Raw genomic sequence first — 108842 nt, forward strand, 5'->3', positions numbered from 1 at the left:
ACTTGTTGGCGAGGCGATTGACTCGGTGTGTCAGGCGGGGCGTCTCGCGAACAAGTTCGCTCCTACAGGGTTCGGGCCGTGTGCGGCGGGCTAACAAACCTCCTGCGGTGACACCTCTGTAGGAGACAACTTGTTGGCGAGGCGATTTACTCGGTGTGTCAGGCGGGGCATCTCGCGAACAAGTTCGCTCCTACAGGGGTTCGGGCTGTGTGCGGCGGGCTAACAAACCCCGTGCGGTGACCCCTCTGTAGGAGACAACTTGTTGGCGAGGCGATTGACTCGGTGTGTCAGGCGGGGCGTCTCGCGAACAAGTTCGCTCCTACAGGGGGCCGGGCTGTGACATCTGACCGCCCCGACCAAAGTCGCACGCGCCATCTTCTGCGCATCTGCTAATTTCATCTGTGTTCCCAACCCCCATAAAAACAATCACAGGGTTCCACGGATGACCGAGATAAATGGCCAGGCCTCGCGCCGCGATTATGTACAGCAGCACGCCGAGGCTTTAGTTGATCCCGTCGCTTATTGGGCTGAACAGGCACAGCACATCGCCTGGTATCGCAAGCCTGAGCAAACGCTGGAGGCCATGGGTGATGGCACCCATCGCTGGTTCGCCGACGGCCAGTTGAACACCTGTTACCTGGCGCTGGATTACCAGATCGAGTCCGGTCGCGGCGAGCAGCTCGCGTTGATTTACGACTCGCCAGTCACCAATACCGAGACGTCCTACACCTACCACCAACTGCGCGACGAAGTGGCCCGGCTCGCGGGGTTACTGCGCAGTTTGGGGGTGGGGAAGGGCGACGGCGTCATTCTCTACATGCCGATGATTCCCCAAGCGGCCATGGCCATGCTGGCCTGCGCGCGTCTGGGTGCGGTGCATTCAGTGGTGTTCGGTGGGTTCGCTGCCCATGAGCTGGCGCTGCGCATCGACGACATCAAACCCAAATTGCTGCTGACCGCGTCTTGTGGCCTGGAATTCGACCGAGTCATCGCCTACAAGCCCTTGGTGGACAAAGCGCTGGATCTGGCCAGACACGCACCCGACCACGTGCTGCTGTGGCAGCGTCCGCAACTTCAGGCCGACCTGGTCGAAGATCGAGATGTGGATTGGGCCGCGTCACTCGTAGGGGCCGATGCTGTGGATCCGGTCCCTGTGTCCAGCCTTGATCCGCTCTACATCCTCTACACCTCCGGCACCACCGGTAAACCCAAGGGCATCGTGCGTGAAAACGGCGGGCACGCGGTCGCCATGCTCTACACCTTGCGCACGATTTACGGGATGCAGCCGGGCGATGTCTGGTGGGGGATATCCGATGTCGGTTGGGTGGTCGGGCACACGCTGATCGTCTACGCGCCGCTGATCGCTGGCTGCACCACAGTGTTCTACGAAGGCAAACCGATTCGTACCCCGGATGCCGGCGCTTATGGCCGGATCATCGAGCAATACAAGGTCAACGCACTGTTCTGCGCGCCAACAGCCATCCGCGCGATCCGAAAGGAAGATCCGCAGGGCACGCTACTCAAACGCTATGACATGAGTTCGCTGCGGCAATGGTTTCTGGCGGGCGAAAAGCTCGATTCCAGCACTCACCAGTGGCTCGAACAACTCACCGGCAAACCGGTGCTCGACCACTGGTGGCAAACCGAGACGGGCTGGCCGGTCACGGCGCCATGCCTGGGGCTGGAGGGGCATCGGGCAGGCGTGGGTTCCAGCAATCGGCCGGTGCCGGGTTATGACGTGAAGGTCGTGAATGAAGAGGGCCAATTGCTGGAAGCCGGGCAAGAGGGGTTCATCGTGATTGCCCTGCCGCTGCCCCCCGGTTGTAGCCAGACGTTGTGGAACGATCACCCGCGTTTTGTGCAGTCCTACCTTCAGGCATTTGCGGGCTATTACCACACTGGCGACGGCGGTTATGTGGATGCGGACGGCTTGGTCTACATCATGGGGCGCACCGACGATGTGATAAATGTCTCCGGGCATCGCCTGTCCACCGGCGAAATGGAAGACCTGGTCGGACAACACGCAGCAGTTGCCGAAAGCGCAGTGATTGCCACCTTCGACGAGATCAAAGGCCATGTGCCGCTGGCTTTGGTGGTGCTCAAGGACGGCGTGCCGCACACGCCCGAGCAAGTCCAGCGGGAACTGGTAGCCCACGTTCGCGAGCATATTGGCGCGCTGGCGTGTTTCAACAAAGTGGTGCTGGTCAAGCGGTTGCCCAAGACCCGCTCCGGCAAGACCTTGCGCGCAGTCTTGCGCAAAATCGCTGATGGCGAGGCCTACGGCATGCCGCCCACCATTGATGATCCGGCGATATTGCTGGAGATCGCCGAAGCCTTGAACCGACCCGCTCCGGCATCAAACCCGTAACGGACTCAAGTTAGTTGTATCGGCGTCGATACAGAGGATGGACACACGAGGAACTCAACAGGGACGTCACCGGTTATGACCAGCATCAGCGCAGTCAACCAAAGCCAGACATTGGCGCTTAAACCGTCAGCCAGTCTGCCGCCTGCAGTAAACGATAGCGCCGTAGCCGAATCAGCGGCGTCGCCTGCATCCGTGGTGATAATCGGCGATGATACCAGCGTCCAGGTGCCGGTTTATTCAGCCCGAGGTCTGCTCCCGTTGGGCGGTACAGCCCTGGCCTGGGAGTCCGACGCCACCGACAATGTGTCGAAGGCGATGGCCAGCAATTTCAATACCTCATCGACATTCGGCAGGTTCCGCGGCCTGGGGGCTGCGATGTTGGAACAGTTGGCCGCGAACGGAAAAGGCTTCTCCCAGTCGCTGATGAAAACCAGCGCCACACCGGACGCTGCCGCGTTGTCGGCAGCCCAATCCAAGCTGCACAGTAACGCTGACAACAGCGTCACACTGACGATCCAGACTGCCAGCGGTGCAACCGTGTCCTTGAGCCTGACCAATCAGGCCAACGGGCTGGCAGTGTCGGCTGATGTGACCGGCGGCGAGCTGACCGATGAAGAACTCGCAGGACTGGCCGCGCTGGCTGATGGCTTTGAGTCGGCTATCGCTGGATTCACCGGCGAGCCGCCGAGCCTTGATCTGAGCAAACTGACCCAGTACGACGCCGATGTGTTCTCGTCCGTGGACCTTCAGGGTTCGCTCAAACTCAGCGGAGACAGCGTACAAACCCTGAGCTTTCATGCCGACAGCAGCACCCGCTCGGTCAACATGAGCGGCCCGCTGGGGCAGCTGCAAATGGCCGTAGACCTGAAAAACTCGGCCATCATCGGCGATGAAGCGCAGCAGGCGAAAGCGTTGCAGAGCTACCTCAAACAGTTTGACTCAGCTCGCCAGCGGGGCCACGGCGATACGCAGCTGATGACCTTGTTCACAGACACCTTCAAAGCGCTCAACAGCCACTATCCCGAAGCGAGCCGCACGGCAACAGCACCGCAGACGGTCAACTCGATCAGTCTGACAGATGTCGATCATGCGATGCTCAGCGGGCTGGCCGATTTCACCGCTTCGGTCACCCAAAGCGTGCAAGCGAGCAACCCCATGCGTCCCGACGAGCTGGACGCTTTCGCCTACAAGGTCTCGCAGTCCAGTGAAAGCAAAGGCAGCAACCCGCTCAATCGCACTCTGGAGCAGCATCAACAATCGCAATTGACGGCCAGTTATCACCAGGCGCTGTACCCCGGCTCATCCCTGCGGATGGGCATGGACGCGGAGTCGCAGAACTATGCCTATTACCAGATTGAAGACAGTGCCAGCAGCTCGATGAGCATGACCTACGACAAAGGCAAACTGATCGAGGCCGCAGTGTCCAGGTCTGCCAGCCAATCGACCCGCGTCACCAAATACGAGCTGGGGCACTTGATCGAAGACACGCTGACCCCGGAGAAGTCCTCAGAGCAGCGCAGCTTCACCCAGTTGATTGAATCGGCGTTGCAGGAAGACAGAAAATCCAGGGTCCAGACTGGACGCTCGAGCTTGCTGGACGCGCTGACGGCGATTCACGATCAAGTGATGCAGCCAGCGCGGATTTGAAGAGTGGCGGTTGAGGCGCGCGGGGTGGTTTGAGCATTTCCGCCCTCGGGGCCAGTCCATCTTGGCTCGGATTCAGATCGGATGATTCAACGCCTCACGCGCTGCCTGCGCCGCCGGATCATCCGCCGGGCCGACCATGGCGTAGTTGTAGCCGCTGCCGGACCAATAATCAGCCTGCAACTCGCCGTCACGACGACTGCCCCGTGGCAACAAGTGGTTATGCTCGCCGGGCGGGCGAATATAGAAACTCAAAGTGCGGCCCTGTGCATCTCGGTACACCACCATGGCACCGGCGCCTTGTTCGGTCGGGGTCAGACGGCCACTGACCGGCTTGAAACCTGCCGCCGCCAGATCAGGCAAACGGTTCGCCTGGGCGAAGTTGCTGTCCAGCCAGCCTTGGGCATCGCTCACTTTGGTCGGGCTCCAGTCGCTGGCCATGTCGTCTTTCACCGCGAACATACGGTATGCCTGCACGGCGTCGGCCATGGGCAAGGTGCTGGTGGCCAACGTCATTTCCCGCGCCTGCCAACCACTCAATCCTCCCACGCTCACGGCAATCAGCAGTACCGCAGCGGTCGCGTAATGCCGGGTGCGGTTGCGTCGCAGGCGTTGGCGAATGAACCCAGGGTCAAGCTCGGGATTCGCGGCGCGGTGCAGCTCGCCACTGAGGGCGGCGCGCAGGCTTTGGGCATCGCGTTGCCAGGCAAGGACTTGCTCTGACACCTCCGGGTTAGCCGCCAGATAAATGTCCATGGTCGTCTGGTCGGCTTCGTTGAGCTGGCCGTCGACGTAGGCGTGCAGGTCGCGTTCGCTGGGGGGCAGAGTGATCATTTCAGTATCCGCAGGGCAGGGGTGGTGATTTCGCCTTCGCTAAGCAGACGCAAGGCCTGACGCGCGCGAGACAGGCGGGACATGACAGTGCCCACCGGGACATCAAGAATTTGGGCGCATTCGTTATAGCTCAAGCCCTCGACCGAGACCCATAGTAATAAAGCCCGCTGTTCGGTGTTAAGCCGCTCGAATGCCTGTAACGTCGATCGTGCGACCACCGTACGTTCAACCGATGGCTCGAAATGGTCGTCCTTGCCACCGGTGAACAGCTCTAGCATGCGACTGTAGCGACGAGAGCGGCGATGCGCATCGAGAAATTGTCTATAAAGAATGGAGAACAACCAGGCACGCAGATCACCTTCGGGGCGTTTGCCGCCCCACGATGACAGTGCTTTTTCAAGGCTCGATTGCACCAGATCGTCGGCGCTGCTCGGGTCGCGCGTCAACGATACGGCAAAGCGGCGCATGCGCGGCAGCACTTCTCTGAGTTGTTCGTCCAGCTCGTTCATGGTCAGGTTCCAGGTCATCCAGCGGGATGATTCAAATCGTGTGACCAGAAAGACGCATGCCGCCGAAGGTTATTCCACGCTCATAAAAATAAATATCACATCGTGGAATAGATGCACCGCAGGAACGTCCACCTTCAATACCGTGATTAGAGGCCAAAGGCCCGGAGTTTTCCCTATGATTGAGCGCGAACCACCGCAGCACTCGAAACCGCCCCTCAGTACTTCGCAGATATTAATACGCCTGGCCGGGATCGGCGCCGTGGTCGTGGTGATTGCTGGCGCTTTTGCCTACGTCAACGGCACGCTTGACCCCCAGCGCCTGACGCCTGCGCGCGTCGTCGATACCTTCGAGCACAACAACGGTCTGTTCCCCGGCTACCGCCGCAACCACCCGAAAGGCACCTGCGTCGCCGGGTATTTCGAGAGCAATGGATCAGCAGCTACGTTGTCCAGTGCGCAAGTGTTCGGCGCCGGACGAACTCCCGTGATCGGCCGGTTCGCACTCCCTACTGGCAACCCGAACTCTCCTGACAACGCTGCGCCGATCCGCAGCCTGGCCCTGCAATTCACCCAGCCCAACGGCCAGCAGTGGCGAACGGGCGTAAACAGTATGCCGCTGTTTCCAGTGGGTACTCCGGCTGCCTTCATTGATCTGCAGAACGCGACGGCAGCCGACCCGAAAACCGGCAAGCCTGACCCGGCCAAGCCGCCGGCATTCTTCGCGGCGCACCCAGAAACCGCGCCGTTTCTGGCGTGGATAAAGACGGCCAAACCGTCGGCCAGCTACGTTACCGAAACCTACAATTCGGTCAACGCCTTTGTGCTGGTCGCCGCCGATGGCAAGCGTCAGGCGGTGCGCTGGAGTGTGGTGCCGCAGAACCAGGATTCTCTGGTGGCGCCCACGCCTCAGGACAAGGACTTCCTGGAGAAGGACCTGGCCGAAAAACTGGCTGCAGGCCCGCAGAAATTTAGCCTGGTGCTGACGCTCGCCAACGCTGGTGATCCCACCAACGATGCCAGCAAGGCGTGGCCGGCCGATCGCAAAACTGTGAATGCCGGGACTTTGGTCCTCGACAAGAGCCAGCCGCAGTTGGACGGCGATTGCCGGGATATCAACTACGACCCGCTGGTGCTGCCAAGCGGCATCGAAGGTTCGGACGATCCGTTGTTGGCCGCGCGCTCTGCGGCGTATGCAGCCTCATACGAACGTCGCACCCGTGAAGTGAATCAGCTCAAAGCCGCACCTGCACAGGAGAAACAACCATGAGTGCTCCGACGTCTCATTTCGCACCCCTGGCGCGACTGCTGCACTGGCTGATGGCGTTGATGGTAATTGCCATGTTGTTCATCGGCGCGGGGATGGTGGCTTCGATTTCCGAGCGGCATGAATGGCTGTTGAATATTCACAAGCCACTGGGCATCGCGATTCTGGTGCTGGTGGTTGTGCGCTTGATCGTGCGGTTCTCGACCCAAACCCCACCGTTGCCAGCTGACCTTCCCGCCTGGCAAGCGCTCGCGGCGAAGCTGTCGCATTACGTGCTTTACGCGCTGATGCTGGCGATGCCTTTGATTGGCTGGGCGATGATCTCGGCGGCGGGGGACCCGGTGATGTTGGGGCAAAGCGTGCGTTTGCCATCCATTGTCGGCGCAGACGCTGCAACCTTTGCCTGGCTGCGCGGCGCGCACCGGTACCTGGCGTACCTGTTCTTCCTGACCATCCTCGCGCACTTGGCTGCCGCGCTGTTTCATGGCTGGATTCGTAGGGATGAGGTATTGGGGAGCATGTTGCGCGGGCGCGATTAAGCCCTCAACCGGACACGGCGGAAGGACTCGACACTTATCTGTAGGAGCCAACTTGTTGGCGAGGCGGGGCGCAGGTGTATCAAGAAAAACGCCTCGCGAACAAGTTCGCTCCTACAGAGTGATGCAATCAACGCAACACGGACACCATCTGCGCCAACGTCGTCAGTACGTCTTTCGCCAATTGCTTCGAGCGCTCGCCGGACCATCCGGTCTGCGGATTCGGCGCGTCGTCGTTGTCCTTGAATGGCATTTCCAGCGTCAGTGCCAGGCATTTGTAACGTTCGCCCGTGCTGTTGCAGGCCAGGTTCATGTTGGCCTTGCCCGGTGCTGAGCGCGGATAACCGTAGCGGGTCTGGAAGTCTTGAGTGATTGCACTCAACCGCCCACGGAAATCAGCTTCAAGCTCCTGCTGTTTGGGCGTGTAGCCCGGATTACCTTCGCAGGCAGCTGTGAATACGTAGGGGATTTCCTCGTCGCCGTGTACGTCGAGGAACATGTCCACGCCGTACTTTTCCATCTGCTGCTTGACGAAGAACACTTCCGGGCTCAGTTCCGGGGTTGAGTCCTGCCAGGCGCGATTGAGATCCTTGCCTTGGGCGTTGGTCCGCAAATGACCATGGAACGAGCCATCCGGGTTCATGTGCGGTACCAGATAAAGGTCCGCTTGTTCCAGCAAACCGGCCAGTTCGCTGTCGTTCTGCTGCAACCGCTCGATCACGCCTTCCATGAACCACTCAGCCATGTGCTCGCCGGGGTGTTGCTGGGCGATGATCCAGATGTTGCGCTTGCCTGCAGCGCCGTCGCCTTTGCGCAGTAACTGGATGTCGCGCCCCTCGACGCTTTTGCCGGTGGCGAGCAGTTCAACGCCCGGCACACTCAACGCCTGGTCGATCAACCCTTCATGGCGCTCACGGCTATAGGGTTCGAAGTAGGCGAACCAGATGTGCGGTTGGGTGGGGGACAGATCGAAATTCAGAGCTTTGCCGTCAAAGCTGCTCGGCACGCGGAACCAGGTCTTCTGATCGTAAGAAGCGGCAGCGTTGTAACCGGTCCAGGCTCGGTTGTAGCTGGACTCACTGGCGTTGGTCAGGCTGAAACCGTGGACGTGGCCGACCTGCATCCCATCCACTTTGAAGTGGAACCACTGGAAATGCGGGCTTTTGGTGTCGGGGCGGATAGCCAGTCGGATGTGCTGCGGGTCGGTGGCGTCGATAACGGAAATGTTGCCGCTGTCGAAGTCAGCGCTGATGGAGAGCAAGTTCTGGGTCACGGAAAGGTCCTGAGTACGTTAGTGCCAACTCATGCCGCCAGACCAACGTGGCAATGAGCTGCACGGGGTCTCTGGGCTGTTATGACACTTACTTTACACGCATCGAACCCCTACGCTGCGACGTATTGTTCCGTCAAACGGCCATGGCAGATGGGTGATTGCCCGACCCTTTATGCCAGCGCTGAGATTGCTTCGGCAGTGGCCAGCAGGCCGCACAGAAACGCTGTCAGCAATAACCAGCCGATATACACCCTCCGTTTACGTCGGTGCCAACCGCTTGCGCCCATTACGGTTGAAGGCGCTTGAAGCCCGCACCACAGCTGTTCGCTGGCTTTGAAGGCAGAGAGATGGGAAAGGTCGGCATCGAGCCAGTGGCGAAATTCGATGCGCTGACTGGCAGTGGCATGAGGACTTTGCAGGTGGACGTACCAGCAATGGGCTTGGGTGGTGACCGGGTCTGCAGCGGCGTCGTTGCCGGTTTGGTCGCTGCACTGTTCGAGTACCCGCACCATGGCGCGTTCGACTGCGGCAACACTGATTTCCAGCAGCGCCGCAATGTCGGCGTAAGGGAGTCGATCAAGACGGCTTAGCAGAAAAATCTGCTGGGTGCGGCGAGGCAGTTTTTGAATGCGGCGGCGAAGCTCGTCGCTTTCCTGGCTGAGCGGTGTGTCCGGTTGCCGCGACGGCAAGCTGAACAGTGAGGCAAATTGACCCGTCATAATGATTTCACTCGCTGCGCGTCCATGTTCATCCCTTGATGAGGAGTGGGGGCATCGTCCGTGACGCATGGGCAGATTAGGCTTTATGAGAGTCATTCTCAAGTACTTATCGATGATAGTGACGTTTATTGCAAAATGTGTCGTTTTTGACCTCGCTTCCCTTCAGTGCTCGGCATTGTTTTGCTATGATCGGCCCCATCGAAACAGACCCCTCTTCATTAGCCTGAAGAAAGCAGCACCACGAACCTCGATGGCCGCAAAGGCCACGCCCAAAAAAAAGACCCGGCCTATAGAGCCGGGTCAAAAACCGTGATTAGCCTGATGAGGAGATAATCCGGAAGCCGACCTAAGGCTTCTGGGTTATCAGTCGATCTTGCGACCGGCTTGGTGCAATAGTAATCATTATCATTTGAGAGTCAAAGGTTTTTTTTAGCTGCAAACGACAAGCTTCAAGCGGCAAGCTGATCTGCGTGCGCTTGAAGCTTGAAGCTTGCAGCTGCCCTCAATCAATCGGCAACTCTGTCGTGCGTTTCACTTCACTCATCGCGATGTTGGAATGAGCCTCCTGCACATGGGGGCTTTGCAGTAGATGATCGCGCAGAAATCGCTCATAGCTGGCGATGTCCTGCACCACCACCTTGAGCAGGAAATCCATGTCGCCGGCCATGGTGTAGCACTCCAGCACCTCGGGATAGCCGATCACCGCCTCTTCGAATTCCGTCAGATAGCGTCGGCCGTGCCCCGACAGTTTTACATCGACGAATACGGTCGTGGTCAGCCCCAGTTTGGCGGGGTTGAGCAGGGCGACCTTGCGCTCGATAACCCCCTCTTCCTGCAATCGATTGATGCGCCGCCAGCACGGCGATTGCGACAGTTCCACGCGTTCGGCGATCTCTGCAGCGGAGAGGTCTGCGTCGTGTTGAAGCAGGCGCAGAATCTTGCGGTCGACGGCACTTAATTTAACCTGCATGAATTGACCCTTTTTTATTATTTAAACGAAACAGGTATGCAGGATCTGAACAGATTCACTCACATTTAGAAAGAAAAAGCCTCATCGCTACGGGCACTATTTGATCCATAAGCGCCGGGCCCACCGTCCTGGCGCCTGGGCTGGCAGACCTGCAGGTCGCCGCAGCTCACTTCATTCAAAACGCACCGTATAAAAACAAGGAGTGCATGAATGTCTTTGGCCGATATCCGTCTGGACGATAAGTACCGTCTCGCAACCGGGAATCTTTATCTGACCGGCACGCAGGCGCTGACACGTCTGCCCATGCTGCAGAAACAACGTGACGAGGCCCGAGGGCTGAACACTGCCGGCTTCATCTCCGGCTATCGCGGTTCGCCGTTGGGCAACCTCGACAAAAGCCTGTGGGACGCCAAGGAATATCTTCAGGAAAACGCCATTCACTTCCAGCCCGGCGTCAACGAAGAGCTGGCAGCGACAGCGGTGTGGGGCAGCCAGCAGGTCAATCTGTTCCCCCATGGCAAGTACGATGGCGTGTTCGCCCTGTGGTACGGCAAAGGCCCGGGAGTGGACCGCTGCGGCGACGTGTTCAAGCACGGCAACTCGGCAGGCGTTTCAGAAAAGGGTGGCGTACTGGTATTGGCCGGTGACGACCACGGTTGCAAATCCTCGACGATCGCCCATCAAAGCGAGCACGCGTTCATCGCCTCGATGATCCCGGTTCTCAACCCCAGCAATGTCCAGGAAATCCTCGATTACGGCATCATCGGCTGGGAGCTTTCACGCTACAGCGGGTGCTGGGTGGCGATGAAAACCATCGCTGAAAACGTCGATTCCTCGGCAGTGGTTGAAGTCGATCCGCTGCGTATTGAAATCCGCATTCCCGACGATTTCGAATTGCCTAAAGACGGCCTGCATATCCGTTGGCCCGATCCGCCCCTGGCTCAGGAAGCGCGGCTCAACACCTACAAAATCTACGCCGCCCGCGCATTCGCCCGGGCCAACAATCTCAACAAAGTGATGATCGACTCGCCCCAGCCGCGACTGGGTATCGTCACCACCGGTAAATCCTATCTGGACGTGCGCCAGGCGCTCGAAGAGCTCGGCATTGATGAGGACTTGTGCGCGCAGGTGGGTATTCGCGTACTCAAAGTCGGCATGAGCTGGCCGCTGGAACCAGTATCAGTGCACGGCTTTGCAGAAGGCCTTGACGAGATTCTGGTGGTCGAAGAAAAACGCAGCGTGATCGAGGACCAGCTCACCGGTCAGCTTTACAACTGGCCCGTGGATCAGCGCCCACGGGTTGTGGGCGAGTTCGATGAAGAAGGGCGCTCTTTGCTGCCCAATCTGGCAGAACTGACCCCGGCGATGATCGCCCGAGTCATCGCCAAACGCCTTGCGCCGATCTACAGCAGCCCTAAAATCGAAGCCCGCCTACAGTTTTTGCAGGACAAGGAAAAAGCCCTCGCCGCGCCACTGTTCAATACCCAGCGCATCCCGCATTTCTGCTCCGGCTGTCCGCACAACACCTCGACCCGCGTGCCAGAAGGCAGCCGCGCACTGGCCGGCATTGGCTGCCACTACATGACCATCTGGATGGACCGGGAAACCGAAACGTTCACCCAGATGGGCGGCGAGGGCGTGACCTGGATTGGCCAGGCGCCTTTCACCGAAACTCCCCACGTTTTCCAGAACCTGGGTGATGGCACCTATTTCCACTCCGGCCATCTGGCGCTGCGGGCGGCGGTCGCGGCCAAGGTCAACATCACCTACAAGATTCTCTATAACGACGCGGTGGCGATGACCGGCGGCCAGCCTATCGACGGCATTTTGCGCGTCGATCAACTGAGCCGTCAGGTGTTCAACGAAGGCGTGATGCGCATCGCGCTGGTGTCCGACGAGCCGGAGAAATACCCGAGCCGCGAAGCGTTTGCGCCGATCACCACTTTCCATCACCGCCGCGATCTGGACACGGTGCAGCGGGAGTTGCGCGAGTTCAAAGGCGTGTCTGTGATCATCTACGACCAGACCTGTGCCACGGAAAAGCGCCGCCGTCGCAAACGCGGCACGATGCTCGACCTGGACAAGCGCGCAGTGATCAACCCCGCCGTATGCGAAGGCTGTGGCGACTGCGGCGTGAAATCCGGTTGTCTGTCGGTGCTGCCTAAAGAAACGGCCCAAGGCCGCAAGCGCGAGATCGACCAGAGCGCGTGCAACAAGGATTTCAGCTGCGTCGAAGGCTTCTGCCCAAGCTTTGTGACGGTGCACGGCGGCAAGCTGCGCAAACCGCAACTGCCCAAGCAGGCATCAGCCTTCGCAGCGCTGCCCGATCCGACTCTGCCAGCGCTGGATAAGCCTTTTAATATCTTGCTATCAGGCGTCGGCGGCACAGGCGTGACCACGGTCGGCGCCATGCTCGGTTACGCGGCCAATCTTGAAGGCAAAGGTTGCAGCGTGCTGGATCAGGCAGGCCTGGCGCAGAAGTTTGGTCCGGTAGTCAGCCATATCCGCATTGCTGCGCGCCAGAGCGATCTGTTTGCCGTGCGCATTGCTGCTGGCGAAGCCAACCTGCTGTTGGGTTGTGATCTGTTGGTGGCGTCTGGCCCTGATGCGATTGCCAAACTCAACAGCGCCAAGTCCTACGCCGTGATCAACAGCCAGCAAACCCCGACGGCAGAGTTCACGCGCAACCCGGACGCGGAATTCCCGGCCGACGCGATGATGCAGACCATTCGCGACGCGGTGGGCGCTGAGAAGACCCACTTCGTTCAAGCCACCGATTTGGCGACCAAACTGATGGGTGACAGCATTGCGAGCAACCTGTTCATGCTCGGCTTTGCCTTTCAGTCAGGTTTGATCCCGCTGACGTCAGCGGCCATCGAGAAAGCCATCGAGCTGAATGGCGTACAGGTCAATCTCAATCAGCAGGCGTTCCTGTGGGGACGTCGCGCGGCGCATGACCTGCCAGCGGTGCAAGCCGCAGCTAACCCGGACAGCGTGGTGGTGGAAGATTTCCAGGCGCTGGACCTGGATCAGCGGCTGGAGAATAACGTCAAGCTGCTGACTGAGTACCAGAACAAGGCCTACGCAGAGCGTTATTTGCAGCTGGTGTATCGGGTGCGCGATGTCGAAAATCAGTTATTCCCCGGTCAGCAGCCAGCGTTGACCGAGGCGGTCGCGTTCAGTTACTTCAAACTGTTGGCCTACAAGGATGAGTATGAAGTCGCACGGCTGTACAGCAACGGCGAGTTCACCCGTCAGCTTCAGGCGCAGTTCGAGGGCGACTACCGGCTGGAATTTCATCTGGCGCCGTCTTGGCTGGCCAAGCGCGATCCGCACAATGGCACGCCGCGTAAACGTAGCTTCGGTCCGTGGATGTTGAAAGCGTTCGATGTGCTGGCCAAATTCAAGTTTCTGCGCGGGACTGCGATTGATCCATTCGGTCGCAGTGTCGAGCGCCAGCAGGAGCGGGCGCTGATCGACAGCTACGTGGCTGACATCGAGCTGATCCTGGAGCACCTGAAGGCGAGCAATCGTCACACGGCGTTGAGCCTGGCCCGTTTGCCCGAGAAGATTCGCGGGTACGGCCATGTGAAGGAAAGCGCGATGAAGGCCGCAGGTTTGCAGGCGGCGCGGATGCGTCAGAGTCTGGTGAACGGGGAAGTGGTATTGCCAGCACTGTATGAGGTCGCCGCATAAGGGATGCTGCGCTTTTAAACTGTAGGAGCGCGCTTGCCCGCGATTGCGGTGTACCAGCCAGAAGGTAGTTGGCTGATAGACCCCATTCGCGGGCAAGCGCGCTCCTACAGGGTTGGCAGTCTCCTGTAGGAGCGAACTTGTTGGCGAGGCGGCCTATCTGTGGAACTACATCTGGCCGTCTCGCCAACAAGTTGGCTCCTACAGATCCCTGCCGATTCAGAGGATTTATTGGTCCTGCAACGCCACCAACACCGTCCCCTCACTGACCATCTCGCCTTCCGCGCAATACAACGCTGTTACCACCCCCGCCTGGGCTGCCCGTACGCTGTGTTCCATTTTCATGGCTTCGAGCACGACCAATTGCGTGCCGGCTTCGACAGCCTGACCCACCTGGACCAGTACCCGAACGATGCTGCCGTTCATGGGGGCGGTCAGGCCGCCGAGTTGCCCATGGCTGGCCTCAACCGCTGCAATCGGATCAACCCGCTTGACCGCGTGCAACTCGCCATGCCACTGAAGATACAGCGTATCGTCCCGGCGAATTGCCCGATGCTGGCGGCGTACGCCGTTATGCTCGATGGTCAATTGCTCGCCGTTGAGTTCGATGTGCGCCGCATCCAGGCTTCGCAACTGAACCTTCTGTTGCTCAGTGCCACACGTCAGGTGCAGATCAACCTCGTTGGGCAGGCCAAGCCGCAGACCATCAAGCGTTGACCACGGCGAATGAACGTCATCGTCGCGCACGCGCGGCCGGGTACTTTCCCGAAATCCCTGGGCAGCCGCGTGCCAGAAATCAACCGACAGTTCCTGCGGCGCTGGCAGCAAATCAGCGTGATAACGGGGAATGAAATCGGTGTCCAGCTCAGCGGCAGCGAACGCCGGATGCGCGATGATGCGGCGCAGGAACGCCAGATTGCAGCGCAGCCCGCCAATGGCAAATTCATCGAGCATCGCCAATAGCCGCAAACGCGCCTGCTCGCGGTTCTCGCCCCAGGCAATCAGCTTGCCGAGCATCGGGTCATAAAACGGCGACACCACGTCGCCCTCGGCAACGCCGCTGTCTACCCGGCGACCTGGCCCCGGCGACGATTCGCGGTAGATCTCCAGGGTGCCGGTGGCAGGCAAAAAGTCATTGCTCGGGTCTTCCGCATACAGGCGCACCTCGATGGCGTGCCCAATCAGCGGCACCTGCTCCTGAGTGATCGGCAGCGCTTCCCCTTGGGCCACGCGAATCTGCCACGCCACCAGATCAAGGCCAGTGATCGCCTCGGTAACCGGATGCTCGACCTGCAGGCGCGTATTCATCTCCATGAAGAAGAATTCGCCTCGGGCATCCAGCAGAAACTCCACCGTGCCCGCGCCGACATAGCCGATGGCCTGGGCGGCACGTACCGCTGATTCACCCATGGCGCGGCGCAGCTCGGGGCTCAGGCCGGGGGCGGGGGCTTCTTCGACGACTTTCTGGTGACGACGCTGTATCGAGCAATCACGCTCGTTGAGGTACAAGCAGTTGCCGTGCTGATCCGCGAAGACCTGAATCTCCACGTGACGCGGCTTGAGCACGTACTTTTCGACGAGCATGCGCGAATCGCCGAACGAGGATTGCGCCTCACGTTGCGCCGAGGCCAGCGCCTCTGCCAGATCCTCATCGCGTTCGACTACCTTCATGCCTTTACCACCGCCACCCGCCGTGGCTTTGAGCAACACCGGGTAGCCGATTTTCGCAGCCGCCGTGCGGAACGTCTGCGCGTCCTGGGCCTCGCCGTGATAGCCCGGCACCAGTGGTACACCGGCCTTTTCCATCAGGGATTTGGCGGCGGATTTGCTACCCATGGCGTCGATGGCCGAGGCGGGCGGGCCGAGGAAGATTAATCCGGCCTGTTCGATGGCTCGGGCGAAACCGGCGTTTTCCGATAAAAAACCGTAACCGGGGTGAATCGCCTGGGCACCGCTAGCCTGTGCGGCAGCGATCAGTTTGTCGATCAGCAGATAGCTGTCGGCGGCTTTGCTGCCACCCAGATCGACGCAGATGTCAGCCTCGCGGGCATGGCGCGCATCGCGATCAGTGGCGCTGTGCACGGCAACGGTGGTGAGGCCCATGGCTTTGGCGGTACGCATCACGCGGCAGGCGATTTCGCCGCGATTGGCCACCAGTAGGGTATTCAGAGTTACGGGTTTGACGGCGCTCATTCGGGCGAATCCCCATTTTTATTGTGCTGTTGCCAAGCGGGTGGGCGTTTTTGCAGAAAGGCGCGCAGGCCTTCCTGGCCTTCTGGGCTGACGCGAATCCGCGCGATGGCGTTCTCACAGAAGCGCCGACGTGCCGGGGTCAGTTCGCCGTTGCCCATTTCCCGCAGCAGATCCTTGCTGGTGCGCATGGCCTTGGGGCTGTTGAGCAGCAAATTGTCGACCCAGCGCTGCACCTGCGGCTCAAGCTCGGCTAGCGGGTAACACTCAGCCAGCAGGCCAATTTCCCGGGCGCGCAGGCCGTCGAAACGCTCGGCGGTCAGTGCATAGCGGCGTGCGGCGCGCTCACCGATGGCCTGCACCACGAACGGGCTGATGACCGCAGGCGCCAGGCCGATGCGCACTTCGGACAGACAAAACTGCGCGTCCTCGGCGCCAATCGCCATGTCGCAACAGCTGATCAGGCCCAGCGCACCTCCGTAGGAGGCGCCCTGAGCAACGGCCAGGGTCGGGATCTTCAGGCGCGCCAGGTTGTACATCAGCTCGGCCAGTTCCTGAGCGTCACGCAGGTTGGTGTTGTAATCCAGATTGGCCGATTCCTGCATCCAGGCCAGATCGGCACCAGCGCTGAAGTGCTTGCCACGCCCGCGCAACAGCAGGAAACGCAGCGTCGTATCGGCCTGTAATTGGTCCAGCGCGATGATCAACTCGCGAATCATCAGCGCGTTGAAGGCATTGTTTTTCTCTGCGCGGTTCAGCCACAGCGTGGCGAAGCCCCGTGGGTCGTGCTCTACCTGGACAGTTTCAAATTCAGTCATGGTCAGTCCCTGGATTACATTCGGAAGATGCCGAACTGCGTGGGCTCGATGGGGGCGTTGAGCGACGCGGAGAGCGCGAGGCCCAGGGCGTCTCGGGTTTGCGCCGGGTCAATGACGCCGTCATCCCACAGCCGAGCGCTGGAGTAATACGGATGGCCCTGGGTGTCGTACTGATCGAGGATCGGTTGCTTGATGGCGGATTCTTCGTCGGCGCTGAATCCCTGGCCACTGCGTTCGGCCTGCTCGCGCTTGACCTGCACGAGCACGCCAGCCGCTTGCTCGCCGCCCATGACGCCGATCCGTGCGTTGGGCCACATCCACAGAAACCGTGGGTCATAAGCGCGGCCGCACATGCCGTAGTTGCCCGCGCCGAAACTACCACCGATGATCACCGTGAATTTCGGCACTTTGGCGCAGGCCACCGCGGTGACCAGCTTGGCGCCATGCTTGGCGATGCCGCCAGCTTCATATTTCTGCCCGACCATGAAGCCGGTGATGTTTTGCAGGAACAGCAGCGGGATGCCGCGCTGACAGGCCAGTTCGATGAAATGCGCGCCTTTCTGCGCGGCTTCCGCGAACAGAATGCCGTTGTTGGCAAGAATCGCGATCGGATAGCCGTGCAGATGGGCAAAGCCACACACCAGCGTGGTGCCGAACAGGGCTTTGAATTCATCGAACACCGAGCCATCCACCAGGCGCGCGATGACTTCGCGCACGTCGTAGGGCTGCTTGGGATCAGCTGAAATCACCCCGTACAACTCGTCACTGGCATACAGCGGGGCAATCGGGGCGCGCACTTGCAGTTGACCCTGTTTGCGCCAGTTGAGATTGGCAATGCTGCGTCGGGCAAAGGCCAGCGCGTGTTCGTCGCTTTCGGCGTAGTGGTCGGCCACACCTGAGATCTTGCAGTGCACGTCGGCGCCGCCCAAGTCCTCGGCGCTGACCACTTCGCCGGTGGCCGCCTTCACCAGCGGCGGCCCGGCAAGAAAGATCGTCGCCTGATTGCGCACCATGATCGCTTCGTCGGCCATTGCCGGCACGTAAGCGCCGCCCGCCGTGCAGGAACCCATCACCACAGCGATCTGCGCGATGCCCTGAGCGCTCATGTTGGCCTGATTGAAGAAGATCCGCCCGAAGTGCTCTCGGTCCGGAAATACTTCGTCCTGGCGTGGCAGGTTGGCGCCCCCCGAATCCACCAGATAAATACACGGCAGGCGGTTTTGCTGGGCGATGGTCTGGGCGCGCAGGTGTTTTTTCACCGTGAGCGGGTAGTACGAACCGCCTTTTACCGTGGCATCGTTGGCGATGATCATGCATTCGACGCCTTCGACCCTGCCGATACCTGCGATCAGACCGGCAGCGGGCACGTCTTCGCCATACACCCCATGAGCCGCCAGCGGGCTGATTTCAAGAAACGGCGAGCCGATATCCAGCAGCCGATTGATACGTTCCCGAGGCAGTAACTTGCCTCGGGACGCATGGCGCTCCTGCGCTTTAGCGCCACCGCCTTGCTGAACCTGATTGAGCAATTGGCGCAGGGCATTGACCTGGCTGTGCATGGCTTCGTGATTGGTCGCGAACTCCGAAGAGCGCGGGTTGATCTGAGTCGTCAGAATTGCCATGGAAATTACTCCGAGAGAAAAGTCGAGGCCGCACGGCAGATGCTTTTACTTGCAGCTTGTCGCTTGGGGCTTGCAGCTCGCCCCATCCTCACTTCGTTTCATTGAACAGTTCGCGCCCAATCAACATCCGGCGGATTTCGCTGGTCCCGGCACCGATTTCGTAGAGCTTGGCATCGCGCAATAAACGGCCCGCCGGGAATTCATTGATGTAGCCATTGCCGCCAAGGATCTGGATCGTGTCCAACGCCATTTGCGTGGCGCGTTCGGCGGAATAGAGGATGACGCCAGCGGCGTCCTTGCGCGTGGTTTCGCCACGCTCGCAGGCTTGCGCCACGGCATAGAGGTAAGCGCGACTGGCGTTGAGCTGGGTGTACATATCAGCGACCTTGCCCTGAATCAGCTGAAATTCGCCAATGCTCTGGCCGAATTGTTTGCGGTCATGGATGTACGGCAATACCACGTCCATGCAGGCCTGCATGATCCCGGTCGGGCCGCCGGAGAGCACGACCCGCTCGTAATCCAGGCCGCTCATCAACACCTTCACGCCGCCGTTCAACGCGCCGAGCAGGTTTTCTTCCGGGACTTCGACGTCATCGAAGAACAGCTCGCAGGTGTTGGAGCCGCGCATGCCGAGCTTGTCGAACTTGCTGCCACGGGAAAACCCTTTCCAGTCGCGTTCGACGATGAACGCGCTGATGCCGTGGGGACCTTTTTCCAGGTCGGTCTTGGCGTAGATCACGTAAGTATTGGCGTCGGGGCCGTTGGTGATCCAGGTTTTGCTGCCATTGAGCACGTAGCGGTCGGCGCGCTTGTCGGCCCGCAGTTTCATCGACACTACGTCGGAGCCTGCATTAGGCTCGCTCATGGCCAACGCGCCAATGTGTTCGCCGGAAATCAGCTTGGGAAGGTAGCGGGCTTTTTGTTCGGGATTGCCGTTGCGATTGATCTGGTTGACGCACAGATTCGAATGCGCACCGTAGGACAACGCTACCGACGCCGAACCGCGACTGATTTCTTCCATCGCCACCACGTGGGCCAGATAACCCAGCCCGGCGCCGCCATATTCTTCGCTGACAGTGATTCCCAAAAGCCCCATTTCGCCGAACTTGCGCCACATGTCGGCGGGGAACAGATTGTCTCGGTCGATTTGCGCAGCGCGTGGGGCAATCTCGGCGGCTACGAAGTGCTGGACTTGATCGCGCAGCATGTCGATGGTTTCGCCGAGGGCAAAGTTTAGGCTTGGGTAGTTCATGGCGCTGGAATTCCCTGTTGTTTTTGGCGTGCTGGCGGGCAGCAATATTGGGTATCACCTTTACGTTAACGTAAGCCTTGGGGCGAGGCACTGTCAACGGGGATAACAAGCGGATAGGGAGGAGGGGATTGGAAAAGCCTTTGGACCAGACAGCACGAAGGGGAGCCAAGGCTCCCCTTCAAGTTTTTGCTACATGCTCTTTTTTGTTTTTAGGCGGTCTGTTGTTGTTTTTGGCAACCGGCCTTTTTTGGTTTTTGAGCGACCCCCAACCGGGGTTAAGAGCAAACGTATTTTTTTGAGCGCTGATGCTGCTTCTACTGCCGCTCGATGAGAGCAACTGTCCAACCAGTTCGGGAGCTACCTGAGGGTAGTTTTATTGTTCTCTGCCCGGTTGTGAGGCCAAAGCCTCGAAAAGCGATCCACTCCAAAAAAATCTGTTAGCTGCGTCTCTGTCCGTGTTGTTCTTGTTATGTCAGAGCCGATACGTTTTGTTTTTATTGGGTTACTGCAGTTTGTTATTTTTGTTATGCCTGAGACATAGCAGATGCCGTGCCAATTTTTACAAAGCCTTTGAAAACAGTCACTTGGTTCATCAAGTGGGATACAAGACCGCCCGTAAAGGCTAGCGTTTGTTTCCGAGTTACCCGTTTAACGACTTTCAATGCCAGTGAGGGTAACACTGTGTGACAAGTTGTCGCACCATCAAACCGACAGACGTGCCTTCGCTACCCGCGATCCGTTGCTACGCTTTAAGGCCTCGCATATACGCTGGCCCGCCAAAATCAGCTTGTCCAGGTCAATACCGGTGTCGATTCCCAAGCCGTTGAGCATGTACAAAACGTCCTCCGTCGCAACGTTACCGGTCGCACCTTTGGCATAGGGACAGCCGCCAAGCCCTGCGACAGAGCTGTCGAACACCTCAATCCCTTCCAGCAGACCGGCATAGATATTGGCGAGCGCCTGGCCGTAGGTGTCGTGAAAGTGCCCGGCCAATTGGCTGCGCGGGACTTGCTGGCCCACTACCTCGAACAACCGTCGTGTCTCACCTGGAGTGCCTGTTCCGATGGTATCGCCGAGCGAAACTTCATAGCAGCCCATCGCTACCAGTTCCTTGGCCACGGCCGCCACCTGATCGGAGGGGACATGGCCTTCATAGGGGCAGCCGAGCACGCATGACACATACCCGCGCACCTTAATGCCGTGCAAACGCGCAGCTTCCATCAGCGGAATAAATCGTTCCAGGCTTTCGCTGATCGAGCAGTTGATGTTGCGCTGTGAGAAGGCTTCCGATGCTGCGGCGAACACGGCAACCTCTTGAACCCCTGCGGCCAGGGCGTCCTCCAACCCTCTCAAATTGGGCGCAAGGGCTGCATAGGTAACGCCGGATTTGCGCTGGATCTGTGCAAACACCTCGGCCGAGCCTGCCATTTGGGGCACCCATTTGGGTGAGACAAAACTGCCCACCTCGATATAGCTCAGGCCGGCCTCGCTTAGCGCGTCCACCAAAATCACCTTGTCGGCAACGCTGATCGGTTGGGATTCATTTTGCAAACCGTCTCGTGGGCCGACTTCAACCAAGCGAACGTGGGTGGGAAATGACATGGCGTCTATCGCTCCGGAACTTGATTTTTATTTTTGGTTTCATTCGTAAATTATTGATTTACATCAGCTTTGCAGAGCGCGTGCTTGCAGCGTTCTTCAGCAGTATCTAGCTCAAGCTGCATTTGCTGAATATCAAGCAATTGTTGATCAAGCTGCGCTCGGCGCTCGGTGATTTTGCCGAGCATGGTGGTGAGCTGTTTGTGATTGCCACCCTCCGGATCGTATAGCGCGATTAAATCCCGGCACTCGGCAAGGGAAAACCCAATCCGTTTGCCACGCAGTATCAACCTCAGCGTGACCTTGTCCCGCCCCGTATAAATGCGCTCCTGCCCACGTCGTTCGGGCGTAAGCATGCCTTGTTCTTCGTAAAAGCGGATGGTACGGGTGGTGATGTCCAGCTCCCGAGCCAGGTCGGAAATGCTGTATGTCTGGGTAGTCATGGGGGGAAGGGCTCAGACGCTAATGGCGAAGGGCTAAGCTACGGCGCACTTGACGTTAACGTCAAGCGGCCGGTGTAAAGGAGGCCAGCCCAATCCTGAGCTGCTTTTTCTAGAATTCACTTTAACTAAAATATTATTCTCTAATTTCAAACATATACATCATATTAATCAGGCTGTTTCGAGCTTCTTGTCATTGGCAGTGACCCACTGACACAGCTCAATCATCTGCTCGCGCATCCATCGGTTCGCCGGGTCCTGGTCCGTACTCTCATGCCAATACAGATGACTTTCCACGCTGGGCACGTCATTTACCGGCAGGTAAACGTAGTGCAAGTCGTTGCGGCGGGCGAAGCGCTCTGGAACGGTCATCACCATGTCCGTCTGCTGCAGCACTTGCGAGGCCATCAGGTAATGCTGCGAGCGCAGGGCGATCTTGCGCTGAATGCCCATCTTTCCAAGCGCAAGGTCAACGTGGCCCAAGCCAGCGCGGCGGCTGGAGATATGAATGTGGGTCAGTGCCAGATAGTCATCGAGGGTGATCGGACTCTTGCTGGCCAGCGGATGGCCCTTGCGCATGGCGCAGACGTATTTGTCTTCCATCAGCTTGACGTGACGCACCTGAGGGTCGGTGTTGAGTGGGGCGTCGATGGCGAAATCCAGTCGGCCCGCGGCCAGTTCCTTGGTGGTTTCGCGACGTTTGGACAGAAAGCTTTCGATGACCACCGCAGGCGCCAGACGCCGCAGCCGTTGAAACAGCGAGGGCAGAATCACCGCTTCGGTCAGGTCGGTCATGCTGATGCGGTAGTTCTTGTTGGCCTGCAGCGGGTTGAAAATCCGGCTTTCCTGCACCGAGACACGCAGCAATGACAGCGCGTTGCGCACCGGGCCGATGATGTTCTGCGCCATCGGCGTTGGCACCATGCCTTGAGCGGTACGCACGAACAGCGGATCGTTAAAGGTTTCACGCAAGCGCGCCAGTGCATTGGACACCGCAGGCTGGGTGATGCCGACGATCTGACCGGCGCGGGTCAGGTTGGCTTCGGTGTAGATGGCGTCAAAGACAATAAAGAGATTGAGATCGACCTTGCTCAGGTTCATTGCTGCGCGCCTCGTGCTGTTTTTGTTTTGGTTGAATCGCCCGATCATATATCGGTTATGAATGTTTATACACGCCGAGAATAGGTTAGATAAATGGTGGGGCGTGTTCTAGCATCGCTAACAAGACTTAAATAACCTCCCAGAAGGTAGCTGCCGATGGATTTCGCTTACTCCCCCAAGGTTCAGGCGCTGCGCGAGCGCGTGACGGCGTTCATGGACGCTTACGTTTACCCCGCAGAACCCGTTTTTGAACGCCAGGTGGCTGAAGGTGATCGCTGGCAGCCGACTGCAATCATGGAGGAGCTCAAGCTCAAGGCTAAGGCTGAAGGGTTGTGGAACCTGTTTCTGCCGGAATCGGAGTTCGGCGCTGGTTTGACTAACCTTGAGTACGCGCCGTTGGCGGAAATCATGGGCCGATCACTCCTGGGGCCGGAGCCGTTCAACTGCTCGGCGCCAGACACCGGCAACATGGAAGTACTGGTGCGTTATGCCAGCGAGAGCCAGAAGCAGCGTTGGCTGGAGCCTTTGCTGCGGGGCGAGATTCGATCGGCCTTTGCGATGACTGAGCCTGACGTTGCGTCCTCAGATGCCACCAACATGGCCGCCCGCGCTACCCGTGACGGAGACAATTGGGTCATCAATGGCCGCAAATGGTGGACATCCGGCGCCTGCGATCCCCGCTGCAAGATCATGATTTTCATGGGTTTGAGCGATCCGGACGGTCCGCGCCATCAACAGCACTCAATGATTCTGGTGCCCACCGACACGCCGGGCGTGAAAATCGTCCGCCCGTTGCCGGTCTTCGGTTACGACGATGCACCACACGGTCATGCCGAAGTGCTGTTCGAGAACGTGCGTGTGCCGTACGAAAACGTACTGCTGGGGGAAGGGCGTGGCTTTGAAATTGCCCAAGGACGTCTGGGCCCTGGCCGGATTCATCACTGCATGCGCTCGGTAGGCATGGCCGAGCGGGCGCTGGAGCTGATGTGCAAGCGCTCAGTGCAGCGCACGGCCTTCGGTCGTCCGTTGGCAAGGCTCGGTGGCAATATCGACAAGATCGCTGATTCGCGCATGGAAATCGACATGGCCCGGCTGCTGACACTGAAAGCGGCGTACATGATGGACACGGTGGGCAACAAGGTCGCCAAAAGTGAGATCGCGCAGATCAAGGTGGTCGCGCCTAATGTCGCGCTGCGGGTGATTGACCGGGCGATTCAGATCCATGGGGGGGCGGGGGTTTCAGGCGATTTCCCGCTGGCTTATATGTACGCCATGCAACGCACGCTGCGGCTGGCCGATGGCCCGGATGAGGTTCACCGCGCGGCGATTGGCAAACATGAGGTTGGCAAATACGTGCCCCGGGAAATGATGCGCAGTGAGCCCCGTTAATTAGATAGCACTCCGGCCAACCCCCCAACAGGTCAACAATTACGGCTGAAGCAACAATCCGTGGGAGCGGACCTGTCCGCAAAGGGGGCCCGTACATCCGGCGGGTCTCTATCGCCCGAAACACCGCTTTCGCGAACAGGTTCGCTCCCACAGGAGACTGATCGTCTTTACAGTGCCCCATACTCACTCCACCCAAACCTCAACCCGTCGATTCTTGAATCTGCCCTCATCGGCATCATTGTCGGCCACGGGCATTTCAGCGCCCAGGCCCAGCACGTCCCGCAGCACGACGTTGCTTTTCAGCAACTCCCGGCGCACAGCCATCGCCCGCAGTTTGGACAATAATTGCGCTCTGGTTGAGTCGTCTTTCACATCACCGAAGCCGACCAGCGTGACCCGCTGGTTAAGCTGATCATGGTCTTTCAAGTAATCCACAACACGCTGCACATCAAGCCTGGCCTTGTTATCCAGTACGGCACTGCCTTGAGCAAAACGAAAATTCACCGACAGCCGTTCACCTTCGCGGGTCAGGTTCTGGTACTGCGATGGCATTTCCGGGGTCGCCCGCACCTTTACAGCTTGGACCGTCTGCGCGACAAACCCGGTTTTCGCCACAATGGTTTGCCCTGCGGCGCTCTGAGTAAATTTCACCAAGGCTTTGGCCCAGCGCTGGCTCGACTGCGGCGGCAGGTAGAAGTACAAACGGCGCGACAGCGGATAATCTTCCGTGGCAATCAGGCCAACGGTCGGCAGCATCGGCTTGGAACCCCCATCGATAATCGCAACGGCCTTGGCCCGGCGCACGTAGGGCAGGCCGATAAAACCGATGCCTTGACGGTCCTGGCTGACTTCGTCCGACAGTTGCTCGCTGGACTCGAATCGCTTGGCATCACGCACCAGGGATTTTCCGTTTTTGGTTAAAACCAACTCGTTGAAGGTGTCGTAGGTGCCGGACTGTTGGTCCCGTGCGTACACATGGATGGGGCCTGCGGCACCCCCCAGTTGCTGCCAGTCCTGAATTTCTCCAGAGAAGATCTGCGCCAGCTGAATAATGCTTAACGCCCGCAGTGGATTGTTTGGATGCAGGATGACTGCAACGCCATCGATGGCGATGACCTGCTCGGCTTCATGGCTTTTCAGGTCACCCAAGCCGTTCAGGTCGTTGATTTCGCTTTCTTTTATAGGCCTGGATGAAGCAGCCAGATCCGCGGTTTTGGCCTTCAGTGCACTGAAGCCGGTGCCGGAGCCGTGTGCTGCCACCTCGACTGTGACGGTTTGGCCCGCGCTGTTGCGTCCGGAAAGGAGTGTCTCGTTGGGATGTGCGCCGGGACGTTTTTCGATGGAGAGCAAACCCTGTTCAGCCATCAGCCCTTCAACCAGGGCAGGGCCCAGTTGCGCACCGATCGTGTTGGAGCCCTGAATCCGCAAAACCGGGGAACCGTCCACCGGTATCGGCAAGGCAGCAAGCGCCGCCAGCGGCCAGGCGCCGATCAGCAGTGCGTGGAAGGTTCGAATGCAAAACGTGCGCAGCATCTTCGACATCTTCTTCTAATAAGCGGAAATGCCGAGAGAATAAGACGGATAGATGACTGCTATGTGACAGCTTGTTGATATGGAATACCGACCTGTAGGAGCCAACTTGTTGGCGAGGCGGCCAGTGTGGTGTCAGTGTGGACGCCTCGCGAACAAGTTCGCTCCTACAGGGGCTTGCACACCTCTTAGCTCAACTCAAGCCAGATCGGCGCATGGTCCGAAGGCTTTTCCATGGCGCGCAGATCGTAATCCACCCCAGCTGCTTTGATTCGTGGCTGCAAGCCGTGGGACGCCATGATCAGATCGATGCGCAAGCCACGCTTGGGTTCATCCTCGAAGCCACGGCTGCGGTAGTCGAACCAGCTGAACTGATCGATTACCTCCGGGTACAGATGGCGGAAGCTGTCCACCAGGCCCCAGCTTTTCAGTTTGCCCATCCACTCGCGCTCTTCCGGCAAGAAGCTGCATTTGCCGGTTTTCAGCCAACGCTTGGCGTTATCCGGGCCAATGCCGATGTCACTGTCTTCCGGGGAAATATTGACGTCGCCCATTACCACCAAAGCCTGGTCGTTGCTAAAACGCGTCTCCAGGAGTTGCTGCAGATCGGCATAGAAACGTTGTTTGGCAGGGAATTTGGTGGGATGGTCGCGGCTTTCGCCCTGGGGGAAATAGCCGTTCATGACAGTGACCGGCACGCCGTTGCGGTCAGCGTAAGTGCCCCAGATGAAACGCTTCTGGGATTCTTCGTCGTCGGTGTCAAAGCCCTTGTGCAAAGCGATGGGCGGCAGGCGCGAGAGCAGCGCAACCCCATAGTGGCCTTTCTGACCATGGAAATGTACGTGGTAGCCGAGCGCTTCGATTTCCGCCTGGGGAAACTGCTCATCGGAGACCTTGGTTTCCTGCAGACCAATGACGTCTGGTTGATGTTTCTCGATCAGCGCCGCCAGCTGATGGGGACGGGCGCGCAGGCCATTGATATTGAAAGACACAATTTTCATAGGCGGCAGTCCTGGCAAAAAGCAAAAGGCGATGCTAGCCGACCTTCGACGTCAGGGCCAGCGCAGGGTCGCCCGGACTTGCCGGGCAGGGCGACTGCTACGCTCAATCGTAGCCAGGTGAAATTAGCCTGAACTGTCTTAGTAGACCCCGACTCGAAGCACATAGCCAAGACGCTGCTTTTGAAGGGCGCGTCGCCATCTTGAGGTCGTACCCATGCCCGAATCTGCCCCCGCACACGCGCAAATCCGCCAGTTGGACAGCGGCTATTCCCGCGAGGCACGCTCGGTGCTGTATCAGGCGTACCGGCATGAACCGAGTTTTGCCTACCTCTTTGAATCCGGGCGTTCTGGTTACGAACACCGTGTGCGTGCAACCGTTCGTGAGCTGGTCAAACAGCATTTTCTTCAGGACATGCCGGCACTGGGTCTGTTCGTCGATGACCGTCTGATCGGCGTTGCGTTGATAGCGCCACCGTCGCGGCGACTGGGGATTACCGAAAGCTGGGCATGGCGTCTGCGGATGATCATGAGTACCGGACTGCGCTGCACTCAACGCTATCTGGAGTACTACCACGCAGTGCTGGCGTGTCTGCCGTCAGACGCTGTCCATGTGCTGCCGCTGCTGGGTATTCATCCGGATTTTCAGGGCCAGCATTACGGCGAACAGTTGCTTGACGCCCTGCATGACTGGTGCGCGGTGGATGAACATTCCCAAGGCATCGTCCTTGACACCGGAAACGCCCATTATCTTGAGTTCTACAAACGACAGGGCTATGAGGAAATCGGTGAGGTGGCTGTAGGGCCCATCCGCGAACACGTGTTCTTCCACCCAAATCCCAAGGTTTCGCTTGGAGCGATGGCTTGAATGCCGGCAATTTCTGACACCCAGCGGGGTTCCAATTCAACCCGCAGCTCGTGCTAGCATTCGCGCCTATGAAGTTTCCAAGCAAAGTTACCAGCGGTTTTCTCCTTATGTTTTCCAGTGTTACGGCGTTTGGCGCCGATCAACTGGACGTGCGGATCAAGCCATCAAACGCTGAGCTCAAGTCCAATATCGAAGGGTACGTGGGTGACTTGGGCGATCGCGACGAACAGGCGCTCGAGCGATTCAGCGTGGGAGCGGTCGAGCAAGCCCAAAAGGCCGCTCAGGCGCTGGGTTTTTATCAGGCGCAGATCGAGCCAGAAATCAAAACTTCGGGCAAGACGCCGCAGTTGATCCTCAACGTGCAGCCCGGCGAGCCCATTCATCTGCGCAACATCGTGCTGCGCATCGACGGTCCCGCCAATCAGCTAAAAGCCTTTCGCATCCCCAAGAGCGATGCACTGAAAACCGGTGCCGTGCTCAATCACGGGCATTACGAAGACGCCAAGCGTCTGATCCAGAATCAGGCAGCCCGCTACGGCTTTTTCAACGGCCGGTTTACCAGCCAGCGCTTGTCGGTAGACCCCCGCGCCGGGGTGGCCGACATTGAGCTGATCTACGACAGCGGCCCGCGTTTCTCTTTGGGTAAGGTGTCGTTCAGTGGCGACGCGCCTTTCGACGACGACCTGCTCAAACGCATGGTGCCGTTCAAGGAAAACACACCGTACGACTCAGAGCTGATCGCTGAACTGAACCAGGCCATGCAGGCCAGCGGCTATTTCGAAGGCGTGCGGGTCGATGCCACGCCCACGTCCGCCCAAGGGCAGGTGATTCCGGTCGAAGTCCAGTTGGAAACCCGCAAGCCGCGCACCATGGGGCTCGGCCTGGGATACTCCACTGACGTCGGGCCGCGGGCCAAAGCCAACTGGACCCGGCACTGGGTCAACCCGCAAGGTCACAGCTATGGCGCTGAAATGGAATTGTCGGCACCTCGGCAGAATGTCGGCCTGTGGTATGACATCCCCCTCGATCCACCCTTGACCGACAAACTTCGCTTCGCGGGCGGCTATCAGTATGAAGAAATCGCCGACACCGACAGCTTGAGCAAGTTGCTGACGGTTGGCCCCGAATGGCACAGCAAGTTGCCCAGCGGATGGGAGCGGGTGATTTCCCTGAAGTGGCAACGCGAAGAGTATCGCCTCGGTAACGACGCCGGGCTGAGCACCTTGTTGATGCCCGGCATCAGCTACTCCTATCTGCGCAGTGACAACCGCATCGACCCCCATAACGGCTATCGCCTGCAGTTCGACACTCAGGTGGCCAAAGAGGGCCTGGGTTCCGACGCCAACGTGGTACACGGCACGGCGCTGATCAAGGGCCTGACCACGGTGTGGGACAACCATCGATTCCTCGGCCGCGTTCAGGTCGGCGGTACCGCCACCAATGGCTATAAATCAATCCCGCCATCGCTGCGCTTTTTCGCCGGTGGCGACCAGAGCGTGCGCGGTTACGACTACCAATCGCTGTCACCGGAAAACTCCGATGGCGACAAGATCGGCGGCCGCTACATGGTCACTGCCAGCGCCGAGTATCAGTATTCAATTGCCGAAAAATGGCGTATCGCGACCTTTGTCGATCAAGGCAATTCGTTCAACAGTCTTGAACTGCCGAGCCTGAAAACGGGTGTTGGCATCGGTATTCGCTGGGTGTCTCCGGTCGGGCCACTGCGGCTGGACCTCGCCCATGCTCTGGATGATGACGGCGGTATTCGTCTGCACTTCTCGATGGGACCTGAATTGTGACGAACACGGCACGGCTAAAACGCTTCGCGATCATTGCCGCGATCACCCTTGTGGCGCTTTTGGTGTTGCTGGTAGCAAGCGTCAGCTTGGTGCTGGGCACGCAGGCTGGCAGTCGCTGGGCTCTCGGTCTGGTGCCGGGTTTGCAGCTTGAGAATTTCAACGGCCGTCTGGGCGGGCTGTGGAGCGCCGATCATCTGATCTGGGAGCAGGGCGCAAACAGGGTCGAGGTCGACGCGCCGGTATTCGATTGGTCTCCGGGCTGCCTGACGCGCATGACCCTGTGCGTCGATACGCTCAAAGCGGGCGATATCCGCCTGCGATTTGCGCCCTCAACCGACGCTGCGCCCGGCGGCCCGATTACGTTGCCGGACCTGAAAATCCCGCTGGCCATCGAGTTGGGCGACGTACAGATCGGCAGCGTCACGCTGGATGGCGCCGAGCAGTTGAAGGATCTGAAGCTCGCTGCGCACTGGACCGCCGAGGGACTGAAGATCGATTCGGCGCACCTGCAACGCGATGATCTAATACTCGACCTCAGCGGATTGCTCAAGCCAGAAGCCGACTGGCCACTGACCGCACAAGGGAAATTGCAATTGCCACCCGTGGCCGGTCAACCGCTGTCCCTGGCACTGAACATCGACGGCGACCTGCTGAAAACCCTCAATCTCAATGCTCAAAGCAGCGGATATATCAACGCAAAGCTGGTCGGCGCGTTACAGCCGTTGGCAGACAATCTCCCAGCTGAAATCACCATCACCTCTGAACAGTTCAAGCCTGCTTCTGATCTGCCTGACACGTTGCAACTGAACCAGCTCACGCTCAACGCCAAAGGTGATCTTGCCCGTGGCTATGCGATCCTGGGTAACGCGAGCCTGCCCGCCGAGCAAGGCCCTATCACGTTGGCTTTGCAGGGAAGGGTGGACGCCAAAGGGGCCGAGATTGCTGCACTGGACCTGGCTTCGAGTGCAGAGCAGCGACTCAAACTGAACGCCACGCTCGACTGGCAGAACGGCGTGCGCGCGGACGCGAAAATTGATTGGCTGGACTTTCCCTGGCATCGCCTCTACCCAGTGATCGCAGAGCCGGACGTCAAAGTCCATACGTTTAAAGGAGAAATCTCTTACACCGACGGCAAGTACCTGGGTAATTTCGCTGGCGACTTCACTGGCCCCGCCGGCCCGTTCAGCCTCAACAGTCCGTTCAGCGGCGATCTTCAGCAGGTGTTCCTGCCACAACTGGAATTAATTGCCGGTAAGGGCAAAGCCAGCGGGCACCTGAACCTGCAGTTTGCCGACGGGATTGCCTGGGATACCGCACTTGATCTCAGCGCGTTCGATCCTTCGTACTGGGTGGCAGAACTGCCCGGTACGCTCGCCGGGCCGTTGCGCAGCGAGGGCTCATTCAAAAATGACCAGTTGAAACTCAACGCCGACCTCGACCTCAAGGGCCGTCTGCGCGGCCAGCCTGCGGTGCTTCAGGCCAAAGCCGATGGTGCCGCCGATAAATGGAACGTCAGCGCGTTGGAAATCCGGCTCGGCGACAACCGTATTAAGGGCACCGGCAGTCTGCAACAGAAGCTTGTTGCGCAGCTGGATCTGAATTTGCCACGCCTGGGTCAGCTGTGGCCGGGCTTGCAGGGCCAGGCCAAAGGTCGGCTTGACCTGGCTGGCACCGTGCAGGCGCCGCAAGGGCAGTTGGCGTTGCAAGGCACCCAGCTGGCATTCGAAACCAATCGCCTGCAATCCCTTGCACTGACCGCCAAGCTGGACGCTGCCCAACGGGCGGTCGTCGATCTGAAAACCGTCGGCATCAACGTCGGTGACACAGCGCTGGGCACGTTGACTGTCAACGGTCAGGGCGACATCAAACGCCAGCAAGTCAAACTCGATCTGCAGGGACCGCTGCTCAAGCTGGCGTTGGCACTGGACGGTAATCTGGACAAGGGCAACTGGCGGGGTCGGCTGGCAAGCGGCGATATCCAGTCAGGCGGCCAGGACTGGCGACTACAACAACCGGCTAAGCTGGAGCGTTTGGCGGACGGAAAGATCAACTTTGGCGCCCACTGCTGGCTTTCGGGGCCTGCAAGCCTGTGTGGTGAAGACCAACGCCTGATGCCGGAGCCTCGGTTGCGCTATCACCTCAAGCAATTCCCGCTGGACAGTCTGGCGCAATGGTTGCCCAAGGACTTTGCCTGGAAGGGCGCGCTGAATGCAGATGTTCAGCTTGATCTGCCAGCCTCGGGCCCCAACGGACAAATCATGGTGGATGCCAGCGGCGGTACGCTGCGGGTTCGCGAGAAGCAGCAGTGGCTGGACTTTCCCTATGAAAGCCTGAAGCTCACCAGCACTTTCAAGCCCAAGCGAGTGGATGCCAATCTGGACTTCCGGGGCGGGAAACTGGGTTCATTGCAACTCAATGCCACCATCGATCCGCTGGCTAAAGACAAGAACATCAACGGTACTTTCAACCTGAGTGGTCTCGACATATCGGTGGCGCGGCCTTTTGTACCGGTGGTCGATAAGCTCAACGGTCGTCTAAACGGCAGCGGTCGTATTTCTGGTGGTTTGCTGGCGCCCCAAGTCAACGGCAGCGTGGTGCTGAGCGATGGCGAGGTGTCCGGGCCGGAACTCCCCGTGAGCCTTGAGAAGCTCAACGTTCAGGCGCTCATCGCCGGTGAGAGCGTTCAGGTGCAAGGTCGGTGGAGCAGCGGTCCGAACGGGCAGGGTACGCTGGCCGGGCAAGTTGGGTGGGCGCAGGCACTGAATGTAGATCTGAGCCTCAAGGGTTCGCGTTTACCGATTACCGTCGAGCCTTACGCCAAGCTGGAAGCTGCGCCGGATTTGAAGATTGCCCTGCAGGGCGACAAGCTGGCGGTGTCGGGTAAAGTCTTGATCCCCACCGGCGATATCGTCATCCGGCAACTTCCGCCGTCCACCGTCAAGCTGTCTGATGACACGGTGATCGTTGGCCAGCAAACCAAGGCTGGCAAGCCGCCGATGGCGATCGCGATGGACATTGATGTCGAAGTGGGCAAAGACAAGCTGACGTTCACTGGGTTTGGCTTGACTGCCAACCTGGCCGGACAGGTGCATATTGGCGACAACCTCGACACGCGGGGCGAGCTGAGTCTGAACGACGGACGTTATCGGGCTTATGGCCAGCGTCTGACGATTCGCAAGGCGCGGCTGTTGTTTGCGGGTCCCATTGATCAGCCCTATCTAGATATCGAAGCGATCCGCCAGACCGATGAAATCATCGCCGGGATCAGGTTGACGGGGAGCGCCGAGCAGCCTACCACCGTGGTGTTCTCGGAGCCGGCGATGAGTCAGGAGCAGGCGTTGTCGTATCTGGTGCTGGGACGTCCGTTAAGCACCAACGGCGAAGACAACAACATGATGGCGCAGGCGGCGCTGGCACTCGGGTTGGCGGGGAGCTCGTCGACCGCAGGTAAATTAGCGACTGATCTGGGTATCAAGGATTTCGAGCTGGACACGTCCGGCAGCGGTGATACTACCGCCGTGGTTGCCAGCGGCAAGATCACCGACAAGCTGAGTTTGCGTTATGGCCTCGGCGTGTTCGAGCCGGCCAATACGCTAACCCTGCGATATTTGCTGAGCAAGAAGGTGTACCTGGAAGTGGCGGGGGGCGTGGCGAGCTCGCTGGATATCTTCTACAAACGTGATTTCTGACGAAGCAGGTCTGTAGGAGCCAACTTGTTGGCGAGGCGGTGTTGAGGTGTATCAGTAACGACGCCTCGCGAACAAGTTCGCTCCTACAGGGGCAGCGCCTTCTGGATTCTGTAGGAGCCAACTTGTTGGCGAGGGATTCAGCAGGAGCGTGTCAAACGCTCTGCTACCCCGTCAGCCATTCACCAGCTTCAATGACGCCTCGGTGTAGCGCTCACCGGCCACCGCACTCTCCGGGAACAAATCTTTCAGCGCTTTGAGCTCATCTGCGCTCAGCTTGATGTCCAGCGCGGCGACGTTCTCTTGCAGGTATTTGCGCTGTTTGGTCCCCGGAATCGGCACCACATCGTTGCCCTGCGCCAAGACCCACGCCAACGCCAGTTGCCCGGCAGTCACGCCTTTGTCTGCCGCGAGTTTCTGCACTTTCTCCACCAGCAACAGGTTCTTGGCAAAGTTTTCGCCCTGAAAGCGCGGGCTGTTGCGACGGTAGTCATCGGCCGCGAAATCATCGGCGCTTTTCAGCGTGCCGGTCAGGAAACCCCGGCCCAGCGGGCTGTAAGGCACAAACCCGATCCCCAGTCGACGGCACGTCTCCAGCACGCCGTTTTCCTCAGGATCGCGGCTCCACAACGAATACTCGGTTTGCAGGGCGGTGATCGGATGCACGGTTTGCGCGCGCTCCAAGGTAGCGGCTGACGCTTCACTCAAACCCAGATAACGAACCTTGCCCTCTTTGACCAACTCAGCCATGGCGCCGACCGATTCCTCTACCGAAATCCGCGGGTCGATGCGGTGCTGGTAATACAGATCGAGGGTGTCGATCTGCAAACGCTGCAACGTGCCTTCAATAGCGCTGCGAATGTATTCGGGGCTGCCGTTCACGCCCCGGGCGCTAGCGTCATTGGGGTCGCGCACAAAGCCGAACTTGCTCGCCAGAAATACCTGATCGCGCTTGCCTTTCAGCGCTTTGCCGATCAGTTCCTCGTTGGTGTGCGGGCCGTACATGTCGGCGGTGTCGAGCAACGTCACGCCCAACTCAAGGGCGCGGTGGATCGTAGCGATGGCTTCCTGAGTATCGGTGCCAGTGGTGTAAAAGTCGGTCATGCCCATGCAGCCCAAGCCGATGGCTGACACGTGAGGTCCGTTCTTGCCGAGTTGACGCGTTTGCATGAAAGAATCCTTGAGAAATTGAAGTGATCACTAGACGTGGTCAATAAAGGCAGATCATTGTCACCCTCGACAGATTCTGGATAAACCGGTTAAAAGTGCTTTCACTGTTTTGAATTTCTACATAACGCCGATCAATATTCCTGGAGCCGGTTTGGACAAATTCAATGCCATGCGAGCGTTCACCCGCATCGTCGAACTGGGCGGATTCGCCAAAGCTGCCGATGACCTGCACCTGCCGCGCGCTTCCGTCACCATTCTGATAAAGCAGCTTGAAGCGCATCTCGGCGTGCAATTGCTGCAACGCACCACCCGCCATGTCAGCCCGACCCTCGATGGCCAGGCGTATTACCAGCGCTGCGTTTCGTTGCTCAGCGATCTGGAAGAAACCGAAAATGCCTTGTCCGCCATCGGCAGTGCGCCCAAAGGGGTATTGCGAATCGACGTTCCCGCAGGTTTCGGGCGTTTGATCGTGATGCGTGCGCTGCCCGAATTCACCGAGCGCTATCCGCAGATCGAACTGGAAGTCGGCATGACTGACCGGCCAGTGGACCTGATCCGCGAGGGCGTAGATTGTGTGGTCCGTGGCGGACAGGCGCTGGACCAGTCACTGGTTGCCCGACCGTTGGCCCAGATGCGCCAAGTGGTCTGCGCCAGTCGTGAGTATCTGCAGCGCCATGGCACTCCGTTGACACTCGATGATCTGGCGCATCACAAAGTCATCGAATACTTCTCCAGCGGCTCCAATAAACGCTACGGGCTAGAGTTCATCATCGACGGCAAGGAGCAGGAATTCAGCATGCCCAAGGCGTTGTCGATCAACAGCGCCGATGGTTATCTGGCAGCCTGTGAAGCCGGTTATGGCCTGGTGCAGACGCCGTACTACCATGCCGCCGAACCCTTGCGCAGCGGGTCATTGGTAGAGGTACTGGGAAGCTATGCTCAGCCGGTGCTGCCATTGACCGCGTTGTATCCTGCCCACCGGCATCTGTCGCGCAGGGTGCGTGTGTTCATCGACTGGCTGGTCGAACTGTGTCGTCGGCCGGGGCTGTTGGACAAACTTGACCACTGACCGTAGTGGCCAAACATAATCGCGCCAAGACGTAGGTCTCGACGCGCTTTCGTGGTTAACTTCCGCTTTTCCAGAATTGCCGAAAGGCAACCCAGAACAAGGACTCAGCTCATGGCTCAAGTGACTCGTCGTGGTAACCCGGTTCAGATCAAAGGTGAATTGCCCCAGGTTGGCAGCACCGCTCCTGCGTTCACCCTGGTGGGTGGTGATCTGGCTGACGTAACCCTGGAAACCTTCGCCGGCAAGCGCAAGGTGCTGAACATTTTCCCAAGCGTCGACACCCCGACCTGCGCCACGTCGGTGCGTAAATTCAATGCCCAGGCCAACGATCTGACCAACGCTGTGGTGTTGTGCATCTCCGCTGACCTGCCGTTCGCCCAAGCACGCTTCTGTGGCGCCGAAGGCCTGGAGAACGTGAAAAACCTCTCCACCATGCGCGGTGCCGAATTTATGGAAACCTACGGCGTGGCTATCGTCGACGGTCCGATGGCTGGCCTGACCACCCGCGCGGTAGTGGTGCTGGACGAAGACAACAAAGTGCTGCACAGCGAACTGGTTCCGGAAATCGGCCAAGAGCCTGACTACGACGCAGCGCTGGCAGTATTGAAGTAATTTGCCACTTGCGCATTCAACCGATGCGCAGTTAAGCGGCAACAAACAGCAATACATGGCGGCCTGACCTGATCAGGCCGTTTTTATTTATCCTTCAGCACCTTAACGAAAGTAAGCGCTAGGTAAATTGCCGGTAAAGCCACTTTGCTCAGGCCCTATCTGTGCTTATTGTTCAGCCTCCCGAAGACGCTCACGCGCACACTGGTTGATTTATACATGCAATCGTCTGGCCCTCGTAACTCCCGTCGTTGGCTGATCAGCCTGTTGGTTTTGGTGATCATTGCGGGTCTGTGCTGGTGGTTCTGGCCCAGCTCTACTGTGCAGAATGGCAGCACCGCCCACGTTGATGCGGCCCCCCAGGGCGTTGGTCGTAAAGCTGGCGGCAAGACCGTCGCCAACCGTCCTGGCTTCGGCGGCGCAACCGGGCCGATTCCCGTGCGTGTGGCGCCTGCGACCACCGGCGATTTCCCGATCTACTACAAAGCGCTTGGCACCGTGACGGCGATGAATACCATCAACGTGCGCAGCCGCGTGGCGGGAGAGCTGGTCAAGCTCAATTTCCAGGAAGGCCAACTGGTGAAAGCGGGCGATCTGCTGGCGGAAATCGATCCGCGCAGCTACCAGATCGCGTTGCAGCAGGCCGAAGGGACGCTGATGCAAAATCAGGCGCTGCTCAAGAACGCGCAGACCGACGTCCAGCGCTATCGCGGCCTGTACAAAGAAGACAGCATCGCCAAGCAGACCCTGGACACCGCCGAATCCCTGGTCGGCCAGTATCAAGGCACCATCAAGACCAATCAGGCCGCAGTGGGCGACGCCAAGCTCAACCTCGATTTCGCGAGGATTCGTGCGCCAATCTCGGGCCGTATCGGCCTGCGCCAACTGGACGTCGGCAATCTGGTCGCCGCCAATGACACGACTGCGCTGGCAGTCATCACCCAGACCAAGCCCATCACGGTCAATTTCACGCTGCCGGAAAAAGACCTCTCGGCGGTCATCAGCCGTTATCGCAGCGGGGACAATCTGCCGGTAGAGGCCTGGGATCGCGGCGACGTGAAGCTGCAGTCCACCGGCGTGCTTGCCAGTCTGGACAACCAGATCGACATCACCACCGGCACCCTGAAATTCAAGGCGCGCTTTGATAACCAGGATGAAGTGCTGTTTCCCAACCAGTTCGTCAACGTGCGCCTGCGCGCCGACACCCTGAAAAACGTGGTGCTGGTGCCCACCGCTGCCGTGCAGTTCGGCGTGAACGGCACGTTCGTCTATGCGCTGGACGGCGACAAGAAGGTCAAGATTCGCATGCTGAAGACCGGCGCGAGCGACGAGACCTCGACCGTCATCAACGAAGGGCTGGCTGCGGGCGACCGTGTAGTGCTGGAAGGCACCGACCGTTTGAAGGACGGCAGCGAGGTCGAAGTGGTCAACGACAGCAAAGAGGTGCCGACTACCCCCGGCCAGCACCTGCAAGGCCAGCCGTCCAAGCAGTCGTCTGAGTCGGCCAGCGTCAGCGCCGTGAAGAAAGGCGACGTATGAACCTGTCCCGCCTGTTCATCCTGAGGCCGGTCGCGACCACGCTGAGCATGCTGGCGATCGTCCTCTCTGGTCTGATTGCCTACACGTTGTTGCCGGTTTCCGCGCTGCCGCAGGTGGATTATCCGACCATCCGCGTGATGACGCTGTACCCCGGCGCCAGTCCGCAAGTGATGACCAGTGCGGTGACCGCACCCCTTGAGCGCCAATTTGGGCAGATGCCAGGCCTGACGCAGATGGCGTCCACCAGTTCCGGCGGCGCGTCGGTGATAACCCTGCGTTTCAGCCTCGACATCAACATGGATGTGGCCGAGCAGGAAGTGCAGGCGGCGATCAACGGCGCGACCAATCTGCTGCCCACCGATTTGCCCGCGCCGCCGGTGTACAACAAGGTCAACCCGGCCGACACCCCGGTGCTGACGCTGGCGATCACCTCCAAAACGATGCTGCTGCCCAAACTCAATGATCTGGTCGATACGCGCATGGCGCAGAAGATCGCCCAGATCAGCGGGGTCGGCATGGTCAGCATTGCCGGTGGGCAGCGTCAGGCGGTGCGGATCAAGGTCAATCCCGAAGCGCTGGCGGCCAACGGCCTCAATCTGGCCGATGTGCGCACGCTGGTCAGCGCCTCTAACGTCAACACGCCCAAGGGTAACTTCGACGGTCCGACCCGAGTGTCGATGCTCGACGCCAACGACCAGCTCAAATCGCCTGAGGAATACGCCAACCTGATCCTGGCCTACGCCAACGGCGGCCCTCTGCGGCTCAAGGACGTGGCTGAAATCGTCGATGGCGCGGAAAACGATCGTCTCGCCGCATGGGCCAACGAAAACCAGGCGGTGCTGCTGAACATTCAGCGCCAGCCCGGCGCCAACGTGATCGACGTGGTTGACCGGATCAAAGCGCTGCTGCCAAGCATCACCGACAACCTGCCTGCCGGGCTGGATGTCGCGGTACTGACCGACCGCACACAGACGATTCGGGCATCGGTCACTGACGTGCAGCACGAATTGCTGATCGCGGTAGTGCTGGTGGTGCTGGTGACATTCCTGTTCCTGCGCCGCTTCAGCGCCACGATCATTCCGTCGATTGCCGTGCCGCTGTCATTGATTGGCACCTTTGGCGTGATGTACCTGGCGGGTTTTTCGGTTAATAACCTGACTTTGATGGCCATGACCATCGCCACCGGTTTCGTGGTGGACGACGCCATCGTGATGCTGGAGAACATTTCCCGGCATCTGGAGGAGGGCGAGACTCCCCTGCAGGCGGCGCTCAAGGGCGCGAAGCAGATCGGATTCACCCTCATTTCCCTGACCATTTCGCTGATCGCGGTACTGATTCCGTTGCTGTTCATGGCCGACGTAGTAGGGCGGCTGTTCCGCGAATTCGCGATTACCCTGGCGGTTGCAATCCTCATTTCGCTGGTGGTGTCCCTCACGCTGACGCCGATGATGTGCGCGCGTCTGCTCAAGCGCGAACCCAAGGAGGAAAATCAAGGCCGTTTCTATCGCGCCAGCGGGGCGTGGATCGACTGGCTTATTTCCGGCTACGGCAGGGGGTTGCGCTGGGTGCTCAAGCATCAGCCGCTGACCTTGCTGGTGGCGGTCGCGACGTTGGGCATCACGGTGTTGCTTTACTTGGCGGTGCCTAAAGGCTTTTTCCCGGTGCAGGACACCGGCGTGATCCAGGGCATCTCCGAAGCGCCGCAGTCGGTGTCGTTCGCCGCCATGAGCGAGCGTCAGCAGGCGTTGGCTAAAATCATTCTTCAGGACCCTGCCGTGCAGAGCCTGTCGTCGTATATCGGTGTCGATGGCGACAACGCGACGCTCAACAGCGGCCGCTTTCTGATCAACCTCAAGCCCCATGCCCAACGTGATTTGTCCGCCGCCCAGGTGATCCTGCGCTTGCAGCCGCAGCTGGCGGATCTGGCGGGCATTCGGCTGTATATGCAGCCGGTGCAGGATTTGACCATCGAGGATCGGGTCAGCCTCACCCAGTATCAGTTCAGCATGTCGTCGCCGGATTCCGAACTGCTCGCCGAGTGGAGCGACAAGCTGGTTGAGGCCTTGAGTCAGCGCCCCGAATTGACCGACGTCGCCAGCGACTTGCAGGACAAGGGCTTGCAGGTGTTTCTGAACATCGACCGCGATGCGGCAAGCCGTCTGGGCGTCACGGTGGCCAATATCACTGACGCGCTCTATGACGCCTTCGGTCAGCGGCAGATTTCGACCATTTATACCCAGGCCAGCCAGTACCGCGTGGTGCTGCAGGCCGCAGCGGGCAATGAAATCGGGCCGCAGGCGCTGGAACAGATTCACGTCAAGACCGTTGACGGCGGTCAGGTCAAGCTGTCGAGCCTGGCCAAGGTCGAGCAGCGTCAGGCGCAGCTGGCTATTGCTCACATTGGTCAGTTCCCGGCGGTGATGATGTCGTTCAACCTGGCCGAGGGTGTGGCGCTGGGCAAGGGCGTGGAAATCATCGATCAGGTGCAGAAAGACATCGGCATGCCGCTGGGCGTGCAGACGCAATTCCAGGGTGCGGCCGAAGCATTCCAGGCCTCGCTGTCGAGCACGCTGTTGCTGGTGTTGGCGGCCGTGGTGACGATGTACATCGTGCTCGGCGTTCTATACGAGAGCTACATTCACCCGATCACCATTCTCTCGACATTGCCATCGGCGGCAATCGGTGCCTTGCTGGCGCTGATCCTCAGCGGCAATGACCTGGGGATGATCGCGATCATCGGCATCATCCTGCTGATCGGTATCGTCAAGAAGAACGCGATCATGATGATCGACTTCGCACTGGACGCCGAACGCAACCGGGGCGTCGATCCGGAAACCGCCATTTACGAAGCCGCGCTGCTGCGCTTCCGGCCGATTCTGATGACCACCCTCGCGGCGCTGTTCGGCGCGATCCCGCTGATGTTCGCCACCGGCTCAGGCGCCGAACTGCGCCAGCCGCTGGGCCTGGTGATGGTCGGCGGTTTGCTCGTGAGTCAGGTGTTGACGCTGTTCACCACGCCCGTCATCTATTTGTACTTTGATCGGTTGGGGCGCAGGTTTGCGCGTCAACCCAAGGCCGAGGTGGCGGGGTGAACGGGCAGCTGCAAGCTTCAAGCTTTAAGCCGCAAGCTAGAAGCAGGACTGCGCTGGCCGCGGCTTCTGCTTTTGCTTTTGCTCTTGCTTGCAGCTTGCAGCTTGAAGCTTGTAGCTGCTTCCAGGCTTGGAGCTGCCACCTATGAACCTCTCCGGCCCCTTCATCCGCCGCCCCGTGGCGACCATGCTCCTGAGCCTGGCAATCATGCTGCTGGGCGGTATGAGCTTCGGTCTGTTGCCGGTTTCGCCGCTGCCGAACATGGATTTCCCAGTGATAGTGGTGTCGGCCTCTTTGCCGGGTGCCAGCCCGGAGATCATGGCCTCCAGTGTCGCAACGCCCCTTGAGCGATCCCTTGGTGTGATCGCCGGGGTCAACACCATGAGCAGCCGTTCGAGCCAGGGCTCCACGCGAATCATTTTGCAGTTCGATCTGGACCGCGACATCAACGGTGCTGCGCGGGAAGTGCAAGCGGCGATCAACGCGGCGCGCAGTCTGTTGCCCAGCGGGATGCGCAGCATGCCGACCTACAAGAAGGTCAACCCGTCGCAGGCGCCGATCATGGTGCTCTCGCTGACATCGACTGTGCTTGAAAAGGGCCAGCTGTACGACCTGGCCTCCACGATCCTGTCGCAAAGCCTGTCCCAGGTAACCGGCGTGGGCGAAGTACAGATCGGCGGCAGTTCGTTGCCCGCCGTGCGGGTCGAGCTGGAACCGAAAATGCTCGATCAATACGGCGTGTCGCTGGACGACGTGCGCAAGACCATAACCGGTTCCAATGTCCGCCGCCCAAAAGGCTCGGTGGAAGATGCCCAGCACAATTGGCAGGTTCAGGCCAACGATCAACTGGAGAAAGCCAAGGATTACGAGTCGCTGATCATTCGCTACGACAACGGAGCCGCGCTGCGTCTGAAGGACGTCGCCAAGGTCCGGGATTCGGTCGAGGACCGTTACAACTCAGGCTTCTTCAACGAAGACGCTGCCGTGCTGTTGGTGATCAACCGCCAGGCCGGTGCCAACATCATCGAAACCGTCGCCAGCATCAAGGCCCAGCTCCCCGCGTTGCAGGCGGTGCTACCGGCCAGCGTCAAGCTTGATCTGGCGATGGACCGCTCCCCGGTGATCAAAGCCACGCTGCACGAAGCCGAAATGACCCTGTTGATCGCTGTGGTGCTGGTGATTCTGGTGGTGTTCGCGTTCCTCGGTAATTTCCGTGCATCGCTGATCCCCACACTCGCCGTGCCGGTGTCGCTGGTGGGTACGTTCGCGATCATGTACCTGTTTGGGTTCTCCCTGAACAACCTGTCGCTGATGGCGCTGATTCTTGCGACGGGCCTGGTGGTGGACGACGCCATTGTCGTGCTGGAAAACATCTCCCGGCACATCGACAAGGGCGTGTCGCCGATGCAGGCCGCGTACCTGGGCGCCAAGGAAGTGGGTTTCACGCTGCTGTCGATGAACGTGTCGCTGGTGGCGGTGTTCATCTCGATCCTGTTCATGGGCGGACTGGTAGAAACCCTGTTTCGCGAATTCTCGATCACCCTGTCGGCGTCGATCGTGGTGTCGCTGGTGGTGTCCCTGACGCTAACGCCAATGCTGTGCGCGCGCTGGCTCAAGCCCCATGTGCCGGGCCAGGAAAACCGCTTGCAACGCTGGAGCCAGCGCGTCAATGACCGCATGGTGGCGGGTTACGACCGCAGCCTGGGCTGGGCGCTGAAGCATCGGCGTCTGACGGTGCTGACATTGCTGATCACCGTCGGCGTCAACATCGCGCTTTACATCGTGGTGCCCAAGACCTTTCTGCCGCAGCAGGACACCGGGCAACTGATGGGCTTCGTACGCGGGGACAACGGATTGTCGTTCTCGGTCATGCAGCCAAAAATGGACACCTATCGCGACGCGATTCTCAAGGACCCGGCCGTGGACAGTGTTGCCGGGTTCATCGGCGGCAACGGTGGCACTGGCAATGCCTTCATCATCGTGCGGCTAAAACCGATCAAAGAGCGCGGCATCAGCGCCGAAGCGGTGGTCGAGCGTCTGCGCAAGGAAATGCCCAAAGTGCCGGGCGGGCGTCTGTTCCTGCAGCCTGATCAGGATCTGCAACTGGGCGGCGGCCGCGAGCAGACCACCTCGCAGTATCAATACATCCTGCAAAGCGGCGATCTGGATACGTTGCGCGTTTGGTACCCCAAAGTGGTCACGGCACTTAAATCGCTTAAAGAGCTGACGGCCATCGACGCCAACGACGGCGGCGGCACCCAGCAGGTGACCCTGATCGTCGACCGCGATGCCGCCAAGCGTCTGGGCATCGACATGAACATGGTCACCACCGTGCTCAACAACGCCTACGCCCAGCGTCAGGTGTCGACCATCTACGATCCGCTCAACCAGTATCAGGTGGTGATGGAGGTCAATCCCAAATACGCCCAGGACCCGGCAACGCTTGAGCAGGTGCAGGTGATCACTGCGGATGGCGCGCGGGTGCCGCTGTCGACGATTGCTCATTATGAACGCAGCCTGGAAGAAGATCGGGTAGTGCACGACGGCCAGTTTGCGTCGGACAATATCTCGTTCGACCTGGCCGAAGGCGTGTCGCTGGATCAGGCAACCACCGCCATCGAGCGCGCGATTGCCGCTGTCGGCCTGCCCGAAGGCGTAATCGCGAAAATGGCCGGCACTGCCAATGCCTTTGCTGCGACTCAGAAGAGTCAACCGTGGATGATCCTCGGCGCGTTGGTGGCGGTGTATTTGGTGTTGGGGATTCTCTATGAAAGCTATGTCCATCCGCTGACCATTCTTTCCACACTGCCGTCGGCCGGGGTCGGCGCGCTGCTCAGCATCTACCTCACGGGCGGGCAGTTCAGCCTGATCTCCCTGCTGGGGATATTCCTGTTGATCGGTGTGGTGAAGAAAAACGCGATTCTGATGATTGATCTGGCGCTGCAACTGGAGCGCGACGGCGGCATGACCCCGCTGGACTCCATTCGCCATGCCTGCCTGCAACGCCTGCGGCCAATCCTGATGACCACGCTGGCCGCCATTCTCGGCGCCGTGCCGCTGTTGCTGAGCAGTGCCGAGGGTGCAGAAATGCGCCGTCCGCTGGGGCTGACCATCATCGGCGGCCTGATCCTCAGCCAGATACTCACCTTGTACACCACACCTGTCGTTTACCTTTATCTGGACCGTCTGCGCCATCGCGTCAACAAATGGCGCGGCGTGCAGACCGATGCTGCCCTGGAAACTCCGCTATGACCGATCGCCTGCACCTCTTCATGCAACCGCGGACCGGCGCCTTCAAAAAGCGCTTTGCCATCGGCCTGTGCGCGCTGCTATTGGGCGGGTGCGCCGTGGGCCCGGATTATCACAAGCCGGACATGCCGGCCCCTGCGCAATTCAAGCAGGCCCAAGGCTGGACCCAGGCCAACCCCAGTGATGCGTTCAGCCGCGGCGCGTGGTGGGAGGTCTACAACGACCCGCAGCTCAATGGCCTGGTGGAACAGCTCAACCGTTCCAACCAGACCGTCGCGCAATACGAAGCCCAATACCGACAGGCCCAGGCATTGGTGCGCAGTTCCCGGGGTGCGTTCTTTCCCACCCTGGACCTCAGCGCCGGGAAAACTCGCTCCAGCCAGGGCACCGGTAGCTCCAGCTCAAGCCTGAGCAGTTCCAGCAGCGGCATCCGTGACACCTACAGCACCCAATTGGGCGTCAGCTGGGAAGCCGACATCTGGGGCAAATTGCGTCGGGGCCTGGAAGCGGACAAAGCCAGCGCCCAGGCCAGCCTCGCCGATCTGGCGTCGATGCAGCTGAGCCTGCAATCGGAGTTGGTGCAGAACTACTTGCAACTGCGGGTGATCGACGAGCAAAAACGCCTGCTCGAAGCGACAGTTGACGCCTATCAGCGCTCACTGACACTTACGCAAAACCAGTATCGCGCTGGTATCTCCGGTCGCGATGCGGTGGCGCTGGCGCAAACCCAGCTCAAGAGCACCCAGGCTGATCTGATCGATCTGGCTTGGCAACGGGCGCAATTTGAAAACGCGATTGCCGTGTTGATGGGCTTGGCACCGGCCGACTTCAATCTGGCGATCAGCAAGGACATCCCGGTCCTGCCCCAGATCCCGATGCAGGTGCCCTCGCAATTGCTGGAGCGGCGGCCGGACATCGCTGCTGCCGAGCGCTCGGTGATGTCGGCCAATGCCAACATTGGCGTCGCGAAAGCTGCGTATTACCCGGACCTGACACTGAGCATGAGCGGCGGCTACAGCAGCAGTACGGTTTCCAACTGGATCAGTTTGCCTAACCGCTTCTGGTCAGTGGGGCCGCAATTGGCCATGACCCTGTTCGACGGCGGGCAGCGTGCGGCAGAAGTCGATCGCACTGAGGCGGTGTACGACCAGACCGTGGCGCAATACCGCCAGACCGTGCTCGACGGCTTTCGCGAAGTAGAAGACTACATGGTCCAGCTTAAGGTCTACGAAGACGAGGCGGGGGTGCGTGCCGAAGCGTTGGCGGCCGCCCGCGAATCCCTGCGCCTGACTAACAACCAGTACAAAGCCGGTTTGATTGGCTACCTGGACGTGGTCAATGTACAGACCACGGCGTTAAGCAACGAACGCAGCGTGCTCAACGTGTTGCAAAGTCGTCTTATCGCCAGCGTGCAATTGATTGCGGCGCTGGGCGGCGGATGGAATGCCCAAACCGGCCTGGAGAACCCGGCTCCACGCGTCTCGGAGCGGTAAGCAACATCCAAATGGCTTATTGCCATGATTTCATCGGATACATGGGACTTTTTCTGGCGACCCGGTACAATCGCGCACCGAGTTTTTCCAGTCTCGCTGACCGTATTTCGTTGTAGTCATGAGTCGCCGCCATGCTGATTGGGCATTACACATTTTCTCTGGTTCTGATTTCGATTCTGGTCGCCATGCTGGCGTCCTATACCGCCCTTGACCTGACCGGCAGAATCGCTTCGGCCAAGGGTCGCGCCGTATGGATGTGGATCGGTGGCGGCGCACTGTCCATGGGCATCGGCATCTGGTCGATGCATTTCATCGGCATGCTCGCGTTCAAACTGCCCATCGATCTGGGCTTCGATCTGCCCATCACCTTGTTGTCCCTGGCCATCGGCATTCTGTCTTCGGGGCTTGCGCTGTGGCTGGTGAGTCAGCCGTTGTTGCCCGCCTGGCAACTGAGCAGCGGCGCCCTGGCGATGGGCATGGGGATCAGCGCCATGCACTACACCGGCATGGCGGCGCTGCGTATGCAGCCGGGCATCGATTACGATCCCGCATTGTTCGGCACCTCATTGGTCATCGCCGTCAGCGCATCGGCGGCGGCGCTGTGGATTGCCTTTCGCCTGCGCCAACACACGCCTTACGTCAGGCTAGCCCGAGGTGGCGCTGCGGTGATAATGGGCTTCGCCATTGTCGGGATGCATTACACCGGCATGGCGGCGGCCAACTTCCCCGACGGCAGTTTTTGCGGTGCCCTGAACGGAGGCCTGCGCACCGACGGCCTCGACAAACTGGTGCTGGTCACGAGTCTGGCCGTGCTGACCATCACCCTGTTGACGTCGATCCTCGACGCTCGAATGGAAGCTCGCACTGCGGTGCTGGCCCATTCTCTGAGCGAGGCCAACCGGGAGCTGACGCAACTGGCGTTGCATGACACGCTCACTGGCTTGCCGAACCGCGTACTGCTAGCCGACCGCATCGAGCAGGCGATGCTCAAGGCCGACACCCTGGGCGGTCAGTTTGCGTTGATGTTCATGGATCTGGACGGGTTCAAACCGGTCAATGATGCCTTCGGCCATCACGTCGGCGATCAGTTATTGCGCGCTGTCGCCGTTCGGCTGCGGGAGAACTTCCACCGTCACGACACCTTGGCGCGGATCGGCGGCGACGAGTTTATTCTGCTGGTTGAAGTCGAAGATATCGCTGACGTGAGCACCGTGGCAGCTCGGCAAGTGGCGCTTATTGGCAAGCATTTTAGTGTTGGCGACCATGAATTGCAGGTGTCGGTCAGTATCGGCATCGTTTTGTACCCCGGTAACGGCCAGACCCAGCAAGAGCTGTTGATGAACGCCGACGCCGCGATGTACCACGCCAAGAGTGCCGGGAAAAACGGCTACAGCTTCTTCGATTCATCAATGAACACCAACGCGCGCAACCATTTGCAGTTGCTCCAGGATTTGCGCGTTGCCCTCAGGCAGGGCCAGTTCTGTTTGCACTATCAGCCCAAATTCAACGCCGGCGACGGTCAACCGGTCGGCGCCGAAGCACTGGTGCGCTGGAATCATCCGGAGCATGGGTTGTTGATGCCGGATAAATTCATCGGCCTTGCGGAGAAGACTGGTCTGATCATTTCCATCGGCGAATGGGTACTCAACGAGGCCTGTCGGCAAATGCGAGTCTGGTTCGACATGGGCTACACCGACTGGCGCATCGCGGTGAATCTTTCAGCGCTGCAGTTCTGTCACGCCGGACTGGTCAACACGGTGGCGAACGCATTGAGCCGGCACGATTTACCGCCCAACAGTCTGACCCTGGAAATCACCGAAACCACTGCCATGAGCGATGCCGACGCCAGTATGACTGTGCTGCAGCAGCTCTCGGAAATGGGTGTGGACCTGTCCATCGACGATTTCGGTACGGGCTATTCCAGCCTGATGTACCTCAAGCGCCTGCCCGCCAATGAATTGAAGATCGATCGTGGCTTTGTCCGTGATCTGGAGAATGACAGCGACGATGCGGCCATTGTGTCGGCCATCGTGGCGCTCGGTCAGGCGCTCAATTTGCGCATCGTTGCTGAAGGCGTTGAAACCAGCAGCCAACGCAGCTTTCTGACCCGGCTGGGCTGCGATTCGCTGCAAGGTTATCTGCTGGGATACCCACTGCCCGCCGAGCGTTTCATGGCCGATATTCACGCTGCCCAGCTGCGGCCAGTCGAGGCCGGTGACTGACGTTCCCCCCTTTGCACAACACCAAGAACAGCATTGAGCATTGATTCGGAAAAAAAATTCCATGGATAAAAATCTCCTCATCACCGGTGGATCGCGCGGTATCGGCGCGGCCACCGCCCTGTTGGCGGCAGCACAGGGTTATCGCGTTTGCATCAACTATCTGACCAACCATGCAGCGGCAGAGCGGGTGTGCGGCCAGATTCGCGAAGCGGGCGGTTACGCCATTGCGGTGCAGGCTGATGTCAGCAACGAGGATGAGATCATTCATCTGTTTGCGCGTATCGACTCGGACATGGGGCGGCTGACGGCGCTGGTGAACAACGCCGGCACCGTGGCCCATGCGTCGCGCGTGGAATCGATGTCGGAGTTCCGCTTGCTCAAGATAATGATGAGCAATGTGGTCGGGCCGATGCTCTGCACCAAGCACGCGCTGCAGCGGATGTTGCCGCGCCATGGCGGACGCGGCGGCAGCATTGTCAATGTATCGTCAGTGGCGGCGCGCTTGGGTTCGCCGGGGGAATACGTCGATTACGCGGCGTCCAAAGGCGCGCTGGACACGTTCACCATCGGCCTGGCCAAGGAAGTGGCGGGCGAGGGCGTGCGGGTGAACGCGGTGCGCCCCGGTTACATCTTCACCGAGTTCCACGCCCTGAGCGGCGACGCTCAGCGTGTCAGCAAACTGGAGCCGACCATCCCCATGGGCCGTGGCGGCCTGGCGGACGAAGTGGCGGAAGCGATTTTGTGGTTGTTGTCGGATAAAGCGTCGTACTCGACCGGGACTTTCATCGACCTGGGCGGTGGTCGCTGAGAGCCGCGACAACGCGATCCCTGCGCACTGGACCGGATTACTGTAGGAGCGCGCTTGCCCGCGAAAGCATTGTTCCTGTTATTGATGCAGCAACTGACCCACCTCAATCGCGGGCAAGCGCGCTCCTACAGATGAGGCGCCACTCTGTAGGAGCGAACTTGTTCGCGAGGCGGTGTCCGGGGGGATCAATTCCGGCGGCTCGCCAACCAGTTGGCTTCTACAGGGAGGCGGTGTGATTGGTCGCGTCCATCAACGACCGCACGATCATGCCGAGGGTCTGCATGGCTTTTTCCGAAGCGTCACTCCACGGGCTGCCGTAGTTCAGGCGAATGCAGTGGGTGAAGCGCCGGGTCGGGGAAAATATCGGGCCGGGGGCGATGCTGATGCCTTGGGCCAGTGCCGCGTGAAACACCTTTAAAGAATCCACCTGTTTCGGCAGTTCCAGCCATAGAAAGTAGCCGCCCGAAGGCTGGCTGACGCGGGTCTGTGGCGGAAAGTGCCGGGCCACGGCGCCGAGCATCGCCTGGGATTGATCTTCCAGAGCGTTACGCAGTTTGCGCAGATGGCGGTCGTACCCACCGTGTTGTAAATAATCGGCAATCGCCGCTTGCGCAGGCATCGATGCACAAAGCGATGTCATCAGCTTGAGCCGTTCTACCTTCTGCGCAAACCGGCCCGCTGCCACCCAACCAATTCGATAGCCAGGCGCAAGGCTTTTAGCAAACGAGCCGCAATGCATGACCAGCCCGTCGGTATCAAATGCCTTGGCGGGCTTGGGCGCATGCTGACCGAAATACAGTTCGCCATAGACGTCGTCTTCGATCAGCGGCACTTGATGCTCGCGCAGCAACTCCACCAATGCCCGCTTACGCTCTTCTGGCACTCTGGCCCCGGTCGGGTTCTGAAAATTGGTCATGCTCCAGCAGGCCTTGATCGGGTGACGGTTCAGCGCCTCTTCCAGCACTTCCAGATCAATACCGGTCTGCGGATGCACGGGGATTTCCACGGCCTTGAGTTTCAACCGTTCGAGAACCTGAAGACAGGCATAAAAAGCCGGGGACTCGATCGCGACCAGATCCCCCGGTTGCGTAACGGCCTGCAGGCACAGATTCAACGCTTCAAGGGCGCCGTTGGTGATCAGTAATTCTTCCATCGGCAGCATCAGGCCGCCAACCATGTAGCGCAGGGCAATTTGCCGCCGCAGCATCGGATTGCCGGGCGACAGGTCAGTCACGGTCAGTTGTGGGTCCATCTCACGGGTAGCGCTGGCGAGCGAGCGGGCCAGTCGTTGCAAAGGGAACAGCAAGGGGCTGGGGAAGGCCGAGCCGAACGGTACGGTGTTCGGGTCTTTGATGGAATCAAGCACCGAGAAAACCAGTTCGCTGACGTCCACTTCCGTGGTTTCCCGAACCTGCTCAGCAGCAAGCGCCACCGGCTCCGGAGCCGCAACTGCCTGACCGATGTAACTATCATTGACGAAGTAACCGGAACGGGGGCGTGCACGTATCAAGCCGCGCCGCTCCAGTAGGTAATACGCCTGAAATACCGTCGATGGGCTGATGCCATGGGTCTGGCTGGCGTACCGCACTGATGGCACCCGCTGCCCGGCGGCGAGTACGCCAGAGCGGATCAGTTCTGCGATGTCTTCTGCAAACTTTTCATAACGCTTCATGAGTCTGGCTGGCCTGGTGGAGCGGCGGTGATAAATTCGTAGGACTATGTACGCTTATCTGATTCAGGAACAGCGTCACTTTAAGACAGAAAAACCGGATCAGATCGGTCATGACAGCAGCGCCTCGATTTCATTGTGGGAGCGAACCTGTTCGCGAAAGCGTGGGTTCTGATGATAAAGATGCGCTGGATGTACCGGCACTTCGCGGACAGGTCCGCTCCCACGGGTTGTGCTTCTGCTTCAGATCAGTGATGAACTAACAGTTCTGAGTGGAGAACCGATAGTTGTGATTCAACAAAAAGACATCTTTTAAATAACCAAAAAAAAGCGCTGCAATTAATGCAGCGCTTTTCATGTTTCGGTAAATAAGCAGGCCGTAAGTTCGACCCTTATCAACCATTCTGACGACCATAACCCAGGATGGTGTAATCAAGGTTGTGACGAACACCGGAGCCGTCGACATAAACCATTTGTGCCTTAACAGGACCGTCTACATTTTGCGGGTCCTGGGCAGTCGAGCTGCTGATGACTTTGGCGATGTCGAGGCCTTTGTGCTGGTTGTATTTCTGGGTCTGGGTCATGGCTTGTGCGCTGGAAACGCTGCTGACATTCTCATCGGCCATGGCGAATACGCTGACCAGTGAAAGTGCTACGAAGGCTAAAGTTTTCATGTTGGTGCTCCAGAAGTTTGAATGATTCGGTAATGAGCAAATCGTTGTTTGGTTTGCTTCTGGAACTGATTCTCTGCGCATTCTCACTCATGGGGAAATCCTGCCAGTCGATAGTAAACATCACTGACACGAATACCAGACCACATTATATTAATTTCAGTAATGAACTGTTGCGGGTATTAAGCGGAGTTTTAACTCCGCCTTAATACCTCAGTTCGCAGCATGACGCCTATCACTACGGATGCCGCTCAAATCACCGGTGACTCTTCGCCGGGCTCCACACCGATCGTGTGATGGCGCTTGTCTTTGGCCTGGTAAACCGTCAACGCATCAGCTTCGGCTTCGGTGATCGGCACTTGCTGGCCGTCGATGTTGGCTTCAGACATATGCGTGTTGTCGTTGGTGGTAATCACCACATCGATTATGGCGCTGCGATGTTCCACACCGTCGACCACGGCGGTGCAGTATTGGTTGGTGCTGTCGAATTCCAGTGGCATGACCGTTCTCCTCTCTGTTTATAGAGTTGTGACTTCGGGGGCCTGGCGATGTTCGTCGCAACCCGACCATAGGTTTGCACGAAGGCTAGGCACGTTCCGCACGCTGCACGCCATTCGCTGTCCATCTTCCACGACAGTGCAAAAAGGGACTGATATGAACAGTTGGTGGCAGGAAGTCGTCGACACGCTCCAGGCAGAATTTTCCGACATTACCGACCCCTCGCAATTGACCCGCGTCACGGTGCGTCTGGTGATCGCGGCCGTGCTTGGCGGCATATTGGGGTTTGAGCGAGAACACAAGGGCAAGGCGGCCGGGGTGCGAACGCACATGCTGGTGGCGATGGGGGCGGCGTTGTTCGTGTTGGTGCCGCGCATGGCTGGCGCGGACGACGCTGCGCTGAGCCGGGTGGTGCAGGGGATCGTGGCAGGGATTGGTTTTCTTGGTGCCGGGACCATCCTGAAAGGCAAAGAGATCAACGCCAATCAGGTAAAAGGTCTGACCACCGCAGCAGGCTTGTGGATGACAGCGGCGATTGGCATTGCAGCCGGAATGGGCCGGGAGGCAACAGCAGTGCTAAGTACGATTCTGGCGCTGGGAATCTTCAGCTTGATGCCATGGATCGTGAACCGGTTCGATCCACCGTCCAAGCGCGAGGGCGGGGTAGATGAGCCGTAGCAAAATGGCAGTCTTGGCGCGGCGCAGATTCATCTGATTGCCACAGAACCCGTGGGAGCGGACCCGTCCGCGAAGAGTTCATTTCAGCCGATATAAATATGTCGTCTGACAGATAGCCTTCGCGGACAGGTCCGCTCCCACGGACAGCAAATATGCGACCGGTTCTAGAGTTACTCAGGAAACCCATCATCCAGCACCGCCGGTGGTTCCTTGGACGGCGGATCACCCATTGGCTGTTCGATCACCGGCGGCATGGTATCGGGCGGTGGCTCACTGGGTTTTGGCACCGGCAATTCAGGGTCGTCGATGTTCGGATCGGGGGTTTCTGCGGGGATCGGGATGTTCATTGCTTCACCTTCCTGACTGGGACTTATGAAGAAAATGGGTGACGCTCCCGACCTTCGACAGCGGCCCTTATAGAATGACTCAAGGCAAATTCCCGAGCACGGCTACGCTCAGGACGGCGCAAGATGAATAGCGTCTTTCCCGCCACAAGCTCGTTGAACTTTTCCCAACAGCAAGCGCTCGGAACCTATGCGGCGACGTTGGACGTCCTTGGCTCCCTCGATCGCGACTTTCTTCTATATGAATGGATATTCAATTGAATGGATTCGCACAAGGAGCGTCCCTGGGGCGTGAGGAGTGATGCTCGATGAATGTGACTGCTGATCAGCCATACGGCCCGGATTCCCTGGCCACCGATGTTCCCCATCTCACCCGGCCGCTGCCGCTCACCCAAGCGCTGCAGCTTCCGAGAATTGTCATAGAAGACACCACGCCGGTCATCGACGGCGGCCAGTTCGCGGCCAAGGCTATCGTTGGCGAGCCGGTATCAGTCACCAGCAAGGTTTACGCCGACGGTCACGACAAGATGGCCGTCCGCGTCTGCTGGCGCGCTGCCGACGAAGAGCAATGGCAAACCGCGCCGTTGCGCGAGCTGGTCAATGACAGCTGGGTCGGCGAATTCACTCCGTCCACTGTGGCCACCTATGTATTCCGTCTGGAAGCCTGGATCGATCAATTCGCCAGCTATCGCTACGAGCTGGAGAAAAAGTACGCGGCCGGTGTGCCGATCGAGCTGGAGCTTGAAGAGGGTCGCCTGCATCTGGTTCATGCCGTCGAGCGCAGCTCGGGCGAGGTGCGCTCGCAGATCGAAGCGCTGCTCAAGCAGTTCAACGAAAGCCCGGATCAGGATGTTCAGGTCACGTTGCTGCTCAATAGCGAAACTGGCACCACCATGGCTCAGGCGGACAACCACGCCTATTTGAGCCGCAGTATCGAGTTTCCGCTGGACGTCGAACGTGAATTGGCGCAGTTCGCCAGCTGGTACGAACTGTTCCCACGCTCGATCACCGACGACAAAGCGCGCCACGGTACGTTTAAGGACGTGCACAGCCGCTTGCCGATGGTCCGTGACATGGGCTTCGACGTGCTGTACTTCCCGCCGATCCACCCGATTGGCCGCGCCCATCGCAAAGGGCCCAACAACTCGTTGCAGGCAGGCCCGGATGATGTCGGCAGCCCGTACGCCATCGGCAGCGCTGAAGGTGGTCACGAAGCCATTCACCCGCAGCTTGGCACCCGCGAAGACTTCCGCAATCTGGTAGCCGCTGCCGCCGAACACGGTCTGGAAATCGCTCTGGATTTCGCCATTCAGTGCTCCCAGGATCACCCGTGGCTGAAAGAACATCCGGGCTGGTTCTCGTGGCGCCCGGACGGCACGATCCGTTATGCGGAAAATCCGCCGAAGAAGTATCAAGACATAGTCAACGTCGATTTCTATGCGCCGGATGCGATCCCTGGCCTGTGGCTTGAGCTGCGCGACGTGGTATTGGGCTGGGTGGAAGAGGGCGTGAAGATCTTCCGCGTCGACAATCCGCACACCAAACCGCTGCCGTTCTGGCAATGGATGATTGCCGATATTCGCAGTCAGCATCCGGACGTGATGTTCCTCGCCGAGGCCTTCACCAAACCGGCGATGATGGCGCGTCTGGGCAAGGTTGGTTATTCACAGAGCTACACCTATTTCACCTGGCGCAACACCAAGGCCGAGCTGACCGAGTACCTGACCCAGCTCAATGAAGCGCCGTGGCGCGATTGCTACCGTCCCAACTTCTTCGTCAATACGCCGGACATCAACCCGCCGTTTCTGCATGCGTCGGGGCGTCCGGGCTTTCTGATCCGCGCTGCGTTGGCAACCATGGGCTCGGGCTTGTGGGGGATGTATTCGGGCTTTGAGTTGTGTGAATCGGCGCCAGTACCTGGCAAAGAGGAATACCTGGACTCCGAGAAATACGAGATTCGTCCTCGGGACTACACCGCGCCCGGCAACATCATTGCCGAAATCGCGCAGCTCAACCGTATCCGTCGGCAGAACCCGGCCTTGCAAACCCACTTGGGCCTGCAGATTTACAACGCGTGGAACGACAACATTCTTTACTTCGGCAAGCGCAGCGCCGACGGCAGCAACTTCATTCTGGTCGCCGTCAGCCTCGATCCCGTGAACCCGCAGGAGGCGAATTTCGAATTGCCGTTGTGGGAACTGGGCTTGCCCGATGACGCAGTGACAACCGGTGAAGATTTGATGACCGGCCACACCTGGAACTGGTACGGCAAGACTCAGTTCATGCGCATCGACCCTGCGTATCAGCCCTTCGGCATCTGGCGTTTTAAAGTCGCCAATCAATAATTAAAAGGGATGTCACCATGGCGAAAAAGCCTCGGAATGCTGCTTTCATCGACGATCCGCTTTGGTACAAGGACGCCGTGATTTACCAGGTACACGTCAAGTCTTACTTCGATTCCAACAACGACGGGATTGGCGACTTCCCGGGGCTTATCGCCAAGCTCGATTACATCGCTGAACTGGGTGTCAACACCATCTGGCTGCTGCCGTTCTACCCGTCGCCACGCCGTGACGACGGGTACGACATCGCCGATTACCGTGGTGTGCACACTGATTACGGCACCATGGCAGATGCCAAGAAATTCATTTCCGAGGCCCACAAACGTGGGCTGCGGGTCATCACCGAGCTGGTCATCAACCACACCTCGGATCAACATCCGTGGTTCCAGAAAGCCCGCGCCGCGAAAAAAGGCTCCAAGGCTCGGGACTTCTACGTGTGGTCCGACAGCGATCAGAAATACGACGGCACGCGGATCATCTTCCTCGATACCGAAAAGTCCAACTGGACCTGGGACCCGGTCGCCGGTCAGTACTTCTGGCACCGTTTTTACTCCCACCAGCCTGACTTGAACTTCGATAACCCGCAGGTAATGGAAGCGGTGTTGGAAGTCATGCGCTATTGGCTGGACATGGGCATCGACGGTCTGCGTCTGGACGCGATTCCGTACCTGATCGAGCGTGACGGCACCAACAACGAAAACCTTCCCGAGACCCATGATGTCCTGAAGAAGATTCGTGCCGAGATCGACGCCAACTACCCAGACCGCATGCTGCTGGCCGAAGCCAATCAGTGGCCGGAAGACACGCAGCTGTATTTCGGTGACAAGAAGGGCAAAGATGGCGACGAATGCCACATGGCGTTCCACTTCCCGTTGATGCCGCGCATGTACATGGCGGTGGCCCAGGAAGACCGTTTCCCGATTACCGATATCTTGCGCCAGACCCCGGAAATTCCGGAAAACTGCCAATGGGCGATTTTCCTGCGTAACCACGATGAACTGACGCTGGAAATGGTCACCGACCGTGAACGCGACTATTTGTGGAACTACTACGCCTCCGACAAGCGCGCCCGGATCAACCTCGGGATTCGCCGCCGCCTGGCACCGCTGCTGGAGCGCGACCGCCGTCGAGTAGAGCTTCTCAACAGTATGCTGTTGTCCATGCCAGGTACGCCGACCCTGTATTACGGTGATGAGATCGGCATGGGTGACAACATTTATCTGGGCGACCGCGATGGCGTGCGTACGCCGATGCAGTGGTCGATCGACCGCAACGGCGGCTTCTCCCGCGCCGACCCGGCCAGCTTGGTGCTGCCACCGATCATGGACCCGCTGTATGGCTATCTGTCGGTTAACGTCGAGACCCAAAACAGCGATCCGCATTCGCTGCTGAACTGGACGCGGCGCATGCTCTCGGTGCGTAAACAGCAAAAAGCCTTTGGTCGCGGTAGCCTTAAAATGCTCTCGCCGAGCAACCGTCGCATTCTGGCCTACACCCGTGAATACACCGGACCTGACGGCAAGACCGAAATCATTCTGTGTGTCGCCAACGTATCCAGCGCATCCCAGGCCGCCGAGCTTGAGCTGTCGCAATATGCCGGCACGGTGCCGGTCGAGATGCTGGGCGGCAGCGCCTTCCCACCTATTGGCCAGTTGAACTACCTGCTGACGTTGCCGCCGTATGGCTTCTATTGGTTCGTGCTGGCAACGGAGAATCAAATGCCCAGCTGGCATGTGGAACCGGCCCAGAGCCTGCCGGACTTCCCGACGATGGTCCTCAAGAGCCGTCTGGAAGAATTGCTCGACGAACCCCTGCGCGGCACCATGGAAAACGCCTCGCTCTCGGTCTATTTGCCCAAGCGCCGCTGGTTCGCGGGCAAAGGCACTGCCATCGACAAGGTCAACATCGCCTATGCCGTCCGTTTCGGCGATGCCCAACGGCCGGTGCTACTCAGCGAAATTGAAGTGACCTCGGGCGGTGAGACGGTGCGCTACCAGTTGCCGTTCGGTCTGCTGGCCGAAGACGACATCAGTAGCCCGCTGCCGCAGCAATTGGCGCTGGCCCGCGTACGTCGCGGCCGTCAGGTGGGTCTGATCACCGACGCGTTCACTTTGGAGCCATTCATTCGGGCCGTGATTCAGGGCATGCAGGATGAGAAAGTTCTGCCATGCAATGACGGCGAACTGCGCTTCGAACAAACATCGCAGCTCGCACCGCTGGGTCTGAACAGCGAATCGGAAGTGCGTTACCTGTCCGCCGAGCAGTCCAACAGCTCGGTGGTGGTGGGTAAGGCGCTTGTGTTGAAAATGATCCGCCGTGTCGCAGCCGGTACGCACCCGGAGCTGGAAATGGGCGCGTTTCTGACCCAGGCCGGATACAAACACATCTCGCCATTGCTGGGCGCCGTGGTGCGGGTCGATCCTGAAGGGCAAAGCAATTTGCTGATGATCGCCCAGGGCTACCTGAGCAATCAGGGCGATGCATGGGAATGGACGCAAAACAACCTGGAACGCGCGGTGCGGGACGAAATGACTCGTGGTCGCTCGGAGGTTGAACAGCACGCCAATGCACTGCTGGAACTCAAGGATTTCGCGGGTCTGCTGGGTCAGCGTCTGGGCGAAATGCACGTGGTGCTGAGCACCGCGACTGACAATCCGGACTTCAAGGCCGAAACCACTAGCGTCAAGGACAGTCAGGCGTCAGCCAAAAGCGTCAGCGCTCAGGTTGAACGTGCGTTGCAATTGCTGGAGCAGCATCGCAACACCCTGGAAGCCGATGATCAGGAACTGGTCAGCGAACTGCTGGGCAAGCGCAAACAATTGCTGACGCAGGTGCAAACCCTGGCCAAACGCACCGTGGGCGGCTTGCGCATGCGGGTGCATGGTGACTTGCACCTGGGGCAAATGCTGGTCGTTAAAGGCGATGCATACCTGATCGACTTCGAGGGCGAGCCGGCACGGCCGCTTGAAGAGCGTCGAGCCAAGTACAGCCCGTTCAAAGACGTCAGCGGTGTGCTGCGTTCTTTCGACTACGCTGCGGCCATGGCCGTACGCAACGCACAGAGTGCGGACAATTCGCCGGAAGCTGCAACGGCGCGTCGTCATGTGGCCGAAACCTACTTGACCCAGGCACGGGAAGCGTTCATCGATGGCTATCGCAAGGCCACGGTCGACATGGCCCATGACTGGAAAGATGCCAAGGGCGAGGGCGCAGCACTGGCTCTGTTCACCTTGGAAAAAGCTGCTTATGAAGTAGCCTATGAAGCCGAAAACCGCCCGACCTGGTTGTCCGTGCCGTTGCAAGGCTTGCGTGGGTTGCTGACATTGTCTGATGGAGAGTGAAAATGAGTGCGTCTGACCAATTCGGCGAAGGCAACCATAAGATATCGCCCAATGCTGTCGACATGGACGCGTTGATCCGCGCCGAACATCGCGATCCGTTTTCCATGCTCGGCCCGCACAGCGACGGTGAAAACGGCCAAATCATCCGCGCCTACCTGCCCAACGCTTTGGCGGTCCGTGTGTTGTCCCGTGACAACCACGAGGACCTGGGCGAGCTGACCATGAGTGACAAACCCGGCTTTTTTGCCGGGCATTTCCCGACTCGCCAGCCGTATCTGTTGAAGATCAGCTGGGCCACTGGTGAGCAGATCACCGAAGATCCCTACAGCTTCGGGCTGCTCTTGGGCGAAATGGATTTGTATCTGTTCGCTGAAGGCAACCATCGCGACCTGAGCAGCGCATTCGGTGCGCAAGTGGTCAACGTCGATGGCGTGGACGGCGTGCGTTTCTCGGTCTGGGCACCCAATGCTCGCCGCGTCTCGGTGGTCGGTGACTTCAACAGCTGGGATGGCCGTCGTCATCCGATGCGGCAGCGTCATCCGTCCGGAGTGTGGGAGATATTCGTTCCCCGTCTGACGCCGGGTGAGTCTTACAAATACGAAATTCTTGGCCAGCATGGGATCTTGCCGCTCAAGGCCGACCCTATGGCCCTGGCGACGACGCTGCCGCCCGATACTGCATCCAAAATTGCAGCGCCATTGCGTTTCGACTGGCAGGACAACGACTGGATGCAGGCCCGCGGGCAGAAGCACGGGCTTGATGCGCCATTGTCGATCTACGAACTGCATGCCGGTTCGTGGCAGTGGCACCACGGCGAAGAGGATGAGCCGGATCGTCCGTACAACTGGCACGAACTGGCTGACAAGCTGATCCCGTATATCAAGGATCTGGGCTTCACCCACATCGAATTGATGCCGATCATGGAACACCCGTTTGGTGGCTCTTGGGGCTATCAACTGTTGTCGCAGTTCGCGCCGACAGCCCGCTACGGTTCGCCGGAAGATTTCGCGGCCTTCGTCAACGCCTGTCACCAGAACGACATCGGCGTGATTCTTGACTGGGTACCGGCTCACTTCCCGACTGACACCCATGGTCTGGCGCAATTCGATGGCACCGCGCTGTACGAATATGGCAACCCGCAAGAAGGCTTCCATCAGGATTGGGACACGCTGATCTACAACCTGGGTCGTACCGAAGTCCACGGCTTCATGCTGGCGTCGGGGCTGCATTGGCTCAAGCACTTCCACATCGACGGTCTTCGGGTGGATGCGGTGGCGTCGATGCTGTATCGCGACTATTCCCGCAAGGCCGGCGAGTGGGTACCGAACCGTTATGGCGGTCGTGAAAACCTTGAAGCCATTGATTTCCTGCGCCATCTCAACGATGTCGTGGCGATCGAGGCGCCGGGCGCGCTGGTCATCGCCGAGGAATCGACGTCCTGGCCGGGTGTGTCGCAATCGACTCAGCAGGGCGGGCTCGGCTTCAACTACAAATGGAACATGGGTTGGATGCACGACACCCTGCACTTCATGGAGCAGGACCCGATTCACCGTCCGCATCACCATAACGAGCTGAGTTTCGGTCTGGTGTATGCGTGGTCCGAGCGCTTCATCCTGCCGATCTCTCACGATGAAGTGGTGCACGGCAAGCACTCGCTGATCGACAAGATGCCGGGCGATCGCTGGCAGAAGTTTGCCAACCTGCGCGCCTATCTGGCGTTCATGTGGACGCATCCGGGCAAGAAGCTGTTGTTCATGGGCTGTGAGTTCGGCCAGTGGCGCGAGTGGAACCACGACACCGAACTGGACTGGCATTTCCTGCAATACGCCGATCACAAGGGCGTGCACACGCTGGTAGGCGATTTGAACCGGCTGTACCGCTCGGAAAAAGCGCTGCACGATCAGGACTGTCAGCCCCAGGGTTTCCAGTGGGTGATCGGCGATGACTCGACCAACAGCGTTTATGCCTACTTGCGCTGGAGCAAGGACGGCGAGCCGGTGCTGGTGGTGGCTAACCTGACGCCTGTGCCGCGCGAGGGCTATCGCATTGGCGTGCCGTTCAGCGGCAAGTGGACCGAGTTGCTCAACAGCGACGCCGGCACCTACGCAGGTTCCAACGTCGGCAACGGCGGCGGAGTGAGCACCGATGACATCAAGGCCCACGGCCAGCCGGTGTCGCTGCTGCTGAACCTGCCGCCACTTGCGGTGTTGATCCTCAAGCCGGTACCGGGTGCGATCGAGGAGTAAATCCCACCGCAACCGATGCAAAAAAAAAACGCCCCCGCAAGTGTCTTGCGGGGGCGTTTTGGTTCGAACGTTCACTGTAGGAGCGCGCTTGCCCGCGAATGCATTCGTCCAACCACCATCGATTAACCTGACATACCGATATCGCGGGCAAGCGCGCTCCTACAATGGGCGGCTTTCGTCAGCTAGAAAGAAATGGCGGCAGACACACATTAATCCGGCTTGTGATCCCCCCGAATCGAGAAGTTCGCCATATGCTCAAGGCCTTTGATTAACCCGGAGTGATCCCAGTCGCTACCACCCAGTGCCGCGCAGGTGCTGAACACTTGCTGGGCGTTGGCGGTGTTAGGCAGGTTCAGGTTGAGTTCCTTGGCGCCTTGCAGGGCAAGGTTCAGGTCCTTTTGATGCAACGAAATGCGGAAACCCGGGTTGAAGGTACCCTTGATCATGCGCTCGCCGTGGACTTCCAGAATCTTCGACGAAGCAAATCCGCCCATCAGCGCTTCCCGGACTTTCGCTGGGTCTGCGCCGTTCTTTGAAGCGAACAGCAGCGCTTCGGCCACCGCCTGAATATTCAGGGCAACGATGATCTGATTAGCGACTTTAGCGGTCTGGCCATCGCCATTGCCGCCGACCAGGGTGATGTTCTTGCCCATCAGCTGGAACAACGGCAACGCGCGGTCGAAGGTGCCTTGATTGCCGCCCGCCATGATGCTCAATGTTGCAGCTTTAGCGCCGACTTCGCCGCCTGATACTGGCGCATCCAGATATTGCGCGCCGGTAGCGCTGATTTTCTGAGCGAACACTTTGGTCGCGGAGGGTGAGATCGAACTCATGTCGATCACCACCTTGCCTGCCCCGGTGCCCTGGCTGATGCCGTTTTCGCCGAACAGCACTTCGTCCACCTGAGGGGTGTCGGGCAGCATGACGAAGATGAATTCGGCTTCCTGCGCGACTTCCTTGGGATTGCTCAACACCGTCGCGCCGCCATCGATCAGGGAGGCGGGCGGGGCAGCGAAGTGGTTGGACAGGAACAATTGATGACCCGCTTTCTGCAGGTTTTCCGCCATGGGTTGACCCATGATGCCGGTGCCGATGAATCCGATGTTAGCCATGAGAGATGTCCTTTGTTATTGGAAATTGATTGCCTGGCGATGCCCAATATTACGGTTGGCTGGAAAAATCCCTGTAGGAGCGAATTCATTCGCGAGGCGGTGTACCTGACACTCCGCGTAAAGCGCTCGCCAACAAGTTGGCTCCTACAGAATCGGTGGTGTGCCTGCTAATCCCTGTAGGAGCGAATTCATTCGCGAGGCGTTGTGCCTGACATGCCGCGTAAAGCGCTCGCCAACAAGTTGGCTCCTACAGAATCGGTGGTATGCCTGCTAATCCCTGTAGGAGCGAATTCATTCGCGAGGCGGTGTGCCTGACATGCCGCGTAAAGCGCTCGCCAACAAGTTGGCTGCTACAGATCGGTGGTGTGCCTGCAAAACCCTGTAGGAGCGAATTCATTCGCGAGGCGGTGTGCCTGACACACCGCGTAAAGCGCTCGCCAACAAGTTGGCTCCTACAGAATCGATGGTGTGCCTGCTAAACCCTGTAGGAGCGAATTCATTCGCGAGGCGGTGTGCCTGACACTCCGCGTAAAGCGCTCGCCAACAAGTTGGCTCCTACAGAATCGGTGGTGTGCCTGCTAAACCCTGTAGGAGCGCGCTTGCCCGCGAAAGCGTTTGTTCTGCCACTGATGCATTCATTGACCCAACGCAATCGCGGGCAAGCGCGCTCCTACAACAGCTACCCCTTCAGATTAAATTGTGGCTCTTCAGCCACCCCAGCCCTGCCTCGGTCGTCGTCAGAGGTTTGTATTCGCAGCCGATCCAGCCCTGGTAACCCAACCGATCCAAATGCCCGAACAGGAACGAGTAATTGATCTCCCCGGTCCCCGGCTCATGCCGCCCAGGGTTGTCCGCCAACTGCACATGACGAATCGCCGGCAAATGTTTTTCCATGGTCCGGGCCAGGTCGCCCTCCATGATTTGCATGTGGTAGATGTCGTATTGCAGCGACAGATTGCGGCTGCCGACTTTCTCGCGAATGGCCAGTGCCTGCTGGGTCGTGGTCAGGTAAAAGCCAGGGATGTCGAGGGTATTGATCATCTCCATCACCAGATCGATGCCTTCTGCTTCCAGCTTCTCAGCGGCGTATTTCAGGTTATCGACGAAAGTTTTCTCGATCACCGCCTCATCGACGCCCTGAGGACGAATCCCCGCCAGGCAATTGATCTGCGTGTTGCCCAGCACCTTGGCGTAGGCGATGGCCAGATCGACGCCGCCGCGAAACTCCTCCACGCGATCAGGATGGCAAGCGATCCCGCGCTCGCCTTTGCCCCAGTCACCGGCAGGCAGATTGAACAGCACCTGAGTCAGCCCGTTTGCCTCAAGTTCGGCCTTGATCTGCGCCGAGCTGAAGTCGTAGGGAAACAGATACTCAACACCGCTGAAGCCTGCATTGGACGCCGCTTCAAAGCGCTGCAGAAAATCCAGTTCAGTGAACAGCATCGACAGGTTGGCGCATAAACGTGGCATGGCGGACTCCTTGAACGTTTCAGTCAGTTCATCAGGCTGAGAGCAGTAGGGGCGTCAGCGCGGGTTTCGGCCAGCGCCTCGAATTCGTTGATGGCGTTGATCTCGGTGCCCATGGCGATATTCGTCACGCGCTCAAGAATGATCTCGACCACCACCGGCACCCGGTGCTGTTGCATCAGGCTGGTGGCTTCGGCGAACGCAGCCTGAATGTGCGCAGGATCAGTCACGCGAATCGCCTTGCAACCCAGGCCTTCGGCGACCGCGATATGGTCCACGCCATAGCCTTCCAGCTCGGGCGAATTGATGTTGTCGAAGCCCAGCTGCACGCAGAAATCGATGTCGAAGTTGCGCTGCGCCTGGCGGATCAACCCCAGATACGAGTTGTTCACCACCACGTGGATGTACGGCAGCTTGAATTGCGCGCCAACGGCCAATTCTTCGATCATGAACTGGAAGTCATAGTCGCCGGACAGCGCCACCACCTTGCGGCTCGGGTCAGCTTTCGCAACGCCCAGCGCTGCCGGAATGGTCCAGCCCAATGGCCCGGCCTGACCGCAGTTTATCCAGTGCCGCGGCTTGTAGACGTGCAGAAATTGCGCGCCAGCGATCTGCGACAGACCGATGGTGCTGATGTAGCAGGTGTCCTTGCCGAAGTACTGATTCATCTCTTCGTACACGCGCTGCGGCTTGACCGGAATGTTCTCGAAATGGGTCTTGCGCTGCATCGTGCGCTTGCGTTCCTGACAGCTGTTGAGCCAGGCGCTACGGTCTTTGAGCTTGCCTGCGGTGTGCCATTCGCGAGCGACTTCCAGCAGCATGTTCAGCGCTGCTCCCGCGTCCGAAACAATGCCCAGATCCGGCATCAGCACGCGACCGATCTGCGTGGGCTCGATATCGATATGGATGAATTTGCGGCCTTCGCTGTACACCGAAACGGTCCCGGTATGACGGTTGGCCCAGCGGTTGCCGATGCCCAGCACCATGTCCGATTCCAGCATCGTCGCGTTGCCGTAGCGATGGGACGTCTGCAAACCGACCATGCCGGCCATTTGCGGGTGATCGTCAGGGATTGTGCCCCAGCCCATGAGCGTCGGGATCACCGGAATGCCAGTCAGCTCGGCGAACTCCACCAGCGCGTCAGAAGCATCGGCATTGATCACGCCGCCGCCTGAAACAATCAGCGGGCGCTCGGCGGCGTTGAGCATCGCCAGGGCTTTTTCGATCTGGTTACGGCTGGCTTGCGGCTTGACCACTGGCAGCGGCTCGTAGGCATCGATGTCGAATTCGATTTCGGCCATCTGCACGTCGAACGGCAGATCGATCAATACCGGGCCGGGGCGGCCACTGCGCATCAATTGGAAGGCCTTCTGGAACACGTACGGCACCTGGCCCGGTTCCATAACCGTCGTTGCCCATTTGGCAACTGGCGCCGCGATGGCGGCGATGTCCACCGCCTGGAAATCTTCTTTGTGCATCCGCGCACGGGGCGCTTGCCCGGTGATGCACAGGATCGGGATCGAATCAGCCGACGCCGAGTACAGTCCGGTGATCATGTCCGTCCCGGCAGGGCCCGAAGTGCCGATGCACACGCCGATGTTGCCAGCCACGGCGCGGGTATAACCCTCGGCCATGTGGGATGCGCCCTCAACGTGGCGCGCCAGTACGTGATCGACGCCGCCCAGCTTCTTAAACGCAGCATAAAGAGGGTTGATGGCAGCGCCGGGGATACCGAAAGCGGTATCGACCCCTTCGCGGCGCATCACCAGAACGGCAGCTTCGATGGCTCTCATGAGGGTCATTTGGTAGTCTCCTGATTCGTTATTTTTTGTATGTCAGCAGACTGAATCGAAAGCTATCTCAAGTGAATAGCAGTTTTTATCCTTTCTATCGGTATCAGGAGTATCGAATGGACCGCTACACAGAGCTGCGCAGTTATGTGCTGGTGGCGACCCGTGGCAGTTTTGCCGCTGCCGCGTTGGTCGAAGGCGTGACGCCGGTGATCATGGGTCGGCGTCTGAGCGCGCTGGAAGAGCGGCTAGGCGTGAAGCTGATTCACCGCTCCACCCGAGGCCTGACATTGACCGATCTGGGCGAGTCGTACCTTGAGAACGCGCGGGCCGTGTTGCACTCGTTCGAGGAGCTGGACGCCAGCATCAGTGAGAATGAAAGCAGCGTGCGCGGGCACTTGGTGATTTCAGCGCCGGCGGGTTTCGGGCGGCATCACGTCGCGCCCCATGCACCGGAATTTCAGGCACGGTTTCCGGATTTGCAGCTGTCGTTCAACCTGACCGATAACGTGGTCGATCTGGTGCAGGAGGGCTACGACATGAGCATCCGCATTGGCGAAGTGCTCGACCCCAATTATGTGGCGATCAAGCTGTACGCCAACAAGCGCGTGGTCTGTGGGGCGCCGTCTTACTTTGCCGAGCACGGCTTTCCGATGACCCTGGAAGATCTGGCCGAGCACAATTGCCTGTCGTTCAACTTGCAGGGCGGACAGCACCGGGGCTGGACCTTTCAGCGCGACGGCAAACAGGTGGCGATCAAGGTTGGCGGCAATTTGTACTGCAACGACGGCGAGCTGTTATTCGATTGGGCCAAACGCGGTCTGGGCCTGAGCTGGCGGTCATGGTGGGAGATTCAAAGCGAAGTGCAAAACGGCGCGTTGGTGACTGTTCTGGACGATTTCGCGCTGCCCAGTTACGACATCCAGGCGGTATACCCGCAGCAGCATTATTTGCCGGCGAAAGTGCGGTTCTTCATCGCGTTTTTGAAAGAGGTCTACAACCGGCCGGGGTATTGGACCTGACACAGTCCGTGGGTCGACACAATCTTTGCAGCCTTCGGCGGCTCCTGCACGGGTATGCGTTTAGCTGCAGATCTGACGCCGAACGTTGTAGGAGCGCGCTTGCCCGCGAATTGCGGTGGGTCAGCCATGATTTTCGTCGCTGACACTCCGCCATTCGCGGGCAAGCGCGCTCCTACAGGGGTCCAGTCGTCATGTAGAGGTCAGCGCTCAAACGAATTCGAATGAAATCGGCGGCAGTCCGCGAATCTCACCAAGCGCCAGGCCCGGGCCTTTGGTCAGGTACATGCCGGTGTAGGAACCGGTGGTGATGATGATTTCCGGAGTCAGGGTCTTGCCCTGTGAGGTGTAGTGATTGACCAGCCACGGCAACAATCGCCGTGGATCGCCCGCCGGGTTTGCGCCGTCGCCGGGCACGATGTCTTCGTCGGCATAGGTGAAGGTCAATGCTGGTTCGACGAAGGGGAAATCTGCGTCGTAATCGATGAAATCACCGACGATCAACGCGCCGTGGTTAAGCAGATCACCCAGAGCCAGCAGTGGTTCGATCTTCGGCCAGGCACTGAAGCGGCTGGACACCACTTCGATAGTGGTGCCCATGGAACCGATGCTGCTCAGCACTTCTTCGTCGGTATAAGGCTGCTCGCGCGGGGCGAAGTCGCGGCTCAGGCGAAAGGCGATTTCCAGTTCCAGAATCGGTGATGGGTATTCGACGTACTCCAGCTGACTGCCGCTGGCGAACAAACCATCGTCTGGCAACAACGAACCCTGAATCGGTCCGGTCGGGGATTTAGAGCCGACTTTCCATCCGCCAATCGGCGTGTCACGCAGTTGCAGGATCTGCTGTTGTAACGCGTAAGCACCGGCTGCATCGGCAGGCACGTATTCGGGGCGGATCTCGGTGATCTTCTGACCCTGACGCATGGCGTCGACGATTAGCTCGGCGACTTTCACTTGGTGAGAGGTTTGGTTCACTCGGGACTTCCTTCAGTCAATTGATGGAAACGCGGCAGGGACATGGCCCGGTCAACGATTGCCGGGCGATCGTGCTGCGAGGCCGTGGTCATTGATCACTTGATGATCGCGGCTATCGGAGCATGCACCGCTGCGCCGTTCGCCGCCACCCCGAAAGGCAATAAGGCGACCCTGATCAAGCTGAATGTGAAAGTCCCGCCAACGTTCAACCGTTCTGGCAACCGTCACCCAGGCGGGTGTATTGCAGGTTGTGCGTCACGCCCTTGCTGTCGACGTAAACCATGTGTGCCACGACCGGCCCACAGGTGCTCGCTACATTGGCTTCACTGCTCAGGCGCACGACTTTGGCGATGTCCAGGTCCTCGCTGTAGTCATATTGTTCAGACTGCACGCTGGTTTGGGGCGCAGTCGAAGGGAGGGTATCGGCGGCCGCAGCCATGACGCTGAACAGGGACAATGCGGCAAAGACGATAGCTTTCATGACAGGCTCCAGACGCGCGTGGAAGAAATGAGCAACCGTCGAGAGGGCTGCTGATGGCTGTCATGTTATGCAGCTGGCGCGCGGGGCAGAAATGCTGAGCGTCAATACAGGACATCATGTTCAGTGATGCTTTGATGGGCGCCTCAAAACTCTTTTTGACTGGGACGGAATAAACCTGCGCGGCGCGCGTCTGGCTTGGGATGACTGATTGGACAGCTTGTTTGTCCAGCCCAACTCCAAACCGAGGTTTGAACCATGAAAACACTAAACGTCCGCTCACTCTTTGCTGCGGTTGCTCTTGCAGTGGCCGCCATCGGCAGTGCCCATGCTGCCCCCGCGCCGGTCCACAATATCGTGCTGGTACACGGGGCTTTCGTGAACAGCGCAGGCTGGAAACCGGTTTACGACACTCTGGTGAAAGACGGCTATCACGTCTCCGTCGCCTCCCACCCGCTGACCTCGTTCAACGACGATGTGACCGCTGTCAAACGCATCCTGGCGATGCAGGACGGTCAGACGATTCTGGTGGGGCACAGTTATGGCGGCGCGGTGATCTCCAATGCCGGCGAAGATGCCCATGTGGCTGGCCTGGTCTACATCGCCGCCCACGCGCTGGATGTCGGGGAAACCGAAGCGGCCAATGGCAAGCTGTACCCCAACGCCACCAAAGCGGTGAAGAAAACCGACGACGGTTTCCTGTATCTCGATCCCGCATTCTACCCGGCTGACTTTGCCGCCGATTTACCCAAGGCCCAGGCCGAATTCGAAGCCAACAGCCAGTCGCTGACCGCAGCCTCCGTGTTCACGACTCCGGCCACCGTTGCTGCGTGGAAAACCAAGCCGAGCTGGTACGCCGTCGCCCAGGCGGACCGCATCATCAATCCGGACCTTGAACGCATGTACGCCAAACGCGCCAACAGCCACACCATCGAAGTGGCTGGCGCGAGCCACGCCGTCTACGAATCCCACCCCAAAGAAGTCGCTGCGCTGATCGAACAAGCGGCGCAGCATGCGCTGGATAAATGAGGGGGCGGCTTTAAGCCACAAGCGGTGAGCGGTTTCTTGCTACTGCATCTTTCTGGAGACGCATCACCCTGTAGGAGCGAACTTGTTCGCGAAGGCGATGTACCAGGCGGCATAAATGCGCTGGATTCACCGGCCTCTTCGCGAACAGGTTCGCTCCCACGGGTTTTTTGTTTGGCCGGGAATGTGGGGTGGACACCTGTCAGCGCCTCAGGCCGTCACCAATCCCGCCACTGACTTGCCCATCGGCACGAAACCGCTGAGGCCTTCCCCGCGTTCGAGCCAGGCTCGGACGTTGGGGTAGGCATCCAGCGAGACGTTACCTTCCGGCGCGTGCGCTACGTAGGCGTAGTTGGCGATGTCGGCGACGGTCGCCGCTTCCCCAGCCAGCCATTGACGCTGGCTCAGTTCATGCTCGATCACCTTAAGAAATTGATGGCCGTGGGCAATGACCTCCTGCGGGTTGTAAGGGGCGCCGAATACCGTCACCAGACGCGCACGACACAGCCCATACGCCACCGGCCCAGCCGCCGCAGACAACCAGCGTTGCACCTGCGCAGCACCTATTGCGTCGTCCGGTAACCACTGCGCGCCGTCATATTGCTTGATGAGATAGATGAGAATCGCATTGGAATCGGCAAGCACCAGACCGTTGTCGTCGATCACCGGAACCTGGCTGAAGGCATTCATCGCCAGAAATGGCGCTCTCTTATGCTCACCAGCAGCCAGATCGACTTCGATGATTTCGTATTCAAGCCCCAGAACACTCATCATCAGCTGGACGCGATGGCAGTGGCCGGACAGTGGGGCGCGGTAGAATTTGATTGGCTGGCGGGTCATCAGGAGGGCTCCGTTAAGCGATGGGGCTGGCAAGTGTGGCGCCATTGTGTTGATTGCGCCGCTTGCAGAGAACCACCAGAAGCGTCAACCCACCGTTTCAGTTTTTGTAATGCTCGCGTCAAGGTCAGCGCGCAACTGCGTCACGCAAAAATCCACGAACGAGCGCACTTTCGACGAGCCTTTGCGACCTTGGGCATACACCACATGCACCGGCAACGTCGGCAGCTCAAAATCTTCCAGCACTACGCGCAAGCGACCGGCGTTGAGGTGCGCGCGAATTTGATACGACGGCACTTGGGTCAGTCCCCAGCCGTCCAGGGTGGCGTGGATTGCGGCGGTGAAAGAGGTCAGCGACAGGCGCGACTGGACGTTCACTGACTGACGTCGGCCCTCGATGTTGAAGGTCCAGTCGCTACTGCGCTCGGCCATCATTGCGCTGATGGTGCTGCGGTCGATCAGCTCGTGGGGGTGTTGCGGGCTACCGTGTTTAGCCAGGTACTCAGGGGAGGCACACACCATTCGCCGCACGCTGCCGACGTGGATCGCGGTCAGCGAGGAATCCGGCAGGTGGCCGATACGGATGGCTACATCGATACCTTCGTCGAGCAACGGTGCAACGCGGTCCGTCAGCAGCCCGCGAATCTCCACATCCGGGTGCAGGGACAGGTATTGCGCCAGCACCGGTGTCACATGCAAATCGCCGAACACCTGAGGCGCAGTGATCGTCAGCAGCCCACGAGGGCTGGCGTGAATCCCGGCGGCGGAACTCTCTGCATCGTTCAAATCAGCCAGTAAACGCCGGCAATCAGCGGCAAAGCGCAGGCCCGATTCGGTCAGGCGCAATTGCCGGGTGGTGCGCACCACTAGCAGCGTACCCAGCCGTTGCTCAAGCTGGGCGACAGCGCGGGTGACGGTGGCAGTGGACACCACAAAATGCCGGGCCACCGCCGCAAAACTCGCGTGCTCGGCCACTGCCACGAAAATGGTCATTTCCTGAATACGATCCACAGGGCGTCCGATGTGCAGAGGAACAGATGACGAGTCTGCGGCAAATGTCGGCGGCGGAGAAGGGCATGTTTACTGTGGGCACAAAACCTGTGGGAGCGAACCTGTTCGCGAAGACTTTTCACCAGGCGCCAGATAGCCGCTGAATGTCCTGCCTCGCCAACAAGTTGGCTCCTACAGAGGATGCCAGGCTTGCATTCCTGTGTGGAATCCAGCGCATAAAAAACATGAATTTTATTTATCCAGACCGAACCACTACCGTGAGGGCTCTACTCATTCCCGTGGACCACAAATGTCCTCTTCCGCTCAAGCCATTACCGAACTGCACTGGAAGCGCAATCTGGTGGTCTGCGTTTTTGGCGCGTTCACCACGATCGTAGCCATGACCCTGTTATTGCCGTTCCTGCCGCTGTACGTAGAGCATCTAGGCGTCAGCGATCAGGCGGCCATCGTGCAGTGGTCCGGCGTGGCGTTTGGCGCGACGTTTTTTTCCGCCGCTCTGACCGCGCCGTTATGGGGCCGGCTGGGCGATCGGTACGGGCGCAAACTGATGCTGATCCGCGCCAGCCTTGGCATGGCCATTGCGATGTCGTTGATTGGTCTTGCCGAAAACATCTGGCAACTGGTGGGATTGCGCCTGCTGGCAGGCCTGCTCGGCGGCTATGCGTCGGGTGCGACCATTCTGGTGGCGACGCAAACCCCCAAGGACCGCACTGGATGGGCGCTTGGCATGCTGTCCTCAGGGATCATGGCGGGCAACCTCGCAGGGCCGTTGATTGGCGGGTTTCTGCCGCCGCTGATCGGCATCCGCAATACGTTCTTCCTCGCCGGTGGCGTTATTTTCGTTACCTTCCTTGCCACGCTGTTTCTGATGAAAGAAGCGCCAAGGGCGAAACGCGCCACCGGTGAAAAACATCCTGCGGTCATTCGCCCATGGCAGGTCATCAGCGACAAGGCGCCGGTGATCACCATGCTGGTGGTGGCATGCCTGGTGATGTTCTCGATCATGTCTATCGAGCCGATCATCACCGTTTACCTCACTCAACTGCACACCGAGAACGTCACGCTCATGGCCGGATTGGTGATGTCGGCCACGGCATTGGCGAGCATCCTTTCAGCCTCACGCGTCGGTAAACTGGCGGACCGAATCGGGCACTGGAGGGTCGTCATGTTCTGTCTGGCGGCGGCCGCCGTGACCTTGATCCCTCAGGCGTTCGTGAGCAATGCGTGGCAGTTGGTCGGCCTGCGCTTTGTGATGGGCATTGCCTTGGGTGGGCTGCTGCCCTGCATTGCCGCGATCATCCGCCATGCCGTGCCCGATAGCGTCGCCGGACGCATGCTCGGCTACTCCACGTCGAGCCAGTACCTCGGTCAGGTGCTGGGGCCGTTGACGGGCGGTTATCTGGGCGGGCATTACGGCATGCCGGTGGTGTTCATCGTCACTTGCGTACTGATGTCCGGTTGCGCAGCGCTGATGTTGATGCTGCGGCCCGATATCCGCGCTCTCAAAGTTCGTGCCCGGTAACACCAAACACGCAGTTTTTTGACAAAACCATGACATGCGAGCCCGGATAATCCGCCTTCGCGACCGACACCTGCCTGCCCGTGACCATCACGGGTAGCCCTCAGGGTGCATTGTGATCGTCGAGACGTATTGGCTTTTGCACGGAAATCCATGGACATCAAACACAGCTTGAAGCAACGCATCGTTATTGTTTTCGCGCTCATGAGTACCGTGGTCGCGGGGGTATTCGCCGTCGGCATCATCGCCACGGTGCATGTGGTCGAAAAGAAGCTCGCCACCATCAGCCTAGGCGGCAACCTGCACCGTTTGCTGGTGATGGACAACATGAGCGACTGGCGCCATCGCCCTGAAAAGGATGAGCTTTTTTATGCCCAGGACGGGCGCGATGACCTTGCGATGACCGACGATCTCAACGGCCTGACCCCCGGCTTCCAGGAGTTCTCCCGCGGCAAGAAAGCCTATTACGCGTTCGTGCAAACCATCGGCGACCGCCGCTACGTGCTGCTGCGCGACCAGCGCAAGTTCGAGAAGCGTGAGCGGATTCTGTTCGGCATCGTGCTGATCGGGTTCGTCCTGAGCGTGTTGCTGGCGGTGCTGCTGGGACGTCTGCTGGCGTCCCGGGTCATGGCGCCGGTTTCGCGGCTGGCTGGACAGGTACGCCACCGCGATCAACTCCTGGAAATGGCGCCGACCCTGGCCAACGATTACGCCAAAGATGAGGTCGGGGCGCTGGCAGTGTCTTTTGACGAAACCTTGGGTCGGCTGCGCGGAACCCTGGGGCGCGAAAAACTGTTCACCAGTGATGTCAGTCACGAGCTGCGCACGCCGTTGATGGTCCTGGCCTCATCGTGTGAGTTGTTGCTGGAGTATCCGGGGCTGGACGAACGCTCTCGCCAGCAAGTGATCCGCATCAACAACGCTACGCTTGGCATGAAACAGTTGGTCGAGACGTTCCTGCTACTGGCGCGCACCGAGGGTCGGCATTCCCAGGAAGGCCGTCAGGCGACAGTGCAGCAGGTTGCCCAGGAGTTGATCGATCTGTGGCAGGAGCCCATCAAGGAGAAAGGCCTCAGGTTCGAGTACATGGCGGGCCAGCATTCCGATCATTTGTACAACGGCACGCTGCTGCGCTCGGTGATGGGCAATTTGCTGCGCAACGCCTGGCATTACACGGACGAGGGGTTCATTCGACTGACGCTGACCGCCGAAGGTTTTACCGTTGAAGACAGCGGGATCGGCATTCCGGAAGAGAAGCGCGAGGCCATGTTCCAGCCGTTTGTCAGGGGCGATGAGCAGCGCGGGGAAGGGCTGGGACTTGGGTTGTCGCTGGTGCAGCGTATCTGCGCGAATCAGCAGTGGAGCGTGACGCTCACCAGCCGGGAGCCAGCCGGATGCTGTTTTAACGTCAGGCTCGAGCCGGCGTGCGGATCGGTTTGAAGCCGATCCGCGCCTCAGTCACCTACCCGGCGGCCGGAACAGCGGCGGCCTTGGGTGCTGCCGCGTAATAAGGGTCCAGTCTCGCACGACCATAGAACGCCATTGCGGTACCGAACGACGACAGCCAGACGATGACCCCCGCCCACGGCGTATGAGACATGAAGTGCCAGCCCTGGAATATGCGAGTAGTGCCGAAGATCACGCCCAGCATCACCGTGAAGGCCAGCAGTTTTCTGGCGTGTCGCCAGCGGTAACGCAACGCGACGAAGTACAGCACCATCATCGTGAAGCCCCCCGAGGCATGGCCACCCGGCCAGCAACGACCTTTACCGGCTTCGTGCAGGAGCGTGAAGTTTTCAAACCATTCTGTCTTCGCTTCCACGCCGCCGTAGAGCGTGGTTTCCACCGGGCAGAACACACTGGTGTGGCTCTTGAAGTAGTGGATGAACCCCGTGTTGATCGCAAAGGCCACCACGACAAACAGCAAGTCACGACGATGGTGCGCAGCGAATTTCAGTATCGGCGCGACGCGAATCCGCTCCAGCCAGGCGATCAATCCGCCATGTTTGTCTGCCCGAATCAGCGGCCAGATAAACGACAGCAATGCGCCAATGATCGCCGCTTCCCCGGTCCAGTTGGGGATGATCCGCGCCCAGCGATGGGTGATGTTTTCAAAGATTTTGTTATGCCCCAACACGAACTCATGGGTTGTGCTGTTGTAAAGCGCATCGCTGATCAGTATGTCCAGGCGGGTCAGATCAAACGTCAGGAACAGGCCCAAAGCGATTAACAGCGGTACCCCGAGGTTGATCAGGTAAAAGCGATTGCGGGTGTCATTCACGTTTCTGTTCCCGTGCAGGGTTTGGCTTGAGGTGATATGCGAGCGGCGTTACGGACGGGCAGCGACCACTTTGCTCCAGCTTCGCGCATTGACGATGCCGAGCACCTGGGCCGATTGGTCCTTGGGGTTGACGGACACAATCAGTGACGCGCCGTAATCCAGCGAGTCGGGGCTGGCGACATTCAGTGATTTCTCCAGCTGCGCGATGCACTCGCTGTGGGTCACCAGAATCAGATTGCGATGATCGAGTTTGTGCTTGAGGACGTCATCGAGCATGGTTTTTCGGCAATTGATCAGCCAGTCCTGGGCGGGAGTAGTGCGGTTGAAGATCGCCTGCGCAGTCTGTTCGGTGCGGCGCAGCGGGCTGTTGTAGAGATCGATGTTGCTCAGATCCATCCCGCGTATCGATGCGCCCAGCGCGGTCGCCACGTCGCTGCCTTTGCGGGTGATGCCGTCGGCCTGAGCCAGGCAGGGGTTGGTCGAATGATCACAGCGCTCGACATGGCGCATGACCACCACCAGGTCCCCTCGTTGCCAACCCGCATAAAACCCCGAACTCTTCAAATGGTTGCCCTGCGCAAGGTCCACAGGCGGCGCAGGCTTTCGTAACGTGTACGTGACACCTGCAAGCGTCATCGCCAGAAGGCAGGCCATCAGCAGCGCGTATCGGTACGCAGCCATGGCGTTGAATAACGCAGGAAGTCTGGTTGAGCGGTGTATCAGCGTCGGGCCCATGGGGGTTCAGGTCCAGTTGTGGAGGGGGTGCGGCGAATCGACCCATGACACGGCTGTCTGGAATCGTAATTAACGCCACAGGCGGCGTAGATCAGGGCGCAAGCTTAGGAGGGGGATCGTGAATGGCGAGTGAAGGGCATGTGAAAAGGGTTTTCACATACGACGGGTCTGACGCTGAACATCGGGGGGCGCGCGCTGTGTTCTATTGCTGGGGGAGAGAGCTTGCTCGCGATGAGTTGGGCCAGACACATATTCGTTGCCTGAGACACTGCCATCGCGGGCAAGCGCGCTCCTACAAATGCCTCAATTGCGCCGATCGCCTGTGGGAGGGAGCTTGCTCGCGACGAATTGGGTTAGGCACATATTCGTTGCCTGAAACACTGCCATCGCGGGCAAGCGCGCTCCTACAAATGCCTCAATTGCGCCGATCGCCTGTGGGAGGGAGCTTGCTCGCGATGACTTGGGTCAGGCACACATTCGTTGACTGAGACACCGCCATGGCGGGCAAGCGCGCTCCTACAAATGCCTCAATTGCCCCGATCGCCTGTAGGAGCGAACTTGTTCGCGAGGCGGTGCATCAGGTTCACGTGACGGACGCCTCGCCAACAACTTGGCTCCTACAGAAATCCGCGGTGTGGCATCAATCCTTGAACGGCAATGGCGCCTGCGCCGCGATGAAGCCTTGATCACGCATGGCCTGCCAGAACCCGTCCGGCACCGACGCATTCAGCGCTTGCACATCTTCAATGATCCGCGAAGGACGACTGGCGCCCGGAATCACCGCAGCCACCAGGGGGTTGGCCAAGACGAATTGCAGAGCAGCCGACTTAATATCGACCTGATATTGACGGGCGATTTCCTGGATGTGCGCCACCTTGTCGAGCATCGCCTGAGACGCTTCCTGATACTCGAAATGCTTGCCGCCCACTAACACGCCGGAACTGTACGGACCACCCACCACGAACTCGGCATTGGCCTCTTTGGCCTTCGCGAACAGCCGTTGCAGCGGTTGATCGTGATCGAGCAGGGTGTAACGGCCGGCCAACAGGAATCCGTCAGGCTGGGCTTCGGTCAGGTCCAGGGTCAGTTCGCAGGGCTCAACACGGTTCACGCCCAGCCCCCACGCCTTGATCACGCCTTGCTCCTTGAGCGAGGCCAGGGTTCGGAATGCGCCCTTGCGCGCGATGTTGAAATGCTCGATCCACTCATCGCCATGGGCATCCTGCGCAACGTCGTGGACGAAAACGATGTCCAGACGGTCAGTGCCCAGACGCATGAGGCTGCTTTCAATGGAACGCATGGTCGCGTCGGCCGAATAATCGGTGACGATCTTGTTGGTCAAGCCGTGGCTGAACGGACCGCTGCGCGCGCCGCTGTCCAGTTCATCGGAGATCAATCGGCCGACCTTGGTGCTGACGGTGTATTCATCGCGGTTGTGTTGTTTGAGTGCTACGCCCAAACGCTGTTCGGACAGGCCGGCGCCGTAAACCGGAGCGGTGTCGAAATAACGAATCCCTTGATCCCAGGCAGCCTGGACCGTCGCCAGGGCTTCTTCTTCGCTGATGTCGCGAAACATATTGCCCAGCGGAGCAGCGCCAAAGCCGAGGCGGCCGATGATTTTGTCTTTCAGACTCATGGGGCGTTTCCTGTAGGAAGAGAGAGGGGAATTCGAATGCAGCAGTGTGTAAGTGATCCTGTGCAAACGGAGGAGTTCGATGGCAGCAGCGATTCCACTTGATGACTTCAATAATTGAGCCTAGGGTTAACAGCCCCTCCACTGCAAGGAATTTTTCCAATGCCACTCGCCCGCATCGACCTTGCCGCCGATACTCCAGCGGCCCACATCACGGCCATCAGCGAGGTCGTGTACGACGCCATGCGCAGCACCGCCAGTGTCCCCGACCACGATAAATTTCAGATCATCAACCGCCATGCCAGTGACGAATTGGTATTTCCAGCGCAGGGGTATCTGGGCGTTTCCTACACACCGGGGATCGTATTCATTCAGATCACCTGGAACGCCGGACGCAGCATCGAGGTGAAGAAAGCGTTCTATAAGTCGGTCGCCGAAGGCATTCAGGAACGCACCGGCATCAGCAAACAGGACGTTTGGATCAACCTGATTGACGTCAAGCGCGAAGACTGGTCATTCGGCAACGGTGACATGCAGTACGCGCCGCAGGAATAATGTCCGGATATCGCATGACCTGTAGGAGCGAACTTGTTCGCGAAGCTTTGCAATTGACGAAACCCGTCAAGGGTCTCGCCAACAAGTTGGCTCCTACAGAATGGCAGGTGTGCAGCCTCGATCACGGCACTTAACTACACTCATCGGATCGAACACAGACAACACCCATCCAGGCCGAAGGTTGTAAGAAGGAGCCGCTAGATGGCTGAGCACATCATTCATTTCCACTGCCAGATCGATCAGGCGACCACCGAGCATTTCCGTGATCGCTGCCTCCAGGCCCTGGGGCAGGGCGCGACGTCTTTGCTGCTGAACCTGTCCACCACCGGCGGCAGTACCAATTTCGGCTTCACGGTCTACACCTTTTTGAAATCACTGACCGTGCCGATCAGGGCGGTCAATGCCGGCAATATCGAGTCCATGGGTATTGTCATGTACTTGGCCGCAGCAGAACGCATCGCCAGCCCGCACTCTCGATTTCTGATTCATCCGATGAACTGGTACTTCAATCAAAGTTCGGTGGATCATTCCAGACTTCGCGAATACCTGAGCAGCCTGGATAACGACCTTCAGCGCTATGTCAGCATCTTCCTCAACGAAACCCAGGGCGCGGCAGAACCGCTGGACATTGCCAACTGTCTATCGGCAGAGGAAAAGGTGATTCGCGCGGAAGATTCAATTGTCTGCGGCATTGCCCACAGTGTGTCGCAAGTGGTGTTTCCGGAAGGTGCGATACATTGGACTGTTAGCGGCGGCTAAACACGATGGCTAATTAAAGCGATTATTAAAGAGGACAAAACTCATGTTGCCCAAAGATGCCCCAGCACACGTGGACGAAGACGAAGAATTGATCGAGGCAGAACCTGATGGCAGTGAAGATCCGGGTTCTCAACTGGATCGCGACGCGACCGTACCGTTGTTTGATCCCGATCAAAAGACCAAGACCGATCAATAGTTGAACGAGGGCACCAGCCCTCGTTCACTCCTTCAGGGGTCAGGACTTCCGGTTGCCGCCGCCACCCGACGAGCCGCCTTTTTTACCGGTGTCTTTACCGGCATCGGACTTATTGGCGTCGGTCGCTTTTTGCTTATCGTTGGCGAAGTTTCCGCCGCCCGAACCCTGTCCGCCTTTTTTACCTGCTTCTGACGCCTTTTGGCGGTCATTGGCGAAATTGCCTGGGTTCGAATTTCCGGTGTTAGCCATGATTACGTACCTCTTGTTATTGATAGAGCGAGACATCGCCTCGCACAGTATGTGATTGGCGATTGGGCGGGGCGTTTAACTCATTGTCGATGTCTCGGACGAATGGAACAGCGGTCGCCCAACGTTGACCAACCACCCACCGTTCATCTGCGTTTTCCGTCCCCTCTTGTCAGCGTTGCTCCACCAGATTGAGAAAACGCCGAGTGCGGTCGTTGTCGGGGTTGACCAGAATCCGTTGGGGCGAGCCGTCCGCGACAATCCGCCCGCCTTCCATGAACAGCACCCGATCGGCAATGTCCTGGGCGAACTTCATTTCGTGGGTCACCAGCAGCATGGTCATCTGCTGGGCGTGGGCGATAGAGCGAATCACCGCCAGCACTTCACCCACCAGTTCCGGGTCCAGCGCTGAAGTCACTTCATCGAACAGCATCACCTGCGGACGCATCGCCAGAGCACGGGCAATCGCCACGCGCTGCTGTTGGCCGCCCGACAGTTGTCCGGGATAGGCATCGGCTTTGTGGCTCAAGCCAACCATTTGCAGATACTCCTCGGCGCGCGCCAGCGCTTCTTCACGGCTGAGCTTGAGCACGCGAAACGGCGCTTCGGTGATGTTTTCCTGCACGGTCAAGTGCGGGAACAGGTTGAACTGCTGAAACACCATGCCGACGCGATGCACCACAGGCGCTTTTTTCGATCCGGGCCAACGCCAGCCCGGTTGTTTGTTGGGCACTGGCGCACCGGCCACTTCGATGCTGCCGCTCTGATAGGTTTCCAGGCCTTTGATCAAGCGCAGTACCGTGGATTTGCCAGAGCCGCTGGGGCCGATCAGTGCGACTTTCTGGCCCTGCGGAATGCTCAGGTCCAGATGATCGATGACCCGCGTGCTGCCGAAGTTTTTCACCACTTGCTTGAGGATGATTTGCGGCGGTGCATCGGGAAGCGTGTGTGCAAGATCAGACATGACTGCGCCTTTCGAAATATTTGAACAGCAAGGACGTCGGGATACTGATCGCCAGGAACATCAGGGCCATGACCGTGTACGGCTCGTTGTAGCGATAGGTCATGCCGGCAATCTGCTTGGCGGCCTGGAACAGCTCGGGGATGGTAATCACTGCCAGCAGCGGGGTTTCCTTGAACATGCCGATCAGGTAATTGCCCAGGATCGGCAGCATCGGCTTCAACGCCTGGGGCAGAACGATGCGTTGCCAGGTTGTCGCAGTATCGAAATCCAGCGCTTTGGCGGCTTCCCACTGACCGGCGGGTACGCCTTCGATGGCGCCGCGATAGGCTTCGGCAATGTAGGCCCCGTAATACAAACCCAGACCGATTACGCCGGTGGAAATCGCCGGCAGGGTGATGCCCGCCAACGGGAAAGCGAAAAACAGCACGTACAACTGCACCATCAGCGGCGTGTGTCGAAAGAAGCTCAGATACCCTGTGCTCAAGCGGCGAATAAAGCCGACTTTCGAGCGTTGGGCGATAGCCAGCACCAGCCCGAGCACCACGGCCAGTACAAAGCCCAGGATCACCACCTGCAACGTGACCAACAGGCCCTGAAACAGCTCCGGAATAATCGACCAGGCGAATGCGTAATCGAAATTCATGACGCCGCTCCCTGACGCCATGCCGTCACCCGCTGTTCATAGCGCTTGACCAGCCAGCTCAACGGCCAGGCCATGACGAAATAGCACACCAGCACGATGCTCCAGATCAGCGTTTGCTGGCCCAGCGTGGTGATCAGTTGCCCACCGGAAAACGTCAGGTCGCTCAAGGTGATCAACGAAACCAGTGACGTGGTTTTCAGCAGCTCGACCAGTTGGTTGCCCATGGGCGGCAGCATGAAGGGCAGGGCTTGCGGCAGGATGATGCGGCGAAAGGCTGTGATCGAGTCGAAGTCCAGCGCCCGAAGCGCATCACGCTGGCCGCGGCTGACGTTGGTCAACGCCGAACGCACGATCTCCGAACCATAGGCCGAAAAGGTCAGGCCCAGGCCGAGGATGCCAGTGGTCATGGGCGACAGGCTGATGCCGAACAGCGGCAGGATGAAAAACAGATAAAACAGCAGCACCAAGGCCGAGATGCCGCGCAGGATTTCAACGTAAACCGTGGCGATCCAGCGCAGCGCCCGCCATGGCGACAGGCGCATCAGGGCGATGACGAATGACATCACCACCACCGCAATTTGCGCAAAGAATGTGATTTGCAGCGTTACCAGCGCGCCATTGGCCAACTGACGCGCGATGAAACCTGCCGTTTCCACGGCATTTGGATCGATCAACATGGCCGTACTCGTATGGGGTGGGGCCCGTTATTTGCTCAGGGTTTTCTAACCTGCGCCTCGTCAGTCCATGACGTCGCGCGCAGGCCCAAGGCTCAGCAGTGCGGCTTAACGGTTGCAGCGTTGCTCGGCGGTCACGTCGGCAGGCGGCAGTTCGTTTTCGGTGTAGCCGTATTTCTGCAGGATCTTCAGCAGCTCACCAGACGCGCGCAACTTGGCCAGTTGTTCGTTGAATGCCAGAGTGAATTCCGGGTCGTTTTTCGGCAGGCCGTAGGCGTGGTAATTCCAGGTCGGCTTGCCTTCGGCATCGGGGATCTGATCGAACGGCAGTGCGCGTTCAATGGCCGGGCTGTTGGCTTTTTTGACCAGACTGATGATCTCGGCGTCCGGGAAATACACCACGTCAACACGACCGGCTTGCAGGGCAGCCAGCGCTTCGGTGTCCTTGTCGAACAGCACCACGTTGGCAGTGGCGATGCCGCTGTCCTTGGCTTCCTGCACCTGATTGCTACCCGGTTGCGTGGCAAGGCGCGCTTTGCCGTTGGTGGCGACATCCTTGAGGCTGTGCAGCTTGAGCGGGTTACCGGCTTTGACGATAAACGCACCACCGGAGCGCGTGACCGGGTTGGAATAACCAATCACTTTGCAGCGCGCGGGGTTGATGAACAGGCCAGCACCGATCAGATCGAAACGACCAGCCGCGAGGCCCGGGACCAATGAGCCGAATTCGGTGATTGGGGTTTCGATTTTGCTGATACCCAGATTGCCGAGAATGGCCTGCAGGATTTCTACGTTGGCCCCCACGGTTTTGCCGTCAGTGCCAATGTAGGCATAGGGCTGCTCGTTGGCGATGCCGGCGGTCAGACCTTGAGTACGGCCTTTTTCCAGCAAGCCTGCGGAGGCGGACAAGCTGAACAATGCGTTCAACAGCACAGCGGAGCCCAGGACTGCGGGCAGTGACAACGTTTTAAGACCTTTCATTCAGAATGCTCAAGGGTGGAATAAACGGCGTCGCGCGCAGGGGATTTGATGCGTGCAACGGTTGGCTTTACGGCTTCCAGATGTCGACGTCCTTGGCATCCACTGCCTTGGGCAGCAGGCCGGCAGCAAAAAACGCATCCGCGATTTTCTGTTGCTCGCCCAACTGACCAGCGTTTACGGCTTGTACCTGATAGCTACGGTGCGCGTTGGCGGCTTCGACGGTGGCGACATCAAGGTTGCCCCACAACGGGCCCAGTACCTGAGCGGCGTCACGGGGGTTGCTCTTGATCCAGCTGCCGGCTTGTTGCAGTTGCGCGAAAACCCGCTTGAGCACCTCCGGGTGCGCCTTGGCGTAGGGGGTGCTGGTCAGGTAGTAGCGTTTGTAACTAGCAAGGCCTGTGCCGTCGGCCAGGGTGCGGGTCGGCAGTTGACGCTGAACGCTGGTAAGGAAGGGTTCCCAAGTGACCCAGGCGTCCACCTTGTTGTTTTCGAACGCTGCACGACCATCGGCGGGCGTCAGGTAGGCGGGCTGAATGTCCGAAAACGCCAGACCGGCTTTGTTCAGCGCCGCAATCAGCAGGTAGTGCGTACCGGCGGCTTTGGTCACGGCAATTTTCTTGCCCTTCAAGTCCGACAGTTGCTGGATTGGCGAGTCTTCACGGACCACGATGGCCTGCGCGCTGGGTGACGGGGCTTCTTCGGCGAAGTAGGTCAGTTTCGCCTGGGCTGCCTGGGCAAAAATGGGAACGGTGTCGGCAACGTCAGCGCTGATGTCGACGTTGCCAATGTTCAACGCTTCCAGCAACGGCAGGCCACTGGGGAATTCATGCCAGGACACGTCAATGCCCTCATCTCCCAGTGTCTTTTCCAGAGTGTCTTGGGCTTTGAGCAGGGTGATGAGGGTCGAGGACTTTTGATAGCCGATGCGCACCGTTTCACGAGCCTCGGCAGGCAGCATGACCGCACAGGTCAACGCCACGAAAAGCCCCGCGAGCAAGGGGCGGCGAAAGAAAGTGCTGGCGCTACGAAGAAAATAGGGCATGGCAGACTCGTGATCGGAAGAAGGCTGGCGGACGCCAATTACCAATCATAGAGTTCTAAAAAATAATATTTAAATACCTTATGGTTATGAGCTTATGCCTTCGTTTTATATTTGTGTGCGTTGGCCAGGGCGTAACCCTTTAGGAGCGAACTCGTTCGCGAGACGCCCGATCTGAGGCGCCGCTCACATCGTCTCGCCAACACGTTGGCTCCTACAGCAAAACAGTTCGCGAAGGGCAATGAATCACTGCCCCCCATCCCTGACGACACGCTGCAGCAACGCCGACAACGCGTCGGTGGAATAAGGTTTTTGCAGCACGTCGAAGCGTCGGGTCTGCTCCTGATCCAGGTGGGCGTATTCATCGTTGTAGCCCGAGGTCAGCACTACCGGCAGCCACGGATAACGCGCCTGTATCTCACCGAACAGCTCGATGCCACTCATGCCCGGCATAGAGATATCCGAAAAGACCACCTGAAAGCTTTCCGGGTGTTTGGCCAGTGCATCCAGTGCCGCTTGCCCGTTTGCCACCCACAGCACTTGAAACCCCAGTTGCTCAAGGGTTTGCGAGGTATAGACGCCGATGTCGTGGTTGTCTTCCACCATGAGCACGCACAGTTCCAGGTCGATAGCCGAGTGCGATTCCGACGCCTGCTCACCGATCTCGCTGCCCGGCACTGCACTGGGCAGATACAAGGTAAAGGTGGTGCCTTGGCCAAATTCGCTTTCGACGACAATCTCGCCGCCTGACTGCTTGGCGAATCCGTACACCTGGGACAACCCAAGCCCTGTGCCCTGACCGATGCCTTTGGTGGTGTAGAACGGCTCGAAGATGAACCCCAGTTTTTCCGGCGGTATGCCGGAGCCCGTGTCACTCAAAGCCACCGTGACATAGCTGCCGACCCGCACTGGATGGGAGCGCACCGACGGCAGCTGCTGCGCAGTTGCCACGACAATCGACAGATTGCCTTCTCCCTCCATGGCATCTCGGGCATTGACGATCATATTCACCAGCGCAGTATCGAACTGGCTGCCGTCGGCATGGATGAAGCAGGGCTTGTCAGGCAGTGTGATCGTGACCGTGATTCGCGAGCCCGTCAGGCTGTCCATCATCTCGCCCACTCGCACAACGCTGTCTCCGGCGTTGAACACTTCAGGATGCAAGGCCTGACGTCGCGCGAACGTCAACAGTTGACCGGTTAACCGCGCCGCGCGGTCGACAGTGGTGGAGATCGCATCAACGTACTTCACCCGACGCGGTTCGGGCAGAGCAGGGTGTTTCAACAGATCCGCGCATGACTTGATCACCGTCAGCAGATTATTGAAGTCATGGGCGACGCCCCCGGTCAGTTGACCGATGGCCTCCAGCTTCTGGGACTGGCGAAGTGCGTCTTCGGACTGTTGCAGCGCTTGCTTTGCCTGTTCCTCTTCCTGAATGTCGCGACCCACCGCGTGAATGAAATCGTTGTCCGGCACGGCCGTCCAGGCAATCATCCGATAACTGCCGTCCGCATGCCGATAGCGATTCTTGAACCCGGTGAACACCTGACCCCGGCTCATCTTGTCGGCCGCAGCGGTGGTCTGGGCCAGATCATCCGGGTGCACCAATGCTAAAAACGGCGTGCCGACCAGATTCTCTTCGGCGTACCCCAGCACTTGGCCCCAGGCCGGATTCACCGCAAAAATATTGCCATCGAAGTGGGCGACCAGCATGAGGTCAGCGGACAACCGCCACATGCGGTCCCGATCCTGGGTGCGTTCCAGCACGCGTTGCTCAAGTGAGTCATTGAGTGCCCGCAGCGCGTCTTCGGCCTCGCGCAGGCTGGTCATGTCCCGGGACACGCACAAAATCTTTTCCGGTTTGCCGTCCTTGCCGAAGATTGGACTCACCTGAACGTGCCACCACTTCCAGTTGCCGGCCAGGGTCTGAGCGGCGCCCATGAAACTGGCGCTCTGGCCGTTCTTGGCGGCGAGCACGGCGGCTTTGGCGTCTTGATTGCCCTGGTCCTGCCAGAAATCCGGCCACGGACAACCGCGAATGGCGTTGAAATCGCTGACTTCCATGATGCGCTGGCCGCCCTCGCTCATGAACGTCAGTTTGGCGTCCAGATCCAGCACCTTGATGCAGTCGTTGATGCTGGCGAGGACTCGCTCAGTGAACGCCTCGCTTTCACCCAGTCGGACTTCAGCGCGGATTTGCTCGGTGGTCTCGTCGATCTGACAAAACAGGCCGCAGACCACACCGGTTTCACTGTAGAGCGGGCTGAACGACAGCGACCACCAGGTGTTTTCGCTCAGGCCGTTGCGGCTGATGGTCAGAAACTGGTTCTTGATTCGAGTGCTATCGCCGGCCAGTGCTTTTTCGGCGTACGGAGACATTTCTTCCCACGCGCTGCCCAGCACCGAGCGGACCGGGCGGCCCAGTGCTTTGTCGGGGATACCCGGCAAAACGGCGTGAAAGGCGTCGTTGAAAAACAGTAACTGCTCGGGGCCCCACACCAGATAAACGCTCTCGGCGGAGTTGAGCATCATGCTCATCGAGGCCAGAAGGCCGGGGGACCAACTGCTGCGCGGGCCGATGCTGGAGGACGACCAGTCGGTGTCTCGAAGCAAGCGCCCCATGTTGCCGCCGCCGACGGGAAGATCGAAAGAATCACTCATAACAGGCCGCCACTTTTATCTCTGCCATTCAAACTGCTGTTCCGCCATCTGGAGTTGCCATCGTGTCTTGACCACGGGATCGCCGACAGTCATGCCGGTGCAGCTTGCTTCTTCAAGCTCAGACCGTGGCAGGTGGCATTTGAGCGTTTTTGCTCAGCGTATTTTTGCGCTTGCGCAGGTTTGTCCCGGTGGCCTGAACAATCTGTTCGAATGCCCGGCACTGCATTTACCATCCGCGTCCCGAGCAATCGGTTTAGGCCGGGGGCCGCAACGCTGATAGCATCGGCACTTTGTACATGCCTCAACCGTTGGGAACCTATAAAAAGATGGCGGGAAAAGCTCCAGGCACTCAGCACCGACTGGCCGGCGGTATCACATTGAGCGACGTAGCGCGCCTGGCGGGCGTGGCACCGATGACCGTTTCGCGCTGCCTCAATCAGCCAGAAACCGTGCGCGAAGAAACACGCCTCAAAGTGCAGCGCGCCATCGACCAGACAGGCTACGTGCCCAACCGACTGGCCGGGGCGCTGGCGTCCAGCCGCAGCCGCTTGGTGGCGGTGGTGTTGCCGATGGTCACCAACCCGATTTTTTCCGACACGTTCCAGGCCATCAACGACCGTCTGACCAAGGCCGGCTACCAGGTGTTGTTAGGCGTTTCGGGCTATCAGACCGAGCACGAACAAGAGCTGCTCGAAGTCATCCTCAGTCGCCGTCCCGACGGCATCATCCTCACCGGTACGCTGCACACACCGGCCAGCCGTCATCGTCTGCGCGCTTCAAAAGTGCCGGTGGTAGAAACCTGGGACTTGAGCCGCGAACCCATCGACATGCTGGTAGGGTTCTCCCACGAACAGGTCGGCCGGGACGTGGCGCATCATCTGCTGGGCAAGGGCTATCGGGATTTCGCGTTGCTGGCGGTCAACGACCCCCGAGGTTTGCGCCGCGCCGAGAGTTTCATCAAAACCCTGGCAGAGCAGGGCATCGCTGATGTGCCGCAGCAGGTGTACGAAGGCCTGCCAACCCTGGCCCACGGGCGCGAAGGTTTAACTGCGCTTTTTGATCGGGCGCAGCAGCCGGCGGCCAAACCGCTGATGATCGTCTGTACCTCCGACACCATCGCCCACGGCGTGCTGACTGAAGCCGCTGCTCGAGGCATCAAGGTGCCGCAGGACATCGCCGTGATGGGTTTTGGCGACATGAATTTTGCTGCCCACACCTTTCCGTCGCTTTCCACCGTGCGAATCGATGGTCAGCAGATGGGCGACAGCGCGGCATTGATGCTGCTTGAACGGTTAAAGGGTGAGCAATGCGCGATCACCATCCAAGACATCGGATTTAGTCTTATAGAACGGGAAAGTACTGCGCGGGTTTCTGGAGACGAATCACCGTAGGGCCTCGCTTACCTGCGAAGAATTACGCGCGCAGTGCCTGTTCCATCGCGTCACCAGCTTCGCGGGCAAGCTTCGCTCCAACAGAGGTTCTATCTGTTAGCGTTACCATCCGTCTAAAGTCATGTTCGTGTATCAACCATTATTGCCTCCATGCGCAGACTCCTATATATTTTTGCCAGCAAATGGTAACGCTACCATTAGATGCCAAGAGATTTTGAGGATAACAATAATGTCCAGAATCACCTGCGTAAGAACATTGCGTCTGCCGGAACGTCCCAAGCTGATCTGGCTGGAGATCGAGACTGACGAGGGGCTGATTGGCCTGGGCGAAACCTTTCGCGGTGCGGCGACTGTCGAAGCGGCTGTGCACGAGTTGATCGCACCGGGCCTGATCGGTCGCGACTCGCGGCAGATCGAAGGCATCTCCCTGGAGCTGACCACGCCTTACGTCGGCTACCACAGCGCCAGCGCCGAAATCCGCGCCGCCAGTGCGGTGGATATCGCGCTCTGGGATCTCAAGGGCCAGCGCCACGGCATCCCGATCTATGAAGCACTGGGCGGCGCATGCCGCGACCGGATTCGCGTCTACAACACCTGCGCCGGCTACGACTTCAATACCCAACAGGGCGCACGCCGGGAAATCACCAGCGCCGATCGCGCTCAAGGCCCTTACGACGATCAACTGGCGTTCAGTCGCGACGCGGGCGCCCTGGCCGTGAGCCTGGTGGAAGAGGGCTACACGGCGATGAAGATCTGGCCCTTCGATCAGTTCGCGCGCCAGGCGGGCGCCAACAGCATTAGTCTGGCCGAGGTCAAAAAAGGCGTCGAAGCCTTCCGCCAGATCCGCGAGGCAGTAGGCGATCGCATCGAAATCATGTGCGAGCTGCACAGCCTCTGGGACACCAGCGCGGCCTTGCGCATATGCCAGGCGCTTGAAGAATTCGACCCGTACTGGGTGGAAGATCCGCTGTGCAAAATGGACGACGCCCAGGCGCTGGCCGATTTGCGTAACCGCACGAGCGTGCCGATCTGCGCCAGTGAAACCCTGGGCGGCAGCGTGGCCTATCGCGATCTGTTGGCGGCCGGTTCGATGGACTACCTGATGCTGGACCTGGTCTGGTGCGGTGGTTTCACCGAAGCGCGCAAGATCGCTGCCCTGGCGCAGGTTTACAACAAGCCACTGGCTCCCCATGACTGCACCGGGCCAGTGGCACTTTTTGCCGGCCTGCAACTGGGGCTGCACGCACCTACTGCTGTGCTGCAAGAGGTGGTGCGCGCGTCGTTGTCGACCTGGTACGGCGAGCTGGTCACCCATCTGCCGCAGATCACCGCTGGTCACGCGCTGGCGCCCACTGTGGCGGGACTGGGCACGGCGTTGCGACCTGAAATCAAGCAACGCCCGGACGCCATCATCCGCGAAACCCGACGTTGATCCGGCGGCGCCTTGCGGCCGATCTGTCGCAGCGCCGTCGCTGCTGACCCAAGACACACGGCATCGAGACCATAATGAAAAAAATAGACTCGCTACGACGTTTTATCGCAGAACACCGCCGCTACGAAGTCATCCTGCTGCTGTTCATCATGATGATTGTCAACCAAGGCGACCGCGCCACGCTTTCCATCGCCGGTGCCAGCGTTTCTCAGGAACTGGGGCTGAGTCATTCGGAAATGGGCTGGCTGTTTTCGGCGTTTGCCTGGGCCTACATGCTCCTGCAATTGCCAGGCGGGCTTGCGATTGACCGCTTCGGCAGCGTCAAGGTGTTGGGGCTGGCGATCATTGTCTGGTCGTTGTTCACCGCCGCGATTGGCAGCGTTGCTCTGATGCCGGTCGGTATTGCTTTTTTTGCGGTGTTCGCCCTGCGATTTATGGTCGGCGTGGCCGAGGCACCGTGTTTTCCGGCCAACAGCAAAATCGTCTCAATGTGGTTTCCGACCGCCGAGCGAGGCACGGCGACAGCGATTTTCAACGCTTCGCAGTACTTTGCGGCAGTGGTGTTCACACCCTTGCTCGCCTGGATTTCAACGCGCTGGGGCTGGCCGTGGATTTTCTACGTGATGGGCGCGGCCGGTATCCTGATTGGCATCGTATTCATCATTCGCATCAAGGCGCCGGTGGACCATGGCGGCGTCAGTAGTGTCGAGCTGGAAACCATCCGCAACGGCGGCGCGGGTTTGCAGGAACACCCGGTTTCGGCAGGTAAAAAACAGAACTGGAGCGAAACCTGGGCCAGCGCCAAAGGCCTGTTGGGTCAGCGGATGTTTCTGGGGATTTACCTGGCGCAGTTTTGCATCAGCACCCTGACGTTTTTCTTCCTCACCTGGTTTCCCGTGTATCTGGTTCAGCAGCGCGGGCTGTCGATTCTCAACGCTGGCTTGCTGGCAGCAATTCCGGCGATTTTTGGCTTTATTGGCGGGATCGGCGGCGGGCTGGTGTCCGACTGGATGCTGCGCAAAGGCGTCTCCCTGACCCGGGCGCGCAAGGTGCCGATCTACATCGGCATGGCGCTGTCGATGAGCATGATCCTGTGCAACTACGTGGAAACCGACACGCTGGTGGTGGTCTTCATGGCGCTGGCGTTCTTCGGCAAAGGGATGGGCGCGCTGGGTTGGGCGATCATTTCTGACGTGTCACCCAAACGCAGCGCCGGGATGAACGGGGCGATCTTCAACACCTTCGGCAGCGTCGCCGGGATCGTCACGCCCTTGGTCATCGGCTACATGGTGCAATCGATGGGCTCGTTCAACGGCGCATTGATCTACGTCGCGCTCAATGCCGCCGGGGCGTTCATCAGCTACATGTTCATCGTCGGCGAACTGCGCCGTCCCAAGGAAATCACCCCGGATGCTGAAGGCTCGGTGGGTGGCGGGGCAGCAATGTTGAGTCGCTGAAAATCCGGATTGACTCGGTTGCAGGGCACATGTGGGAGGGAGCTTGCTCGCGATTCTATATCCAGCTGATAGAAGATGCAGCGGATGTATTGGCCTCATCGCGAGCAAGCTCCCTCCCACGTTTATTCATCGCTAAGGGGGCTGACTCTGATCGTTCCCACGCGGAGCGTGAGGAACGATCAGGCACGGCTCAAAACTGCGACTGCACCTGCAATCCCACCACCAGTGCGTTCTGCACTTCGCGCACGCCATCCGGGTTTTTGATGTATTGCACGTTGGGCATGACGTTCAGCCATTTCGTGGCCTGGATGCCGTAGTTCAGTTCGGTCGCGATCTCGGAATGTTGTTCGGGCAAGAACCCTGCATCGTCGTAGCTCAGGCCGCTTTGTGCGTTGCCGGTGCGCGCGTTGCGCAGGAACAGGGAGCTGGCGTGAATCCGCGCTATACCAAAGCCCAGCGTATCGGTCGGACGCGCGTCGAACGGGCCTTTGTAGGTCAGGCTGATTTTCTGATAGCTGTCGACCGGTGTCGTAGCCCGATCCTGGAACGTGGCACTGGCATTGACCGTCAGACCGCGCGAGCTGTCGCCATCCACCGAAGTCAGCTGCTGCTTGCCCACCAGCCAGAAACCGTGCCGGCTCGAATCGCTGCGGTAATCATTGCCACTGATCGCGGCCGGCTGGTTGTTTTCATCCTTGTAGACGTCGGTGCCGTTGGCCGTGCTGTGGTAGTAACCGACCCGGTATTCGCCCGGCAGTTGATTGACCTTGGGCGCCCACACCAGCTCAACCGGAAATAACGTGCCGGTGGTGCCAGCGCCGTTGAGCTTGAAGCCGTTGTCGTTTTCCAGGTCCGAGGGGTTGATGTTGAACGCGGCAATCTGCGCGTACAACTCGCTGTTCAGACGATAGCGAACCCGCGCGGCCCACTGGCTGATCGGGCCGTTGTAGATGCTGTCCACGTAGTTGCCCGGTTGCGATCCACAGAACGCCAGAGCCTGAAACGTACAATCCTCCACCGCAAAATCATCGCTCACCGCAAAGCGACCGGCTTTGATGTTCAGCGCGTCGTCGAACCAGCCCTTGCTCACCCACAACTCGCTCAGCCGCGTGACAGCGCCACGGCCCTGGATTTCCTGAGTCGAGCCCAGACCGGTGGCCCGGGGATCGCTGATCTTGTCGTTGATGTTGTCGCCGTTTCGATTGGTGATCGAGAGGCTGAACGCCGCGTCATTCCAGCCCAGCAGCTTTTGCAGATCGATGTCAGCGCCCAGGTTGAACTGGTCGGCGTAACGGGTGACGTGATCGTGCTTCTGGTAGCCGCCGCGCACGTTTGAGGCCGATTCGCCGGTGTAGCCCATCTTGATGTCGACGCCCTGATTCAGCAGGTCGGTGCGCACACCGCCCCAATCGCCGGACATCCACGGCGAATCGACGGCGAAGGCATCGGCCGCCTGCGCGCTGACCGCCCAGCTCGACGCCGCACAGACGCCCATCAACAAAACGAGCGCACGACGCTGACGCGCCTCGTGAAAAATAGTACGTGGCATTGGATAAATTCCGATGAGGTGGTTCGCAAAGCGCCGGGGCGAACCCCGGCCGCTCACTTCTTCTTAATTGGACGCGCTGGTGGCGCCTAGTTGGGCAGGCAGCTTGAGGTCCTTGCGCACCTGCGCGACCTGATCGGGATTCACGGCGGGCGCCGCGTTGCCCCAGGTGTTGCGGATGTAAGTCAGCAACGAAGCGATCTGTTGATCGGACAGTTTCCAGGCAAAGCTCGGCATGGCGCCGCTGGTTGGATTGTCCAGCGTCACGGCGCCGCGACCGCCTTGCAGTACGGTGGTCATCAGCGTCTGCGCGTTGATCGATTGCAGCGCAGGGTTGTCGGCCAGACCTGCCGCCAGGCCACTGATGCCTTTGCCGTCACTGTTGTGACAGGCCGAGCAGTTGGCCGAATACACGTTGGCGCCTTGCTTCATGGCGGTTTCAGTGGCGGCCAGCGGTTGCGGTTTGGTGGCGTCAGAGCCCGGCAGACTTTTCAGGTAACCGGCGATGGCCATCAGGTCGTCATCGGTCATGTGCTGAGTGGAGTTGGTCACCGCTTCAGCCATCGGACCCGACGCCACGGCAATGTGGTTGCTGCCGGTTTTCAGGTACTGAACGATCTGCTCAGGCGTCCAGCTGCCAATGCCGACGTAGCGATTGCCGGTGATTTCCGGCGCATGCCAGCCGGCCAGATCGCCGCCCTGCAAGAAGCCGCTCTTGTCGCCGCCGAGGAAGTTTTTCTCGGTATGGCAAGCCGCGCAGTGCCCCAGGCCCTGAACCAGATAGGCGCCGCGATTGATCTGCGCCGAGCCGTCCGCCACGGGGGTGAAGGGCGTCTTGTCGAAAAACAGCAGGTTCCAGCCCATCATCATCAGGCGGATGTTGAACGGGAATGGCAGCTGGTTGGAGACCACTTTGCTGTCCACGGCCGGCACGGTCTGCATGTAGGCCCAGAGGTCATGCATGTCCTGATCGCTGACTTTCACGTAAGCGTTGTAAGGCATGGCCGGGTACAGATTTTCCCCTTCACGGCCCTTGCCTTCACGCACCGCGCGGGTGAACTCGGCTTCTGTCCAACTGCCGATGCCGGTGGTTTTATCCGAGGTGATATTGCTTGCCAACAACTTGCCGAACGGGGTTTCCAGCGCGTAGCCCCCCGCGAAGGGTTTACCCTGGTGCGGATCGGTGTGGCACGCGGCGCAGTCACCGGCGATGGCGACGTAGCGACCTCGGGTCACGGCCGGGTCTTCGTTGGTAGCCGGTGCGCTAACGCCCTGGCTGGTGCCGTTCTGCTGGCCGGGCGTGGCAATCGCGTCTGCCGCTTGGGTCATGCCGATGTTGAGCAGCAGCAGGGCGGCCAGTGAGGTGCTGGCGGCGAAGGTTTTGCCGGTCATCATGTTGGCAGCTCCACCAGAGGGCCACGCTTGGCCAGATACTGCTCAAGAATCGCCTTGGCGGTCCACAAGCTCAGGGCGCCAATGGTCGAGGTCGGGTTGTAGCCGGCGTTGTTGGGAAACGACGAAGCGCCGAGGACGAAGACGTTGTGCACGTCCCAACTCTGTTGATAGCGGTTGATCACGCTGGTTTGCGGGTCCAGGCCCATGACGGCGCCGCCGATGGTGTGGTCACTGGCGGGCAGGTACGGCCCGTAGTGAATGGCCGCCGAGTCGAAACCATTGACGATCTTCGCGCCCATGGCTTTGCCGATTTCCACGCTCTTGTCTTCGATGAACCTGGCCGAACGACGGTCGTTTTCGTTGTAGTCGAAGGTCACGCGAATCAGCGGATCGCCGTTCGCGTCTTTGTATTCGGGGTCCAGGTCCAGGTAGCTTTCGTCGTGGGAGTAGCTGGTGCCTTGGCCGAAGATGAACGTGCCGTTCTGGAAGGCGTGGGTGTAAGCCTTTTTCCAGTCACTGCCCCAGCGCGGCGTGCCCGGTGGCACGGCGTCGGCGTTACCGATCGGGCGTGCGCCACGGGCAACGACCAGGATGCCGGCACCGCCGATGAAGCCCTTGCCGGTGTGGTCGAAGTTGTCGCCGTTGTAGTCGTCGACCTGAGCGGAGAGGGCGCCGGCACCGATGTACTGGTTGAGCTGCTGGTCTTCGAAAAACAGGTTGGCGCCCGACACGGTCTGGAAGCAGTAAGCCCGACCGACCACGCCCTTGCGGGTTTCCGGGTTGTAAGGCGTGCCGATTTTGGAGAGCAGCAACAGGCGCACGTTCTGCATCTGGAAGGCCGAGAAGATCACGATGTCGGCCGGCTGTTCCCATTCTTTGCGGTTGCGGTCCAGATAGGTCACGCCGGTCGCGGTCTTGCCGTCTTCGGCCAGGTTGGCACGCAGCACGGCGGATTCGGTCAGCACGGTGAAGTTGCTGCGCTGCATCAGCGCTGGCACCACGCACGCATTGGGGCTGGATTTGGAGAAGTTGCCGCAGCCGTAATACAGGCAATAACCGCAGTAGGTGCAAGGCCCCATGCGCACGCCCAACGGGTTGGTGTAAGCCTGGGACGCTTGACCGGCAGGCACCATGAACGGATGCAGACCGAGCTTTTTGCTGCCCTCGGTAAACAGGTCCGTCAGGCGCGTGGTGGCCAGCGGCGGCAGCGGGAATTCACTGGTGCGGTTGCCTTCGAAGATGTTCGCGCCTTCGATCTGCTTGCCGTTGAGCAAGCCTGCCTTGCCAGACACGCCGGCAATTTTCTCGAAGCGGTCGTAGAAGGGTTCCAGGTCGTCGTAGGTGACGCCCCAGTCCTGAACGATCAGGCCGTCGCTCAGCTGCTTTTTACCGTAGCGCTTGACCGTGTAGCTGTAGGGCTCGAAGTCGAACGGCAAGAACCGCCAGGCCATGCCTGCCCAGTGCGTACCCGAACCGCCGACGTTGTAACCCAGCTCGTTGAGGTTCCAGTCACGGGTGGGCAAGGCGGTCTGGGTGCGGTTGTTGCGAAAGGTCGTGGTTTCGATGGCGGCCGGCAGCAGCAGGCTGCGGCGGGTGTCCCAGCGCAACTCATCGGTGTCGACCGAGGGCGGGAAATCGGTGGCGGTTTCAACCCAGGGGCCGCGTTCGATCGCGACAACGTTGAGCCCGGCGCGGGTCAGTTCTTCGGCGATCAGCGAGCCGCACCAGCCGAGGCCGACGATCACTACGTCGGCTTTAGGGCGTACATTGGCCATGGAAATTCCTCTTCATACAACATCAATCACGGAAATAACGGCAAGTGTCGGACGGGCCGCACTGCTCAAATTTTTTGCGCATTGCCCGGCAGCAGGCGCGCTCAAAGCCTCAGATGGGACTCAGAGTGTGTTGTCGATCAAGCTGGTAGGGATGATGTTGAGCTTCTGGCCTTTCTTGGCGATCACGTCGCGAAAGTCATAACGCGCACCGGGGAAACCGATCATTTTCCAGCTGGCCATGTTCTTGTTGCCACCGTAGATCGGGTCGGCAAAGAAGCCCTCGCGCACGTTGGCCAGGATCTGCTCGAACAGTTCTTTGGTCTCGACGTCCGGACCCAGGTCCAGCTTGTTGCTCTCCATTGCTCGCAACAGGTCATCCTGCTGGGGGCCTTCGAGCTGCACGAAGGTTTTCGAGAAAGTTTTCTGGCAATGGGCGTTGATGGCCGCGAGCCCGTTGCGCCAGCGCTCGGCGGGGGTCAGCGGCGATTGCGTGCCTTGTTCCGGCGTGCCTTTGACGAAGCGGCCCAACCGGTACATGGTCGCGCCCTTGCCGTAATCGCCGGCCATCTGACGGTCGATGAACACCGCGCAACCGGCTTCCTTGCCGCCAATGCTCAGGTCATCGGCGGGGATCAGGCGATCGGCCAACGCGCCGGCCATGTCGAACTCGGCCTGATTGAAAAAGGCCAGGCCGCCCTGACGCGGCGCGGCCAATGGCGGCAGGCTGGCCTTGCCCGGCTCCCAGGGTTGGCCGCCGCTGATCACTTCTGCGCGGGCAACAGGCAAGGTAGAGGCGGCCGCTAATGCCAGGGCCGATGAAAGGAAGTCTCTGCGCTGCATGATTGATCCTGTGAAAAATGGGGTGCGGAAAATCAGGGTTCGGCAAAACACAGGCGCACGGTCACGACGACGGGTGGGCAGTGAGGTGCCTACTCGCCGGGTCATTCACTGGGCGCCGGATTGCATCGATCCTTTGGGCTTTGGCGACTGCCTTTTCCCGGATATTTTTGTGCTGACAACGGTTTTAAGCAGTGAAACGTGACCTGCAGGGGTGTTCTGTGCAACCTGATGGTCGCGGCGGGGAAGTCTAGGGTGCGGCTTTGCGCCGCACCATTAAAGATTTGACGTGTTTACGTCAAATGCCCTCAGGCGGGCAGGATTTCGTCGATGACGATGCGCAGTTGGGGGTTGACCATCGCCGGGGTATCGAGGTCGCCATTGGCGTACAGCAGGTGCTGAATCGCCGCGTTGGCCTGGCCTTCGGAGTCCTGATCCAGCACCAGCGACAGCAGCCCTTCGCGCAGGAATTCGGCGTGCTGCTGACTGGCTTCGTGGGTCAGCCACACCGGGCGGATGTCGTGTTCGAGCAGTGCGCTGCGAATGCCCGCCGACCCCGCGCCGGTGTTGTAGATCGCCAGCAGATCGCTTCCTTCGGCCAGTGCGTTGTGCACGGCCCGGGCGGTTTGCGCATCGTCGTCGTAGCATTCCACCGGATCGCTCACCACCAGCCCCGGCGCGCGCTGATGCAGCACGTCGAGAAACCCGCCGACCCGCTGTTGATGGGCCTGATACAGCAGAGAGTTGGTAATCAGCAGTACTTGCCCGGCAGTGGGCGACACCCATTGACTGAGCAGGCGCCCGGCACTGCGGCCGGCCACACGGTTATCGATGCCGATGAAGGTGGCGCCGTCGAGCCCGGACATACTGCTGGTCAGCAGCACCACCGGCACGCCCTGGCTGATCTGGGCTTGCAGCGCCGCGCGGATCGCCGGGGTGTCGTGTGCAACGACGATCAGCCCCTGGCGGGCGGTTCTTGGCGCGGCGATGAATTCCAGTAACTGTTCGGGATTGCGCTCGTCCCAGCTCTGGCTTTGCAGCACCAGACGCGATCGCAGCAGTTGCGCCTGACGCGCGAAGGCATGGGTGAGGCGGCGGTAGTGGTCGGTGCAGCTCTCCACCATCAGCAGATCGAAACGCAGCAGCCCGTGCACCGGCGAGGGCAGCAAGCGCCGCAGGCCCAACGCGCGGGCGGCATTGAGCACCTTGCGCCGCTTGAGGTCCGAGACGCTTCCACGCTCATTGAGCACCCGATCGACCGTGCTCAGGCTCACGCCCGCCAGATCGGCAACCTTGAGCAAACCGGCCCTGCGATTCTCGCTATCCAATTCAACACCTTCCGTACCACCGAGATATCTAAGCGCGCCTGGCGCCTGTTACGTGCTTGGAACGGGGGCATTCTAATCAGAACTCGCAGCCCGCTGGCGACCTTTGTAGGAGATCCCCCATCGTCCAGACGCCGCGCTGTCGCACAGCAAACGCTGATTTTGTTGGAGCGAGACCTGGTCTGGGCCTCATCTGGACGACGCTAACGACGCGGGGCGTCAGATAAACCCAGGCGTCAGCTTCGCGGGCGAGCCTCGCTTCAACAATTTATGTGTCGCTTTTAAAATCAACGACGTATCTGATGCGAAGTGGTCAGCGCAGGCTCAATCTGTCCGGATGAAGTCCACAAAAGCGCGCAGTGGCGAGGGCAGGTAGCGGCGGCCGGGATAGTAGAGAAACGGACCGCTGAACGTCTGCCACCAGGGTTCGAGCACCGGCACCAGAGCGCCGCTGTCGAGATGGGGACGCAGCCAGTCTTCGAACAGATGAACGACGCCCAATCCATCCAGCGCCGCCTGTACCGCCAGATCCATCGCGCCGCCGATGCGCACGGTCAACGGGCCGGAGGGATTGACCTGCACCACGTCGCCGTAGCGCTCGTATTCCCACAGCGGCACCAAACCGCTGGGAAATTTACCCCGCAGGCAGGCATGTTCGAGTAAATCACGGGGGTGCTTGGGGTGCCCGCGCTGACGCAAATATTGCGGCGAAGCCGCCGTTGCCATGCGCTGAAATCTGGGGCCGATGGGCACGGCAATCATGTCCTGTTCCAGGCGCTCATCGTAGCGAATGCCGGCGTCACAACCGGCCGCGAGCATGTCGACAAAGCTCTCTTCGGTCACCACCTCCAGGCGGATGTCGGGGTGCGCCTGCAAAAACGGCGTGATGATCGCCGGCAGCACCAACCGCGCTGCGCTGACCGGCACATTGAGCCTTAACGTGCCCGACGGTCGATCCCGGAAATCATTGACCACGTCCAGTGCCGATTCGACTTCGCCCAACGCCGGAACGATGCGCTCCATCAACCGTGCACCCGCTTCGGTGGGGACAACACTGCGTGTAGTGCGGTTGAGCAAGCGCACCCCCAATCGGGCTTCCATGCGCCGAACCGCATCGCTGAGACTGGAAGCCGATTTACCACTGGCCCGCGCACCTTCGCGAAAACCGCCCGCATTGACCACAGCCACGAAAGCCAGCAGATCTTGAATATCAGTCGCCATTGTTCGCTCATCCGTACAACCCGTGCCGATTGCACCCGATTATCAGCTCACTGGTCAACGCCTATAGTCAGCCCACACGTAATGATCGAGGCACATACCATGAGCGACGCAAGCAAGGCAGGTACATTTCTACTCGGCGGCCGGACGATCAACCGCATGGGTTACGGGGCAATGCAACTGGCCGGGCCCAACGTGTTCGGGCCGCCCAAAGACCCGAAAGCAGCGGTTGCGGTGCTACGGGAAGCCGCGGCCTGCGGGGTGAATCACATCGACACGGCGGACTTCTACGGTCCTCATGTGACTAATCAACTGATCCGTGAAGCGCTGCATCCTTACGCCGATGATCTGGTGATCGTCACCAAAGTCGGAGCGGTACGCGGGGAGGATGCTTCATGGAATCCGGCGCACAGTCCGGCCGAATTGACCCGTGCGGTACACGACAACTTGCGCAATCTAGGTGTCGACGCACTGGATGTGGTGAATCTGCGGGCGTGGGGCAACCTGCATTCGCCAGGTGAAGAATCCATCCAAGAGGCGTTCAGTACGCTTGCCGGTCTGCAACGCCAGGGCCTTATTCGTCACTTGGGCTTGAGCAACGTAAGCGCACCGCAGATCAAACAGGCCCAGGCCATCGCGCCGATTGTCTGCGTACAGAATCACTACAATCTGGCCCATCGCGCCGATGAGCAATTGATCGCAGAACTCGGTCAGCAGGGCATTGCGTATGTGCCGTTCTTTCCGCTTGGTGGATTCACGCCGCTGCAGTCGGACACGCTGTCCGGCGTCGCTGCGAGCCTGAATGCATCGCCGTTGTGGGTGGCTCTGGCGTGGTTGCTGCAACGCGCGCCTAACCTGCTGCTGATTCCGGGCACCTCTTCGGTGCCGCACCTGCGGGAAAACCTGACTGCCAGCAATCTGGTTCTCACGCCAGAACTGCTCGCCAAACTGGAAGACGTGGGGTAGGCATCGGCGTAGGAGCCTTGCCTGAGGTGTGAACGTGCAGGAGCGGACCTGTCCGCGAAGGCTGTTCGTCAGGCGCTGAAAATCCAGCGGATGTACGGGCCTCTTCGCGCACAGGTCCGCCCCTGCAGGACGACCCGTTCGTGGTTAATTAACCCGGCACATACGCCGGATAATCGACGTAGCCTTTGGTGTCGCCACCGTAATAGGTGTCGCGATCCGGGGTGGTCAGGGGCCAGCCGTTTTTCAATCGCGCCACCAGATCGGGATTGCCAATGAACGGCTGCCCAAATGCGGCAAGGTCGATCAGCCCCTCATCGATCAAGTCCTGCGCACGCTCCAGCGTCATGTCGCCCGCGAGTATCAATGCCGTGTCGCCCAGTTGCCCCTTGCAGTGCTTGAGCAGCTTACGCAGCGCTTCTTCCTGGGCTGCGGAGCTTTCACCGGCCATGAAAAAGTGCGTCTGGTCCATCACGTGGACGTAAGCGATCTGGCGCTCGCGCATGCCCGCGCACAGCGCGGAATAAGTCTCGTCGATTTCTGGATAGATCGGCATGTCGAACAGCTGCCCGTAGGGCGAGATACGGATACCCACGCGGTCAGCACCGATTCTGGCTGACACTGCCTCAACGATTTCGAACACGAAACGCAAGCGATCTTCGAGGTTCTGCGCCGAGTAACGATCGGTGCGGTCGTTGACCAACGGGTTCAGGAACTGCTCAAGCAGGTAGCCATTGGCGCCATGAATTTCCACGCCATCAAAACCCGCAGCGATGGCGTTCGCGGCTGCTTGCGCAAAGTCTTCAACCACTCGACCCACTTCTTCTGTGGTGAGGGGCCGAGGCGTGGAGGTCGTGACGAATCCGGCCTCACCGTTTTCTGCGTAGCCAAAGGCAACTGCACCCTGAGCAGGCTTGTCGGTAGAGCTGACGGGAGCCTGCCCATCCAGCTGAATCGAGGTATGGGACACGCGCCCTACGTGCCACAGCTGGGCAAACATCTTGCCGCCGACGCTGCGCACCGAATCAGTGACCAGCTTCCAGCCTGCGATCTGTTCAGCCGTGAAGATGCCCGGGTTGAACAAATAGCCTTGGCCCTCGCGGGAGATCGGTGTGCCTTCGGAGACAATCAGGCCAGCCGTGCCACGCTGGGTGTAATGCAACGCGATTTGCTCGGTCGCCACGTCCTCAGGGGCACGTGAACGCGTCATCGGAGCCATGACGAACCGATTGCCGAGGGCAATTTCGCCAAGGCGATATTCAGAAAAAAGATCAATCATAAAAAGGTGCTCCGTCCGGTGTTGGCGTGACGCTGCGCGGTGACTGGATGGCCAACGCAATCCAATCGTCGCTTCCCGCCGGCTCATTGGTTAAAGTTGGCGCCAGAGTAGAGCTTTGCTAAAACAGCCACAATTGGGCTTAACGGCAAAATACTATTGCGATTATCGCAAGCCGCAGGTTCCGCACAGCCAGTTCTGCGACGTGCCCGGCTAACCTCACGGGAGGGTTCATGCACCTGAAAGCCCACAGGTTTTTCGCGATGGTTGCGGTCACCGGCAGCTTTTCGGCGACCGCGCGCCACTTTCAGGTGCCCGCGTCATCGGTCTCGCGCTTCATCGCCGCGCTTGAGCGTGAAGTCGGTCAACAGTTGCTGTACCGCAATACCCGCGCGGTGAAGCTGACCGACGCGGGCGAGCGCTATTACGTGCAGATCCGGGAAGTCCTTGAACTGCTGGACGCTGCGGATGAAGACGTTACCGGCAAGGCTGGGGGTATTCGCGGCCTGGTGCGAATCAACGCGCCGGTCGCGTTTGGTCATTTGCATCTGGTGAATCTGCTCAACGGGTTGTCAGCGCGTTACCCCGACTTGATCGTCGATCTGACCGTGACTGATGCCTTCATTGACCCGGTACAGGAGGGCGCCGATATCACGTTCAGGGTCGGGCATCTGGAGGATTCGGGTCTGATCGGGCGCAAGATCTGCGACCAGCAGTACATTGCTGCGGCCAGCGCTGCTTATCTCGACCGGCACGGAACGCCCCAATCGCCACAGGATCTGCGCAACCACGCCTGTCTTGTTTACAAGGGCGCTGGCGGGCCGCAACGCTGGTACTTCCGGCGCGCTGAAGATCAGGCGTCCGAAATCATCGAAGTCCATGGGCCTCTGCGCAGCAATGACGGTGAGGTGCTGTTGCAGGCAGCACTTGCGGGCAGGGGCATCGTGTTCTTCCCGTCCTGGATTTACAGTCGCGAAAGCTTTCAGCGTAAGCAGATGATCCGGTTGTTGCCTGACTGGGTTGGCGCGGTGGAGCCGACCCCCAGCCAGATTCACCTGATCTCGCCGGAAAACCGGCTGCGCTCGCAAAAGGTTCGGGTGGTCTGGGATTACTTTCTCGATGCCATCGGCAGCCCGCCGTACTGGGATGATCTGGAAGGCTGACGGCCAGCCCTAAAGTAAAACGGCTGGACTTGTTTTGGGTCTGCGAATACGTTCAGCACCATCTTCCATCCCGCCCACAGGAGCGTTTTGTGATTGACCATCTTGATCATCTGGTACTGACCACTTGCGACCTTGAAGCGTGCAAGGACTTCTACACGCGGGTGTTGGGCATGACTCTGGAGACCTTCGGCCAGGGCCGGCTGGCGTTTCGCTTCGGTGAGCAGAAAATCAATGTGCATGTGCGGGGGCATGAGTTTGAGCCCAAAGCGCATCTGCCAGTGCCGGGCGCGCTGGACCTTTGTTTCATTGCCAGCGTGACGCTGGAAGAGGTGATCAAACGCCTGAACGAGCACAACTGGCCAATCATCGAAGGCCCCGTGGCACGAACGGGGGCGACGGGGCCGATTCGCTCGGTGTACGTTCGTGATCCGGATCTGAACCTGATCGAATTATCCGAACAGATTTGATCGCTCTATCCACTGCCGACGTGTGAATGATGAATATCCCAGACAGCAATGATCGCCAGCTCATCGTCCCGCCATCAATGAAGCTTTTGGCCGAGCGCGCAGGTTATGCGCCCGCTGTGAAAGTAGGCGCAACCGTGTACTGCGCAGGCCAGGTGGGGCGTACTGATGAGCTTGAAGTCATCACCGACCCCGCGCAGCAGTTTCTGCGGGCATGGGAAAACCTGGGCACGGTGCTGGCGGCTGCGGGCTGCACCTTCGAGGACGTGGTCGACATGACCACCTACCACGTCGATATGCAGCAGCACATAGCCGTTTTCAGGCGCGTGAAAGATAGCGTGTTTCCACGAGGCACTTGTGCGTGGACCTGCATCGGCGTCAGCGAACTGGCCAGGCCCGGATTGCTGGTGGAGATCAAGTGCGTTGCTGTCGAGCGTCAGCCAACGCATAGATGAATAGCAGGATGGGACTATTGATGCCTGTGTCGGCGGCAACGTTCGGAGCAGTAGCGCACCTCGTCCCAGCAGCGCGCCCATTTTTTGCGCCAGGTGAATGGCAAGCCGCAGACCGCGCAAAGCTTGACCGGCAGTTCACTTTTCTTCATGGCCAACTCTCTGGCCTGAGGCGCTGAGTCTGAGCTGACTCACTGAGGCCGACTTGTAGGAGCGCTCTTGCCCGCGATAGCAGTGGGTCAGGTTCATAGTTGTTGACAGACAAAACGCCATCGCGGGCAAGCGCGCTCCTACAACATAGGGTGTCTGTCAGTGACGACGACAAGCCAAAACCCGCTTTCATTGAGGCTCGGACGACGTGATCGACTCGTCACTGGCTTCAGCCGCCAGTTTCAACCGGTCCGCTTTACTGATGTATTTAGACTTGTTGACCGGGGCCAGTTTGGCGCTGGCCTTTTTGGCCTTGGCTTTGAACAGTTGCTGCAGTTTTTTCTGACGATTCATGGGTTTCTACTCAGCTTTCGGATTCTTGAGTGCTGGGGAATTCGCGCTATTGAATCAGATGTGCAGAACACGTACCCCGCTTTTTACCGTCGCGAACAAGTCCGCTCCCATCTGATGACCTGCCCCTACAGCGACAGGACAAATCGGCGCTCCTCCTTGATGCTCTCATGCGAAGGCGGAGCGTCAGGTGTAAATCCACACCGGCTCAGCACGGTTATCGAACCGGTATTTTCCGAATAGGCGTAACCCACCAGTTGAGTCAGTCGCCAATGGTTGCGCGCCGCCTCAATTAGCTGACCAAGGGCCATTGTTGCCAGCCCCTGGCCGCACGCGCGCTGATCGATCCGATAGCCCACTTGTGCTGTACCCCCGCAGGCGTCGATGTCCTTGAGATTGGCCCGACCAACGATTCTCCCGGTAGCGTCTTCGATAACAAACGGGTGCCAGGCGCCGCGGGCGAAGCCGGACAAGTAACTATTGATGTGTTCGGTGACACCCGCCAGTGAGTAAAAAGAAGGATCGCGCGCTTCGATGTGGGCTTCGAACCACTCACGATTATCGATTTCGAATGCCAGCAATGCTTGGCTGTCGGTACTTCTCAGTTCGCGGATTACAAACGGCTTCACTGATGAAATTTCCTGTTCACGGTCTATCCTCCATAGCTGCCAGGGTCCTGCTGACAGGTGCTCGAAGCTTACTTGCGCCAGTGATGCGCAAGGGCAGATTCTGGCGAAACCTTTTAGTTGTCTGCGGGGGAGCGGGCGTATGGAGTCTATCTGGATCGCGTTAGGTGTTTTTGCCTGTCTGCTGTCAGCGGCCCTTCTGATGATGCATTGGTACCCAAAACTATCCGCCCGCCACAGGGACGACGACACCAACACGGTAGTGCGTCTGGTGGCCAACATCTTCGTGGTCATGACGTCGCTGGTCTTCGGGCTGATGATCAATTCGGCGAAGAATACCTTCGAGACGATCGATGCCAACATGCACGGATACGCGACCAGCCTGATTATTTTCGACCGCACCCTGCGCGCTTACGGCGAGCCTACGCAGGACACTCTTGAACGACTGGTGAGTTATCTGGAGCATGCCATCGCCAATCCGTTTCGCGGCGATGAAGCGTTGCAGCATCGCAACAGTGAAGCGGCGCGGTATCTGGACGACATCGGCAAATCACTGAGTTCGATCAAACCCGGTGATCGCTTCCACGAAACCATGCTCGTGGACATTCGCCAGCAGTATCACGCGCTGATCGATCAACGCTGGCGGATTGTCGAGCAGTCCGAGGGCGCCATTCCCGGGCCGCTGATCGGCATGTTAGTGGCGTGGCTGACGCTGATTTTTGCCAGTTTCGGCTATCGCGCGCCACGCAACCCGATGGTCATCGGCATGTTCTCTGTCTCGTCATTCCTCATCGCAGCTTCGGTCTATCTGGTGCTGGACATGGACATACCGTTTCATGGCCCGATCCAGATATCCGATGAGCCTCTGCGTCGGGCGCTCGCTGAGATGAAGCTTTGAACGTCTTGGATCGTGCCTGATCAGTTGATGCGTGGGTGCTGATCCACCAGTGCTTTGCGCCGGGCTTCAAGTTCAGCGATCTGGGTGTCGATGTCCTGGATCTTCTCTTCGATTGTGTCGTGATGCTCCACCAGCAGCTCCCGCGCTTCCTCGATGTCGGACGCCGCCGGAGCCGCGCCGCGCAGCGGTTTATTGGCGGTTTCCTTCATCGTCAGACCGGTAGCCAGGCCAACGACAGCAACCACCATCAGGTAGTAGGCTGGCATGTAGAGGTTATTGGTGCTTTCCACCAGCCAGGCCACTGCAGTTGGGGTCAGGCCTGCAACCAGCACCGAGACATTGAAGGCGCTCGCCAACGCACTGTAGCGAATGTGGGTCGGGAACATCGCGGGAAGGGTAGAGGCCATGACCCCGATGAAGAAACTGAGCACCACCGCCAGGATCAGCAGCCCGGCGAAAATCAGTCCAATTTTGCCGCTGTTGATCAACATGAAAGCGGGGATAGCCAAGACCAACAGGCCAATGCTGCCGCAGACAATAAAGGGGCGGCGGCCGATCTTGTCACTCATCAGGCCGATAAAAGGCTGCACGAACAACATGCCGACCATGATCGCGATGATGATCAGTACGCCGTGGTTTTCGCTGTAGTGCAGGTTGTGCGACAGGTAGCTCGGCATGTAGGTCAGCAGCATGTAGTAGGTGACGTTGGTCACCACCACCACGCCGATGCAGGTAATCAGGCTACGCCAGTGCTTGGTTGCGACTTCCTTGAACGTTGCACGCGGGGCTGCGACGCCGGCTTTTTCGTTCTTGGCCTGATCATCCACGTGCTGCTGGAATGCTGGCGTCTCTTCAAGAGCGTTACGCAGATACAACCCGAGCATGCCGAGGGGCAGGGCGAGGAAGAACGGCAAACGCCAGCCCCATTCCTGAAACTTGTCTTCGCCGATGATCGAGGAGATCAGCACTACCACGCCTGCGCCAAGGACGAACCCTGCGATCGAGCCGAAGTCCAGCCAACTGCCCAGGAAGCCGCGCTTGCGGTCCGGCGCGTATTCAGCGACGAAAATCGACGCCCCGGTGTATTCGCCGCCGACCGAAAAGCCTTGGGCCATTTTGGCGAGCAGCAGCAGGATCGGCGCCCAGATGCCGATGGAGGCATAAGAAGGGATCAGGCCAATGGCGAAGGTGCTGAGGGACATGATCACGATGGTGGCGGCCAGGACTTTTTTACGGCCGTACTTATCGCCCAACGCGCCAAAGAACAATCCACCCAGCGGACGGATCAAGAACGGTACCGAGAACGTTGCCAGCGCTGCAATCATCTGGGTGCCCGGGTCGGCGCCCGGGAAAAACACCTTGCCCAGCACGTAGGCGACGAAGCCATACACACCGAAATCGAACCATTCCATGGCATTGCCCAGCGCAGCGGCGGTGATTGCTTTGCGCACCTTCGCGTCGTCGACGATGGTGATGTCTCTCAAACCGATAGGGCCGGCGCTTCTTTTGCCTGATTTCATACATCAATACTCTGTCGCGGATCTGTCTGACGACACGTTGCTCAAACCTGCATCGGTAGAGAGCAGGGCAGCGCGCCGCTGTTTCTATGCCATCGTTTTAATGGCATGGGCTGTCCCGGATCAGATACAGTAAGACACAAAATAATTCACTGCTCACCGCCATATTTTCCTTACCTCTGAGTTCTCGACCCAATGACCGACACGGCGTTTTCCGCAGACATAGGTGCTGTACAGGCTATCGATGCCGTTCCTGTCATTTTGAGTATGGTCAAGCATTTGACCGGCATGCGTTTTGCGGCTGTGGCCCGTGTTACCGAGACAAACTGGGTAGCCTGCGCGGTGGATGATTCCATCGATTTCGGCTTGAAACCTGGTGGCGAACTGGTACTGGAATCCACCATCTGTCACGAAATCCGCCAGCACCGCACGCCGGTGATTTTCGGCCATGCGAGTGCTCATCCGATTTTCGCCATCCATCACACGCCCCTGACCTACGGACTGGAGAGCTACATTTCCATTCCTATCATCAAGGCCAACGGTGAGTTTTTCGGCACGTTGTGCGCTATCGACTCGGTGCCCGCCGATCTGGAAGCGCCGGCCATCGTCGAGACCCTCAAACTGTTCGCCCAATTGATCGCGATGAATCTCGACACTCAGGGCAATCTCGACGCAACAAAGGCGGCGCTGGCAACAGCTACCGAACACGGCATGTTGCGCGAGCAGTTTATGGCGGTGTTGGGGCACGACCTGCGCACGCCCCTGAGCGCCATCCGCATGAGCGCTGAACTGCTGCAAAGCAAAACCATCGAAAAACGCTCGCTGAATCTGATCACCGCCATCCGTACCAGCTCGATTCGCATGGGGGTGCTGATCGAAAACGTGCTTGATTTTGCACGCGGACGCATGGGCGGCGGGATTCCGGTCAAGCGGCAGCTGACCGACGATCTGGCACGTACGCTGCAAATGACGCTGGACGAAGTGCAGGCTTCGCATCCCCACTCGGTGATCAGGCATTCGTTGCAAGTCCCGACCGGCATCTATTGCGATGCGCTGCGCATTACCCAGCTGCTGTCCAATCTATTGGGCAACGCAGTAACCCACGGCGCCCCCACGTTGCCGATTGAGGTGAGGGTATTTCACGAAGAGGATGAGGTAGTCATCAGCGTGGCCAACCAAGGCACGCCGATTCCGGCTCAACTCATGCCATTGCTGTTTGAGCCGTTCACGCGATCCGAAGCAGGCCAGCGAGGGGAAGGTCTGGGTTTGGGGCTGTACATCGCGTCCCAAATCGCCACGGCGCACAACGGCACGCTGACCGTGACTTCGACCGCCCAGAATGGCACCGTTTTTACGGCGCGCTTTCCGGCGCAAATGAAATGGGTGGGCTAGGCGATAACAGCCGTACTGCCTCAGCAGGCAATGTGCAACGCCGCAGATCCAACGTGGGAACGAACCTGTTCGCGAAGGCGGTGTTTGGCGCGGTAGATCCAAATCGGCTGTACCGGCCTTTTCGCGGACAGGTCCGCTCCCACGGGTTTTGCGTCTGGCTAATATCCTGTGGCATCGCTCAATTGGGCTTCTGTCAGGGTTTGCAGTTCGGCGAAAGTCAGTCCCGGCACCATCTCAATCACCTGCAAACCGGTGGGTGTGACGTCGATCACGCACAGGTCGGTATAGATGCGGTCGACGCAGCTTTTGCCGGTGACGGGATAGGTCAAATGTTCGACAATTTTCGGTGCGCCCTCTTTGGTCAGATGGTCAGTGACCACGAAGACTTTCTTCGCCCCGATAGCCAGGTCCATGGCACCACCGACGGCAGGAATTGCGTTTGCGTCGCCCGTGTGCCAGTTGGCCAGGTCACCGTTGGCGGCGACCTGAAACGCGCCCAACACGCAGATATCCAAGTGCCCGCCGCGCATCATGGCAAACGAATCACCGTGGTGAAAAAAACTGCCCCCTTTAAGCATGGTGACGAATTCTTTGCCTGCATTTATCAGTTCCGGGTCTTCTTCGCCCTTCGCCGGGGGCGGACCAAAAGCCAGCAGGCCATTTTCCGAATGAAGGAAGATCTCCTTGTCGGCGGGTAGGTAACTGGCGATTTTGGTTGGCAGGCCGATGCCAAGATTGACGTAGGCGCCTTCGGGAATGTCCTGCGCAACGCGTTGGGCAATGTTGTCGCGCGAGCGTTTGGTGTAAGTCATGATCAAGCCTCTGCGATCGGGTCAGGAGCGCTGATGCGCACGACGTGCTGAACAAAGATGCCGGGGGTGACGATATGCTCCGGGTCCAGAGCGCCCAGTTCGACAATATCCCTGACCTGAGCAATGGTGGTGGTGGCCGCCATCGCCATGATCGGCCCGAAATTGCGCGCCGACTTGCGATAAACCAGGTTGCCCCAGCGATCTCCCTGGTAGGCCTTGATCAAGGCAAAGTCGGCTTTGAGCGGATACTCCAGCACGAAGTGCTTGCCGTCGATCTCGCGTACTTCCTTGCCTTCGGCCAATAGAGTGCCGTAGCCGGTAGGGGTGAATACCGCGCCAAGGCCGGAACCCGCCGCTTGAATGCGGCATGCCAGGTTGCCCTGTGGGACTACCTCCAGTTCGATTTCGCCCGAGCGATAGAGGCCGTCGAACACCCAGGAATCTGCCTGGCGGGGGAAGGAACAGATGATTTTACGCACCTGACCCGACTTCAATAGCAGCGCCAGGCCGTAGTCGCCGTTGCCTGCGTTATTGCTGATCACGACCAGATCCTTGGCGCCGTGCTCGATGAGCGCGTCGATGAGTTCGGCGGGCTGTCCGGCTGGACCAAAGCCGCCAATCATAATCGTGGCGCCATCTTTGATCTGGCTGACCGAGTCAATCAATGACATTTTTGATTTATCTAACACGTGCCTCTCCTGGATGTAATCCAACAATATTTCTGACGCGTCCAGAGACGGTGAGGTGGGAGAGGCGACAGCGCTGCTGCCTCGCCCGTTGTCGAAAATGCTTATACGTCCTCGAGCGCTTGCGGCAGCGCCTGCGCGGTGGCGATGCTGTAGGCATAGAAGTCGAAACATTTAACAGTGGTGCCGATGAATGAGGCTATGCCCGCTTTTTTAGCCCTTCGTGCGCGCCCCCGGTAACTGCTGTCGTTCACGAAGAGTCTCCGCTGTTTTTATAATATTGAAATCATCTGTCGAAAGTTGCGTAGATAGTGTTTAAACCCGCGAGTGGCGCGGCGATCACTATTCACTATTAAAGTCATTCGGAAGTTCTTCCCGTGTTTGTTTCAACACTCTCACACAGCAAGAAAACTCTGTCCGACCGCTTACAAATGTATTTAACCAGCGTTATCTTTTAATGAGTTGTTATTTCGATTGTTTCGAGACCACCATAATAGCCTCCGGTGGCGAGCGGACAATCCTTCAAACTGGATATCGTTCGGTTATCGCACAGATTGAGTAGGAGCCTGGTAGCGCGATGCAACGGGGATAGCCAGGCCTCGCTACAACAGGGTTTGGGTCGGATCGATAACTCAGCGGCGCCGCAGATCCAATGTGGGAGCGAACCTGTTCGCGAAGGCTGACTTCCAGGCGCAGAAGATGTGGCGGATCTAAGGGCCTCTTCGCGGACAAGTCCGCTCCCACGGGTTTTGCGTCCAGTCGCAATGGCGCAGCGGGTGAGAATTATTGTAGGAGCGCGCTTGCCCGCGAATGAGATCGGCCAGTCTGCCCGCCGGGGACTGAAGGAATGCTTTCGCGGGCAAGCGCGCTCCTACAGGATTTGTGTCAGGCCGAAACATCAGCGGCGCCGCAGATCCAATGTGGGAGCGAACCTGTTCGCGAAGGCTGACTTCCAGGCGCAGAAGATGTGGCGGA

At 59.2% G+C, this 108842-nt stretch carries 87 protein-coding genes; 37 read left to right on the forward strand and 50 right to left on the reverse strand.

Annotation, left to right across the window (positions count from 1 at the left end):
* The first annotated feature begins 442 nt into the window (after positions 1–442).
* Together ACWKV9_RS15650 and ACWKV9_RS15655 are read left to right on the forward strand one after the other, a co-directional pair.
* A complete protein-coding gene (locus ACWKV9_RS15650) occupies positions 443–2368 on the forward strand; it encodes a propionyl-CoA synthetase (protein ID WP_483837029.1) in 1926 nt (641 codons plus the stop codon).
* 75 nt (positions 2369–2443) lie between these two features.
* Positions 2444–4015 carry a lactate dehydrogenase gene (locus tag ACWKV9_RS15655; RefSeq protein WP_483837030.1) on the forward strand — a complete coding sequence of 524 codons (1572 nt, stop codon included), beginning with the start codon at positions 2444–2446 and terminating at the stop codon, positions 4013–4015.
* 72 nt (positions 4016–4087) lie between these two features.
* On the opposite strand, the gene ACWKV9_RS15660 is transcribed toward ACWKV9_RS15655, so the two are convergent.
* Both ACWKV9_RS15660 and ACWKV9_RS15665 read right to left on the reverse strand, forming a co-directional pair.
* On the reverse strand, positions 4088–4846 hold the full coding sequence (locus ACWKV9_RS15660; protein WP_483837031.1) for an anti-sigma factor family protein: 759 nt from the start codon (positions 4844–4846) through the stop codon (positions 4088–4090).
* Positions 4843–5355: a sigma-70 family RNA polymerase sigma factor gene (locus ACWKV9_RS15665; protein ID WP_483837032.1), complete on the reverse strand. Its 513-nt coding sequence runs from the start codon at positions 5353–5355 to the stop codon at positions 4843–4845. The genes ACWKV9_RS15660 and ACWKV9_RS15665 overlap by 4 nt, the downstream gene beginning before the upstream one ends.
* A gap of 175 nt (positions 5356–5530) precedes the next feature.
* Between ACWKV9_RS15665 and ACWKV9_RS15670 the strand changes: the two genes are divergently transcribed.
* Both ACWKV9_RS15670 and ACWKV9_RS15675 read left to right on the forward strand, forming a co-directional pair.
* Positions 5531–6622 carry a catalase family peroxidase gene (locus tag ACWKV9_RS15670; RefSeq protein WP_483837033.1) on the forward strand — a complete coding sequence of 364 codons (1092 nt, stop codon included), beginning with the start codon at positions 5531–5533 and terminating at the stop codon, positions 6620–6622.
* Positions 6619–7158: a cytochrome b gene (locus tag ACWKV9_RS15675; RefSeq protein WP_483837034.1), complete on the forward strand. Its 540-nt coding sequence runs from the start codon at positions 6619–6621 to the stop codon at positions 7156–7158. The genes ACWKV9_RS15670 and ACWKV9_RS15675 overlap by 4 nt, the downstream gene beginning before the upstream one ends.
* A 127-nt stretch (positions 7159–7285) precedes the next feature.
* Here ACWKV9_RS15675 and ACWKV9_RS15680 read toward each other — a convergent pair whose 3' ends face one another.
* From ACWKV9_RS15680 to ACWKV9_RS15690, 3 genes are all read right to left on the reverse strand, one after another.
* Entirely contained in the window at positions 7286–8428 is a 1143-nt protein-coding gene (locus tag ACWKV9_RS15680) for a M14 family metallopeptidase (protein WP_483837035.1), read from the reverse strand.
* Positions 8429–8598: 170 nt separating this feature from the next.
* Positions 8599–9147 (reverse strand): sigma factor-like helix-turn-helix DNA-binding protein, encoded by a 549-nt coding sequence (locus ACWKV9_RS15685; RefSeq protein WP_483837036.1) that lies wholly within the window; start codon positions 9145–9147, stop codon positions 8599–8601.
* Positions 9148–9649: 502 nt separating this feature from the next.
* Positions 9650–10117 (reverse strand): Lrp/AsnC family transcriptional regulator, encoded by a 468-nt coding sequence (locus ACWKV9_RS15690; RefSeq protein WP_483837037.1) that lies wholly within the window; start codon positions 10115–10117, stop codon positions 9650–9652.
* A 210-nt stretch (positions 10118–10327) separates the two neighbouring features.
* On the opposite strand from ACWKV9_RS15690, the gene ACWKV9_RS15695 reads away from it, so the two are divergent.
* Complete coding sequence (locus tag ACWKV9_RS15695; protein WP_483837038.1) at positions 10328–13813, forward strand: indolepyruvate ferredoxin oxidoreductase family protein; 3486 nt, start codon at positions 10328–10330, stop codon at positions 13811–13813.
* A gap of 225 nt (positions 13814–14038) precedes the next feature.
* On the opposite strand, the gene ACWKV9_RS15700 is transcribed toward ACWKV9_RS15695, so the two are convergent.
* The 7 genes from ACWKV9_RS15700 to ACWKV9_RS15730 all read right to left on the reverse strand — a co-directional run bounded on the left by ACWKV9_RS15700 (position 14039) and on the right by ACWKV9_RS15730 (position 22832).
* Entirely contained in the window at positions 14039–16003 is a 1965-nt protein-coding gene (locus ACWKV9_RS15700; RefSeq protein WP_483837039.1) for an acetyl/propionyl/methylcrotonyl-CoA carboxylase subunit alpha, read from the reverse strand.
* Positions 16000–16818: a gamma-carboxygeranoyl-CoA hydratase gene (locus tag ACWKV9_RS15705; protein WP_483837040.1), complete on the reverse strand. Its 819-nt coding sequence runs from the start codon at positions 16816–16818 to the stop codon at positions 16000–16002. Before ACWKV9_RS15705 ends, ACWKV9_RS15700 begins: the two co-directional genes overlap by 4 nt.
* Before the next feature lie 14 nt (positions 16819–16832).
* Entirely contained in the window at positions 16833–18440 is a 1608-nt protein-coding gene (locus tag ACWKV9_RS15710) for a carboxyl transferase domain-containing protein (protein ID WP_483837041.1), read from the reverse strand.
* Positions 18441–18528: 88 nt separating this feature from the next.
* Positions 18529–19692 (reverse strand): isovaleryl-CoA dehydrogenase, encoded by a 1164-nt coding sequence (locus ACWKV9_RS15715; protein WP_483837042.1) that lies wholly within the window; start codon positions 19690–19692, stop codon positions 18529–18531.
* 702 nt (positions 19693–20394) lie between these two features.
* A complete protein-coding gene (locus tag ACWKV9_RS15720) occupies positions 20395–21294 on the reverse strand; it encodes a hydroxymethylglutaryl-CoA lyase (protein WP_483837043.1) in 900 nt (299 codons plus the stop codon).
* A 50-nt stretch (positions 21295–21344) separates the two neighbouring features.
* Positions 21345–21734: a MerR family transcriptional regulator gene (locus ACWKV9_RS15725; protein WP_483837044.1), complete on the reverse strand. Its 390-nt coding sequence runs from the start codon at positions 21732–21734 to the stop codon at positions 21345–21347.
* Between the two features lie 168 nt (positions 21735–21902).
* Positions 21903–22832: a LysR family transcriptional regulator gene (locus ACWKV9_RS15730; protein WP_483837045.1), complete on the reverse strand. Its 930-nt coding sequence runs from the start codon at positions 22830–22832 to the stop codon at positions 21903–21905.
* 156 nt (positions 22833–22988) lie between these two features.
* Between ACWKV9_RS15730 and ACWKV9_RS15735 the strand changes: the two genes are divergently transcribed.
* Positions 22989–24221 carry an acyl-CoA dehydrogenase gene (locus ACWKV9_RS15735; RefSeq protein ID WP_483837046.1) on the forward strand — a complete coding sequence of 411 codons (1233 nt, stop codon included), beginning with the start codon at positions 22989–22991 and terminating at the stop codon, positions 24219–24221.
* A gap of 183 nt (positions 24222–24404) precedes the next feature.
* On the opposite strand, the gene ACWKV9_RS15740 is transcribed toward ACWKV9_RS15735, so the two are convergent.
* Together ACWKV9_RS15740 and xthA are read right to left on the reverse strand one after the other, a co-directional pair.
* Complete coding sequence (locus tag ACWKV9_RS15740; RefSeq protein WP_483837047.1) at positions 24405–25754, reverse strand: substrate-binding domain-containing protein; 1350 nt, start codon at positions 25752–25754, stop codon at positions 24405–24407.
* A 185-nt stretch (positions 25755–25939) separates the two neighbouring features.
* The gene (gene xthA, locus ACWKV9_RS15745) at positions 25940–26752 is read right to left on the reverse strand and encodes an exodeoxyribonuclease III (RefSeq protein ID WP_483837048.1); all 813 of its coding nucleotides are present in this window, start codon (positions 26750–26752) and stop codon (positions 25940–25942) included.
* A gap of 214 nt (positions 26753–26966) precedes the next feature.
* On the opposite strand from xthA, the gene ACWKV9_RS15750 reads away from it, so the two are divergent.
* From ACWKV9_RS15750 to ACWKV9_RS15760, 3 genes are all read left to right on the forward strand, one after another.
* Complete coding sequence (locus tag ACWKV9_RS15750; RefSeq protein WP_483837049.1) at positions 26967–27617, forward strand: GNAT family N-acetyltransferase; 651 nt, start codon at positions 26967–26969, stop codon at positions 27615–27617.
* A 68-nt stretch (positions 27618–27685) separates the two neighbouring features.
* The gene (locus tag ACWKV9_RS15755; protein WP_483837050.1) at positions 27686–29416 is read left to right on the forward strand and encodes an autotransporter assembly complex protein TamA; all 1731 of its coding nucleotides are present in this window, start codon (positions 27686–27688) and stop codon (positions 29414–29416) included.
* Positions 29413–33105 carry a translocation/assembly module TamB domain-containing protein gene (locus ACWKV9_RS15760; protein WP_483837051.1) on the forward strand — a complete coding sequence of 1231 codons (3693 nt, stop codon included), beginning with the start codon at positions 29413–29415 and terminating at the stop codon, positions 33103–33105. Before ACWKV9_RS15755 ends, ACWKV9_RS15760 begins: the two co-directional genes overlap by 4 nt.
* A gap of 171 nt (positions 33106–33276) precedes the next feature.
* On the opposite strand, the gene ACWKV9_RS15765 is transcribed toward ACWKV9_RS15760, so the two are convergent.
* Positions 33277–34272, reverse strand: a complete 996-nt coding sequence (locus ACWKV9_RS15765) for an aldo/keto reductase (protein WP_483837052.1) — start codon at positions 34270–34272, stop codon at positions 33277–33279.
* A gap of 151 nt (positions 34273–34423) precedes the next feature.
* On the opposite strand from ACWKV9_RS15765, the gene ACWKV9_RS15770 reads away from it, so the two are divergent.
* From ACWKV9_RS15770 to ACWKV9_RS15805, 8 genes are all read left to right on the forward strand, one after another.
* The gene (locus tag ACWKV9_RS15770; RefSeq protein ID WP_483837053.1) at positions 34424–35341 is read left to right on the forward strand and encodes a LysR family transcriptional regulator; all 918 of its coding nucleotides are present in this window, start codon (positions 34424–34426) and stop codon (positions 35339–35341) included.
* A 111-nt stretch (positions 35342–35452) separates the two neighbouring features.
* The gene (gene tpx, locus ACWKV9_RS15775) at positions 35453–35953 is read left to right on the forward strand and encodes a thiol peroxidase (protein ID WP_483837054.1); all 501 of its coding nucleotides are present in this window, start codon (positions 35453–35455) and stop codon (positions 35951–35953) included.
* Positions 35954–36154: 201 nt separating this feature from the next.
* Entirely contained in the window at positions 36155–37489 is a 1335-nt protein-coding gene (locus tag ACWKV9_RS15780) for an MdtA/MuxA family multidrug efflux RND transporter periplasmic adaptor subunit (RefSeq protein WP_483837117.1), read from the forward strand.
* Positions 37486–40581: an MdtB/MuxB family multidrug efflux RND transporter permease subunit gene (locus ACWKV9_RS15785; protein WP_483837055.1), complete on the forward strand. Its 3096-nt coding sequence runs from the start codon at positions 37486–37488 to the stop codon at positions 40579–40581. Before ACWKV9_RS15780 ends, ACWKV9_RS15785 begins: the two co-directional genes overlap by 4 nt.
* Positions 40582–40723: 142 nt before the next feature.
* Positions 40724–43831 (forward strand): efflux RND transporter permease subunit, encoded by a 3108-nt coding sequence (locus ACWKV9_RS15790; RefSeq protein ID WP_483837056.1) that lies wholly within the window; start codon positions 40724–40726, stop codon positions 43829–43831.
* Between the two features lie 20 nt (positions 43832–43851).
* A complete protein-coding gene (locus ACWKV9_RS15795) occupies positions 43852–45321 on the forward strand; it encodes an efflux transporter outer membrane subunit (protein ID WP_483837118.1) in 1470 nt (489 codons plus the stop codon).
* 131 nt (positions 45322–45452) lie between these two features.
* Positions 45453–47543, forward strand: a complete 2091-nt coding sequence (locus tag ACWKV9_RS15800; protein WP_483837057.1) for a putative bifunctional diguanylate cyclase/phosphodiesterase — start codon at positions 45453–45455, stop codon at positions 47541–47543.
* A 61-nt stretch (positions 47544–47604) separates the two neighbouring features.
* Entirely contained in the window at positions 47605–48351 is a 747-nt protein-coding gene (locus ACWKV9_RS15805; protein ID WP_483837058.1) for an SDR family oxidoreductase, read from the forward strand.
* A gap of 217 nt (positions 48352–48568) precedes the next feature.
* Here ACWKV9_RS15805 and mapR read toward each other — a convergent pair whose 3' ends face one another.
* The 3 genes from mapR to ACWKV9_RS15820 all read right to left on the reverse strand — a co-directional run bounded on the left by mapR (position 48569) and on the right by ACWKV9_RS15820 (position 51191).
* On the reverse strand, positions 48569–50023 hold the full coding sequence (mapR, locus tag ACWKV9_RS15810; RefSeq protein WP_483837059.1) for a GntR family transcriptional regulator MpaR: 1455 nt from the start codon (positions 50021–50023) through the stop codon (positions 48569–48571).
* Positions 50024–50415: 392 nt separating this feature from the next.
* Positions 50416–50694: a DUF2790 domain-containing protein gene (locus ACWKV9_RS15815; protein WP_483837060.1), complete on the reverse strand. Its 279-nt coding sequence runs from the start codon at positions 50692–50694 to the stop codon at positions 50416–50418.
* 248 nt (positions 50695–50942) lie between these two features.
* Positions 50943–51191, reverse strand: a complete 249-nt coding sequence (locus ACWKV9_RS15820; protein ID WP_483837061.1) for a DUF3203 family protein — start codon at positions 51189–51191, stop codon at positions 50943–50945.
* A gap of 154 nt (positions 51192–51345) precedes the next feature.
* Between ACWKV9_RS15820 and ACWKV9_RS15825 the strand changes: the two genes are divergently transcribed.
* Positions 51346–51867: an MgtC/SapB family protein gene (locus tag ACWKV9_RS15825; RefSeq protein WP_483837062.1), complete on the forward strand. Its 522-nt coding sequence runs from the start codon at positions 51346–51348 to the stop codon at positions 51865–51867.
* Positions 51868–52037: 170 nt separating this feature from the next.
* Here the strand turns inward: ACWKV9_RS15825 and ACWKV9_RS15830 are convergent, their stop codons facing one another.
* Positions 52038–52214: a hypothetical protein gene (locus tag ACWKV9_RS15830; protein ID WP_483837063.1), complete on the reverse strand. Its 177-nt coding sequence runs from the start codon at positions 52212–52214 to the stop codon at positions 52038–52040.
* A 305-nt stretch (positions 52215–52519) separates the two neighbouring features.
* Here ACWKV9_RS15830 and ACWKV9_RS15835 point away from each other — a divergent pair, with 305 nt between their 5' ends.
* Genes ACWKV9_RS15835 through glgB form a run of 3 tightly spaced genes read left to right on the forward strand, consistent with a single transcriptional unit; the run spans position 52520 to position 60140 of the window.
* On the forward strand, positions 52520–54556 hold the full coding sequence (locus ACWKV9_RS15835) for an alpha-1,4-glucan--maltose-1-phosphate maltosyltransferase (protein WP_483837064.1): 2037 nt from the start codon (positions 52520–52522) through the stop codon (positions 54554–54556).
* Between the two features lie 17 nt (positions 54557–54573).
* Positions 54574–57894 (forward strand): maltose alpha-D-glucosyltransferase, encoded by a 3321-nt coding sequence (gene treS / locus ACWKV9_RS15840; protein ID WP_483837065.1) that lies wholly within the window; start codon positions 54574–54576, stop codon positions 57892–57894.
* Between the two features lie 2 nt (positions 57895–57896).
* Complete coding sequence (glgB, locus tag ACWKV9_RS15845; protein WP_483837066.1) at positions 57897–60140, forward strand: 1,4-alpha-glucan branching protein GlgB; 2244 nt, start codon at positions 57897–57899, stop codon at positions 60138–60140.
* Positions 60141–60349: 209 nt separating this feature from the next.
* Here the strand turns inward: glgB and ACWKV9_RS15850 are convergent, their stop codons facing one another.
* From ACWKV9_RS15850 to gcl, 3 genes are all read right to left on the reverse strand, one after another.
* Entirely contained in the window at positions 60350–61252 is a 903-nt protein-coding gene (locus ACWKV9_RS15850) for a 2-hydroxy-3-oxopropionate reductase (RefSeq protein ID WP_483837067.1), read from the reverse strand.
* 687 nt (positions 61253–61939) lie between these two features.
* Positions 61940–62722, reverse strand: a complete 783-nt coding sequence (hyi, locus tag ACWKV9_RS15855) for a hydroxypyruvate isomerase (protein ID WP_483837068.1) — start codon at positions 62720–62722, stop codon at positions 61940–61942.
* Positions 62723–62745: 23 nt separating this feature from the next.
* Positions 62746–64521, reverse strand: a complete 1776-nt coding sequence (gcl, locus tag ACWKV9_RS15860) for a glyoxylate carboligase (protein ID WP_483837069.1) — start codon at positions 64519–64521, stop codon at positions 62746–62748.
* Between the two features lie 107 nt (positions 64522–64628).
* On the opposite strand from gcl, the gene ACWKV9_RS15865 reads away from it, so the two are divergent.
* Complete coding sequence (locus ACWKV9_RS15865; RefSeq protein WP_483837070.1) at positions 64629–65531, forward strand: LysR family transcriptional regulator; 903 nt, start codon at positions 64629–64631, stop codon at positions 65529–65531.
* A 207-nt stretch (positions 65532–65738) separates the two neighbouring features.
* On the opposite strand, the gene ACWKV9_RS15870 is transcribed toward ACWKV9_RS15865, so the two are convergent.
* Both ACWKV9_RS15870 and ACWKV9_RS15875 read right to left on the reverse strand, forming a co-directional pair.
* A complete protein-coding gene (locus ACWKV9_RS15870; protein WP_483837071.1) occupies positions 65739–66503 on the reverse strand; it encodes a 2-keto-4-pentenoate hydratase in 765 nt (254 codons plus the stop codon).
* 205 nt (positions 66504–66708) lie between these two features.
* A complete protein-coding gene (locus ACWKV9_RS15875; protein WP_483837072.1) occupies positions 66709–66984 on the reverse strand; it encodes a DUF2790 domain-containing protein in 276 nt (91 codons plus the stop codon).
* 255 nt (positions 66985–67239) lie between these two features.
* Here ACWKV9_RS15875 and ACWKV9_RS15880 point away from each other — a divergent pair, with 255 nt between their 5' ends.
* The gene (locus tag ACWKV9_RS15880) at positions 67240–68010 is read left to right on the forward strand and encodes an alpha/beta hydrolase (RefSeq protein WP_483837073.1); all 771 of its coding nucleotides are present in this window, start codon (positions 67240–67242) and stop codon (positions 68008–68010) included.
* A 207-nt stretch (positions 68011–68217) separates the two neighbouring features.
* Here the strand turns inward: ACWKV9_RS15880 and ACWKV9_RS15885 are convergent, their stop codons facing one another.
* Both ACWKV9_RS15885 and ACWKV9_RS15890 read right to left on the reverse strand, forming a co-directional pair.
* The gene (locus ACWKV9_RS15885) at positions 68218–68847 is read right to left on the reverse strand and encodes a glutathione S-transferase family protein (protein WP_483837074.1); all 630 of its coding nucleotides are present in this window, start codon (positions 68845–68847) and stop codon (positions 68218–68220) included.
* 84 nt (positions 68848–68931) lie between these two features.
* Positions 68932–69855: a LysR family transcriptional regulator gene (locus ACWKV9_RS15890; protein WP_483837075.1), complete on the reverse strand. Its 924-nt coding sequence runs from the start codon at positions 69853–69855 to the stop codon at positions 68932–68934.
* A gap of 289 nt (positions 69856–70144) precedes the next feature.
* Here ACWKV9_RS15890 and ACWKV9_RS15895 point away from each other — a divergent pair, with 289 nt between their 5' ends.
* Positions 70145–71377: an MFS transporter gene (locus tag ACWKV9_RS15895; RefSeq protein WP_483837076.1), complete on the forward strand. Its 1233-nt coding sequence runs from the start codon at positions 70145–70147 to the stop codon at positions 71375–71377.
* A gap of 150 nt (positions 71378–71527) precedes the next feature.
* Positions 71528–72814, forward strand: a complete 1287-nt coding sequence (locus ACWKV9_RS15900; protein WP_483837077.1) for a sensor histidine kinase — start codon at positions 71528–71530, stop codon at positions 72812–72814.
* Between the two features lie 22 nt (positions 72815–72836).
* On the opposite strand, the gene ACWKV9_RS15905 is transcribed toward ACWKV9_RS15900, so the two are convergent.
* From ACWKV9_RS15905 to ACWKV9_RS15915, 3 genes are all read right to left on the reverse strand, one after another.
* Positions 72837–73655, reverse strand: a complete 819-nt coding sequence (locus ACWKV9_RS15905; protein WP_483837078.1) for a phosphatase PAP2 family protein — start codon at positions 73653–73655, stop codon at positions 72837–72839.
* Positions 73656–73703: 48 nt separating this feature from the next.
* Positions 73704–74390, reverse strand: coding sequence for a lipopolysaccharide core heptose(II)-phosphate phosphatase PmrG (gene pmrG, locus ACWKV9_RS15910; protein WP_483837079.1), 687 nt, complete (start codon positions 74388–74390; stop codon positions 73704–73706).
* Positions 74391–75030: 640 nt separating this feature from the next.
* Positions 75031–76026, reverse strand: coding sequence for an aldo/keto reductase (locus tag ACWKV9_RS15915; protein WP_483837080.1), 996 nt, complete (start codon positions 76024–76026; stop codon positions 75031–75033).
* 159 nt (positions 76027–76185) lie between these two features.
* Between ACWKV9_RS15915 and ACWKV9_RS15920 the strand changes: the two genes are divergently transcribed.
* The 3 genes from ACWKV9_RS15920 (at position 76186) to ACWKV9_RS15930 (ending at position 77533) form a co-directional block, all read left to right on the forward strand.
* Positions 76186–76578 (forward strand): tautomerase family protein, encoded by a 393-nt coding sequence (locus ACWKV9_RS15920; protein ID WP_483837081.1) that lies wholly within the window; start codon positions 76186–76188, stop codon positions 76576–76578.
* 201 nt (positions 76579–76779) lie between these two features.
* On the forward strand, positions 76780–77337 hold the full coding sequence (locus ACWKV9_RS15925; RefSeq protein ID WP_483837082.1) for an ATP-dependent Clp protease proteolytic subunit: 558 nt from the start codon (positions 76780–76782) through the stop codon (positions 77335–77337).
* Positions 77338–77380: 43 nt separating this feature from the next.
* Positions 77381–77533 carry a hypothetical protein gene (locus ACWKV9_RS15930; protein WP_483837083.1) on the forward strand — a complete coding sequence of 51 codons (153 nt, stop codon included), beginning with the start codon at positions 77381–77383 and terminating at the stop codon, positions 77531–77533.
* A gap of 39 nt (positions 77534–77572) precedes the next feature.
* Here ACWKV9_RS15930 and ACWKV9_RS15935 read toward each other — a convergent pair whose 3' ends face one another.
* From ACWKV9_RS15935 to ACWKV9_RS15965, 7 genes are all read right to left on the reverse strand, one after another.
* Entirely contained in the window at positions 77573–77782 is a 210-nt protein-coding gene (locus ACWKV9_RS15935) for a KGG domain-containing protein (RefSeq protein WP_483837084.1), read from the reverse strand.
* A 169-nt stretch (positions 77783–77951) separates the two neighbouring features.
* A complete protein-coding gene (locus ACWKV9_RS15940; RefSeq protein WP_483837085.1) occupies positions 77952–78743 on the reverse strand; it encodes an amino acid ABC transporter ATP-binding protein in 792 nt (263 codons plus the stop codon).
* Positions 78736–79386 (reverse strand): ectoine/hydroxyectoine ABC transporter permease subunit EhuD, encoded by a 651-nt coding sequence (gene ehuD, locus ACWKV9_RS15945; protein WP_483837086.1) that lies wholly within the window; start codon positions 79384–79386, stop codon positions 78736–78738. The genes ACWKV9_RS15940 and ehuD overlap by 8 nt, the downstream gene beginning before the upstream one ends.
* Positions 79383–80063, reverse strand: coding sequence for an ectoine/hydroxyectoine ABC transporter permease subunit EhuC (ehuC, locus tag ACWKV9_RS15950; protein WP_483837087.1), 681 nt, complete (start codon positions 80061–80063; stop codon positions 79383–79385). The genes ehuD and ehuC overlap by 4 nt, the downstream gene beginning before the upstream one ends.
* 105 nt (positions 80064–80168) lie before the next feature.
* Positions 80169–81041, reverse strand: coding sequence for an ectoine/hydroxyectoine ABC transporter substrate-binding protein EhuB (gene ehuB, locus ACWKV9_RS15955; RefSeq protein ID WP_483837088.1), 873 nt, complete (start codon positions 81039–81041; stop codon positions 80169–80171).
* A gap of 67 nt (positions 81042–81108) precedes the next feature.
* A complete protein-coding gene (locus ACWKV9_RS15960; protein ID WP_483837089.1) occupies positions 81109–82083 on the reverse strand; it encodes an aliphatic sulfonate ABC transporter substrate-binding protein in 975 nt (324 codons plus the stop codon).
* A 243-nt stretch (positions 82084–82326) separates the two neighbouring features.
* On the reverse strand, positions 82327–84702 hold the full coding sequence (locus tag ACWKV9_RS15965) for a hybrid sensor histidine kinase/response regulator (protein ID WP_483837119.1): 2376 nt from the start codon (positions 84700–84702) through the stop codon (positions 82327–82329).
* A 365-nt stretch (positions 84703–85067) separates the two neighbouring features.
* Between ACWKV9_RS15965 and ACWKV9_RS15970 the strand changes: the two genes are divergently transcribed.
* The 3 genes from ACWKV9_RS15970 to ACWKV9_RS15980 all read left to right on the forward strand — a co-directional run bounded on the left by ACWKV9_RS15970 (position 85068) and on the right by ACWKV9_RS15980 (position 89021).
* A complete protein-coding gene (locus ACWKV9_RS15970; RefSeq protein ID WP_483837090.1) occupies positions 85068–86132 on the forward strand; it encodes a LacI family DNA-binding transcriptional regulator in 1065 nt (354 codons plus the stop codon).
* 229 nt (positions 86133–86361) lie between these two features.
* Entirely contained in the window at positions 86362–87564 is a 1203-nt protein-coding gene (locus tag ACWKV9_RS15975; RefSeq protein ID WP_483837091.1) for a mandelate racemase/muconate lactonizing enzyme family protein, read from the forward strand.
* Between the two features lie 74 nt (positions 87565–87638).
* Positions 87639–89021 (forward strand): MFS transporter, encoded by a 1383-nt coding sequence (locus tag ACWKV9_RS15980; protein WP_483837092.1) that lies wholly within the window; start codon positions 87639–87641, stop codon positions 89019–89021.
* Between the two features lie 190 nt (positions 89022–89211).
* Here the strand turns inward: ACWKV9_RS15980 and ACWKV9_RS15985 are convergent, their stop codons facing one another.
* The 6 genes from ACWKV9_RS15985 to ACWKV9_RS16010 form a co-directional block, all read right to left on the reverse strand.
* On the reverse strand, positions 89212–90516 hold the full coding sequence (locus tag ACWKV9_RS15985) for a carbohydrate porin (protein ID WP_483837120.1): 1305 nt from the start codon (positions 90514–90516) through the stop codon (positions 89212–89214).
* Positions 90517–90633: 117 nt separating this feature from the next.
* Positions 90634–91962 carry a c-type cytochrome gene (locus ACWKV9_RS15990; RefSeq protein WP_483837093.1) on the reverse strand — a complete coding sequence of 443 codons (1329 nt, stop codon included), beginning with the start codon at positions 91960–91962 and terminating at the stop codon, positions 90634–90636.
* Positions 91959–93737 (reverse strand): GMC family oxidoreductase, encoded by a 1779-nt coding sequence (locus ACWKV9_RS15995; RefSeq protein WP_483837094.1) that lies wholly within the window; start codon positions 93735–93737, stop codon positions 91959–91961. Before ACWKV9_RS15995 ends, ACWKV9_RS15990 begins: the two co-directional genes overlap by 4 nt.
* 120 nt (positions 93738–93857) lie before the next feature.
* Positions 93858–94577: a gluconate 2-dehydrogenase subunit 3 family protein gene (locus ACWKV9_RS16000; protein WP_483837095.1), complete on the reverse strand. Its 720-nt coding sequence runs from the start codon at positions 94575–94577 to the stop codon at positions 93858–93860.
* A gap of 305 nt (positions 94578–94882) precedes the next feature.
* Entirely contained in the window at positions 94883–95902 is a 1020-nt protein-coding gene (locus tag ACWKV9_RS16005; RefSeq protein WP_483837096.1) for a LacI family DNA-binding transcriptional regulator, read from the reverse strand.
* Between the two features lie 321 nt (positions 95903–96223).
* The gene (locus ACWKV9_RS16010; protein WP_483837097.1) at positions 96224–97120 is read right to left on the reverse strand and encodes a LysR family transcriptional regulator; all 897 of its coding nucleotides are present in this window, start codon (positions 97118–97120) and stop codon (positions 96224–96226) included.
* Positions 97121–97219: 99 nt separating this feature from the next.
* Here ACWKV9_RS16010 and ACWKV9_RS16015 point away from each other — a divergent pair, with 99 nt between their 5' ends.
* Positions 97220–98083 (forward strand): aldo/keto reductase family oxidoreductase, encoded by an 864-nt coding sequence (locus ACWKV9_RS16015; protein ID WP_483837098.1) that lies wholly within the window; start codon positions 97220–97222, stop codon positions 98081–98083.
* A 148-nt stretch (positions 98084–98231) separates the two neighbouring features.
* Here ACWKV9_RS16015 and ACWKV9_RS16020 read toward each other — a convergent pair whose 3' ends face one another.
* Positions 98232–99359, reverse strand: coding sequence for an alkene reductase (locus tag ACWKV9_RS16020; protein ID WP_483837099.1), 1128 nt, complete (start codon positions 99357–99359; stop codon positions 98232–98234).
* Positions 99360–99589: 230 nt separating this feature from the next.
* Between ACWKV9_RS16020 and ACWKV9_RS16025 the strand changes: the two genes are divergently transcribed.
* The 3 genes from ACWKV9_RS16025 (at position 99590) to ACWKV9_RS16035 (ending at position 101438) form a co-directional block, all read left to right on the forward strand.
* Complete coding sequence (locus ACWKV9_RS16025; protein ID WP_483837100.1) at positions 99590–100519, forward strand: LysR family transcriptional regulator; 930 nt, start codon at positions 99590–99592, stop codon at positions 100517–100519.
* 89 nt (positions 100520–100608) lie between these two features.
* The gene (locus ACWKV9_RS16030) at positions 100609–100986 is read left to right on the forward strand and encodes a VOC family protein (protein WP_483837101.1); all 378 of its coding nucleotides are present in this window, start codon (positions 100609–100611) and stop codon (positions 100984–100986) included.
* A gap of 26 nt (positions 100987–101012) precedes the next feature.
* Complete coding sequence (locus ACWKV9_RS16035; protein WP_483837102.1) at positions 101013–101438, forward strand: RidA family protein; 426 nt, start codon at positions 101013–101015, stop codon at positions 101436–101438.
* Positions 101439–101452: 14 nt separating this feature from the next.
* Here ACWKV9_RS16035 and ACWKV9_RS16040 read toward each other — a convergent pair whose 3' ends face one another.
* The 3 genes from ACWKV9_RS16040 to ACWKV9_RS16050 all read right to left on the reverse strand — a co-directional run bounded on the left by ACWKV9_RS16040 (position 101453) and on the right by ACWKV9_RS16050 (position 102565).
* Positions 101453–101587 carry a DUF2256 domain-containing protein gene (locus ACWKV9_RS16040; protein WP_483837103.1) on the reverse strand — a complete coding sequence of 45 codons (135 nt, stop codon included), beginning with the start codon at positions 101585–101587 and terminating at the stop codon, positions 101453–101455.
* Between the two features lie 187 nt (positions 101588–101774).
* Positions 101775–101939: a DUF2986 domain-containing protein gene (locus tag ACWKV9_RS16045; RefSeq protein ID WP_483837104.1), complete on the reverse strand. Its 165-nt coding sequence runs from the start codon at positions 101937–101939 to the stop codon at positions 101775–101777.
* A gap of 125 nt (positions 101940–102064) precedes the next feature.
* A complete protein-coding gene (locus ACWKV9_RS16050) occupies positions 102065–102565 on the reverse strand; it encodes a GNAT family N-acetyltransferase (RefSeq protein ID WP_483837105.1) in 501 nt (166 codons plus the stop codon).
* Between the two features lie 139 nt (positions 102566–102704).
* On the opposite strand from ACWKV9_RS16050, the gene ACWKV9_RS16055 reads away from it, so the two are divergent.
* Positions 102705–103460 carry a bestrophin-like domain gene (locus ACWKV9_RS16055; RefSeq protein WP_483837106.1) on the forward strand — a complete coding sequence of 252 codons (756 nt, stop codon included), beginning with the start codon at positions 102705–102707 and terminating at the stop codon, positions 103458–103460.
* 20 nt (positions 103461–103480) lie between these two features.
* Here ACWKV9_RS16055 and proP read toward each other — a convergent pair whose 3' ends face one another.
* The gene (gene proP / locus ACWKV9_RS16060) at positions 103481–104980 is read right to left on the reverse strand and encodes a glycine betaine/L-proline transporter ProP (protein ID WP_483837107.1); all 1500 of its coding nucleotides are present in this window, start codon (positions 104978–104980) and stop codon (positions 103481–103483) included.
* A gap of 192 nt (positions 104981–105172) precedes the next feature.
* Between proP and ACWKV9_RS16065 the strand changes: the two genes are divergently transcribed.
* The gene (locus ACWKV9_RS16065; RefSeq protein ID WP_483837108.1) at positions 105173–106369 is read left to right on the forward strand and encodes a GAF domain-containing sensor histidine kinase; all 1197 of its coding nucleotides are present in this window, start codon (positions 105173–105175) and stop codon (positions 106367–106369) included.
* Positions 106370–106527: 158 nt separating this feature from the next.
* Here the strand turns inward: ACWKV9_RS16065 and ACWKV9_RS16070 are convergent, their stop codons facing one another.
* From ACWKV9_RS16070 to ACWKV9_RS16080, 3 genes are all read right to left on the reverse strand, one after another.
* Positions 106528–107181: a 3-oxoacid CoA-transferase subunit B gene (locus ACWKV9_RS16070; protein ID WP_483837109.1), complete on the reverse strand. Its 654-nt coding sequence runs from the start codon at positions 107179–107181 to the stop codon at positions 106528–106530.
* Positions 107182–107183: 2 nt separating this feature from the next.
* The gene (locus ACWKV9_RS16075) at positions 107184–107870 is read right to left on the reverse strand and encodes a 3-oxoacid CoA-transferase subunit A (RefSeq protein ID WP_483837110.1); all 687 of its coding nucleotides are present in this window, start codon (positions 107868–107870) and stop codon (positions 107184–107186) included.
* Positions 107871–107971: 101 nt separating this feature from the next.
* Entirely contained in the window at positions 107972–108121 is a 150-nt protein-coding gene (locus ACWKV9_RS16080; protein ID WP_483837111.1) for a hypothetical protein, read from the reverse strand.
* Between the last annotated feature and the right edge of the window lie 721 nt (positions 108122–108842).

Source organism: Pseudomonas corni, assembly GCF_057128765.1.

Coding starts and splice junctions, on each gene's coding strand:
- ACWKV9_RS15655 (WP_483837030.1), top strand. CDS start 2,444: ATGACCAGCATCAGCGCAGTCAACCAAAGCCAGACATTGGCGCTTAAA.
- ACWKV9_RS15720 (WP_483837043.1), bottom strand. CDS start 21,294: ATGTCATTTCCCACCCACGTTCGCTTGGTTGAAGTCGGCCCACGAGAC.
- ACWKV9_RS15700 (WP_483837039.1), bottom strand. CDS start 16,003: ATGAGCGCCGTCAAACCCGTAACTCTGAATACCCTACTGGTGGCCAAT.
- ACWKV9_RS15875 (WP_483837072.1), bottom strand. CDS start 66,984: ATGAAAGCTATCGTCTTTGCCGCATTGTCCCTGTTCAGCGTCATGGCT.
- ACWKV9_RS16065 (WP_483837108.1), top strand. CDS start 105,173: ATGACCGACACGGCGTTTTCCGCAGACATAGGTGCTGTACAGGCTATC.
- ACWKV9_RS15915 (WP_483837080.1), bottom strand. CDS start 76,026: ATGAGTCTGAAAGACAAAATCATCGGCCGCCTCGGCTTTGGCGCTGCT.
- ehuC (WP_483837087.1), bottom strand. CDS start 80,063: ATGTTGATCGATCCAAATGCCGTGGAAACGGCAGGTTTCATCGCGCGT.
- ehuB (WP_483837088.1), bottom strand. CDS start 81,041: ATGAAAGGTCTTAAAACGTTGTCACTGCCCGCAGTCCTGGGCTCCGCT.
- ACWKV9_RS15830 (WP_483837063.1), bottom strand. CDS start 52,214: ATGAACATCCCGATCCCCGCAGAAACCCCCGATCCGAACATCGACGAC.
- ACWKV9_RS15705 (WP_483837040.1), bottom strand. CDS start 16,818: ATGACTGAATTTGAAACTGTCCAGGTAGAGCACGACCCACGGGGCTTC.
- ACWKV9_RS15730 (WP_483837045.1), bottom strand. CDS start 22,832: ATGAACCTGAGCAAGGTCGATCTCAATCTCTTTATTGTCTTTGACGCC.
- ACWKV9_RS16025 (WP_483837100.1), top strand. CDS start 99,590: ATGCACCTGAAAGCCCACAGGTTTTTCGCGATGGTTGCGGTCACCGGC.
- ACWKV9_RS15695 (WP_483837038.1), top strand. CDS start 10,328: ATGTCTTTGGCCGATATCCGTCTGGACGATAAGTACCGTCTCGCAACC.
- gcl (WP_483837069.1), bottom strand. CDS start 64,521: ATGACCCTCATGAGAGCCATCGAAGCTGCCGTTCTGGTGATGCGCCGC.
- ACWKV9_RS15970 (WP_483837090.1), top strand. CDS start 85,068: ATGGCGGGAAAAGCTCCAGGCACTCAGCACCGACTGGCCGGCGGTATC.
- ACWKV9_RS16055 (WP_483837106.1), top strand. CDS start 102,705: ATGGAGTCTATCTGGATCGCGTTAGGTGTTTTTGCCTGTCTGCTGTCA.
- glgB (WP_483837066.1), top strand. CDS start 57,897: ATGAGTGCGTCTGACCAATTCGGCGAAGGCAACCATAAGATATCGCCC.
- ACWKV9_RS15865 (WP_483837070.1), top strand. CDS start 64,629: ATGGACCGCTACACAGAGCTGCGCAGTTATGTGCTGGTGGCGACCCGT.
- ACWKV9_RS15975 (WP_483837091.1), top strand. CDS start 86,362: ATGTCCAGAATCACCTGCGTAAGAACATTGCGTCTGCCGGAACGTCCC.
- ACWKV9_RS16035 (WP_483837102.1), top strand. CDS start 101,013: ATGATGAATATCCCAGACAGCAATGATCGCCAGCTCATCGTCCCGCCA.
- ACWKV9_RS15850 (WP_483837067.1), bottom strand. CDS start 61,252: ATGGCTAACATCGGATTCATCGGCACCGGCATCATGGGTCAACCCATG.
- ACWKV9_RS15670 (WP_483837033.1), top strand. CDS start 5,531: ATGATTGAGCGCGAACCACCGCAGCACTCGAAACCGCCCCTCAGTACT.
- treS (WP_483837065.1), top strand. CDS start 54,574: ATGGCGAAAAAGCCTCGGAATGCTGCTTTCATCGACGATCCGCTTTGG.
- ACWKV9_RS15880 (WP_483837073.1), top strand. CDS start 67,240: ATGAAAACACTAAACGTCCGCTCACTCTTTGCTGCGGTTGCTCTTGCA.
- ACWKV9_RS15650 (WP_483837029.1), top strand. CDS start 443: ATGACCGAGATAAATGGCCAGGCCTCGCGCCGCGATTATGTACAGCAG.
- ACWKV9_RS15940 (WP_483837085.1), bottom strand. CDS start 78,743: ATGTCTGATCTTGCACACACGCTTCCCGATGCACCGCCGCAAATCATC.
- ACWKV9_RS15790 (WP_483837056.1), top strand. CDS start 40,724: ATGAACCTCTCCGGCCCCTTCATCCGCCGCCCCGTGGCGACCATGCTC.
- ACWKV9_RS15960 (WP_483837089.1), bottom strand. CDS start 82,083: ATGCCCTATTTTCTTCGTAGCGCCAGCACTTTCTTTCGCCGCCCCTTG.
- ACWKV9_RS16045 (WP_483837104.1), bottom strand. CDS start 101,939: ATGAATCGTCAGAAAAAACTGCAGCAACTGTTCAAAGCCAAGGCCAAA.
- tpx (WP_483837054.1), top strand. CDS start 35,453: ATGGCTCAAGTGACTCGTCGTGGTAACCCGGTTCAGATCAAAGGTGAA.
- ACWKV9_RS15665 (WP_483837032.1), bottom strand. CDS start 5,355: ATGAACGAGCTGGACGAACAACTCAGAGAAGTGCTGCCGCGCATGCGC.
- ACWKV9_RS15715 (WP_483837042.1), bottom strand. CDS start 19,692: ATGAACTACCCAAGCCTAAACTTTGCCCTCGGCGAAACCATCGACATG.
- ACWKV9_RS15710 (WP_483837041.1), bottom strand. CDS start 18,440: ATGGCAATTCTGACGACTCAGATCAACCCGCGCTCTTCGGAGTTCGCG.
- ACWKV9_RS15965 (WP_483837119.1), bottom strand. CDS start 84,702: ATGGGGCGCTTGCTTCGAGACACCGACTGGTCGTCCTCCAGCATCGGC.
- ACWKV9_RS15800 (WP_483837057.1), top strand. CDS start 45,453: ATGCTGATTGGGCATTACACATTTTCTCTGGTTCTGATTTCGATTCTG.
- ACWKV9_RS16070 (WP_483837109.1), bottom strand. CDS start 107,181: ATGACTTACACCAAACGCTCGCGCGACAACATTGCCCAACGCGTTGCG.
- ACWKV9_RS15895 (WP_483837076.1), top strand. CDS start 70,145: ATGTCCTCTTCCGCTCAAGCCATTACCGAACTGCACTGGAAGCGCAAT.
- ACWKV9_RS15885 (WP_483837074.1), bottom strand. CDS start 68,847: ATGACCCGCCAGCCAATCAAATTCTACCGCGCCCCACTGTCCGGCCAC.
- mapR (WP_483837059.1), bottom strand. CDS start 50,023: ATGAAGCGTTATGAAAAGTTTGCAGAAGACATCGCAGAACTGATCCGC.
- ACWKV9_RS15740 (WP_483837047.1), bottom strand. CDS start 25,754: ATGCTGCGCACGTTTTGCATTCGAACCTTCCACGCACTGCTGATCGGC.
- ACWKV9_RS15785 (WP_483837055.1), top strand. CDS start 37,486: ATGAACCTGTCCCGCCTGTTCATCCTGAGGCCGGTCGCGACCACGCTG.
- ACWKV9_RS16020 (WP_483837099.1), bottom strand. CDS start 99,359: ATGATTGATCTTTTTTCTGAATATCGCCTTGGCGAAATTGCCCTCGGC.
- ACWKV9_RS15935 (WP_483837084.1), bottom strand. CDS start 77,782: ATGGCTAACACCGGAAATTCGAACCCAGGCAATTTCGCCAATGACCGC.
- xthA (WP_483837048.1), bottom strand. CDS start 26,752: ATGAAAATTGTGTCTTTCAATATCAATGGCCTGCGCGCCCGTCCCCAT.
- ACWKV9_RS15815 (WP_483837060.1), bottom strand. CDS start 50,694: ATGAAAACTTTAGCCTTCGTAGCACTTTCACTGGTCAGCGTATTCGCC.
- ACWKV9_RS15920 (WP_483837081.1), top strand. CDS start 76,186: ATGCCACTCGCCCGCATCGACCTTGCCGCCGATACTCCAGCGGCCCAC.
- ACWKV9_RS15660 (WP_483837031.1), bottom strand. CDS start 4,846: ATGATCACTCTGCCCCCCAGCGAACGCGACCTGCACGCCTACGTCGAC.
- ACWKV9_RS15990 (WP_483837093.1), bottom strand. CDS start 91,962: ATGATGACCGGCAAAACCTTCGCCGCCAGCACCTCACTGGCCGCCCTG.
- ACWKV9_RS16040 (WP_483837103.1), bottom strand. CDS start 101,587: ATGAAGAAAAGTGAACTGCCGGTCAAGCTTTGCGCGGTCTGCGGCTTG.
- ACWKV9_RS15900 (WP_483837077.1), top strand. CDS start 71,528: ATGGACATCAAACACAGCTTGAAGCAACGCATCGTTATTGTTTTCGCG.
- ACWKV9_RS15675 (WP_483837034.1), top strand. CDS start 6,619: ATGAGTGCTCCGACGTCTCATTTCGCACCCCTGGCGCGACTGCTGCAC.
- ACWKV9_RS15795 (WP_483837118.1), top strand. CDS start 43,852: ATGCAACCGCGGACCGGCGCCTTCAAAAAGCGCTTTGCCATCGGCCTG.
- ACWKV9_RS15755 (WP_483837050.1), top strand. CDS start 27,686: ATGAAGTTTCCAAGCAAAGTTACCAGCGGTTTTCTCCTTATGTTTTCC.
- ACWKV9_RS15980 (WP_483837092.1), top strand. CDS start 87,639: ATGAAAAAAATAGACTCGCTACGACGTTTTATCGCAGAACACCGCCGC.
- ACWKV9_RS15820 (WP_483837061.1), bottom strand. CDS start 51,191: ATGCCACTGGAATTCGACAGCACCAACCAATACTGCACCGCCGTGGTC.
- ACWKV9_RS15985 (WP_483837120.1), bottom strand. CDS start 90,516: ATGGGCGTCTGTGCGGCGTCGAGCTGGGCGGTCAGCGCGCAGGCGGCC.
- pmrG (WP_483837079.1), bottom strand. CDS start 74,390: ATGGGCCCGACGCTGATACACCGCTCAACCAGACTTCCTGCGTTATTC.
- ACWKV9_RS16000 (WP_483837095.1), bottom strand. CDS start 94,577: ATGCAGCGCAGAGACTTCCTTTCATCGGCCCTGGCATTAGCGGCCGCC.
- ACWKV9_RS15735 (WP_483837046.1), top strand. CDS start 22,989: ATGGATTTCGCTTACTCCCCCAAGGTTCAGGCGCTGCGCGAGCGCGTG.
- ACWKV9_RS15995 (WP_483837094.1), bottom strand. CDS start 93,737: ATGGCCAATGTACGCCCTAAAGCCGACGTAGTGATCGTCGGCCTCGGC.
- ACWKV9_RS15835 (WP_483837064.1), top strand. CDS start 52,520: ATGAATGTGACTGCTGATCAGCCATACGGCCCGGATTCCCTGGCCACC.
- hyi (WP_483837068.1), bottom strand. CDS start 62,722: ATGCCACGTTTATGCGCCAACCTGTCGATGCTGTTCACTGAACTGGAT.
- ehuD (WP_483837086.1), bottom strand. CDS start 79,386: ATGAATTTCGATTACGCATTCGCCTGGTCGATTATTCCGGAGCTGTTT.
- ACWKV9_RS15805 (WP_483837058.1), top strand. CDS start 47,605: ATGGATAAAAATCTCCTCATCACCGGTGGATCGCGCGGTATCGGCGCG.
- ACWKV9_RS15925 (WP_483837082.1), top strand. CDS start 76,780: ATGGCTGAGCACATCATTCATTTCCACTGCCAGATCGATCAGGCGACC.
- ACWKV9_RS15725 (WP_483837044.1), bottom strand. CDS start 21,734: ATGACTACCCAGACATACAGCATTTCCGACCTGGCTCGGGAGCTGGAC.
- ACWKV9_RS15765 (WP_483837052.1), bottom strand. CDS start 34,272: ATGCAAACGCGTCAACTCGGCAAGAACGGACCTCACGTGTCAGCCATC.
- ACWKV9_RS16015 (WP_483837098.1), top strand. CDS start 97,220: ATGAGCGACGCAAGCAAGGCAGGTACATTTCTACTCGGCGGCCGGACG.
- ACWKV9_RS15930 (WP_483837083.1), top strand. CDS start 77,381: ATGTTGCCCAAAGATGCCCCAGCACACGTGGACGAAGACGAAGAATTG.
- ACWKV9_RS15685 (WP_483837036.1), bottom strand. CDS start 9,147: ATGACGGGTCAATTTGCCTCACTGTTCAGCTTGCCGTCGCGGCAACCG.
- proP (WP_483837107.1), bottom strand. CDS start 104,980: ATGAAATCAGGCAAAAGAAGCGCCGGCCCTATCGGTTTGAGAGACATC.
- ACWKV9_RS16010 (WP_483837097.1), bottom strand. CDS start 97,120: ATGGCGACTGATATTCAAGATCTGCTGGCTTTCGTGGCTGTGGTCAAT.
- ACWKV9_RS15690 (WP_483837037.1), bottom strand. CDS start 10,117: ATGCAGGTTAAATTAAGTGCCGTCGACCGCAAGATTCTGCGCCTGCTT.
- ACWKV9_RS15750 (WP_483837049.1), top strand. CDS start 26,967: ATGCCCGAATCTGCCCCCGCACACGCGCAAATCCGCCAGTTGGACAGC.
- ACWKV9_RS15825 (WP_483837062.1), top strand. CDS start 51,346: ATGAACAGTTGGTGGCAGGAAGTCGTCGACACGCTCCAGGCAGAATTT.